Annotated in this window: 104 protein-coding genes, 1 tRNA gene and 1 riboswitch (1 of these 106 cut by a window edge); of the genes, 67 read left to right on the top strand and 38 right to left on the bottom strand. The window is 70.3% G+C overall.

Annotation, left to right across the window (positions count from 1 at the left end; translation table 11 throughout):
* Positions 1-226: 226 nt before the first annotated feature.
* Together ACFO6S_RS17065 and ACFO6S_RS17060 are read right to left on the bottom strand one after the other, a co-directional pair.
* Complete coding sequence (locus tag ACFO6S_RS17065; protein ID WP_378418985.1) at positions 227-1018, bottom strand: alpha/beta fold hydrolase; 792 nt, start codon at positions 1016-1018, stop codon at positions 227-229.
* A gap of 362 nt (positions 1019-1380) precedes the next feature.
* Entirely contained in the window at positions 1381-1968 is a 588-nt protein-coding gene (locus ACFO6S_RS17060) for a TetR family transcriptional regulator (protein ID WP_378418984.1), read from the bottom strand.
* Between the two features lie 77 nt (positions 1969-2045).
* Between ACFO6S_RS17060 and ACFO6S_RS17055 the strand changes: the two genes are divergently transcribed.
* Positions 2046-2981: an aldo/keto reductase gene (locus tag ACFO6S_RS17055; protein WP_378418982.1), complete on the top strand. Its 936-nt coding sequence runs from the start codon at positions 2046-2048 to the stop codon at positions 2979-2981.
* Between the two features lie 85 nt (positions 2982-3066).
* On the opposite strand, the gene ACFO6S_RS17050 is transcribed toward ACFO6S_RS17055, so the two are convergent.
* The gene (locus tag ACFO6S_RS17050) at positions 3067-3657 is read right to left on the bottom strand and encodes a TetR family transcriptional regulator (RefSeq protein ID WP_378418980.1); all 591 of its coding nucleotides are present in this window, start codon (positions 3655-3657) and stop codon (positions 3067-3069) included.
* 145 nt (positions 3658-3802) lie between these two features.
* On the opposite strand from ACFO6S_RS17050, the gene bioB reads away from it, so the two are divergent.
* The 3 genes from bioB to ACFO6S_RS17035 are packed head-to-tail and all read left to right on the top strand — an operon-like array spanning position 3803 to position 5708.
* Positions 3803-4816, top strand: coding sequence for a biotin synthase BioB (gene bioB, locus ACFO6S_RS17045; RefSeq protein ID WP_378418978.1), 1014 nt, complete (start codon positions 3803-3805; stop codon positions 4814-4816).
* 4 nt (positions 4817-4820) lie between these two features.
* The gene (gene bsaP, locus ACFO6S_RS17040) at positions 4821-5087 is read left to right on the top strand and encodes a biotin synthase auxiliary protein BsaP (RefSeq protein WP_465269195.1); all 267 of its coding nucleotides are present in this window, start codon (positions 4821-4823) and stop codon (positions 5085-5087) included.
* Between the two features lie 48 nt (positions 5088-5135).
* Entirely contained in the window at positions 5136-5708 is a 573-nt protein-coding gene (locus ACFO6S_RS17035) for a DUF2567 domain-containing protein (RefSeq protein ID WP_378418975.1), read from the top strand.
* A 6-nt stretch (positions 5709-5714) separates the two neighbouring features.
* On the opposite strand, the gene ACFO6S_RS17030 is transcribed toward ACFO6S_RS17035, so the two are convergent.
* The 4 genes from ACFO6S_RS17030 to ACFO6S_RS17015 form a co-directional block, all read right to left on the bottom strand.
* Positions 5715-6179 carry a universal stress protein gene (locus tag ACFO6S_RS17030; RefSeq protein WP_378418973.1) on the bottom strand — a complete coding sequence of 155 codons (465 nt, stop codon included), beginning with the start codon at positions 6177-6179 and terminating at the stop codon, positions 5715-5717.
* A 14-nt stretch (positions 6180-6193) separates the two neighbouring features.
* Positions 6194-6559, bottom strand: coding sequence for a fluoride efflux transporter CrcB (gene crcB, locus ACFO6S_RS17025; RefSeq protein WP_378419005.1), 366 nt, complete (start codon positions 6557-6559; stop codon positions 6194-6196).
* Entirely contained in the window at positions 6559-7047 is a 489-nt protein-coding gene (locus tag ACFO6S_RS17020; protein ID WP_378418971.1) for a fluoride efflux transporter FluC, read from the bottom strand. The genes crcB and ACFO6S_RS17020 overlap by 1 nt, the downstream gene beginning before the upstream one ends.
* A gap of 16 nt (positions 7048-7063) precedes the next feature.
* A riboswitch (Fluoride riboswitch) is annotated at positions 7064-7148 on the bottom strand.
* 42 nt (positions 7149-7190) lie between these two features.
* Positions 7191-7937 (bottom strand): NUDIX hydrolase, encoded by a 747-nt coding sequence (locus ACFO6S_RS17015; protein WP_378418969.1) that lies wholly within the window; start codon positions 7935-7937, stop codon positions 7191-7193.
* 77 nt (positions 7938-8014) lie between these two features.
* On the opposite strand from ACFO6S_RS17015, the gene nadA reads away from it, so the two are divergent.
* From nadA to ACFO6S_RS16995, 4 genes are read left to right on the top strand one after another with little or no spacing between them, the layout of a single operon-like run.
* Positions 8015-9052 (top strand): quinolinate synthase NadA, encoded by a 1038-nt coding sequence (gene nadA, locus ACFO6S_RS17010; RefSeq protein ID WP_378418968.1) that lies wholly within the window; start codon positions 8015-8017, stop codon positions 9050-9052.
* A 2-nt stretch (positions 9053-9054) separates the two neighbouring features.
* Positions 9055-10644 (top strand): L-aspartate oxidase, encoded by a 1590-nt coding sequence (locus ACFO6S_RS17005; RefSeq protein WP_378418967.1) that lies wholly within the window; start codon positions 9055-9057, stop codon positions 10642-10644.
* Positions 10641-11504, top strand: a complete 864-nt coding sequence (nadC, locus tag ACFO6S_RS17000) for a carboxylating nicotinate-nucleotide diphosphorylase (protein ID WP_378418965.1) — start codon at positions 10641-10643, stop codon at positions 11502-11504. The genes ACFO6S_RS17005 and nadC overlap by 4 nt, the downstream gene beginning before the upstream one ends.
* 58 nt (positions 11505-11562) lie before the next feature.
* Complete coding sequence (locus ACFO6S_RS16995) at positions 11563-11985, top strand: VOC family protein (RefSeq protein WP_378418964.1); 423 nt, start codon at positions 11563-11565, stop codon at positions 11983-11985.
* Between the two features lie 9 nt (positions 11986-11994).
* Here ACFO6S_RS16995 and ACFO6S_RS16990 read toward each other — a convergent pair whose 3' ends face one another.
* Positions 11995-12624: a LysE family transporter gene (locus ACFO6S_RS16990; RefSeq protein ID WP_378418962.1), complete on the bottom strand. Its 630-nt coding sequence runs from the start codon at positions 12622-12624 to the stop codon at positions 11995-11997.
* Positions 12625-12687: 63 nt separating this feature from the next.
* Between ACFO6S_RS16990 and ACFO6S_RS16985 the strand changes: the two genes are divergently transcribed.
* Positions 12688-13152 (top strand): SRPBCC family protein, encoded by a 465-nt coding sequence (locus ACFO6S_RS16985; protein ID WP_378418960.1) that lies wholly within the window; start codon positions 12688-12690, stop codon positions 13150-13152.
* Here the strand turns inward: ACFO6S_RS16985 and ACFO6S_RS16980 are convergent.
* From ACFO6S_RS16980 to ACFO6S_RS16965, 4 genes are all read right to left on the bottom strand, one after another.
* Positions 13112-14443 carry a family 1 glycosylhydrolase gene (locus ACFO6S_RS16980; protein WP_378418958.1) on the bottom strand — a complete coding sequence of 444 codons (1332 nt, stop codon included), beginning with the start codon at positions 14441-14443 and terminating at the stop codon, positions 13112-13114. The genes ACFO6S_RS16985 and ACFO6S_RS16980 overlap by 41 nt on opposite strands.
* An 85-nt stretch (positions 14444-14528) precedes the next feature.
* A complete protein-coding gene (locus ACFO6S_RS16975) occupies positions 14529-15305 on the bottom strand; it encodes a class I SAM-dependent methyltransferase (protein WP_378418957.1) in 777 nt (258 codons plus the stop codon).
* A 105-nt stretch (positions 15306-15410) separates the two neighbouring features.
* Positions 15411-16187 carry a slipin family protein gene (locus ACFO6S_RS16970; protein ID WP_378419003.1) on the bottom strand — a complete coding sequence of 259 codons (777 nt, stop codon included), beginning with the start codon at positions 16185-16187 and terminating at the stop codon, positions 15411-15413.
* Positions 16188-16195: 8 nt separating this feature from the next.
* A complete protein-coding gene (locus ACFO6S_RS16965; RefSeq protein WP_378418955.1) occupies positions 16196-16666 on the bottom strand; it encodes an NfeD family protein in 471 nt (156 codons plus the stop codon).
* A gap of 299 nt (positions 16667-16965) precedes the next feature.
* Here ACFO6S_RS16965 and ACFO6S_RS16960 point away from each other — a divergent pair, with 299 nt between their 5' ends.
* The 6 genes from ACFO6S_RS16960 to ACFO6S_RS16935 all read left to right on the top strand — a co-directional run bounded on the left by ACFO6S_RS16960 (position 16966) and on the right by ACFO6S_RS16935 (position 25175).
* Positions 16966-18021, top strand: a complete 1056-nt coding sequence (locus ACFO6S_RS16960) for an alpha/beta hydrolase (RefSeq protein ID WP_378418953.1) — start codon at positions 16966-16968, stop codon at positions 18019-18021.
* 4 nt (positions 18022-18025) lie between these two features.
* Positions 18026-19579: an apolipoprotein N-acyltransferase gene (lnt, locus tag ACFO6S_RS16955; RefSeq protein ID WP_378418952.1), complete on the top strand. Its 1554-nt coding sequence runs from the start codon at positions 18026-18028 to the stop codon at positions 19577-19579.
* Between the two features lie 30 nt (positions 19580-19609).
* Complete coding sequence (locus ACFO6S_RS16950) at positions 19610-20440, top strand: thioesterase family protein (protein ID WP_378418951.1); 831 nt, start codon at positions 19610-19612, stop codon at positions 20438-20440.
* A 453-nt stretch (positions 20441-20893) separates the two neighbouring features.
* Complete coding sequence (locus tag ACFO6S_RS16945; RefSeq protein ID WP_378418950.1) at positions 20894-22066, top strand: glycosyltransferase 87 family protein; 1173 nt, start codon at positions 20894-20896, stop codon at positions 22064-22066.
* 185 nt (positions 22067-22251) lie between these two features.
* Entirely contained in the window at positions 22252-23850 is a 1599-nt protein-coding gene (locus ACFO6S_RS16940) for an alpha/beta fold hydrolase (protein WP_378418948.1), read from the top strand.
* A gap of 68 nt (positions 23851-23918) precedes the next feature.
* A complete protein-coding gene (locus ACFO6S_RS16935) occupies positions 23919-25175 on the top strand; it encodes a M23 family metallopeptidase (RefSeq protein ID WP_378418946.1) in 1257 nt (418 codons plus the stop codon).
* 7 nt (positions 25176-25182) lie between these two features.
* Here the strand turns inward: ACFO6S_RS16935 and ACFO6S_RS16930 are convergent, their stop codons facing one another.
* Positions 25183-26046: a TIGR03619 family F420-dependent LLM class oxidoreductase gene (locus ACFO6S_RS16930; protein ID WP_378418945.1), complete on the bottom strand. Its 864-nt coding sequence runs from the start codon at positions 26044-26046 to the stop codon at positions 25183-25185.
* 221 nt (positions 26047-26267) lie between these two features.
* Here ACFO6S_RS16930 and hisD point away from each other — a divergent pair, with 221 nt between their 5' ends.
* The 14 genes from hisD to ACFO6S_RS16860 all read left to right on the top strand — a co-directional run bounded on the left by hisD (position 26268) and on the right by ACFO6S_RS16860 (position 36851).
* Complete coding sequence (gene hisD, locus ACFO6S_RS16925; RefSeq protein ID WP_378418943.1) at positions 26268-27605, top strand: histidinol dehydrogenase; 1338 nt, start codon at positions 26268-26270, stop codon at positions 27603-27605.
* On the top strand, positions 27602-28744 hold the full coding sequence (locus ACFO6S_RS16920; RefSeq protein WP_378418941.1) for a histidinol-phosphate transaminase: 1143 nt from the start codon (positions 27602-27604) through the stop codon (positions 28742-28744). Before hisD ends, ACFO6S_RS16920 begins: the two co-directional genes overlap by 4 nt.
* Positions 28741-29355, top strand: coding sequence for an imidazoleglycerol-phosphate dehydratase HisB (gene hisB / locus ACFO6S_RS16915; protein WP_378418939.1), 615 nt, complete (start codon positions 28741-28743; stop codon positions 29353-29355). Before ACFO6S_RS16920 ends, hisB begins: the two co-directional genes overlap by 4 nt.
* A complete protein-coding gene (locus ACFO6S_RS16910; RefSeq protein ID WP_378418937.1) occupies positions 29352-29507 on the top strand; it encodes a hypothetical protein in 156 nt (51 codons plus the stop codon). Before hisB ends, ACFO6S_RS16910 begins: the two co-directional genes overlap by 4 nt.
* Before the next feature lie 62 nt (positions 29508-29569).
* Complete coding sequence (locus ACFO6S_RS16905; RefSeq protein WP_378419001.1) at positions 29570-30715, top strand: MFS transporter; 1146 nt, start codon at positions 29570-29572, stop codon at positions 30713-30715.
* The gene (gene hisH / locus ACFO6S_RS16900) at positions 30712-31341 is read left to right on the top strand and encodes an imidazole glycerol phosphate synthase subunit HisH (RefSeq protein WP_378418935.1); all 630 of its coding nucleotides are present in this window, start codon (positions 30712-30714) and stop codon (positions 31339-31341) included. The genes ACFO6S_RS16905 and hisH overlap by 4 nt, the downstream gene beginning before the upstream one ends.
* Entirely contained in the window at positions 31338-31589 is a 252-nt protein-coding gene (locus ACFO6S_RS16895) for a hypothetical protein (RefSeq protein WP_378418933.1), read from the top strand. Before hisH ends, ACFO6S_RS16895 begins: the two co-directional genes overlap by 4 nt.
* Positions 31590-31607: 18 nt before the next feature.
* Positions 31608-32342, top strand: coding sequence for a bifunctional 1-(5-phosphoribosyl)-5-((5-phosphoribosylamino)methylideneamino)imidazole-4-carboxamide isomerase/phosphoribosylanthranilate isomerase PriA (priA, locus tag ACFO6S_RS16890; RefSeq protein WP_378418930.1), 735 nt, complete (start codon positions 31608-31610; stop codon positions 32340-32342).
* A gap of 13 nt (positions 32343-32355) precedes the next feature.
* Positions 32356-33207, top strand: a complete 852-nt coding sequence (locus tag ACFO6S_RS16885) for an inositol monophosphatase family protein (RefSeq protein WP_378418929.1) — start codon at positions 32356-32358, stop codon at positions 33205-33207.
* Positions 33204-33977: an imidazole glycerol phosphate synthase subunit HisF gene (gene hisF / locus ACFO6S_RS16880; protein WP_378418927.1), complete on the top strand. Its 774-nt coding sequence runs from the start codon at positions 33204-33206 to the stop codon at positions 33975-33977. Before ACFO6S_RS16885 ends, hisF begins: the two co-directional genes overlap by 4 nt.
* Positions 33974-34318: a phosphoribosyl-AMP cyclohydrolase gene (gene hisI, locus ACFO6S_RS16875; RefSeq protein WP_378418925.1), complete on the top strand. Its 345-nt coding sequence runs from the start codon at positions 33974-33976 to the stop codon at positions 34316-34318. Before hisF ends, hisI begins: the two co-directional genes overlap by 4 nt.
* 83 nt (positions 34319-34401) lie before the next feature.
* Positions 34402-35430, top strand: a complete 1029-nt coding sequence (locus tag ACFO6S_RS16870; protein WP_378418923.1) for an SMI1/KNR4 family protein — start codon at positions 34402-34404, stop codon at positions 35428-35430.
* A 154-nt stretch (positions 35431-35584) separates the two neighbouring features.
* Positions 35585-36238 (top strand): DsbA family protein, encoded by a 654-nt coding sequence (locus tag ACFO6S_RS16865; protein WP_378418921.1) that lies wholly within the window; start codon positions 35585-35587, stop codon positions 36236-36238.
* On the top strand, positions 36213-36851 hold the full coding sequence (locus tag ACFO6S_RS16860; protein ID WP_378418920.1) for a vitamin K epoxide reductase family protein: 639 nt from the start codon (positions 36213-36215) through the stop codon (positions 36849-36851). The genes ACFO6S_RS16865 and ACFO6S_RS16860 overlap by 26 nt, the downstream gene beginning before the upstream one ends.
* Here the strand turns inward: ACFO6S_RS16860 and ACFO6S_RS16855 are convergent.
* From ACFO6S_RS16855 to ACFO6S_RS16840, 4 genes are all read right to left on the bottom strand, one after another.
* A complete protein-coding gene (locus ACFO6S_RS16855) occupies positions 36824-37735 on the bottom strand; it encodes an acyl-CoA thioesterase domain-containing protein (protein WP_378418918.1) in 912 nt (303 codons plus the stop codon). The genes ACFO6S_RS16860 and ACFO6S_RS16855 overlap by 28 nt on opposite strands.
* Before the next feature lie 184 nt (positions 37736-37919).
* Positions 37920-38693, bottom strand: coding sequence for a DUF4097 family beta strand repeat-containing protein (locus ACFO6S_RS16850; RefSeq protein ID WP_378418916.1), 774 nt, complete (start codon positions 38691-38693; stop codon positions 37920-37922).
* Between the two features lie 59 nt (positions 38694-38752).
* Positions 38753-40093: an FtsX-like permease family protein gene (locus ACFO6S_RS16845; protein ID WP_378418914.1), complete on the bottom strand. Its 1341-nt coding sequence runs from the start codon at positions 40091-40093 to the stop codon at positions 38753-38755.
* The gene (locus tag ACFO6S_RS16840) at positions 40090-40866 is read right to left on the bottom strand and encodes an ABC transporter ATP-binding protein (RefSeq protein WP_378418912.1); all 777 of its coding nucleotides are present in this window, start codon (positions 40864-40866) and stop codon (positions 40090-40092) included. Before ACFO6S_RS16840 ends, ACFO6S_RS16845 begins: the two co-directional genes overlap by 4 nt.
* A 117-nt stretch (positions 40867-40983) precedes the next feature.
* Here ACFO6S_RS16840 and ACFO6S_RS16835 point away from each other — a divergent pair, with 117 nt between their 5' ends.
* Entirely contained in the window at positions 40984-42150 is a 1167-nt protein-coding gene (locus tag ACFO6S_RS16835) for a sensor histidine kinase (RefSeq protein ID WP_378418910.1), read from the top strand.
* A 31-nt stretch (positions 42151-42181) separates the two neighbouring features.
* Positions 42182-42847: a response regulator transcription factor gene (locus tag ACFO6S_RS16830; protein WP_378418908.1), complete on the top strand. Its 666-nt coding sequence runs from the start codon at positions 42182-42184 to the stop codon at positions 42845-42847.
* A gap of 42 nt (positions 42848-42889) precedes the next feature.
* Here ACFO6S_RS16830 and ACFO6S_RS16825 read toward each other — a convergent pair whose 3' ends face one another.
* Positions 42890-43120, bottom strand: coding sequence for a hypothetical protein (locus ACFO6S_RS16825; protein WP_378418906.1), 231 nt, complete (start codon positions 43118-43120; stop codon positions 42890-42892).
* A 10-nt stretch (positions 43121-43130) separates the two neighbouring features.
* Here ACFO6S_RS16825 and ACFO6S_RS16820 point away from each other — a divergent pair, with 10 nt between their 5' ends.
* Positions 43131-43310 (top strand): tautomerase family protein, encoded by a 180-nt coding sequence (locus ACFO6S_RS16820; protein ID WP_072845660.1) that lies wholly within the window; start codon positions 43131-43133, stop codon positions 43308-43310.
* 1 nt (position 43311) lies between these two features.
* Here ACFO6S_RS16820 and ACFO6S_RS16815 read toward each other — a convergent pair whose 3' ends face one another.
* The gene (locus tag ACFO6S_RS16815) at positions 43312-43797 is read right to left on the bottom strand and encodes a MarR family winged helix-turn-helix transcriptional regulator (RefSeq protein ID WP_378418904.1); all 486 of its coding nucleotides are present in this window, start codon (positions 43795-43797) and stop codon (positions 43312-43314) included.
* A 138-nt stretch (positions 43798-43935) separates the two neighbouring features.
* Between ACFO6S_RS16815 and ACFO6S_RS16810 the strand changes: the two genes are divergently transcribed.
* A complete protein-coding gene (locus ACFO6S_RS16810; RefSeq protein WP_378418902.1) occupies positions 43936-44718 on the top strand; it encodes a dioxygenase family protein in 783 nt (260 codons plus the stop codon).
* A gap of 11 nt (positions 44719-44729) precedes the next feature.
* Here ACFO6S_RS16810 and ACFO6S_RS16805 read toward each other — a convergent pair whose 3' ends face one another.
* On the bottom strand, positions 44730-45188 hold the full coding sequence (locus tag ACFO6S_RS16805) for a peroxiredoxin (protein WP_378418900.1): 459 nt from the start codon (positions 45186-45188) through the stop codon (positions 44730-44732).
* An 82-nt stretch (positions 45189-45270) separates the two neighbouring features.
* On the opposite strand from ACFO6S_RS16805, the gene ACFO6S_RS16800 reads away from it, so the two are divergent.
* The 11 genes from ACFO6S_RS16800 to ACFO6S_RS16750 all read left to right on the top strand — a co-directional run bounded on the left by ACFO6S_RS16800 (position 45271) and on the right by ACFO6S_RS16750 (position 58518).
* Positions 45271-45972, top strand: a complete 702-nt coding sequence (locus ACFO6S_RS16800; RefSeq protein ID WP_378418898.1) for a hypothetical protein — start codon at positions 45271-45273, stop codon at positions 45970-45972.
* 160 nt (positions 45973-46132) lie between these two features.
* The gene (locus ACFO6S_RS16795) at positions 46133-47710 is read left to right on the top strand and encodes an anthranilate synthase component I (protein WP_378418897.1); all 1578 of its coding nucleotides are present in this window, start codon (positions 46133-46135) and stop codon (positions 47708-47710) included.
* A complete protein-coding gene (locus ACFO6S_RS16790) occupies positions 47703-48392 on the top strand; it encodes a TIGR02234 family membrane protein (protein WP_378418895.1) in 690 nt (229 codons plus the stop codon). The genes ACFO6S_RS16795 and ACFO6S_RS16790 overlap by 8 nt, the downstream gene beginning before the upstream one ends.
* Before the next feature lie 84 nt (positions 48393-48476).
* Positions 48477-49286 (top strand): indole-3-glycerol phosphate synthase TrpC, encoded by an 810-nt coding sequence (gene trpC / locus ACFO6S_RS16785; protein WP_378418893.1) that lies wholly within the window; start codon positions 48477-48479, stop codon positions 49284-49286.
* A gap of 115 nt (positions 49287-49401) precedes the next feature.
* The gene (trpB, locus tag ACFO6S_RS16780) at positions 49402-50655 is read left to right on the top strand and encodes a tryptophan synthase subunit beta (RefSeq protein WP_378418892.1); all 1254 of its coding nucleotides are present in this window, start codon (positions 49402-49404) and stop codon (positions 50653-50655) included.
* Complete coding sequence (trpA, locus tag ACFO6S_RS16775; RefSeq protein ID WP_378418890.1) at positions 50652-51455, top strand: tryptophan synthase subunit alpha; 804 nt, start codon at positions 50652-50654, stop codon at positions 51453-51455. Before trpB ends, trpA begins: the two co-directional genes overlap by 4 nt.
* Positions 51452-52447, top strand: a complete 996-nt coding sequence (gene lgt, locus ACFO6S_RS16770; protein WP_378418888.1) for a prolipoprotein diacylglyceryl transferase — start codon at positions 51452-51454, stop codon at positions 52445-52447. Before trpA ends, lgt begins: the two co-directional genes overlap by 4 nt.
* A 136-nt stretch (positions 52448-52583) precedes the next feature.
* On the top strand, positions 52584-54083 hold the full coding sequence (locus ACFO6S_RS16765; RefSeq protein ID WP_378418886.1) for a glutamate synthase subunit beta: 1500 nt from the start codon (positions 52584-52586) through the stop codon (positions 54081-54083).
* 144 nt (positions 54084-54227) lie between these two features.
* Complete coding sequence (pyk, locus tag ACFO6S_RS16760; protein ID WP_378418884.1) at positions 54228-55646, top strand: pyruvate kinase; 1419 nt, start codon at positions 54228-54230, stop codon at positions 55644-55646.
* Between the two features lie 21 nt (positions 55647-55667).
* Complete coding sequence (locus tag ACFO6S_RS16755; protein ID WP_378418999.1) at positions 55668-56549, top strand: acyl-CoA thioesterase; 882 nt, start codon at positions 55668-55670, stop codon at positions 56547-56549.
* A gap of 109 nt (positions 56550-56658) precedes the next feature.
* Positions 56659-58518 (top strand): ABC transporter ATP-binding protein/permease, encoded by a 1860-nt coding sequence (locus tag ACFO6S_RS16750; protein ID WP_378418882.1) that lies wholly within the window; start codon positions 56659-56661, stop codon positions 58516-58518.
* An 11-nt stretch (positions 58519-58529) separates the two neighbouring features.
* Here ACFO6S_RS16750 and ACFO6S_RS16745 read toward each other — a convergent pair whose 3' ends face one another.
* Positions 58530-58676 (bottom strand): hypothetical protein, encoded by a 147-nt coding sequence (locus ACFO6S_RS16745; RefSeq protein ID WP_378418880.1) that lies wholly within the window; start codon positions 58674-58676, stop codon positions 58530-58532.
* A gap of 337 nt (positions 58677-59013) precedes the next feature.
* Here ACFO6S_RS16745 and ACFO6S_RS16740 point away from each other — a divergent pair, with 337 nt between their 5' ends.
* Together ACFO6S_RS16740 and ACFO6S_RS16735 are read left to right on the top strand one after the other, a co-directional pair.
* Positions 59014-59439, top strand: a complete 426-nt coding sequence (locus tag ACFO6S_RS16740) for a nuclear transport factor 2 family protein (protein WP_378418878.1) — start codon at positions 59014-59016, stop codon at positions 59437-59439.
* 104 nt (positions 59440-59543) lie between these two features.
* Positions 59544-60563: an alpha/beta hydrolase gene (locus ACFO6S_RS16735; RefSeq protein ID WP_378418876.1), complete on the top strand. Its 1020-nt coding sequence runs from the start codon at positions 59544-59546 to the stop codon at positions 60561-60563.
* Positions 60564-60582: 19 nt separating this feature from the next.
* On the opposite strand, the gene ACFO6S_RS16730 is transcribed toward ACFO6S_RS16735, so the two are convergent.
* Positions 60583-61041 carry an SRPBCC family protein gene (locus ACFO6S_RS16730; RefSeq protein WP_378418875.1) on the bottom strand — a complete coding sequence of 153 codons (459 nt, stop codon included), beginning with the start codon at positions 61039-61041 and terminating at the stop codon, positions 60583-60585.
* A 112-nt stretch (positions 61042-61153) separates the two neighbouring features.
* Here ACFO6S_RS16730 and ACFO6S_RS16725 point away from each other — a divergent pair, with 112 nt between their 5' ends.
* On the top strand, positions 61154-62236 hold the full coding sequence (locus ACFO6S_RS16725; protein ID WP_378418873.1) for a phosphatidylinositol-specific phospholipase C domain-containing protein: 1083 nt from the start codon (positions 61154-61156) through the stop codon (positions 62234-62236).
* A 14-nt stretch (positions 62237-62250) separates the two neighbouring features.
* On the opposite strand, the gene ACFO6S_RS16720 is transcribed toward ACFO6S_RS16725, so the two are convergent.
* The gene (locus tag ACFO6S_RS16720) at positions 62251-62502 is read right to left on the bottom strand and encodes a hypothetical protein (protein WP_378418871.1); all 252 of its coding nucleotides are present in this window, start codon (positions 62500-62502) and stop codon (positions 62251-62253) included.
* 378 nt (positions 62503-62880) lie between these two features.
* On the opposite strand from ACFO6S_RS16720, the gene ACFO6S_RS16715 reads away from it, so the two are divergent.
* The gene (locus ACFO6S_RS16715; RefSeq protein ID WP_378418870.1) at positions 62881-63375 is read left to right on the top strand and encodes a hypothetical protein; all 495 of its coding nucleotides are present in this window, start codon (positions 62881-62883) and stop codon (positions 63373-63375) included.
* Positions 63376-63614: 239 nt separating this feature from the next.
* On the opposite strand, the gene ACFO6S_RS16710 is transcribed toward ACFO6S_RS16715, so the two are convergent.
* The 10 genes from ACFO6S_RS16710 to ACFO6S_RS16665 form a co-directional block, all read right to left on the bottom strand.
* Positions 63615-63848 (bottom strand): hypothetical protein, encoded by a 234-nt coding sequence (locus ACFO6S_RS16710; RefSeq protein ID WP_378418868.1) that lies wholly within the window; start codon positions 63846-63848, stop codon positions 63615-63617.
* Positions 63849-63903: 55 nt separating this feature from the next.
* On the bottom strand, positions 63904-66084 hold the full coding sequence (locus ACFO6S_RS16705; protein ID WP_378418867.1) for an MMPL family transporter: 2181 nt from the start codon (positions 66082-66084) through the stop codon (positions 63904-63906).
* Positions 66081-66776 carry a formyltransferase family protein gene (locus tag ACFO6S_RS16700; RefSeq protein ID WP_378418865.1) on the bottom strand — a complete coding sequence of 232 codons (696 nt, stop codon included), beginning with the start codon at positions 66774-66776 and terminating at the stop codon, positions 66081-66083. The genes ACFO6S_RS16705 and ACFO6S_RS16700 overlap by 4 nt, the downstream gene beginning before the upstream one ends.
* Complete coding sequence (locus ACFO6S_RS16695) at positions 66773-69808, bottom strand: amino acid adenylation domain-containing protein (RefSeq protein WP_378418863.1); 3036 nt, start codon at positions 69806-69808, stop codon at positions 66773-66775. Before ACFO6S_RS16695 ends, ACFO6S_RS16700 begins: the two co-directional genes overlap by 4 nt.
* A 31-nt stretch (positions 69809-69839) precedes the next feature.
* Positions 69840-70880 (bottom strand): NAD-dependent epimerase/dehydratase family protein, encoded by a 1041-nt coding sequence (locus tag ACFO6S_RS16690; RefSeq protein WP_378418861.1) that lies wholly within the window; start codon positions 70878-70880, stop codon positions 69840-69842.
* Complete coding sequence (locus ACFO6S_RS16685; protein WP_378418859.1) at positions 70877-71170, bottom strand: hypothetical protein; 294 nt, start codon at positions 71168-71170, stop codon at positions 70877-70879. The genes ACFO6S_RS16690 and ACFO6S_RS16685 overlap by 4 nt, the downstream gene beginning before the upstream one ends.
* Positions 71167-72816, bottom strand: a complete 1650-nt coding sequence (locus ACFO6S_RS16680; protein ID WP_378418857.1) for a fatty acid CoA ligase family protein — start codon at positions 72814-72816, stop codon at positions 71167-71169. The genes ACFO6S_RS16685 and ACFO6S_RS16680 overlap by 4 nt, the downstream gene beginning before the upstream one ends.
* A gap of 8 nt (positions 72817-72824) precedes the next feature.
* Positions 72825-73736: a hypothetical protein gene (locus ACFO6S_RS16675; protein ID WP_378418856.1), complete on the bottom strand. Its 912-nt coding sequence runs from the start codon at positions 73734-73736 to the stop codon at positions 72825-72827.
* Position 73737: 1 nt separating this feature from the next.
* On the bottom strand, positions 73738-74787 hold the full coding sequence (locus ACFO6S_RS16670) for a 3-oxoacyl-ACP synthase III family protein (RefSeq protein ID WP_378418854.1): 1050 nt from the start codon (positions 74785-74787) through the stop codon (positions 73738-73740).
* A gap of 378 nt (positions 74788-75165) precedes the next feature.
* A complete protein-coding gene (locus ACFO6S_RS16665; RefSeq protein WP_378418853.1) occupies positions 75166-75687 on the bottom strand; it encodes a hypothetical protein in 522 nt (173 codons plus the stop codon).
* A gap of 176 nt (positions 75688-75863) precedes the next feature.
* Here ACFO6S_RS16665 and ACFO6S_RS16660 point away from each other — a divergent pair, with 176 nt between their 5' ends.
* On the top strand, positions 75864-76559 hold the full coding sequence (locus ACFO6S_RS16660; RefSeq protein ID WP_378418851.1) for a hypothetical protein: 696 nt from the start codon (positions 75864-75866) through the stop codon (positions 76557-76559).
* Positions 76560-76609: 50 nt separating this feature from the next.
* A complete protein-coding gene (locus ACFO6S_RS16655) occupies positions 76610-77356 on the top strand; it encodes a hypothetical protein (protein ID WP_378418849.1) in 747 nt (248 codons plus the stop codon).
* A gap of 235 nt (positions 77357-77591) precedes the next feature.
* Here ACFO6S_RS16655 and ACFO6S_RS16650 read toward each other — a convergent pair.
* Positions 77592-77668 (bottom strand) — tRNA-Leu (locus ACFO6S_RS16650).
* A gap of 109 nt (positions 77669-77777) precedes the next feature.
* Here ACFO6S_RS16650 and ACFO6S_RS16645 point away from each other — a divergent pair.
* The 7 genes from ACFO6S_RS16645 (at position 77778) to polA (ending at position 86557) form a co-directional block, all read left to right on the top strand.
* Complete coding sequence (locus ACFO6S_RS16645) at positions 77778-78386, top strand: ANTAR domain-containing response regulator (RefSeq protein ID WP_378418997.1); 609 nt, start codon at positions 77778-77780, stop codon at positions 78384-78386.
* Positions 78387-78577: 191 nt separating this feature from the next.
* On the top strand, positions 78578-79783 hold the full coding sequence (locus ACFO6S_RS16640; protein WP_378418847.1) for a branched-chain amino acid ABC transporter substrate-binding protein: 1206 nt from the start codon (positions 78578-78580) through the stop codon (positions 79781-79783).
* A 26-nt stretch (positions 79784-79809) separates the two neighbouring features.
* Positions 79810-80847 carry a branched-chain amino acid ABC transporter permease gene (locus ACFO6S_RS16635; RefSeq protein WP_378418845.1) on the top strand — a complete coding sequence of 346 codons (1038 nt, stop codon included), beginning with the start codon at positions 79810-79812 and terminating at the stop codon, positions 80845-80847.
* The gene (locus ACFO6S_RS16630) at positions 80844-82085 is read left to right on the top strand and encodes a branched-chain amino acid ABC transporter permease (protein ID WP_378418843.1); all 1242 of its coding nucleotides are present in this window, start codon (positions 80844-80846) and stop codon (positions 82083-82085) included. Before ACFO6S_RS16635 ends, ACFO6S_RS16630 begins: the two co-directional genes overlap by 4 nt.
* 44 nt (positions 82086-82129) lie before the next feature.
* Positions 82130-83044, top strand: coding sequence for an ABC transporter ATP-binding protein (locus ACFO6S_RS16625; protein ID WP_378418995.1), 915 nt, complete (start codon positions 82130-82132; stop codon positions 83042-83044).
* On the top strand, positions 83031-83765 hold the full coding sequence (locus ACFO6S_RS16620) for an ABC transporter ATP-binding protein (protein WP_378418841.1): 735 nt from the start codon (positions 83031-83033) through the stop codon (positions 83763-83765). The genes ACFO6S_RS16625 and ACFO6S_RS16620 overlap by 14 nt, the downstream gene beginning before the upstream one ends.
* 56 nt (positions 83766-83821) lie before the next feature.
* Positions 83822-86557: a DNA polymerase I gene (polA, locus tag ACFO6S_RS16615; RefSeq protein ID WP_378418839.1), complete on the top strand. Its 2736-nt coding sequence runs from the start codon at positions 83822-83824 to the stop codon at positions 86555-86557.
* 71 nt (positions 86558-86628) lie between these two features.
* On the opposite strand, the gene trxA is transcribed toward polA, so the two are convergent.
* Complete coding sequence (gene trxA, locus ACFO6S_RS16610) at positions 86629-86988, bottom strand: thioredoxin (protein ID WP_378418838.1); 360 nt, start codon at positions 86986-86988, stop codon at positions 86629-86631.
* Positions 86989-87083: 95 nt separating this feature from the next.
* Positions 87084-87596 (bottom strand): 2'-5' RNA ligase family protein, encoded by a 513-nt coding sequence (locus ACFO6S_RS16605; RefSeq protein ID WP_378418836.1) that lies wholly within the window; start codon positions 87594-87596, stop codon positions 87084-87086.
* Between ACFO6S_RS16605 and ACFO6S_RS16600 the strand changes: the two genes are divergently transcribed.
* From ACFO6S_RS16600 to ACFO6S_RS16575, 6 genes are all read left to right on the top strand, one after another.
* The gene (locus tag ACFO6S_RS16600) at positions 87595-88704 is read left to right on the top strand and encodes an isocitrate/isopropylmalate dehydrogenase family protein (protein WP_378418835.1); all 1110 of its coding nucleotides are present in this window, start codon (positions 87595-87597) and stop codon (positions 88702-88704) included. The two genes, ACFO6S_RS16605 and ACFO6S_RS16600, sit on opposite strands and share 2 nt — an antisense overlap.
* A 147-nt stretch (positions 88705-88851) precedes the next feature.
* Entirely contained in the window at positions 88852-89697 is an 846-nt protein-coding gene (locus ACFO6S_RS16595) for an ABC transporter substrate-binding protein (protein ID WP_378418834.1), read from the top strand.
* Between the two features lie 12 nt (positions 89698-89709).
* The gene (locus ACFO6S_RS16590) at positions 89710-90699 is read left to right on the top strand and encodes an amino acid ABC transporter permease (protein ID WP_378418832.1); all 990 of its coding nucleotides are present in this window, start codon (positions 89710-89712) and stop codon (positions 90697-90699) included.
* Positions 90696-91457 (top strand): amino acid ABC transporter ATP-binding protein, encoded by a 762-nt coding sequence (locus tag ACFO6S_RS16585; protein WP_378418830.1) that lies wholly within the window; start codon positions 90696-90698, stop codon positions 91455-91457. The genes ACFO6S_RS16590 and ACFO6S_RS16585 overlap by 4 nt, the downstream gene beginning before the upstream one ends.
* Before the next feature lie 157 nt (positions 91458-91614).
* Positions 91615-92463, top strand: coding sequence for an SPFH domain-containing protein (locus tag ACFO6S_RS16580; RefSeq protein ID WP_378418829.1), 849 nt, complete (start codon positions 91615-91617; stop codon positions 92461-92463).
* Between the two features lie 15 nt (positions 92464-92478).
* Positions 92479-92640 carry a type II toxin-antitoxin system antitoxin gene (locus tag ACFO6S_RS16575; RefSeq protein WP_169888380.1) on the top strand — a complete coding sequence of 54 codons (162 nt, stop codon included), beginning with the start codon at positions 92479-92481 and terminating at the stop codon, positions 92638-92640.
* Between the two features lie 4 nt (positions 92641-92644).
* Here the strand turns inward: ACFO6S_RS16575 and ACFO6S_RS16570 are convergent, their stop codons facing one another.
* Positions 92645-93151 (bottom strand): hypothetical protein, encoded by a 507-nt coding sequence (locus ACFO6S_RS16570; RefSeq protein ID WP_378418828.1) that lies wholly within the window; start codon positions 93149-93151, stop codon positions 92645-92647.
* On the bottom strand, positions 93148-94236 hold the full coding sequence (locus ACFO6S_RS16565) for a DNA polymerase III subunit beta family protein (RefSeq protein ID WP_378418827.1): 1089 nt from the start codon (positions 94234-94236) through the stop codon (positions 93148-93150). The genes ACFO6S_RS16570 and ACFO6S_RS16565 overlap by 4 nt, the downstream gene beginning before the upstream one ends.
* A gap of 287 nt (positions 94237-94523) precedes the next feature.
* Here ACFO6S_RS16565 and ACFO6S_RS16560 point away from each other — a divergent pair, with 287 nt between their 5' ends.
* The 4 genes from ACFO6S_RS16560 to ACFO6S_RS16545 all read left to right on the top strand — a co-directional run.
* Positions 94524-95036, top strand: coding sequence for a toxin-antitoxin system HicB family antitoxin (locus tag ACFO6S_RS16560; protein ID WP_378418826.1), 513 nt, complete (start codon positions 94524-94526; stop codon positions 95034-95036).
* Positions 95037-95173: 137 nt separating this feature from the next.
* The gene (locus ACFO6S_RS16555) at positions 95174-96013 is read left to right on the top strand and encodes a DUF4097 family beta strand repeat-containing protein (protein ID WP_378418825.1); all 840 of its coding nucleotides are present in this window, start codon (positions 95174-95176) and stop codon (positions 96011-96013) included.
* Between the two features lie 51 nt (positions 96014-96064).
* Entirely contained in the window at positions 96065-96865 is an 801-nt protein-coding gene (locus tag ACFO6S_RS16550; RefSeq protein ID WP_378418823.1) for an ABC transporter ATP-binding protein, read from the top strand.
* Positions 96862-97302, top strand: partial view of an ABC transporter permease gene (locus ACFO6S_RS16545; protein WP_378418822.1) — the 5' portion only. The gene runs 399 nt beyond the window's last position; the window shows 441 of its 840 coding nt (coding positions 1-441); the start codon lies at positions 96862-96864; the stop codon falls past the right edge of the window. Before ACFO6S_RS16550 ends, ACFO6S_RS16545 begins: the two co-directional genes overlap by 4 nt.

Here is a 97302-nt window from a genome sequence, read left to right as displayed (position 1 = left end):
TCGATGACAGTTCCGGGACGGTGCTCGCGAGTTCGGTTTCGTCGAGTCGCCATGCCTCGACCCGGGTGGGGTCGGTGAGCATGGCGTCGATTTCCATACACCACACGATACTCGCACATACATTCGATAACAATGATGTTTCGCCAGGTGAACGGCCCGGACGTAGTGGTGCAATGTTCGCGCGAGGGGTCGACCCTAAGGTCTGGACAATCCCTGGGCGGGCGAATCAGGAGGCTTCCCGGGGTTGGCGCTCGGCCGCCCTGGTCAGGTGGGCGCGGAGGGCGTCGGCAACGATCTCGGGGTTCTCGAGCATCGGGATGTGGCCGACGCCCGGCAGGGTGACCTCCTCGACGTGGTCGGGCAGTTCGTCGACCAGGCGCTGGATGCACTCGTTCCGTGTGACGAAGTTGTCGTACTCGGAGAGCATCAATGTTGTCGGAACTGCGACCCGACGGATGTCCTGGTCCTTGAGCGGTCCATCGCGCAGCCCGGCCAACAGCATCGGCAGGTAGATGGGGCAGTGGGAGACCGCGCGGATCGTGTTTGCCGCGTCATCGGGGGTGACCGCCGTCATGTCGCGGGCGCAGTTTCGGATGATCGGGCGTTGAAAGATCTCGCGGGTTGTCACTCGATCACCGAACGCGCGGGCAGCAGCCGCGAGCGGAAACTGTGCAGTGAATCCCACTCCGACGCGGAACTCGGTGTAGGAGAAACGTTTCCATCCTCCGCTGGGGTTGATCGCGGCGAGGGATCTCGCACGGCCGCGGCGCTCGAGTTCGAATCCAACCTGTCCGCCCAATGAGTTGCCCGCGATATGGCAGGTTTCCCAGCCGAGCTTGTCGAGTTCACGTTCGACGCCATCGGCGATCCCGCGGACCCCTACATCGCGCAGTCGCAGTCGAGGTCCGCCCCAGTGTCCCGGCATCGTCATCGCGAGAACGTCGTAGTCGCGCGAGAGATTGTCGACAACCCCGTGCCATACATGGTGCGACAAGGTGAATCCGTGCAACAGCAGCACTGGCTCACCCGATCCGGCCCGATTCACAGATGTCACAAGTCCCCCTCGTGCCTTGGATTCTCAGTAGTAGCAGGACAATCGAGTGGTGTCCATGGCTGGGTGCGGTTTGCTCGGGACGGAGTCGCGCGTGCCCTGACTACTCCGTTGTCGAGGACGGAACTACTACGGCGGAACCCGCCTGTCTGTCCCGCCTCCGTCGTCGAGCGGACAGTCGCGGATCCATCGTCACGACCAGGCGCGCCCACATTGGGAAGCGGCCGGCGATCGGCCCGTCCCTGTAGGCGATCAGTTGACGCCGCCACGCCCGGCGGCATCACTCCTGGATCATGCGCGCGCACAGGGGAGGCCGGCTCTGTGCCGGATCAGGGCGCGAGCGTGGCGAAGGACTGACGGAGAAGATCGACTACGTCCATGGTCTCGTCGGGCTCGGCCCAGGTGGTCATCGCGACGTCGAAGCAGGCCAGCGACGCCTGCACGAGTGTCTGTGCACGCAGCGCCGCGAGATCACCAGCGAGTCGCTCCTGCAGGAGCGGGGTGAGCAGGCTTGCCCACAGTAGGTGCTTCTCGAGATTGCGAGCACGTAGGGACGCCGCGCTCGTCAGGACGCGCATGGTCCGCTTGCTTCGTTGTTCGTCCCGGTTCGGTTGGGCCAGCAGGGCTTCGAACGACGCACGCAGGGAATCCCAGGCCGGTTCATCGGCCGGCCGCGCGGCGAAGGCGTCGCGGACGAACTCTCCCCAGGGAAGGAGGTCGCCGATGACGGCGTCTTCCTTGGCCGGGAAGTAGCGGTGGAAGCTGCGGGCAGAGATGCCCACCTCGGCGGCAATCTGTTCGACGGTGACGGCATCGAAACCCTGTTGAGCGAACAGGTCGATCGAGACCTCGGCGATCCGGGCGCGCACGGCCTTGCGCGTGATGTCGCGTAGTCCCGGATTCGATGAACTTTCCACGAGGGAAGCGTACAGTGCCCAAAGTGTCAGAGGCTGACACATGTGGCATCTGCTGACATTCAACGAAGGGCTTCATCGTGGACACTCGCACTCTCGGCCGGCAGGGCCTGACCGCTGCCGCCATCGGCTACGGAGCAATGGGCACCGCCACGGGCTACGGCCCCACTGACGACACCGAGTCGATCGCCGCGATCCGCAAGGCTCACGAGCTCGGCGTGACGATGCTCGACACCGCCGAGATGTACGGCTGGGGCGAAGGCGAGAGGCTGCTCGGACGGGCACTGGCGCCGATCCGTGACGACGTGGTCATCGCGACAAAGTTCGGTTTCACCCGCTCCTTCGGCCGCGACTCGCGCCCGGAGCACATCCGCGAGGTGGTCGAGGCCAGCCTGCGCAACCTCGGCGTCGACACGATCGACGTGCTCTACCAGCATCGCCCCGACCCGAACGTCCCGATCGAGGACGTGATCGGCACCATGAAGGAGTTCGTCGAGGCAGGCAAGGTCAAGTATCTGGGGCTGTCCGAAGCCGACGAGTCCACCATCCGATCCGCGCACGCGGTCCACCCGATCTCGGTGCTGCAGACCGAGTACTCGATCTTCGCGCGCGACGTCGAGCCACTCTTCCCCGTGCTCGAGGAGCTCGGCATCGGATTCGTCGCCTACTCGCCGCTGGCCCGTGGCTTCCTCAGCGGCGCGGTGGTCTCCCGGGAGAGCTACGCCGCCAACGATTTCCGCCAGCACGTCCCCTGGTGGGCGCCGGAGAACTTTCCTGCCAACATCGCCGTCGTCGACGAGTTGACCGCACTCGCCGCAGGCAAGGGCGTCACGCTCGCGCAGCTGTCACTGGCGTGGCTGCTGACCCGCAAGGACTACATCGTCCCGATCCCGGGATCCCGCAACCCGCAGCGCGTTGCCCAGAACGTCACCGCGGCAGAGCTGGTCCTGACTCCCGGCGATCTCGCCGTCATCGAGCAGATCGCCCCGACCGGTGGCGTCGGCGGCCGCATGTAGGTAGCCGCGGCACTCGGTTGCGACGAGACGCCAGGCCACGCAACTGTTCCCGGCGCCCCTGTTGAGTGGGGTGATGCCGGTGCGCCTACACGTGCAACCGGCTGCGCACCCCGTCGACGAACAGGGTCAGCCCGTAGTCAAACCGCGCAGTGCCGGTGGGGCTCTCGTCCAGGAACGCGTCGGCGAGCGGCGACGCGTCGGCGGTGAGCGCGCCGTGCGAGTCCATCTGCATGCGCGACTGCTCGTCCATGGTCTGACCGAGGATGTAGTAGAGAAGCGCGTCGGCGGCCAGCGGCGCCTCGTCGGCGGGCAGGCCGGCGTCGGCGCACGACGCCGTCAGGGTGGCGTGGGCATCGTTGGTCGCCAGCCGCGCCGCGTAGGACGCGGCCGCCAGCTCGGCGCCGTCGCGGTGGGCGAGCAGGCCGTCGCGCATCCGGTGGGCGAGGACGCGCAGCCGCTCGTCCCACGGGAGGGCCTCGAGGGGTGCGGCCACGAGGGCGAGCATCTCGTCGGTGATGGCCGCGAGCAGGGTCTGCTTGTTGGGGAAGTGCCAGTACAGCGCGCCGGGCTGGACGCCGAGCGAGCTGGCGAGGCGGCGCATGGTCAGGTCGCCGAGGCCGTACTCGTCGAGAATCGCGATCGCGCCGTCGAGCACGTCCTGCCTGCGTAGCTGCACAGTTCACATCTCCTGGGTTCGCGGGTCCGGGGTTCTCACGGTTGACACCATTCCACCATGTCCCTAACCTGAACGCCGTTCAACTTGTACGGTGTTCAAGTTACCGCACCAGCCCCGCGCAGCACAGCTTCCGAGGAGTTCTCCAGTGACCCAGGCCGCCGTCCGAACCGACATCCTTGCCGTCGCCCGCGACCAGGTCCTCGACCGTGGCGAGGGGCTCACCCAGGAGCAGACCCTCGCCGTCCTGCAGCTGCCGGACGAGAACCTCGAGGAACTGCTGAGCCTGGCCCACGACGTGCGGATGAAGTGGTGCGGCCCCGAGGTCGAGGTCGAGGGCATCATCTCCCTCAAGACCGGCGGCTGCCCCGAGGACTGCCACTTCTGCTCGCAGTCCGGACTCTTCGCCTCCCCGGTGCGCGCAGCGTGGCTGGACATCCCCAGCCTGGTCGAGGCAGCCAAGCAGACCGCGAAGTCCGGCGCCACCGAGTTCTGCATCGTCGCCGCCGTCCGCGGTCCCGACGAGAAGCTGCTCGCCCAGGTGGCGGCCGGCATCGAGGCGATCCGCAACGAGGTCGACATCCAGATCGCCTGCTCGCTGGGCATGCTCACGCAGGAGCAGGTCGACCAGCTCGCGGCCATGGGTGTGCACCGCTACAACCACAACCTCGAGACCTCCAAGTCGCACTTCCCGAACGTGGTCACCACGCACACCTGGGAGGAGCGGTGGGGCACGCTGGAGATGGTGCGCGCGGCCGGCATGGAGGTCTGCTGCGGCGGCATCCTGGGCATGGGCGAGTCCCTCGAGCAGCGCGCGGAGTTCGCCGCGAACCTGGCTGAGCTCAACCCCGACGAGGTGCCGCTGAACTTCCTCAACCCGCGTCCGGGCACCCCGTTCGGTGACCTCGAGGTGCTGCCCGCGTCCGACGCCTTGCGCGCGATCGCCGCGTTCCGGCTCGCGTTGCCGCGCACCATCCTCCGGTTCGCCGGCGGTCGCGAGATCACCCTCGGCGACCTCGGCGCCAAGCAGGGCATCCTCGGCGGCATCAACGCCGTCATCGTCGGCAACTACCTGACCACCCTGGGCCGTCCGGCCGAGGCGGACCTGGATCTGCTCGGCGAGCTCTCCATGCCGATCAAGGCGCTCAATGACACCCTCTAGGCCGCTGTCCTGGCTCGGGCCCGAGCCGGCCGCTCGGCAACTCGCCGAGCAGCAGTCGGACCCGGACGAGCGGTACAACCCCTACACCGGCCTGCGCCTGGTGCCCGGTGTCGAGGACTCGACGCCCGCCGCCGCGCAGCTCGGCCTGGAGCCGCCGCGGTTCTGCGAGGACTGCGGACGGCGGATGATCGTCCAGATCAGCCCCGACGGCTGGTGGGCCAAGTGCTCCCGGCACGGGGTGCGCGACTCGACGGCGCTCGGTCAGCGCTGACGGCGCGGTCCGCTCGGACACGGTGACCCACCAACTAGGGTGATCGACGTGACGACAGCAGCGCCCAGCCGCACCACCCGGCCAGAGGTCCGCGCCGCAGCCCGCATCGTGGTGGCGGTCACCGCCGTCAGCGCGCTCGGCGGCGTGGTGTGGGGACTGCTGGTCCCGGCGGAACGCTTCCTGGTGACCTCCCGCGGTGCGGCGTCGCTCACCGGGGAGAGCATGCACCGGTTCGACGCGGTCGCGCTCATGCTGTGCGTCGGCCTGGTCATCGGGGTGCTCTCGGCCGTCGCGGCCTGGATGTGGCGTTCGGTGCGCGGTCCGGTGGTGTTCGGCGGCCTGCTGATCGGCTCCGTCGTCGGCGCCGCGACGACGGCGCTGGTCGGACTCGGGATCGCGAACCTGCGCTTTCCCGCCCTCGACACCGTCGAGGTGGGGCAGATCGTGTCCGCGACGCCGGGGATCGACACCCCGCTGGCCCTGATCATGCAGCCCCTGGTCGCGGCCATGGCCTACCTGGCGATGGCCTCGCTCAATCCCAGCGACGACCTCGGCGTCGGGCAGGCCGCCGCGCCGGTCGTCGAACCGGCCGACCCGCACGACCGGCCCCTGCCGCGGTAGCGGTACTCACGGCGGCGGCGCCTGGGTGTGCTCGGGGACCAGCACGACCGGTCGTCGGCCGTGCTGGACCAGGTGCGCCGACACCGACTCACCCAGCAGCCGTTCCATCCGGGACATCAGGCCGTGGCGCGGTGCGCCGATCAGGATCATCGACGCGTCGTACTCGTCGGCCACCGAGGAGAGCAGGTCCGCGGGGTTGCCATGCTGCAGGTGGTACGTCCACCGCCCGGATATCGCCGCCAGCGCGGCTCCGGCCTCGGTGTGCTCGCGGGCGACGACGTCGGCGACGCGCTGTTCCCAGTCGGGGGAGTCGGGATCGACCGGCATGTCCTCGACGTCGACGACGTGGACGACGTGCAGGTGCGCGTCCAGGCGTTCGGTGAGCGCGGCCGCGTACGTCAACGCGCTGTGACTGGCCGGGTGACGGTCGTATCCGACCACCAGTCGCGTCGATGCGGGGCGTCCGTCCATGTCGACTCCTCTCCTCACAACCCGGCCAGTGCGAGACCGGCGCCGCCGCCGGCGACGGTCAGCAGCAGGGTGCCGAGCGCGTTGGCCAGCCCGGCCCGGTAACGCTGACGTTGGATCAGCCGCACCGTCTCGAAGCTCGCGGTGCTGAAGGTGGTGTACCCGCCGCAGAACCCCACCCCGACGATCGCCTGGACCTCGTGGGGGGCGCCGTGAAACAGCGTCAGGCCGACGACGAACCCGAGTAGCAGCGAACCCGTGACGTTGATGACGACGGTGGCCCACGGGAACTCGGTCGCGCGCCGCGACCGGATCGCGCCGTCGAGGACGAACCGGGCCACCGCCCCCACGGCACCCGCGCCCGCGATCACGAGCGTCAACATCACGCGGTCGCCGCCCGCCGGGAGGCGACCCGCGCGCCGACCGCGATGCCGACCGCGGACGCGACAAGGCCTGCGAGCACGCTCGCGCCCGCGTAGCTCACCGCCGCCCACCAGTGGTGGCCACGCACCAGCAGGTCCGTGTCGAGCGCGAGGGTGCTGTAGGTGGTGAACGAGCCGAGCGCGCCGGTGCCCACCGCGAGGCGGACCCGTTGCCGCCAGCCGGAATCCGGGCCGAGCCGGATCAGTGCCTCGAGCAGCAGACCCAGCAGGAACGCGCCGGAGACGTTGATCGCGAACGTCGTCGCCGGCCACCCTCCGGCGGTCTCCGGGAACGCCACCCCCAGCCGGTAGCGAGCGAGGGCGCCGAGGAAGCCGCCGGCCGCCACCGCCGCGATCGACGACGGCCGCACGTGCAGCGGAGCTGGGGTGGGGGTGGCGGTGCCGGCCCCGAGCGGCAGATCCCGGTGCGGTCCGAGGTGATCTGACATGCACAGACTCCTTCCGTCGGGGGAAGGAGCCATCAGCCTCGGACGAGGCGGTTCGGGTAATCGTGAGACCGCCCAGGCGGAGATCCATCGCCGAGTCGAATCATAGCGGTGGCGCAGCCCGGACGGCGGTCGTGGAGACCGACTCAGGTCGGTGGTCGCAGGGCGGCGAACTCGTCGGTGACGCGCAGGCCCGCGTCGGTGAAGCGGTAGAGCGCCGGTGGTCGACCCCCGGCCCGGCCGGACGGTGCGGTGTTGCCGGTCGGGGTGAGCACGTTGCGCCGCTTGAGCACTCGCTGCAGGTTGGTCGCGTCGACCTGGTAGCCGAGTGCGGCGCAGTAGATGTCGCGCAGTTCGGACATCGCGAATTCGGGGGGCGCCAGGGCGAACGCGATGTTGGTGTACGAGAGCTTGGCCGCCAGCCGGGTGCGCGCGTGCTCGACGACGACGCCGTGGTCGAAGGACATCTCGGGCAGCGCCGAGACCGGGTGCCAGGCGGTGTCCGGCGGCAGGCCGGGGTCGGCGTGCAGGGGGACCAGCCCCAGGAAGGTCGACGCGATCCGGCGCGGACCCGGCACCCGGTGCGGGTCGCTGAACACCGACAACTGCTCGAGGTGGGCGACCTCGCGGACGTCCACCTTCTCGGCGAGCTGACGGCGCGCCGAGGTGGTCATGTCCTCGTCCTCGCGCAGCACCCCGCCGGGCAGGGACCAGGTGCCCTTCTGCGGATCGAGGGCGCGCTGCCAGAGCAGCACCGAAAGCTCGTCGTCGCCGGCCGGACCGCGGTGACCTCCGCCACTGTGCCGCCCGTCACCTGCGGCGATGGCGTCGCGGACCGGGCGAACCTGGAACACCGCGGTGAGGACTTCGTGGATGGTGTTACTATTGGGCACGTTTTCGATCCTAAGACGAAAACCTCGATTACGGAAATCCGGACAACTCGCCCGGGTTCGCGGTGAAGGAGAACGCCATGACGACCACGACGTTGTGGGAGGGACTTGCCTCGCAGATCCACGACGGCCCCGGCGGGTACGCCGGAGTCGAGGCGACTCCGGAGTGGGCGGCCGAGGTCAAGCGACTCGCGCGTGAGCGCGGCGCGACGCTGCTGGCGCACAACTACCAGCTGCCCGCCATCCAGGACGTCGCCGACCATGTCGGTGACTCGCTGGCGCTCTCGCGGATCGCCGCGGAGGCCCCGGAGGACACCATCGTGTTCCTCGGCGTGCACTTCATGGCCGAGACCGCGAAGATTCTCAGCCCCGGCAAGACGGTGCTGATCCCGGACGAGCGGGCCGGCTGCTCGCTCGCCGACTCGATCACCGCCGACCAGCTGCGTGAGTGGAAGGCCGAGTTCCCGGACGCGGTGGTGGTCTCGTACGTCAACACCACCGCAGAGGTGAAGGGCCTGACCGACATCTGCTGCACGTCCTCGAACGCCGTCGACGTGGTCAACTCGATCGACCCGGACCGTCAGGTGCTCTTCCTGCCGGACCAGTTCCTCGGCGCGCACGTCAAGCGGGTCACCGGCCGCACCAACATGCAGATCTGGGCCGGCGAGTGCCACGTGCACGCCGGCATCAACGGCGACGAGCTGACCGCGCAGTCCAAGGCGCACCCCGACGCGGAGCTGTACGTGCACCCCGAATGCGGTTGCGCCACTTCGGCGCTGTACCTCGCGGGCGAGGGCATCGTGCCCGAGGACAAGGTCAAGATCCTCTCCACCGGCGGCATGCTCGACGCGGCCCGCGCGAGCAAGGCCAAGCAGGTGCTGGTGGCCACCGAGGTCGGCATGCTGCACCAGTTGCGCAAGGCCGCACCGGAGATCGACTTCCAGGCCGTCAACGACCGCGCGTCGTGCCCGTACATGAAGATGATCACCCCGGCCGCGCTGCTGCGCTGCCTGGTCGAGGGCAAGGACGAGGTGCACGTCGACGCGGCGGTCGCCGAGCGGGCCCGCAAGTCCGTGCAGCGGATGATCGAGATCGGCAACCCGGGCGGCGGCGAGTAGTGATGCGCGGCCGCGAGGTGCCGGGCGGCACCGCGGTCCAGGGTGCGTCCTGGGAGGCGCACGCGGACCTGGTGGTCGTCGGCGGCGGGGTTGCCGGACTGACCGCGGCCCGCACCGCGTCGCTGCGCGGGTTGCGGGTGCTCACCGTCAGCAAGGGCGGGCCCACCGACACCGCCACCCAGTATGCGCAGGGTGGCATCGCGGTGGTGGCCCCCGAGGGTGACTCGGTGGCCGGCCACGTCCGGGACACGGTCGAGGCCGGTGCCGGACTGTGCGACGAGGCCGCGGTCCACTCGATCGTCGAGGGTGGGCCCCGCGCCGTCGCCGCGCTGACCGACCTGGGTGCGGTGTTCGACCTCGGCCGCGACGGTGCGGTCTCCCGCACCCGAGAGGGTGGACACAGCGTCCGCCGGATCATCCACGCCGGCGGCGACGCCACCGGCGCGGAGGTCCAGCGGGCCCTGAACGCGGCGGGGTTGCCGGTGCTGTTCGGTGCCGCCGCGGCCCGGGTGGTCACCGACGCCGCCGGGGTCACCGGCCTGATCGTGCTCTCCGACAAGGGTGTCGGCGTCATCCACGCGCCCGCCGTGCTGCTCGCCACCGGCGGTCTCGGCCAGCTGTACTCGTGCAGCACCAACCCGTCCGGGGCCACCGCGGACGGCATCGCGCTGGCACTCGGCGCGGGTGCCGCCGTCGCGGACCTCGAGTTCGTGCAGTTCCACCCCACCGTGCTGTTCGCCGCCGGTGGCGTCGGCCGCCGCCCGCTGGTCAGCGAGGCGGTGCGCGGCGAGGGGGCGAGACTCGTTGACGCAGAGGGTAACTCGGTGACCGATGGGGTGCACCCGCGCGGCGACCTGGCCCCGCGCGACGTGGTCTCGCGGGCCATCGCGGACCGGATCAACCGGCTCGGCACCGACCACGTGTACCTCGACGCTCGCCACCTGATCGGGTTCGCCGAGCGCTTCCCGACCGTGACGGCGTCGTGTCTCGAGGTGGGCATCGACCCGGCGCACCAGCTGATCCCGGTGGCCCCGGCCGCGCACTACTCGTGCGGCGGCGTCGTCACCGATGTGCACGGCCGCACCGCGGTGCCCGGCCTGTACGCGGCAGGCGAGGTGGCCCGCACCGGACTGCACGGCGCCAACCGGCTGGCCTCCAACAGCCTGCTCGAGGGCCTGGTGGTGGGCGAACGGGTCGGCGCGGCGGCGACCGAACGAGCCGGCCTGCGCACCGAGGTCACCGCCGCCGAGTTCCCCGCCGCGAGCCGGACCGGCCGTGCGCGGGTGCAGGCGCTGATGACCGCGCACGGCTCGGTCGTCCGCACCGGCGGCGGCCTGGCCGCCGTCGCGGCGGAGCTCGCACAGGCCCCGACGCTGACCTCCGCGACCGTGGCGGACCTCGAGGACGCCGCGCTGACCGAGACCGCGACCGCGCTGGTGCTCGCGGCGTCCGCCCGGACCGAGAGCCGCGGCTGCCACACCCGCAGCGACCACCCCGAGCGCACCGAAGCCTGGCGTCGCAGCATCGAGGTGCGCCGCGGTGCGTCCGGTGCGCTCGAGATCCCCGACCTGACCCCGATAGGAGCACGATGACCACGCTGGCCGCCGGCCTGGACCACGACGAGATCACCGCACTGGTGCGCGTCGCGCTCGAGGAGGACCTGCGCTACGGGCCCGACATCACCTCGACGGCCACCGTGCCCGCGGACGCGGTCGCGAAGGCCGCGATGGTCTCCCGCTCCGCCGGCACCATGGCCGGCATCGACGTGGGGCTGCTGGTACTCGACGAGGTGCTCGGCGCAGGCAACTACGAGGTGCTCGACCGGGTCGCCGACGGTGCCCGGATCGGGCCGGGGGAGTCGGCGCTGACGGTGCTGGCACCCACCCGCGGACTGCTCACCGCCGAACGCACCATGCTCAACCTGGTCTGCCACCTCTCGGGGATCGCGTCCGCGACCGCCGCCTGGGTCGACGAGGTCGCCGGCACCGACTGCAAGATCCGGGACAGCCGCAAGACGCTGCCGGGCCTGCGGTCGCTGCAGAAGTACGCGGTCCGGATGGGCGGCGGGGTGAACCACCGGATGGGCCTCGGCGACGCCGCGCTGATCAAGGACAACCACGTCGCGGCCGCCGGTTCGGTGGTCGCCGCGTTGCGGGCCGTTCGCGCGGTCGCACCGGACATCGAGTGCGAGGTCGAGGTCGACAGCCTCGCGCAGCTCGACGAGGTGCTCGCCGAGGGCGCGGAACTGGTGCTGCTGGACAACTTCGCGCTGTGGGAGACCCAGGCGGCCGTGCAGCGCCGGGACTCGCGGTCGCCGCGCACCAGGCTCGAGTCGTCCGGGGGGCTGACGCTCGACGTCGCCGCGGACTACGCAGGCACCGGCGTGGACTTCCTCGCGGTCGGCGCGCTGACCCACTCGGTGGCGGTGTTGGACCTCGGCCTGGACATGTAGTCGGCGTTAGTCTGGGGCCCGGACCGCGTCTTTGCGCGCATGAGCCAAGGAGATCGTGATGGCCTCTCGACTCAACCCGTACCTCAGCTTCACCGACAACGCCCGGCAGGCGATGGAGTTCTACCACGGCGTCTTCGGCGGCGACCTGGTGCTGAACACGTTCGGCGAGTTCGGCGACCCGGGCGGCCCCTTCGCCGAGCTGATCATGCATGCCATGCTCACCACGCCCCAGGGTTTCACCCTGATGGCGGCGGACACCCCGCCGGAGATGCCCTACGCCTCCGGGACGAGCATCACCGTCAGCCTGAGCGGTGACGACGACGCGGAGCTCCGGGGTTTCTGGTCGAAACTGTCGGAGGAAGGCTCGATCTCGTTCCCGCTGGAGAAGCAGATGTGGGGCGACGTGTTCGGCCAGTGCGTCGACCGGTTCGGCGTCGGCTGGATGGTCAACATCACCACGAAGCCCGGCCTGAGCGAATAGGTTCCGCGGTCAGGCTGCGGCCCGCGGCACCAGCGACAGGAAGGCCGCGGCGGCGAAGAACAGGCCGGAGAACACCCGGCCGGTGACGCGCTGCTGGCGCGGTGAACGCATGACGGCCAGCACCCGCGCGGCCAGGCCCGTGTAGCCGGTCATCACGAGGGTGTCGACGACGACCATGGTGGCGGCGATGATCGCGTACTGCGGTACCAGCGGCGCGGCCGGGTCCAGGAACTGCGGCAGCACCGCGAGCATGAAGACGACGGCCTTCGGGTTGCTGGCATTGACCAGGAACCCGCGGGTCACCAGCGAGGCCGCGGATCGGCCGCGCATCCCGGTGTCGGGTGAGACCTCGGTGGGCGTGGCCCGCCACTGCCGGATCCCCAGGTAGGCCAGGTAGGCGACGCCGAACCACTTGATCAGGGTGAAGGCGAGCGCCGAGCTGGCCAGCAGCGCGCCGATACCGGCGGCCACGATCAGGATCTGCAGCAGCAGACCGAGCTGGAGCCCGACGATGTTCCAGTACCCGTGGCGCAGACCGTGGTTGAGGCCCGACGACATCGAGGCGATGGCGCCTGCGCCCGGCGACAGGCTGATCACCCACGCCGCGCCGAGGAACGCCAGCCACACCTGCCAGGTCATGAGCCGAGATAACCAGTCATGAGCGAAGAGAATATGTCACAGCCCGGGCGTATCTTGAGTCGCATGGCCTCAGACGACGTCGAGACGGTTGACCGCGGTGCCCGGAGGGTTGCGCGCAGCGTGCTGGTCGCCGCCCCCGCCTCCGAACTGTTCGACCAGCTTGCGGACCCGCGCCGGCACGGCGACGTCGACGGTTCGGGCACCGTGGTCGGTTCGGTGTCGGGCCCGGACCGGCTGGCGCTCGGCGACAAGTTCTCGGTGTCGATGCGGATGTACGGGTTCCCGTACCGGATCACCTCCACCGTCACCGCGTTCGAGGACGGCCGGCTGATCGAGTGGCGGCACCCGTTCGGGCACCGCTGGCGGTGGGAGTTCGACGAGCAGGCGCCGGGGCAGACCCGGGTGACCGAGGTGTTCGACTACTCGACCGCGAGGATCGCGAAGTCGTTGGAGCTGACCGGCTTTCCCGCGAAGAACGCCGAGGGCATCACCGAGACCCTGTCGACGATGCAGAGCCGGTACCGCTGACGCCCGGCACCGACGGCGGCGTCAGGCAGCTCCGCGGCAGGTCGGCCAGCGAGCACACCGACTGCCGCGCCACCGGCCGGTAGTCGGCGGGCAGCCCGTTCGCCGCGACGATCTCGCGGTACGTGTCGACGGCGGCGGTGGGTCGCCGGGCCAGCGTCGGGTCGGTGAGCACGTCCACGGTGTAGAGACCGAATCGCGGCCGGTAGCTGCCCCACTCGTAGTTGTCGGTGATCGACCAGTAGTTGTAGCCGATCACCTTCGCCCCGTCGGACTGGGCGCGGCCCAGCCAGTAGACGTGGTCGCGCAGGTGGTCCGACCGGGTGTAGCCATCCGGCCGGGGTGCGCCGTCGTCGGTGGGCATCCCGTTCTCCACGATGTAGATCGGGAGCTCGGGGTACTTGCGGGCGTAGTACATCGCGGCGTGGTAGATGCCGTCCGGTTGCGGGCGGATGTCGAAGAACGCATCGGTGATCGCGTTCGCGGCGGTGACGTTGTCCAGCGAGACGCCGTAGTAGTAGTCGATGCCGACGAAGTCCAGCTTGTCCCGGACGCGGTCCGCGAACATGCCGTCCAGGGCGCCCATCGCGGCCGGGATGTAGGCGACGTTGCTCGACACCCGCGCCGCCGGGTCCACCCGGTGGATCAGGTCGTAGGCCGCGCGGTGCGCGCGGACCAGCCGGTCCAGCATCTGCGGCGCGTCGGCCAGCGTCAGGCCGCCGAAGGTCAGCTCCTTCTGCAGGAACACGGTGGCCTCGTTGAAGGTGATCCAGTCGACGCCGTCGCCTGCGTACCGGCCGACCACCCGCTCGGCGTTGGCCAGCCAGGCATCGACGGTGCGCTCGTCCGACCAGCCGCCGCGGTCCGCCACCCAGCCCGGGTAGACGAAGTGGTCGAGGGTGATCATCGGCCGCATGCCGTGGGCGCGGATCTGCCGCACCACGTCGTCGTAGTAGGCGAACTCGGTCTCGTCCCAGACGCCGGGCGCGGGTTCGACCCGCGCCCACTCGACGGAGAAGCGGAACACCTCGACCCCCAACGCGGCGGCGTTGGCGATGTCCTCGGCGTACCGGTGCCGGAAGTCCGGGCCGGCGCCGTACGGGTCCTTGGTCTTGCCGGACGCGGCGTAGCGCGCCCAGTTGCTGTCCGGCGGCGGGCCCTCGGCCTGGAACCCGGACGTCGCCACGCCCCACTCGAAGTCGGCGCCCAGGTCGGTCGGCGACGCCTGAGCGGGCGCTGCCGCGATCAGCGGCGCGGCCGCCACGGCGAGGACGATGGCGAGGGTTCGGACCACTGCGGGGCTTCGGAGAAACCGGAGTCGGGGCACGGACAGCAGGCTAGGTGGGTTTCGACGGGTTGTCCCCCGATTCGAGGAACGGTCAGCGCCGCCCGACCGTCGTCATGAGGATGCCGCCGAAGTCGATTCCGGACGGCTGGGCGAGCCACTCGATCCCCTTCGCCATGTCGTCCGCGGCCGACACGTCGCCGGCTGCGCGCAGCAGCGGTTGGAATCGGTTCAGCATTGCGCCGAAGAACTGGTCGCCCAGGCCTCCGTCGCCCAGCACGAACGGCGTACCGGTGAGCGTGACGTCGCGTAGCCCGAGTTCACGCATCGATTCCGTCGCGCGCCGCCCGTATCCGATGTCCGCGCCGAGGTGGGCGCGCATTGCTGCGTCGAGGCTCGTCATCGCGGCACGAACGGGTGGAAACGGAGAGGACAGCCCCGCGCTGATGTCCAGGCTGCCCAGGCACAGCCAGCCCCCGGGAACGAGCCACCCGGCCATGCGGCGCAGGATGTCGTCGCGGGCCGAGAGGTACTCGAGGACGAGCCGTGAATGAACCAGCTCGAACCCGGCGGCCGGGAAGTCCTCGACGGTGATGTCGTGCGCTGTCGGCGTCAGGTTGTGGATGTCGGTCGGCAGGAAGCGGACGTCCACGTCGGTGGCGACGACGCTGCCGTCGGTGGCACTGGCGGCGAGGCCGCGCGCGACCGATCCGGCTCCGGCGCCGACGTCGAGGCATCGCCAGGTTGATCCGACCTCGAGTGACTCCAGGACCGGCACGGTCACCGGATCGCTGAACGACTCGAGCAGTTGCAGTCGCGCAAGTTCGTCGGGCATGTCGTGCCCCAGCACGCTCTGAGCGTAGTTCTGCATCTTCGCCTCGTTCGCCCTGTGGGTGCAACCCCTTTGACGGTCGACACCGCGACCGGATCAGTCTCACAGAGGATCCAGGGCTCGCAGTGGAGGCGCGCGTGGATTTCAGGCGTTCGTGTCCGGTGGTGGTTTCGGCGGGTTGCCTCCGGACTCGAGGAACGGTCGGATCAGGTCGACCGGCAGTGGGAAGACCACCGTCGAGTTGTGCTCGGCGCCAACCTCGCTGAGGGTCTGGAGGTAGCGCAGCTGCAGTGCCGTCGGGTTGCGGCTGATCACGTCGGCGGCCTCGGCGAGCTTCGCGGACGCCTGGAACTCGCCCTCGGCGTTGATGATCTTGGCGCGGCGCTCGCGCTCGGCCTCGGCCTGCCGGGCGATCGCCCGCTGCATCGACTCGGGAATCTCCACGTCCTTGATCTCGACGGTGGTGACCTTGACGCCCCACGGTTCGGTCTGCAGGTCGATGACCTTCTGCAGGTCCTCGTTGAGGCGTTCCCGATCCGACAGCAGGGTGTCCAGTTCCGCCCTGCCGAGCACGGACCGCAGCGTGGTCTGGGCGATCTGCATCGTCGCGGCGAGGAAGTCCTCCACCTCGACGATCGCGCGGTCGGCGTCGAGCACCCGGAAGTAGGCCACCGCGGTGACCCGCGCCGGCACGTTGTCCCGGGTGATCACCTCCTGCGCCGGGACCTTCAGCGTCACCGTGCGCAGGCCCACCCGGACCATCCGGTCCACCACGGGGATCAGCAGCACCACCCCGGGGCCCTTCACCTCGAGCACCCGGCCGAGGCGGAACACCACGGCGCGCTCGTACTCGCGCAGCACCCGCACCGCGGTGCCGGGCACCACCAGTGCCAGCAGCACCAGGACCACCACGATGGCCAGAACGACAGTCACAACGGCTCCTCCCACGGCTCCGGTCGGCGGACGGCCAGGGTGAGCCCGCGCACCGCGGAAACCACCACGGTCTCGCCGGCGGCCGGGGCGGGATCGGTGTCGTAGCCGAACTCGATCCGCGCCCGCCACAGGCCGCCGTCCGCATGGACCTGGCCCTGCGATCCGGACCAACTGGTCACCGTGGCACCGCGCCCGACCAGCGACTGCGCGCCGCCGCGAACCGGGGCGCGGCGGGCGGCCAGCGCCTTGCGGCCGGCGACGGCGGTCAGGCCAAGGCCGACCGCGCCGGTACCGATCGCCACCGGCAGGGCGACGGTCTCCGCGCCGCCGGCGACGAACAGCAACCAGACTCCGGCGGCGATCAGCAGGGCCGAGACCCCGCTGAGCACGCCTGCGGTCGGGGCGTGTGCCTCCACCAGGATCAGCAGCACGCCGAGCAACAGGGCCAGCACAGCCAGGGCGATCATCGCCCCTCCCGTGAACTCGACTGCCCGCCACGGGCAGTGTCTTCGCGGGTCCGTGGCGCCTTCGCGGGCAGCTTCACGCCGCGGGCCCTCACCCATCAACGGTAAGCGCGTGCGGACGGGTCCGCCACCGTCGAGGATTCGGCGTTTATCGGGCTGTGACCTGCGTGTTCATCCCGTTACCTGCTCGCAAATGTGATCTGGAACACGTACGATCGTGCTGCTGCCCTTCCGTCTCGGCAGCGCCTGGTTTGTCCCGCTTTTTCGTACATTGTCGGTGCCACTCCTGCCGGGAGCTGAAGATGTCCGTGAACCCGAGGCCGCCCGCGGCCACTGCCAAGCCCCGTCGTCGGCGGGGTTCCCCGCCGCTCGCGGCGGCCGTCGAGCCCACGTTCTTCGCCGGGGCCAGCCTGCAATCCCAGCTGCTCGCCGTCGCCGTCCGGAGCACGGTCAAGCCATTCGTCGCGTTGTGGTCGCGGTGCCCGGGCCTGCCGTGGCCGGCCGGGCTCGTCGACATCGCCGCGCGGTTCCTGTCGCCGGTCCGCGACGTCCGGCGCCGTCGGGTCTGCCTGCCGCACTGCGACGCGGAATGGCTCGAGGCCGGCGTCGTCGACGACGGCGTGGCGATTCTCTACCTGCACGGCGGCGGATTCGTCACCTGCGGGCTCAACACCCACCGTCGGCTCGAGTCCTGGATCTCGGCCGCATCGGGCTCCGGCCTGCTCAGCGTCGACTACCGGATGCTGCCGAACCATCCGATCTCCGTCTCCGTCGTGGACGCGGTCTCGGGGTACCGGTGGCTGCTCGCACAGGGCTTCACCCCGGACCGCATCGTCATCGCCGGGGACTCCGCGGGCGGATACCTCGTCTTCGCGACGGCGGTCGCGCTCGGCGAGCGGGGACTGCCGCAGCCCGCCGCGCTGGTGGCGTTGTCGCCGCTGACCGATCTCGACCCGACTGCCAAGCTGGCCGCGCCGGGGGCAGGCGACTGCCCGATGTTCCCGCGCTCGGTGCTCCCGGCGCTGACCGTGCTTGCCGACCGGACGGACCGGCGGGCCGACCCGCCGCCGCTGCCGAGGGTGTCGCCGGTCGACGCGGAACTCGGGGCGCTGCCGCCGGTACTGATCCAGGTCGGGTCGACCGAGATCCTCTACCCGGATGCCGAGCTGATGGCGCAGCGGCTGACCGCGGCCGGGGTCCCGGTGACCCTCGAGGTCTGGGACCGTCAGGTGCACGTCTTCCACGCGGCGGCCAACCTGGTCCCCGAGGCCGGGCGGGCCCTCGTGCGGGTCGGCGATTTCGTCCGGGCACACACGAGCGCCGCCGCGCTCGCGGTCGACGCCGCCGAGATCTCGTGACCGGGTGCCTGGCGGGGTCGGCGGCACCGTGCCGGGCCGCCGGAATGCCGGAGTCGAGGCCCTCGTAGCGTCGCGCTGGTGGCCGCGCGTCGCGGTCCTGGTCGCCGGGGCCCTGCCGGCGCTCGCATTCCCGGAGCCGAGCCTCGACCTGCTCGCCTGGGTCGCGCTGGTGCCGGTCCTGCTTCTCGTCCACGCGGCGCGATCGGCGTCCGAGGCGGCGTTGCGCGGCTGGCTGGCCGGCGTCGGGTTCCTGGCCGCCACACAGAACTGGGTGGCCCCGAACCTGGTGTTCTTCTTCCCCCTCGCGGTGGGGGTGCTCGCCCTGCTCTGGGCTGCGTGGGCGGTGCTGGCGCACGAACTGCTCCGCGCCCCGATCAGCGCGCCGCGGGCGGCCGGTGCGGTCGTCGTGCTGCCCGCCGGTTGGGTGCTGGTCGAGGTGGCGCGCTCCTGGCAGTGGCTCGGCGGTCCGTGGTCGCTGCTCGGCGCGACGCAGTGGCAGCACCCGCGGGTGCTGGCGCTGGCCTCGATCGGGGGCGTCTGGCTGGTCGGATTCGCGGTGGTCGCGGCCAACGTCGGTCTCACGCTGCTGCTGGTCGGCGGCGCGGGCGCCCGCTGGTGCGGCGGCGTCGCGGTGTTGGTCGCGGTGGGTGCCGGTCCGGTCGCGTTCGCGACGCTGCCCGGCCCGTCGGCGGGGCCGACCGTCGCCGTCGCGCTGGTGCAGCCGGGCCTGCCGACCGGCGACCTGCTGACCGAGGAGGAACGGTTGACCCGCGCGATCGGCCGACCGGTGGACCTGGTGGTGTGGGGGGAGAGCAGCGTCGATGCGGACCTCGACGCCCGGCCGGACGTTCTCGGCCGGCTCACCGCGCTGTCACGGGAGGTCGGGGCGCCGCTGCTGGTCAACGTCGACGCCCTGGACGCCACCGGCGCGGTCGCGAAGACGGCGGTGCTGCTCGACGGCGACGGCGTCCGCGCGACCTACCGCAAGAACCGACTGGTGCCGTTCGGCGAGTACATCCCGTTCCGCGATCAGCTCGGCTGGCTCAGCCGGATCACCGCCGCCGCGGGCCAGAACCGGCGGCCCGGGCACGAGCTGACGACCATGGACGCGGCGGGCCTGACCCTCGGCCCGTTGATCTCCTTCGAGGAGACGTTCCCGGACCTGGCGCGGAGCCAGGCGCGCGGCGGTGCGGATCTGCTGGTCTACCAGAGTTCGACCGCGACCTTCCAGGGCAGTTGGGCGCCGGCGCAGCTGGCGAGCGTCGGTGCCGTCCGGGCCGCGGAGACCGGCCGCCCGGTGGTGGCGGCCGCGCTGACCGGCGAGTCGGCGGGCTTCGACGCGAGCGGGAACCGGCTCGGATCGATGCCCGCCGACGAGCGGGGTGTGTTGGTGCTCGAGGTGCCGACCGGCGCCTGGGACACGCCCTTCGACGGCTTCGGGAACCACCTGCCTGTGGTGGCTACGGTGGTGGTCCTGCTCGGGGTCGGCGGGGCGGGGATGCGCCGAATTCGGGCGTTTCCCGACCGATGCGGCCCCGGGCAACGATCATCTAGTTGAGAGAACCAACTATCTGCAGGAGTGCCCGCTGTGACCGACCCGCTCGCGTTCTTCACCCCTACCGAGGACGGCTACGTGCCGCTGCCCTTTGCCACCAGCCGCTGGTCCCCGGAGATGGTGCACGGCGCCGCACTGTCCGGACTGCTCGCCCGGGCGGTCGAGAACGGCCACGGCGCAGCGGGATTCGTGCCCGCTCGGCTCACCGTCGACCTGTTCCGGCCGGCCCTGACCCGCGCCTTCACCACCGTCACGTCCTCGGTCCGGGAGGGCCGCCGGATTCGGGTGGCGGACGCGGAGCTGCACCAGGACGGGGAGGTGGTGGCCCGCGCGTCGGCGGTGTTCCTGCGCCGCTCGGAGCAGCCGCCGGGTGAGTTGTGGACCCGTGAGCACCGGCCGTCGCCGCCGCCCGTGCCGGCGCCGGAGGGCGAGCTGGTGCCGCCGTGGTTCGGCAGCGACGACCACCCGGACGGCTGGTCCTCGTCGATGTTCGAGCACCAGGGTGCGAGCCGGAAGCGGATGTGGGCCCAGCACCTCCCGGTGGTTGCGGGGGAGGAGCCGTCGCCGTTCGTCCGTGCGGCGATGGCCGCGGAGCCGACCAGTCTGATGACCAACTGGGGCACCGAGGGCGTCGGCTTCATCAACGTCGACATGACGCTGGTGCTGGCGCGGCTGCCCGAGGGCCCCGAGGTGGGACTGGAGGCGGACGACCACATCAGCGCGGACGGCGTCGCGGTCGGGACGGCGACGCTGTTCGACCGGGGCGGCCCGATCGGCACCTGCGTGGTCAGTGCGCTCGCCAACGCGCAGCGGCAGGTGGACTTCTCCGGGCAGGGCGACTTCGAGTTGCCCGTCGACGCGTAGGCGGTCGGGTGGCCGGCCGGCCGCGTCGGGACTCGACGTGGCCGGCAATTCCGTCAGGACCTCCAGCCGCCACGCGGCCAGGGCACAAGGTGTTGCGGCCCAGCGCTTCCGCGCGTCGCGGCGTGGGGTGACTACGCCGGTGGCCGCGCTGGGGTGGCGCTGTCTCGCCGTCCCGCAGGTACCGCGTCGGCCAGCTGCCCGGATCGTCGACATCTCCTCCCCACGTCGGCAACGCCCGACCAGAGGCTCGTAGTCTAGGTAACGACAACGCCTGTGGGGGGTATCTGAACCATGCTCGAAATCGCCGAAGACGCTGCGAGACCGGGCGACGGTCGAGCCAGGGGGCAACGTCTCGTGACGACGCCGCCGACTTGCGACAACCGCCGGCAGGCATTGCAGTTCCCTCGGGGGAGAACGCCGCTGCTCGCCCTCGCCGCCGGTGCAGTGATTTCCGTGGTCCTCGTCCTGACCTTGGTGGACCCGTGGCTGAACGGGGCGGGCATCTTCGCAGGCGGCGCGGACCTGCACGTGTACCGAGACGGTGCGCGCCGAATTCTCGACGGTGCCCCGCTCTACACCCAGCCCATGCTCTTCGGCCTGCTCTACACGTACACGCCGTTTTCCACACTCGTGTTCGTCCCCATCGAGCAGGTTCCCTGGGGCTACGTCAACAACGTGTGGATGGTCGTCAACCTCGGCGTGCTCCTGGCCTGCATCCTCCTGTGCTGGAAGATCCTCGGCTACCGGTGGACTCCGCGACTGGGAGCGGCCAGTGCGCTGCTCACCGCAGTCTGCGTCTTCCTCGAACCCGTGCGTACGACGCTGTTCTACGGGCAGATCAATTTGGTGCTGATGTTGCTGGTGCTGTGGGACTTCTCGCGGAAGGACCAGAGCCGTCTGCGTGGGCTCGGCGTAGGGCTGGCCGCAGGCATCAAGCTCACACCCGTCTACTTCGTCGCCGTGTTCGTGGTGCTCCGGCAGTGGCGTTCGGCGGTCACCGCACTGGCGGTGATCGGCGCGACTGTCGCGCTGACCTGGCTGGTCCTGCCCGCCGACTCCCGGCAGTACTGGACTTCGACGTTCTTCCAGTCGACGCGGATCGCGGACGACACGCATCCGGCCAACCAGTCGATCCGCGGGGCCATCGCACATGTGACCGGTCAGGCGGCTCCGCTGTGGCTGTGGGTGGCGGTCGCGGGAGTCGTCGCGGTGGTGAGTCTGACGGTGTCGGTGCGACTGTTTCGTGTCGGCGAGGGTCTGCTGGCGGTCACGCTCTCCGGGCTGACCGCGTCCGCCGTCTCGCCCTTCTCGTGGAGTCACCACTGGGTGTGGTTCGTCCCGCTGGTGGTCTACCTCGTGCACCGGGCGTTGGCTCGGCCGTGGTGGTGGGCCGGTGCCGCGTCGGTCTGCGTCGCGGCGGGATCGTGGCCGTACCGATGGGACGAGGCCAACGTCGTCGTCGGCCTGTTCCTCTTCCCACCCTGGTGGGCCGTCACCCAGATCGTCCTCGTGAACGTCTATGTCATCGTCTACGGGTGCGTTCTCGTAGGCGCGTGCGCCGTGCTGGCTCGTGCCCGGAAAGTGGCTCCGAATGATGCCGCGGCACGGGCGACGAACGAAAGATGAGTTGCTGCACGGCACCTGGCGTGGCTGCCCGTACTGGATCCGTCCGATCCTGTGCATCGCCGGGCTGTCGCCCGCGTGACGGCGGGCCTGCGCTTTGTCCGAATCCAGGCCACACCCGCATCCCCCCGGAATAGAATCCACGCGATGGGCTGAGGCAGTCCGCCAGGGCCCGCTCTGGAGTCGCCATGACGAATCCATCGCACATCGGACGCCGGCCCCGCTGCCGCACAGGCATGTTCGCCGTCTCGGTCACCGTGCTGATGGTCCTGTCCGGGTGTACCTCCGCCCCGAGCGGTGCGGACGGTGCCGCGCCGTTGCCAGTGGGGCAATACAGCTACGCCGCGAACCCCTGCCCCGAGCCGGTCCTGCCGGGCGCCTCGCTGCCGCCGCTCGGCGCCGACTTCGTCTGCGGCACACTGACCGTCCCGCAGGACCGGACTCGGCCCGACGGTGGCACCGTCACCGTGCCCGTCGCGCGGCAACGCGCGCGAAACCCGCAGCCGTCGCAGCCGCCGCTGCTGACGCTGGCGGGTGGGCCCGGGGGCAGCGGACTGCTCGACGCGGTGACGGTCTACCAGGGCCTGGGCCTGGGCGCCGACCGTGACGTGATCTATCTCGACCAGCGCGGCACGCTGCACGCCACCCCCTTCCTGCCCTGCCCCCAGGTGGACGACTACCTGCGCGGCGCGCTGGCCCGGCCGTTCACCGACCCCCCGACGGCGGTCGGCGGAAGCGCCGCAGTCGGGGCCTGCGGCACGCAATTGCGGGGCCAGGGCGTCGACCTCGCGGCCTTCAACACCCTCGAGAACGCGGCCGACCTCGCCGCCCTGCGCTTGGCGTTGAACATTCCGGAGTGGGACGTGTACGGCGTGTCCTACGGCTCCGACCTCGCGCTGCAGTACCTGCGCGACTATCCGGACGGCGTCCGAGCCGTGGTCGCCGACTCCGTCGTGCCACCGCAGATGAACCTCGTGGACTCGCTGTGGCCGAACGCGGCCGCCGGATTCGACGCGCTCTCCGCCGCCTGCGCCGCGCAACCGGCCTGCCACGCCATGGTTCCCGACCTGAGCGCGACGCTGACCGCGGTCGTCGCCGACCTCGACGCGCAGCCGCGGACCCTCCCGGTGGAGACGGACGACGGTCCGCCCGTCGAGGTGCTGGTCGACGGCTACAAGCTCACGTTGCTGGTGAACTCGGCGGCGCTGTACAGCGGGGGACTGGTCGAGGTGCCTGCGATCATCGCGGCCGCGGCCCGCGGGGACGTGGCCCCCGCCGCCCAGCGGCTCGCCCGGCTGGTTCAGCCCACCCACACACCGGTCGTCGGGTCCGGGCTGACGTACGGGGTGTTCTGCGGTGAGGGTGCCGCGCACACCAGTCCCGAGACTGCGTTCGACGCGGCGCAGAAGGTGCTGCCGCAGTACCCGGTGGCGGTACTGCGCCTCACTCCGCAGGTGCCCTGGCTGTTCGGCGACTGCGCGGCATGGGACGTCGGGACGGTCCCGGACCGGGCTCTCCGGCCCGCACACAGCACGATCCCGGTGTTGCTGCTCAGCGGCGGTCTCGACGGCATCACCCCGCCCGGCAACGCGGCCCTCGCCCAGAGCACGCTCCCGAACGCGGTCGCCCTGACCTTCCCAGAGTCCGGGCACAGCGTGCTCACCCAGTCCGAGTGCGGCCCCGCCGCCGTCACCGGGTTCCTGGACGACCCATCGCCGTCGTACCGGCCGCCGTGCCTCGACTCGGTGGTGGCGCCGCCCTTCGCGACGGAGGTGGCGCCCGAGTGAGGCAGGCGGGACCGCGCACCCGATCGAACAGCCCGTCAGCCGGAATGCCGCCTACCCAAGGACATCCCATGCGCAGAGTTCCGCTGCTCCTCGTGACGTGTGCCGCGCTGGTGGCGGCGTGCTCGTCGTCGGTCGATTCCACCGGGTCGTCCCAGCCGTCGACGTCGGTCGCGGACGCCCGGGGCGGCGTCCCGCCCGGCTACCCCCTCGACGTCGACGTGGTGGCGCCGTTGGTGATCACCACACTCGGTCCCGACCCGACTCCGGTCACCGGCACCGACGGCAAGGTCCACGTGGCCTACGAGATCGAGGTGCTCAACACGTCGCCGCGCCCGGCGACCGTCACTCGACTGGACACGCTGGCCGGCGGACCGGACGGTCCGGTGGTGGCGAGCCTGTCGACGGACGAGGTGCGGGCCCGCACCTATCCGTTGGCGAGCTTCGAGGCCACGCCGGTCATCGACATTCCGGTCGGGCGCACCGTCGTGCTGGTGCTCGACGACGTCTACGACACCCGCGCCGACGTGCCGGCCGAGGTGACCCATCGGCTGATCGCGACGTACGGCCCCTCCGTCACGCAGGATCCCGGCCTCAACGCGCGGTATCCGGACACCGTGACCCAGATCGGCGGAGCCGTCACGACCGGGACGGGCTCGCCCGTGGTCATCGGCCCGCCGCTCGCCGGTGACGGTTGGGTAGCGGCCAACGGATGCTGCGTGATCACCTCGCACCGTGGCGCGATGATGGCGGTCGGCGGACGGATCAACGGGACCGAGCGCTACGCCGTCGACTGGATGCGCATCGATCCGAACAAACCGGTGTTGAGTTCCGCCGGTGGTGACGGCTCGAAGAACGAGGACTACCTCGCCTACGACGCCCCGCTGCTGGCCGTGGCCGACGGCACGGTCGTGGCAGTGGTGTCCGACAAGCGGGACGAGCCGCCGCATCACGTCAATCAGACCCTCACCCTCGATCAGCTCGGTGGCAACTACGTGATCATCGACATCGGTGACGGCAACTTCGCGTTCTACGCGCACCTGATCCCGGCGTCGGCATCGGTGGAGGTGGGCGACCGGGTCACCCGGGGGCAGGCGATCGGCCGGCTGGGGAACTCGGGCAACACGTCCGAGCCGCACCTGCACTTCCACGTGACCCGGGCGCCGCTGCCGCTGTCGAGCGACAACGTGCCCTACGAGATCGACCGCTTCACGTTCGTCGGCTCGACCGACACCGGCAGCCTCGTGCGGGGACCGGCCGCCGGCGAACGGTCGGACCAGTTGCCCCTGGACGGCGACGTCGTCGACTTCCCCCCGGTGGGACCGTGAGGCGCTTCTAGGTCAGGTGGGCCTGCGCGAATCGTCGCATCGAGTCCTGCTTGGCCTCGACCGGGCAGTCGAAGCCCAGCCGCTCGAACGCCCACGGCGCGACGGTCACGTCGGTGACGCCGGCCGCCGCCAGCTCGGCGTACCCGTCGGCGCCGGACCGGTCGACGCCCGAGGCCTGGATCTCGAAGGGCCGGGAGTCGGTGCCGTACTCGGCGCGCAGCTCGCGCAGCCGGGCGATGACGCCGACGAGTTCGTCGAACTTCATCAGCGCGGACGTCCAGCCGTCGCCGACCCGCGCGGCGCGGCGCAGCGCGGGCGCGGTGTGGCCGCCGACGATGATCGGCACGGGCCGGGTCGGCGCGGGACTGATCTGCATCCGGTCGAAGTCGAAGAACTCGCCGTGGTGCTCGACCATGCCGCCGGCCAGCAGTGCCCGGATCACCTCGATCATCTCGTCGACGCGGGCACCGCGGCGCGCGAACGGGGTGCCGCACCACTCGAACTCCTCCGGCGCCCACCCGATTCCGACGCCGAGGTCGAAACGGTTGCCGGTGAGGTTGGCCACCGAACCCAGCTGCCGGGCCAGCAGCACCGGGTTCCGGGAGCCGAGCTTGAGCACGTTCGTCCGGAACCGGATCCGCTCGGTGACCGCGCCCATCGCGGCTGCGGCGATCAGGGGGTCGGCCCACGGGGTGTGCTCGTCCCACATCCGGGAGCCGTCGGCGGTGTAGGGGTACTCGGCGGCCGAGGTCGCCGAGTAGAACAGTGAGTCGGGCAAGGAGAGCGAGGCGAATCCGCACTCCTCCGCGGTCCTGGCCAGGGGCACGAGCTGGTCGAGCGGAACCATCGCCACGGCGACACTGAACTTCACTGGTGACCTCGGATCGGTAGTGCGGACGACGCGTCGGTCCGGCCACGGTAGCGGTGGGCCGGGGCGCGGCGATCCGGCCTTCTCGGTCACCGGAACGCCTCGGCCGGGCCCGTCGGCGCCGACCCGGACCGGTCGCGGACGCGCCGCGCGGGCGGTCGGCGAAAACTCGTTGCAACTATCCTGGATAATCGATGCAAACCCATCCTTTCGAAGGGACCCTCATGCCTGCCCGCACCGAGCTCGCCCGCGTCGATCTCCGCGGTCGAACCCCCACCAAGTCCGAGCTCCGGGCTGCCCTGCCCCGCGGTGGAGTGGACGTGGACGCGGTGCTGCATCAGGTCCGCCCGATGGTCGAGGCCGTGCGCGACCGCGGCGCCGAGGCCGCGCTCGAGTTCGGCGAGAAGTTCGACGGCGTCCGCCCCGCCCAGGTCCGGGTGCCGCGCGCCGAGCTGACCCGGGCGCTGGCCGAGCTGGACCCGGCCGTGCGCGCCGCCCTCGAGGTGGCCATCGAACGCACCCGACTGGTGCACGCCGACCAGCGCCGCACCGACACCACCACCCAGGTGGTGCCCGGCGGCACCGTCACCGAGCGCTGGGTGCCGGTCGACCGGGTCGGGCTGTACGTGCCCGGCGGCAACGCCGTCTACCCGTCGTCCGTGGTGATGAACGTGGTGCCTGCGCAGACCGCGGGAGTGGAGTCGCTGGTGGTGGCGTCGCCGCCGCAGGCCGCGTTCGGCGGGCTCCCGCACCCGACCATCCTGGCCGCGGCCGAGCTGCTCGGCGTCGACGAGGTGTGGGCGGTCGGCGGCGGCCAGGCCGTCGCGCTGCTCGCGTACGGCGGCACCGACACCGACGGCGCCGAGCTCGGACCCGTCGACCTGATCACCGGACCCGGCAACATCTACGTCACCGCCGCCAAGCGGCTGTGCCGTGGCCTGGTCGGCATCGACGCCGAGGCCGGCCCCACCGAGATCGCCATCCTTGCCGACCACACCGCCGACCCGGTGCACGTCGCGGCGGACCTGATCAGCCAGGCCGAGCACGACGTGATGGCCGCGTCGGTGCTGGTCACCACCTCGACCGAGCTCGCCGACGCCGTCGACGACGCGCTGACCGCGCAGCTGGAGCTGACCAAGCACCGCGAGCGGGTCGCCACCGCGCTGGCAGGCACCCAGTCCGGCACCGTGCTGGTGTCCTCGATCGAGGACGGCCTGCGGGTGGTCAACGCGTACGCCGCCGAGCACCTCGAGATCCAGACGGAGAACTCCGCCGAGGTGGCCGCCCGGGTCACCAGCGCCGGCGCGATCTTCGTCGGCGCGTGGTCCCCGGTCAGCCTGGGCGACTACTGCGCCGGCTCGAACCACGTGCTGCCCACCGCCGGCTGCGCGCGGCACTCGTCCGGGCTGAGCGTGCAGACGTTCCTGCGCGGCATCCACGTGGTCGACTACTCGGAGGCGGCCCTCAAGGACGTCGCCGGCCACGTCATCACCCTGGCCAACGCCGAGGACCTGCCCGCGCACGGCGAAGCCGTCCGGCTGCGCTTCGAGGCACTGAAGTGATCCCGGGGGACAAGGCCACCGTCGACGACCTGCCACTGCGGGAGAACCTGCGCGGCAAGTCGGCGTACGGCGCACCGCAGCTGTCCGTGCCCGTGCAGCTGAACACCAACGAGAACCCGCACCCGCCGACGCAGGCGCTGGTCGACGACGTCGCCGAGTCGGTCCGTGAGGCCGCCCGCGAGCTGCACCGCTACCCGGACCGCGACGCCGTGGCCCTGCGCACCGACCTGGCGGCGTACCTCTCCCGCCAGACCGGGGTGCCGGTCACGGTCGGGAACGTCTGGGCCGCCAACGGTTCCAACGAGATCCTGCAGCAGCTGCTGCAGGCGTTCGCCGGACCCGGCCGCAGCGCCATGGGCTTCGTGCCGTCGTACTCGATGCACCCGATCATCGCCGACGGCACCGACACGACCTGGCTGCCGGTGCTGCGCGGCACCGACTTCGCCCTCGACGTCGACGCCGCCGTCGCCGCGATCGCCGACCGGCGGCCCGACGTCGTGTTCGTCACCAGCCCCAACAACCCGACCGGGCACAGCATCCCGATCGCGTCGCTGCGGCTGCTGCTCGACGCCGCCCCCGGCGTGGTGATCGTCGACGAGGCGTACGCGGAGTTCTCGGACGCGCCGAGCGCGCTGACGTTGATCGACGAGTACCCGGCCAAGCTCGTGGTCACCCGGACGATGAGCAAGGCGTTCGCCTTCGCCGGCGGCCGCCTCGGGTACCTCGCCGCCGCACCGGCGTTCATCGAGGCGCTCCTGCTGGTGCGCCTGCCGTACCACCTGTCGGTGGTGACCCAGGCCGCCGCGCGGGCGGCGCTGCGGCACGCCGACGAGACCCTCGGCAGCGTGCACGCCCTGGCGGCCGAGCGGGTGCGGGTGTCGAAGGCCCTCGCGGACAGCGGATTCCACGTCATCCCGAGTGACGCCAACTTCGTCCTGTTCGGCGAGTTCGCCGACGCCCCGCGGGCCTGGCAGGCCTACCTGGACCGTGGGGTGCTGATTCGCGACGTCGGGATCCCCGGATACCTGCGCGCCACCATCGGACTCGCCGCGGAGAACGACGCCTTCATCAGGGCCAGCGACGAACTCGCGGCCACCGAACTGGCAGCCACCTCATCCAGCACAGGAGACAATCGATGACCGACCGCATCGCGAAGGTCGAACGCACCACCCGGGAGTCGTCCATCTCCGTCGAGTTGAACCTCGACGGGACCGGCATCGTCGACGTCTCCACCGGCGTGCCGTTCTTCGACCACATGCTCACCGCGCTCGGCAGCCACGCCAGCTTCGACCTGACGGTCAAGGCGGAGGGTGACATCGAGATCGACGCGCACCACACCGTCGAGGACACCTCCATCGTGCTCGGTCAGGCGCTGGGGCAGGCGCTCGGTGACAAGAAGGGCATCCGCCGCTTCGGCGACGCGTTCATCCCGATGGACGAGACCCTCGCGCACGCCTCCGTCGACGTCTCCGGGCGTCCGTACTGCGTGCACACCGGCGAGCCGGACCACATGCTGCACAGCGTGATCGGGGGCTACCCGGGCGTGCCGTACGCGACGGTGATCAACCGGCACGTGTTCGAGTCGATCGCGTCCAACGCGCGGATCGCGCTGCACGTGCGGGTGCTCTACGGGCGCGACCAGCACCACATCACCGAGGCCGAGTTCAAGGCGGTCGCGCGGGCGCTGCGCGAGGCCGTCGAGCCGGACCCGCGGGTCACCGGCGTGCCGTCGACCAAGGGCTCGCTGTGAGCGGCGACGCCCTGATCTACATCCTGTTCCTGGCGGCCGGCTTCCTCGGCGGCGGCGCGTACTCCCTGTGGAAGGTCAACAAGTTCGCCTCGGGCGTGCTGGCGGCCATGGCGATCATCGCGGCGGTCGGCGGAATCCTGCGGTTGGTCTAGTGACCGCCCCGGCCGCGGGCCCGCCGCACCCCGGGATCGGGGAGCTGCTCCGGTCGCCGGGTATGGCCGTCGCCCTGCTGATGGGCGCGACCACCTTCGGCGGCTGGTCGTTGCTGCTGCCGGTGGTGCCGCTGGCCGTCTCCCGCTCCGGCGGGTCGGCCGCGCTGGCCGGGGCCAGCACCGCGATCTTCATGGCCACCACGGTGCTCACCCAGCTGACGGTGCCCGCGTTGCTGCGACGGTACGGGCACCGGCTGGTGCTCGCCGTCGGCTGTCTGCTGCTCGGCGCACCGGCGCTGGCCTTCCTGCTCTCCACCGAAGCCGGTCCGGCGCTGGTCATCTCCGCAGTGCGCGGGGTCGGGTTCGGTCTGGTGACCGTCGCGGGCAGCGCGCTGATCGCGGAACTTGCACCGAAGCGACTGCTCGGCCGGGCAACCGGCGCGCAGGGCATCGCCGTGTCCGCGTCCCAGATGGTAGCGCTGCCACTGGGTCTGGCGCTGTTCGACAGCGGCAACCAGTGGCTGGTCTTCGTCCTCGGCGCGGTGGTCCCGTTGTTCTCGATCGCCGCGATCGCGGCGCTGCCGTCGATTCCCCGGATCGTGTCCGGTCCCGGCGGGGTGCGCCGGCTGCCGGCACGGGTGCTGCTGGCGCCGTGCCTGGCGATGCTGCTGGTGGCGTCGGCCTACGGCGGGGTGTCGAGCCTGCTGCCGATCGCGGTCGGCGACCGGGCGACGTTCGCGGGCGTCGCGCTCGCGGTGGTCAGCGCCGCGATCCTGGTCGGCCGCTACGGCGCCGGCGTGCTCTCCGACCGGATCGGGGCGGGCGCGATGATGGTGCCCGCGTTGGGTCTCGGTGGGCTCGGCACCGCGCTGCTGGCGGTCGGGCTGGTCTCCGACGGCCGGCCGGCGCTGCTGCTGGCCGGTGCCGTCGCCTTCGGGATCGGCTTCGGCGCGGTGCAGAACGAGGCCCTGGTGACGCTGTTCGCCGCGGCCGGTCCGGCCCGCTTCGGGGCGGCCAGCGCGGCCTGGAACATCAGCTACGACGCGGGCACCGGGGTGGGCGCGCTGGCGCTCGGCGTGGTCGCCGGGCTCACCGGCTTCCCGTGGGTGTTCGCCATCGCCGCGGCCGGCATCGTGGCGGTCATCCCCGTGGTGCTGGGCAGCAGGATTCAGGCCGCACCGCCACGGGCCGATAGAGTCGCACCATGACCTCCGTCGCCCTCCTCGACTACGGCTCCGGCAACCTCCACTCCGCGCAGCGGGCCCTGGCCCGCGTCGGCGCGGACGTCGAGGTGACCTCCGACATGAAGGTGGCCCTGGCCGCCGACGGCCTGCTGGTGCCCGGCGTCGGCGCGTTCGCCGCCTGCATGGAGGGGCTGCGCGCCGTCCAGGGCGAGCGGATCATCGGCAGGCGGCTCGCCGGCGGCCGCCCGGTGCTCGGCATCTGCGTCGGCATGCAGGTGCTCTTCGACCGGGGCGTCGAGCACGGCCTCGAGGTCGACGGCTGCGGCGAGTGGCCCGGCACCGTCGAGAAGCTGCAGGCCGAGGTGCTCCCGCACATGGGCTGGAACACCCTCGAGGCGCCGTCCGACAGCGTGCTGTTCGCCGGCCTCGACGCGGACACCCGCTTCTACTTCGTGCACTCGTACGCCGTCCAGAAGTGGGAGATGCAGACCCCCGAGGTGCTGGCCCCGCCGAAGGTGACCTGGGCCGACCACGGCGGCCGGTTCGTGGCCGCGGTGGAGAACGGCGCGCTCTCGGCCACCCAGTTCCACCCCGAGAAGTCCGGCGACGCCGGAGCCACGCTGCTGGAGAACTGGGTCCGCAGCCTGTGACCGGCCGGCGCGGCGGCGGAACCTCGTTCGGGCTGTTCGCGCTGCTCTCCCTCGGCGCGGCCGCGGCCGTCCTGGTGGTCACCACGGCCGTGGTGGCGGTGCTGCGGCCGGGCCCGGTGGTCGCGCTGGTCATCGTGCTCGCCGGGGTGGCAGGCGCGATCGCGGCGATGGGCCTGGTGTCCACCCGGCTGACCCGGCGCGCGCTCGGGGAACCCGACGACGACCCGGAGACCGGCTCGCCGAGCTGACGCACTAGGGTTGGCGCAGTGAGCCTGGTCCTTTTGCCTGCTGTTGATGTCGTCGACGGACAAGCCGTCCGCCTTGTTCAGGGGGAGGCAGGCAGCGAGACCAATTACGGCTCGCCCCGCGACGCCGCCCTCGCCTGGCAGAACGCCGGTGCCGAGTGGGTGCACCTGGTCGATCTCGACGCCGCATTCGGTCGCGGATCCAACCGTGAGCTGCTGGTCGACGTGATCGGCGAACTCGACGTCAAGGTCGAGCTGTCCGGCGGCATCCGCGACGACGAGACCCTCGAGGCCGCCCTGGCCACCGGCTGCGGCCGCGTCAACCTCGGCACCGCCGCCATCGAGAACCCCGAGTGGTGCGCCAGCGCCATCGCCCGGTTCGGCGACAAGATCGCCGTCGGGCTCGACGTGCGGCACGGCGACGACGGATACAAGCTCCGGGGCCGCGGCTGGGTCACCGAGGGCGGCGACCTGTTCGAGACCCTCGCCCGCCTCGACCGCGAGGGCTGCGCCCGCTACGTCGTCACCGACGTCTCCAAGGACGGCACCCTCACCGGCCCGAACCTGGACCTGCTCGCGCAGGTCTGCGCCGTCACCGACGCACCGGTCGTCGCCTCCGGCGGCATCTCCGTGCTCGACGACGTCATCGCGATCGCCGGCCTGACCGGGCAGGGCGTGGAGGGCGCGATCATCGGCAAGGCGCTGTACGCGGGCCGTTTCACGTTGCCCGAGGCCCTGGCCGCGGTCGCCGGATAAGTCTCCAGAATCGATGAGCCTGCCCCGGGACCCGCACGAACTGCTCGCCGTTGCGAGCGGTCTGCTGGACGGGGTGAGCGAGCGGTTCGTCGGTGGGGTCGGCGCGCCGAGTGCGGTCGCCAAGGGCGCGCGTGACTTCGCCACCGAGGTGGACCTCGAGCTCGAGCGTCGGCTCACCACCGAACTGACCGAACGGACCGGGATCGAGGTCCACGGTGAGGAGTTCGGTGGACCGTCGCTGACCGAGGGCACCGTCTGGGTGCTCGACCCGCTCGACGGCACCCTGAACTACTCGTCCGGTCTGCCGACGGCAGGCATCCTGCTGGCGCTGCTGCACGACGGCGAGCCCCTGCTCGGGCTGACCTGGCTGCCGATGTCCGGTCGGCGCTACGCCGCGGTGGTCGGCGGGCCGCTGACCTGCAACGGCGAGGAGCTGCCGCCGCTGCGGCCGACCACCCTGGCCGACTCGCTGGTCGGGTTCGGGGCGTTCAACCTCGGCAGTCGCGGGCGGTTCCCCGGCGCCTACCGGATGGCGGCACTGGGCCAGGTGAGCCGCCGCTGCCGACGGCTGCGGATGCACGGCTGCACGGGCGCGGACCTCGCGTTCACCGCGGCAGGCGGGCTCGGGGCGTCGGTGCTGTTCGGACACCACCCGTGGGACAACGCGCCGGGGGTCGCGCTGGTCCGCGCGGCGGGTGGCGTGGCCACCGACCTGGCGGGGCGGCCCTGGCACATCGGGTCGGACTCGGTGCTCGCCGCGGCCCCCGGCGTGCACGACGAACTGTTGGAAATTCTTGTCTCTCTTGGTGATCCGGGTGACTATCCGGAACACCACTCGGTGCCGGTAGGAAGGTCGACGAAATGACGGTGGCGGTACGGGTCATCCCGTGTCTGGACGTGGATGCGGGCCGGGTGGTCAAGGGCGTCAACTTCGAGAACCTGCGTGACGCAGGCGATCCGGTGGAGCTGGCGGCGGCGTACGACGCCCAGGGCGCCGACGAGCTGACCTTCCTGGACGTCACCGCGTCCACCTCCGAGCGCGGCACCATGCTCGACGTGGTCACCCGCACCGCCGAGCAGGTCTTCATCCCGCTCACCGTGGGCGGCGGAGTGCGCACCGAGCAGGACGTGGACCGGCTGTTGCGGGCAGGCGCCGACAAGGTCAGCGTCAACACCGCCGCGCTGGCGCGGCCGGAGCTGCTGCGCGAGCTCAGCGAGCGGTTCGGCGCGCAGTGCATCGTGCTCTCGGTCGACGCCCGCACCGTGCCCGAGGGCGAGGCGCCGACGCCGTCGGGCTGGGAGGTGACCACCCACGGTGGCCGCCGCGGCACCGGTATCGACGCCGTCGAGTGGGCGCAGCGCGGCGCCGAGCTCGGGGTGGGGGAGATCCTGCTGAACTCGATGGACGCCGACGGCACCAAGGTCGGCTTCGACCTGCGGATGATCCGCTCGGTGCGCGCGGCCGTGCACGTGCCGGTGATCGCCAGCGGCGGAGCAGGTTCCGTCGAGCACTTCGCGCCCGCCGTGCAGGCCGGGGCCGACGCGGTGCTCGCGGCCAGCGTGTTCCACTTCGGCGACCTGACCATCGGTCAGGTCAAGGACGCCATGCGCACGGAAGGAATCGTGGTCCGATGAGCCTCGACCCCGCAATCGCCGCCCGACTCAAGCGGAACGACGCCGGCCTGTTCAGCGCCGTCGCCCAGGAACGGTCCACCGGCGACGTGCTGATGGTCGCCTGGATGGACGACGAGGCGCTGGCCCGGACGCTGGAGACCCGGAAGGGCACGTACTACTCGCGTTCCCGGCAGCAGTACTGGGTCAAGGGGGAGACCTCCGGGCACACCCAGTACGTGCACGAGGTGCGCCTCGACTGCGACGGCGACTCGGTGCTGCTTCTCGTCGACCAGGAGGGCGCGGCCTGCCACACCGGCACGCACACCTGCTTCGACACCGACATCCTGCTCGCCCGCCCCTGACGGACGAGGCGGCGGCACTCGCACCCGCGACTGTGGAGAACGTCGGTCCCGTCGAACCGATCTGCCGTCTGGCTGACGGGTCCATGCGCGCCACAGGGCATTTCGACGGCGTGGACCTCGCGGGCTTCGGGGACGACGGCGAATACTCGCGGGAGAACTACGTCGAAGCTGCGCCGACCGACGAGCTGATCGCGTCGATCGAGGAGGAGCTCGGGGGGTACCGGCTCCCGGACTCCTACGTGGAGTTGGCCCGGATTCACAACGGGGGACTGGTCGAGCGACCCTGCTTTCCGACGGACAGGTCGACGAGCTGGGCCGAGGACCACATCCAGATCAGCGGCCTGTACGCGATCGGCCGCACCGCGACCTGGTCGCTGTGCGGGGAGCTCGGCTCGACGTTCCTGCGGGACGAGTGGGGATACCCGGACATCGGTGTCGGCATCGCCGACACCCCGAGTGCCGGGCACGAGCAGATCATGCTCGACTACCGGGCCTGCGGTCCGCTCGGCGAACCCCGGGTAGTGCACGTCGACCAGGAGGCCGACTTCCGCATCACCGTGGTCGCGCCCGACTTCGCGTCCTTCGTCTGCGGCCTGGTGGGTGAGGACGAGTTCGACGACGCCGAGGAGACGTTGCGGGCCGATCTCGCGACGGTGCGGAACGGCACTTTCTCGCCGATCCTCCACCGCGCCCTGGGGGCAGCGGGTCTGCCGGACGGCGAGGGGCTGATCCGTGCTCTGGCCGAGCGGATTGTCGTGGCCAAGGGATTCTTCGCGCTCCACGCGGACGGGGACTCGTGGCTGATGTACGACGTCCTGTTCTTGTTGTACTCACACCTGGCGACCGCCACGTCGTTCGAGGACTTCGCGAACCGGGCCGAGGGCCAGGACGATTACGCGCGGCCCTGCTTCGCTCTCATGATCACCACCTCGTTCGTCGCCGACCCGTACGGATTCCGCACCGGAGGGTTCGCGGACGGGTTCCTGCGGGACTGGTGGGACGCGAAGCTGGACCGCGGGAACATCGTCGCCGCCGACGGCGGGCACCGGGTCGACCCGGAGTACGCGACGCAGCTGCTCAGGGTCCTGCGGGCGACCGCGGGGAAGCCGTGAGGATGTTGCCCGCACGGCGGCAGGCGCGCGCGGATGGGTTGACCGTCGCCGTCGGCCCGGGTGCGTCGCGCCACGCTGTGGTCGCTAGCATGGCGCCCATGCCTGCTGCGCCTCGTTTGTCTGTTTCGCCGATCTCGACGTCACAGGTGGGCCGATGACCCGCGGTGTGAGGATCTCGCTGGCGTTGGTCGTGGTCTTCGTCCTGGGCGTCGCGTCGCTGCTGTTCTTCGGCCGCTCGGGCGCCGAAGGCGAGGACAGTGCCGGCGGTGGTGTCGACGCAACGGTGCTGGTGCGTCCGGACAGCCACCGGCTCTCCTCCGCGCCGGACGGCAGCGTGACGTTCGTGGAGTTCCTCGACTTCGAGTGCGAGGCCTGCGGGGCGGCGCACTCCTCGATCGAGGAGCTGCGCGCCGAGTACGGCGACCGGGTGAGCTTCGTGGTGCGCTACTTCCCGATGCCCGGTCACTTCAACGGCGAGCGCGCGGCGCGGGCCGTGGAGGCAGCCGCCCAGCAGGGACGGTTCGAGCAGATGTACCGGCGGATGTTCGAGACGCAGGCGCAGTGGGGCGAGCAGCGGATCCCGAAGGACGACGTCTTCCGGGGCTTCGCCGCCGACCTCGGGCTCGACCTGGCGGCCTTCGACGCCGCCTACGCCGACCCGGCGACGGCGGCACGGGTCGCCGCCGACGTCGCCGACGGCGAGGCGCTCGGGGTGCGGGGCACCCCGACCTTCTTCGTCGACGGCCAGCGGGTCGACGCCTCGTACCACCAGGATCTCGTCGATGCGCTCGACGCCGCGCTCGGCTGAGGCGCCCACCGTCGCCGATCCGGGTGACGGTGCACCGTTCGAGCGGTCGTTGCCCTGGCTGCTGCTGATCGGCGGCCTCGTCGGGGCGCTCGCCTCGTTCGTTCTCACCGTCGAGAAGCTCGCGCTCGTCGCGGACCCGGGCTACATCCCGACCTGCAGCCTGAACCCGGTCCTGAACTGCGGCTCCGTGATGGAGACCGCGCAGGCGTCGGTGTTCGGGTTCCCCAACTCGCTGCTCGGCATCGCCGGGTTCTCGGTGGTCGCGGCCACGGGCGCCGGGCTGCTCGCCGGTGCCCGCTTCGCCCGCTGGTACTGGATGGGCCTGCAGGTCGGGGTGAGCGCGGCGGTCGTGTTCGTGCACTGGCTGATCGTGCAGAGCCTCTACGTCATCGGCGCCCTGTGTCCGTACTGCATGGTGGTGTGGGCGGTGACCGTGCCGGTCTTCTGGTACGTCACCCTCCGCAACCTGCGCAACGGCGAGTTCGGGCGCCCCGTGCGGGCGGAGGCGCTGACCGCCAGTGGAAACCACGTGCTGCCGGTGACGGTGTGGGCGCTCGTCCTGGCCGGACTGGTGATCCAGCGCTTCTACTCGTACTGGTCCTCGTTGGTGTGATCTGAGCGCCAAGGACCACGGCCAGTTCGTGGCTGGTCAGTCGAGTCGAAGTCGGGTTGGTAGGAGCGGTCGGCTTCAGCCCATTGTTCGGGCCCGCTCGCGGAGTTCAGACTGCCGGCCACGTGGGCGACGGAGCCGACCAGACTGATCCCGAACCGGCCGTGCCGATCCCACATCGTCGCCGCTCCGGCAGCGATGCCACTGTGGGCGACGTGGTTGTCGGCCTCGATCCCGACGACCGGGCTGATCGGCAGGCGCGACAGGAGAATCGTCACGTCGTGGTTGATGAAGCCGATTCCGCGATCACTCCAGCTGGTCAGGGTGTTGGTCAGCTCGCCGACCATGGCGGCACGAACGAACGGGGTGTTGTCCATCCCGGAGATGACCTGCGGTTGGTCGAACCACAAGCGCTTCCTGCCGGCGTTCTGGTGTTCTGGCATCGCGAAGCTCCACCGGTCGGGGTGCTCGTCGCTGCCCCACAGAATGCCTGGGTTGGGTAGTGCCTCGATGAGTTGATCGGGCGGGGTCATCGACCCACCTTCTGGGTGCCACCGCGAACCCGGCGGATCCTGTGTAGGTCGGATCGACACCATGGATGCTCGGGCAACGGTGCGGTCGCCCTGTCGTACGACGACGTCGGCGATGCGGATGCTGCGTCCCTCTCGGACCACCGTCGTCTCGGTCTGTAATGGGGCAAACGTCGGCTGCCGGAAGATGTCCAGGGTGAACTTCGCCGGGCGGTACTCGGCGGCGCTGCAGGCTGATTCCACCGCGTGAGCGGTCAACCCCGCGAGTGCTGATCCGTTGATCGAGTCTGGGGACCACTGACTTTGGGAGAAGGGGAGTGGATGGAATTCGTCGTCTCTGCATTCGAAGTAGGCCATGACGCTCCTCTGCGTTGTTGCTTTCCCGCGCGAAACTAGAACGTGTTGCAGTTGGCTACGGTATCGAATTCTGCGTCAGGAGGCTCGCAATTCTCCGCGACGCGCGGCTGAACGAAGGGCGACAGGTCACCGCCTTTGAAGCACTGCTGCCGTCCAGCGCCTCGAGCACGCCATCCGCGATGCGCTAGGAAGCAGGAATGATGGCGACGTCGCCGTTGCGGGTTGTGACGGAGATGATGTGACTGCTGGAATCAGACCTGGGCACACTCACGTCGTCGTTGCCTTTCTTGGTGCTGACTTCCACGCGATACTCGGTGTCGGGCAGCGCGAGGCTGACGTTGCCGTCATTGCTGTTGACCTCTACACGGTCGGGAGCGTCGGAGAACGTCAGGTCAATGTCGCCATTTCGGGTGTCGGTGGTGACGGTCTTCGCGGACAGCCCTGCGCCGTTGACGTCCATGTCCCTGCCGGTCAGGGTCAGGGTCGAGCTGCTGAGCTGCGCGAGATCAGCTTGTCCGTTGGCGGCGCTGACCGTGAGGTCGGCGCTGAAGTCGCTGGCTTTGATCAGGCTGTTCTTGTTCTGCGCGACCACAGCGACGCCGTCGGGCACGGTAACGGTGAACCTGCCCTTGCAGCCGATCGCGAGCCCGTTGCAGTCCACCGAGAGGTTCAGTGTGTCCCCGTTGAGAGTTCCCGTCGCTTCCGGGCTCTCACCGTTCGCTGTTCCTGCGATCTGACGATCGATCTTCACCTCATCGCTGCCGCCGGAGACGAGGACGAGGTCTGCGGTTCCTGTGTCGATGGTGAGCGATTGACCACTGTAGGGGAAGGCCTGCGACACCGTTTCGGCATCCGAGAAGTCCGCACCCCCTCCGCTACCACTCGAACACCCAGTAGCGAGGAGAGCGAAGGCGAGGAGGCTTCCGGCAGCGAGCGTATTGCGGGTCTGGGTTTTCACGAGATTCTCCGTATCGGGGGATGGAACTTGAATGCATGGCTTGGGGTCCAGCGGGTGAGCTAGCTGCGAAGTACTCGCGTGAGATGTGAGCGAGAGGCGGCGTACGCCTGCGCGGCGAGAGCTAGGACTGGAGTGATGAGTGTGACCAGGGCGAGTCCGCCAAGCGTGGCCCATGGGATTCCGGGAACCATTTCGGCGAGACTGATCTTCGCTGCCATCGAGATGGTGACTGCGGCGATCGCGAAGGTGATGGCACCGAAGACGATTGCCGTTCCTGCGTAGATCACGCCTTCGTACATGGTCGAGCGTGAAACCATGCCCGGGCGCGCACCTGCGACGGTGATGAGTGCCGAATCTCGCCGTCGTTCCGTGCCGACCAGGGCGATCACGGCGAGGCCACCCACCCAGGCGACCACGAACACCCAACCCAGCACGACGAGGACGTCGTCGATGCCTGCGGAACTGCCGGGCATCACGTTTCCCATCACCATGAACAGCCCCACGAAGGACATCGTGAGCGCGAACGGCAGGATCGTGGTGACACTTCGCGCTGCACGAGTTCTGCACGCTTGCACGGCCAAGTGCCATGCAACGCCGCGCGCGGGCACCAGCGAAGTCCACCCTCGCATCAGCGGCGTCAACACCCATGGCCCCATGAGCAGCAGCAAGCAGATCAGGAACAGGTTGCCTGCGAACACGAAGGCGGTGCGCTGCGGCAGGCCTCCGTCGAGATCGAGGAGCAAGCCCGGGATCCACATGCCGACGACCCCGGCGAACAGGCAGAACGCCAACACGATGCGTCCGACACCCAGACGGGCCGCAGGGTTCGCCGCTTCGCGGAAAGCCCGCATCTCCGGCATCTTCGCAATACGGGAGGTAACGCCCCAGCCTCCCAGAATGCATGGCACTGTCCCACTCAACACGGCCGCCCCGGCATGCCATGGCTCGAACGTGGCCGTAGCTCCATGCAGGTTCAGTCCGGTCGTTGCCCACTGCGTGAGTGAGATGTTGGCAGCAAGCAACGCAAACGGAATCGCGATGATCCCCGCAGCGAGTCCGAGTGCGAGAAGTTCCACCCGCAGGATCGTGCGTACTCGGCGACGTGGGATCCCGAGGATCAGCCAGAGGGCGTGTTCTCGCTGCTGTGCGGTGAGCGTGAGCCCGGCAATGGATGCGACGATCCCTGTTGTGGAGAGCACGGTGAAGAACACGATGTTGCCACCGAGTGCAATCGATGCCGACACCATGTCGGAGTCACCAACAGCGCCGGCGGCTGACATGGCCGTGAACATGGCGATCACCGAACCCGCAGAGCAGGCCGCTCCGACGGCTGCTGCGAGTAGCCCCCACGACCACATTCGCACCTGCATGCGGATATCGGCCAGCACGAGACGCATCATGATTCCAGCTCGGATTCTTCGTCAGCCGACTGCGCAGCGAGCACGGCATCGCTGACCGCACGCGCGTCACCGCCGGGAATGATCCGGTGCACCAGGCCGGAGCCCAGGACGATGACGTTGTCTGCGCGGGCGGCTGCGTGGGGATCGTGCGTGACCATCAGTACGGTGGTTCCCTGCGCTGGGAGCGCCTGTAGCCAGTCGAGCACCACGTTTCCGGAGCGGATGTCCAGAGCCCCAGTCGGTTCGTCGGCGAAAACGATGCGGGGCTGGTTTGCGACCACCCGGGCGATGGCAACGCGTTGACGCTCGCCGCCGGAAAGACTCTCGGGGCGTTTGCGAGCATGCTCGGCGATGCCAAGACGCGTCATCGTGTCAACGACCGTTTTGCGCGGGATCCTGCGCCCAGCGAGGCGCGCGGGCAGTGCGATGTTGTCTTCGACCGTGAGTGAGCTCAGGAGGTTGTACTCCTGGAAGACGAAGCCAATGTTCTCGCTGCGAAAGGCTGCTTGTTGACGCGCGTTCAACGCGAGCATGTCGGTGCCCAGAACCTCAATCGACCCTGCGGTGGCCCGTTCCAGCCCCGCCGCGCACAGCAGCGTGGTCGACTTCCCCGAACCAGACGGGCCGACGATGGCGGTCAAACGCCCGTCGGGAATGTCGAGAGTGATTCCGTGTAGGACCTGCACTGTCTCACGCTTGCGCCCCGGCACCGGAAAGTCCATGCGGACGTCGCGAAGGCGGATGCATGGCTCGGGCTCAAAGTCGCGTGGCATGTAACCACTTCACCAGCGTTCGTCGCAACGCGCAGTAGTGCGGAGTACCGAACTGGGCGGCCCACTGGTAGAGCTGACTCTACCTTTGGCGCCGGGGCGGCGAGATAGCATGGCGGGGTGTCCGGACTCCGTGTCGGCCGTCGAGTGCTGACCGAGGTGCCGGCCGCAATCGCCTTCCCTTTCCTGCTGATCAGTATTCTCGTGCTGCCTGCTTCTGCGGCCGTTGTTGCAGAACTCGACCGGCTCAGAGCCCAGATCTGTGGCGGAAAGAGCCTTCCGCTGAAGCCGTCCACCGCTACTTGGCGCTCATGGGTGATGAACCGCCTGCGTACGCGTTCTCTTTGGAGCACCGACGTGCCGGTTTTCCTATGCGCGATCGTCCTGAGCGGTATGTCATTGTGGATCAGTTTTTGGGGTTTTGCCGGCGGTCTGGTGCTCATTTTCGAGCCGGTCTTCTGGTCGTTCGGCATTGCGGCACAAATGGGCCCGTTCATTCCGCAATCGCTGACGCACGCGATTCTTGCAGTCCCCGCAGGAATGGTCATTGTGGTTGCGGCAGTTGCGCTCCTGATGAGCATCTCACTTCTGCGTGATGCCCTGCAAAAGGCTTTCTCCCGCGAGCAGGATCCTGATCTTATTGCCAAAGTCGATGAGCTGCGCAGCAGTCGGGCATCGCTCACCCGTGCATTCGAGCTCGAGCGCCAGCGTATTGAACGAGACCTGCACGACGGCGCCCAACAAGAGTTGGTGGCCGTGATCATGCGCTTGGGAATGCTCGAGGCGGCGGCTACGTCAAACGGGGCGTCCTCATTGGTGGGTCAGGCGACGCAAGCACGAGAACACGCCGAGCAGGCTCTCGCAAGGCTCCGGCAGACGGTGCGTGACATCCACCCCCGGGAGCTGTCCGACCTGGGTCTCACCGCTGCGGTGGGTGAACTCGCCGCACGGTCGCCGCTGCGCATCGCGCTCGACTCGTCAGGTGACGATTCCTTACTCTCCGATCCCGCTGCCGCTGCCGCTTACTTCACAATCTCCGAAGCACTGACAAACATCGTCAAGCATGCTGGCACGGGCCAGGCCGTGATCGAACTCCGCTACGACCACACCGGCGTTCAGCTTCGCGTAGTAGACACAGGCAAAGGGGGTGCCGAAGCCGGTGCCGGAACGGGACTTGCTGGTCTGATGGAACGCGTCCGAAGCGTGGGAGGGAAGCTCGAAATTACCAGCCCACCCGGTAAAGGTACGATTGTCGCGGCAACTGTGCCATCTGAACCACCCTGGTGACGCACGACGCAACCAGACAGGAATTAGGCGCATGAGGGTCGTTCTGGCCGATGATGCAGCACTGATGCGCGCAGGGATTCGCGAAATCCTTACCGCAAACGGCCACGAAGTGACACGCGAGTGTGAGGACGCCACCGAGCTTGTTGCAGTGATTGACGAGCTCATGCGCACGGGCAATCCGCCCGACATTGTGATCACTGATGTACGCATGCCCCCATGCAACACCGACGACGGGTTGCGGGCGGCGCTTGCATTGCGGTCACGGTACCGAGACTTGCCGATGCTGATTCTCTCTGCCTACGTGGTCGGCCCCTACGTGCGCGAGCTCCTCAGCGGGCCAGGAGCAGACGGCGGGGTCGGATATCTCCTCAAGGAGAAGGTCGGGCGCGTTACAGACTTCCTCCGTGCACTCGACACCGTTGCCGGTGGAGGTGTAGTCATCGACCCCGAAGTCGTCAAACATGCCACCGGATTCGACAAGCAACACAGTCCACTGTCGCGTCTCACGGAGCGAGAGCGCGAGGTGCTGATGCTCATGGCCGAAGGGCACTCGAACACGGAGATTTCTGGGGAACTCTGCCTCTCTGGTGCCGCGGTCAGCAAGCACGTATCCAACGTCTTCCTCAAGCTTGGTTTCTCACCTGACCAGGACAACCGGCGAGTGAAAGCCATCCTCGCCTGGTTTGAGCATCGTTGAGCCGCTTCACTCACGAGCGCCACGGGACCGGATACTTGCCGTTCAATAACGGTCGTTCACCGAACACTGTTCGACGCTACGAAAAGAGCTCTCAATACTGATGAGGCTCGTTGAATCCCCCGCGATATCGAGGCTGTCGTGGCCGTTGTACAGCGTCTGGCTCGCGAGAATCACCAGTTCCGCAACGAGGTCGGAGCGCTGAGCGGGGTAGTGGTCACCGTCGCGGCGGCGAACCGCATCCGGAGCGCCAAGCGCCGAATAGGACTGTGGCACAGTTCTTCCTATGCCACTGATTCAGATCAGCCAGACGCCGGGCCTGACCGCCGAGCAGAAGCGCGCCACCATCGAGGCCGTCACCAAGGCGTACGCCGAGGCCACCGGGAAGAACCCGGCCCAGGTGTGGGTCACGCTCACCGACGTGCCGCGGGAGAACTGGGGCGTCGGCGGCGTGCCGCTCGGCTGACTCAGGCCCTGCCGGCACCGCCGGCGATGCCCTTGTCGAGCTGGGTGACCATCGCGGTCCCCAGCGCGAGTAAATCACGTACCTGAGCGTCGTCGAGTCCGTCGAAGAGCAGTGCCTGCACGGTCGACACGTGGCCGGGCGCCGCCTCGACCACCTTGTCGTACCCGGCGTCGGTGAGCACGGCGAGTGACCCGCGGGCGCCGACGATGCTCTCGCGGCGCACCCATCCGGCCTTCTCCAGCTTGGTGACCACATGGGAGAGCCGCGAGAGCGATGCGTTGGCGCGCTCGGCCAGGACGCTGAGCTGCAGGCGACGCTCGGGTGCTTCCGAGAGGGCGGAGAGCGTGAAGTACTCGAAGTGGGTGAGGCCGGAGTCGCGCTGTAGCTGGGTGTCCAGCGCCGCGGGCATCCGGGTCATCACGTTCACCAGCTCGCGCCAGGCGGCCTGCTGCTCGGCGGAGAGCCAGCGGGGGTCGGGGGTAGACATGCGGCTCCTTCGCCACGGGTGGCCTTGCCACTTCCTTCGGAAACTCTGTCGGGTGTCGGAATATTTGTGGTGTGTCGACGTTGACGACTATTATAGTTGAAGCTTCAAGCTTGGGAGCTGTGAGTCGAAGGAGTCCACATGACGGACCTCGCAATGCCGGCGCTCTACCTCAGCCATGGTGCACCCCCGCTCGTCGACGACGCGCTGTGGGTCTCGCAGCTCGGCGCCTGGGCGTCGGACCTGCCCCGCCCGACGGCCATCCTCGTGGTGTCGGCGCACTGGGAGGCGGCGCCGCTCACCATCGGCTCGACCGTCACCGGGACGCCGCTCACCTACGACTTCGGCGGTTTCGACCCCAAGTACTACCGGGTCACCTACCGCTCGCCCGGTGCGCCGGAGCTGGCCCGTCAGGTCGCCGCGCTGATGCCCGACAACGAGCCCGTCGCCGAGCAGCCGGGCCGCGGGCTCGACCACGGCGCCTACGTCCCACTCACCGTCATGTACCCCGACGCCGACATCCCGGTCCTGCAGATCTCCATGCCCACCCTCGACCCGGTGCGACTGCTGCACCTCGGCGAGCGGCTGCGGCCGCTGCGCGAGCAGGGCGTGCTGATCGTCGGCTCGGGCTTCACCACCCACGGCCTGCCGTTCCTGCGGGACTGGACGCCGAACGCGCAGGCGCCGGGCTGGTCCGCGGAGTTCGACGCGTGGGCGAGCGAACGCCTCGCCGCGGCCGACGTCGACGCACTCATCGACTTCAGGGCGAAGGCGCCGGGGATGCCGTACGCGCACCCGACCATCGAGCACTTCGCGCCGCTGTTCGTCACCCTCGGGGCGTCGAGCAACCCCGAGCAGGTGCCTGCTCAGGTGATCGACGGCTTCTGGATGGGCCTGGCGAAGCGGTCGCTCCAGGTGGCCTAGGCGGCAGCGCGTCAGCGCCTGGTGCGGAGGAACTCCAGCGCCTGGTCGGCGTGGGCATTCATGCGCACCTCGCTGGCGATCACCTTCAGCACCGTGCGGTCGGTGTCGATGACGAAGGTGGTGCGCTTGACCGGCGACAGCTTCGCCAGCAGCCCGCGCCGCACCCCGAACTGCTCCGCGACCTTGCCCGCCTCGTCGGACAGCAGCGGGTAGTCGAAGGACCTCGCGGCGGCGAACGACGCCTGCTTGGCCACCGCGTCGACGCTGATGCCTGCCCGCGACGCCCCTACCGCGGCGAACTCGGCGGCCAGGTCACGGAAGTGGCAGGCCTCCGCGGTGCACCCCGGGGTGTTCGCGGCCGGATAGAAGAACAGCACCAGCGGGCCGTCGGCGACCAGTTCGCTGAGCGCGCGCACCGTCCCGTCCTGGTCGGGGAGGGCGAAGTCGGGTACCTGCTGTCCGGTCTGCATACCGCCGAGGCTACGCGTGCGCCCGCGGCGTCCAATACTGTGCGGCAGGGGTTCTCGGGCGCAGGGCCGGACAGGGGAGCGGATGCGGCGGCTCGTGCGGGTGTTCTGGGGGCCGCGGCCCGAACCGGTCGAGGCGGTCGCAGCCCGCTGGCGCGCCACCCTGGGCGGGTTCGACGCGCTGCTCGACGCGCCGGGGCCGGGCCGCGAACGGTCGTGGCAGCAGATCCGGCCCTCGGGCCCGCCCACCGACCTGACTGGTGACCGGGACTCGCTGCGCGGGGTCCTCGTCGCCGCCCGCGCGGACGCGGACTGGTCCGACGTCATCGGCGACGCACTGAGGGTCGCCGCCACCGGTGCGCCGGGCTGGGACGTCGAGATCAGCGGTCTCGCCGGCGGCGCCCCCGAGTACCTGCTGCAGTCGCTGGTGGCGACGATCGCCGCGCCCGACGACGCGGCGGTCCCCGAGGCCGAACTCCTCGCGATGCTCGTGCGGGTGTGGGAACCGGACTTCGGCGACGTCACCGACGACGACATCCTCGACGCCCTCGAGGACGACGCCGACCTCGCCGTCGGCGACCCCTGCATCGGCCGACACGCCTACCTGTCCCCGGGCCGCGCGGGCCGCCTGCCCGAGGACCTGGGGGCGACCGTCCGGCGGTTCGGCGGCGGCGCGCTGGTGGCGGTCGAGGGGGACGTCGACGAGGTGGTGCGGGTGTACCGGCGGATACGGGAGGCCGGGGCGCTCGAGCCCCTGCCCCGGCCGATGGACCGCGCCACCCTGTAGCACCGTTCCCGCCCGCCCCGGTCGCTCCGCGGGCTCCGCTCCTGGGACACCTGAGTCGCTCCGCGGGCTCCGCTCCTGGGACACCTGAGTCGCTCCGCGGGCTCCGCTCCTGGGACACCTGAGTCGCTCCGCGGGCTCCGCTCCTGGGATGATGGGCGGCATGCCCGGCGAGCCAACCACCGTCCCCTCCGCAGCCGCCGTCGTCGGCGCGGACGATTCCACCACGACCAGGGATCAGTTCCGCGCCCTCGCGGCCGAACACCGTGTGGTGCCGGTCACCCGAAAGGTGTTGGCGGACTCCGAGACACCGCTCTCGGCGTACCGCAAGCTGGCCGCGGACCGGCCCGGCACCTTCCTGTTCGAGTCCGCCGAGAACGGCAGGTCCTGGTCCCGATGGTCGTTCATCGGCGCGGGCAGCCCCGCCGCGCTGACCGTGGTCGACGGCGAGGCCGGCTGGCAGGGCAACGTCCCGGCCGGCGCCCCCTCGGGCGGCGACCCGATCGTCGCGCTCGGACAGACCTTGGAACTGCTTCGCAGTGAACGGCTTCCGGGCCTGCCGCCGCTGACCGGCGGCATGGTCGGGTTCATGGGCTACGACATCGTCCGGCGGATCGAGCGGCTGCCCAGCCACGCGGTCGACGACCTGCAGGTCCCCGAGATGGTGATGCTGCTGGCCACAGACCTGGCCGCCGTCGACCACCACGAGGGCGCCATCATCCTGATCGCCAACGCGGTCAACTGGGACGGCACGGACGACCGCGTCGACGAGGCCTACGACGACGCCGTCGCCCGGCTCGACGAGATGACCCGGGCGCTGAGCGCGCCTGCGCCGTCCACAGTCGCCACCTTCAGCAAGCCGGCCCCGGACTACCGCCGCCAGCGCACCACCGAGAGCTTCGGGGCGGACGTGCGACGGTTGATCGGCGAGATCGAGGCGGGCGAGGCGTTCCAGGTGGTGCTCTCGCAGCGCTTCGAGATGGACACCGACGCGCGCCCGTTCGACATCTACCGGATGCTCCGCGCGTCCAACCCGAGCCCGTACATGTACCTGGTCAACGTCCCGGACGGCGACGGCGGCACCGCCTTCACCATCGTCGGGTCCAGCCCGGAGTCACTGGTCACGGTCAAGGAGGGCGTCGCGACCACGCACCCGATCGCGGGGACCCGCTGGCGCGGCGAGACCGAGGAGGACGACGTGCTGCTCGAGAAGGACCTGCTGGCCGACGAGAAGGAGAACTCCGAGCACCTGATGCTGGTGGACCTCGGCCGCAACGACCTCGGCCGGGTGTGCGAGCCGGGCACCGTCAAGGTGCACGACTACCGGCACGTCGAGCGCTACAGCCACGTGATGCACCTGGTCTCCACGGTCACCGGCCGGCTCTCCGAGGGCAAGCACGCGCTCGACGCGGTCACCGCCTGCTTCCCGGCCGGCACCCTCTCCGGCGCCCCGAAGGTCCGGGCGATGGAGCTGATCGACGAGCTCGAGCCGACCAGGCGAGGCATCTACGGAGGCATCGTCGGCTACCTCGACTTCGCAGGCGACGCCGACACCGCGATCGCGATCCGTTCCGCACTGGTCAAGGACGGCACCGCGTACGTGCAGGCCGGCGCCGGGATCGTCGCGGACTCGGACCCGGTCTACGAGGACACCGAGGCGCGGAACAAGGCGATGGCCGTGCTCAGCGCCATCGCCGCGGCGGGAACCCTCGCCGCGCTTGACGGAGAACGCGATGACTGACCCGGTCGCCACCGAACCGGCCCGGCGCGGGTCCGGCGCGTCGGCGGCGCTGCCGGTGCTGCTGCTGGCCGTCGCCGCGCTGTGCCTGTGGGCGTCCTCGCGGATGACGTGGGTGCGGGTGGACTCGCAGGACGGTCTCGGCGACGCCCGCAGCACCGCACTGAACGGCGCCACCTGGGCCGCGGCGACCACGCCGCTGGCGTTGACCCTGCTGGCCGCCATCGCCGCGTCGTTCGCGGTCCGCGGCTGGGCGCTGCGGGTGGTGGGCCTGCTGGTGGCCCTCGTCGCGGTGGTGGCCGTGGTGCCTGCGGTGTCCCTGCTGGTCGGGGGAGCGGATGCGGAGCGGGCCGGCCGGCTCGCCGACCTGCCGGGTCGCGCGGAGGTGCTCGGGGCGACGTCGTACCCACTGCCGGCGCTGCTGGTCGTGGTCGGCGCCGTCCTGGCGCTGGTCGCCGCGGTGGGCCTGATCCGCAAGGCCGGGGCCAGCAAGGGGCTGTCCTCGCGTTACAGCGCGCCTGCGGCCCGCCGCGAGGAGGCGACCCGGCGCGCGGCCGACGCCGAACCGCCCAGTCAGCGGGTGATCTGGGACGCGCTCGATGCGGGCGAGGACCCGACCGAGGACGACCAACCGGGCGCCGACGATTTGGACAATCGTCCAGACGACCCGACGACCCGCCGTTAGTCAAGACGTGGCGGCCATCTAGTCTTGCCAAATCCGATGAGTTACCTCACATCGTCGGTCTGCCCAGAAAGGACTCGGGACAAGATGACTGTTCTCGATTCGATTCTCGACGGGGTGCGTGCCGACGTGGCAGCCCGCGAAGCCGTACTCGACTTTGCCGCGGTCAAGGCCGCGGCCGCCGCTGCTCCCGCAGCGCTCGACGCGGCCGCCGCGCTGCGGACCCCGGGGATCGCCGTGATCGCCGAGGTCAAGCGCGCGAGCCCGTCAAAGGGTGAGCTGTCCGGCATTCCGGACCCCGCCGAACTCGCCCTCGCCTACGAACAGGGCGGCGCGCGGGTGATCAGCGTGCTCACCGAGGAGCGCCGCTTCAAGGGCTCGCTCGCCGACCTGGACGCCGTCCGCAAGGCCGTCAGCATCCCGGTGCTGCGCAAGGACTTCATCGTCGGGCCGTACCAGATCCACGAGGCGCGGGCACACGGCGCGGACGTGATCCTGCTGATCGTCGCAGCGCTCGAGCAGCAGGTGCTGGCCTCGCTGCTGGACCGCACCGAGTCGCTCGGCATGACCGCGCTCGTGGAGGTGCACACCGAGCAGGAGGCGGACCGTGCCCTCGAGGCCGGCGCCACCGTCATCGGCATCAACGCGCGCAACCTCAAGACTCTCGAGGTCGACCGGGACACGTTCGGCCGGATCGGTCCCGGGCTGCCGAGCAACGTCATCAAGATCGCCGAGTCCGGCGTGCGGAACACCGCCGACCTGCTGGCGTACGCCGGCGCCGGCGCCGACGCGGTTCTCGTCGGCGAGGGCCTGGTGACCAGCGGGGATCCGCGCACCGCCGTCAAGGACCTGGTGGCCGCCGGGGCGCACCCGTCCTGCCCCAAGCCGGCACGCTGACCCGACCCCGGTGACCTGCGGACCCGGAATGAGTCCGAGGTCACCGTTGGGGCAGACTGGACGGGTGACTGCAGACGATCCCGTACTTTCCGCCAAGGGCCGAGGCCTTCCCCGCATGAGCGAGGGGGTGACCGAGCGCAGCGCGCACGAGCCCGACGCGGGCGGTCACTTCGGTGTCTACGGCGGGCGCTACGTCCCCGAGGCGCTGATGGCGGTGATCGAGGAGGTCACCGCCGAGTACGACAAGGCGCGCGGCGACGACGCCTTCCTTGCCGAGCTCGACCGCCTGCAGCGGGACTACACCGGACGTCCGTCGCCGGTCTACGAGGCCACCCGGCTCAGCGAGTTCGCGGGCGGCGCCCGCCTGCTGCTCAAGCGGGAAGACCTGAACCACACCGGTTCCCACAAGATCAACAACGTCCTCGGCCAGGCGCTGCTCGCCAAGCGGATGGGCAAGACCCGCGTCATCGCGGAGACCGGCGCCGGCCAGCACGGCGTCGCCACCGCGACCGCCTGCGCGCTGCTCGGCCTCGAGTGCGTCGTCTACATGGGCGAGGTCGACACCAAGCGGCAGGCGCTGAACGTCGCGCGGATGCGCCTGCTCGGCGCCGAGGTGATCCCCGCGGTCACCGGCTCGGCGACCCTCAAGGACGCCATCAACGAGGCGCTGCGCGACTGGGTCACCAACGCGCACAACACCTACTACTGCTTCGGCACCGCCGCGGGCCCGCACCCGTTCCCGACCATGGTGCGCGACTTCCAGCGGATCATCGGCCTCGAGGCGCGGGCCCAGGTGCTGGCGCACACCGGCCGGCTGCCCGACGCGATCGCGGCCTGCGTCGGCGGCGGCTCCAACGCCATCGGCATCTTCCACGCCTTCATCGACGACCCGTCGGTGCGGCTCGTCGGCTTCGAGGCGGGCGGTGACGGCGTCGAGACCGGCAGGCACGCCGCGACCATCGGCGGCGGCACCCCGGGCGCCCTGCACGGCGCCTACTCCTACCTGCTGCAGGACGAGGACGGCCAGACCATCGAGTCGCACTCGATCTCCGCCGGCCTGGACTACCCGGGTGTCGGCCCGGAGCACTCGCACCTCAACGACATCGGCCGCGCCGAGTACCGGTCGATCACCGACACCGAGGCGATGGACGCCCTCGCGCTGCTCAGCCGCCGGGAGGGCATCATCCCCGCGATCGAGTCCGCGCACGCGCTCGCGGGCGCGCTCAAGCTCGGCCAGGAGCTGGGGGAGGGCGCCATCGTGCTGGTCAACATCTCCGGCCGCGGCGACAAGGACGTCGACACCGCCGCCAAGTGGTTCGGCCTCTTCGACGACGACACCGACTCCAACAAGGATGGGCAGACGAAGTGAGTGCGCAGCAGTCCAAGCTCGGAGACCTCTTCGCCCAGTGCCGGGCCGAGAACCGGGCCGCGCTGGTCGGCTACCTGCCCGCCGGCTACCCCGACCTGCCCCGGTCGATCGAGGCCGTCGAGACGCTCGTCGCGGCGGGCTGCGACCTGATCGAGGTCGGCCTCCCGTACAGCGACCCGGTGATGGACGGTCCGACCATCCAGGAGGCCGCCGCCGAGGCGCTCGCCGCCGGCTTCCGGGTGCGTGACGTGTTCACCGTCGTCGAGGCCATCTCCAAGGCGGGCGGCAAGGCCGTCGTCATGACGTACTGGAACCTCGTGCTCAAGTACGGCGTCGACAACTTCGCCCGCGACCTCGCGGCCGCGGGCGGACTCGGCATCATCACCCCGGACCTGATCCCGGACGAGGCCGCCGACTGGATCGCGGCCTCGGACAAGCACGGCCTGGACCGGATCTTCCTCGTCGCCCCGTCGTCGACCGCCGAGCGCCTCGCGATGACCGTCGACTCCTGCCGCGGCTTCGTCTACGCGACCTCGACCATGGGCGTCACCGGCGCCCGTGCCGCGGTGTCCAACATGGCGCCCGAGTTGGTGGCCCGGGTGCGCGAGCACTCGGACATCCCGGTCGGTGTCGGACTTGGCGTCCGCTCCGGTGCCCAGGCCGCCGAGATCGGCGCCTACGCGGATGCCGTGATCGTCGGCTCCGCGCTGGTCACGGCCGTTGCGCAGGGTCCCGAGGCGCTGCGCGCGATCACTGAGGAGCTCGCCGCCGGCGTCCGTTCGGCTACCGTGGCGTCGTGACTTCCACCGTCGACCTGCTCGCCTACATTCCGAGTCCGCCGCAGGGGGTGTGGGAGCTGGGCCCGGTGCCGCTGCGGGCCTACGCGCTCTTCATCATCGCGGGCATCGTCGTCGCCCTGTACTGGGGCGAGCGGCGCTGGATCGCCCGCGGCGGCGAGCCGGGAACGGTCCTCGACATCGCGATCTGGGCGGTGCCGTTCGGGCTGGTCGGCGGTCGGCTCTACCACGTGCTGACGGACTGGAGCACCTACTTCGGTGCGGGCGGCGACCCGGTCGACGCGCTGAAGATCTGGCAGGGCGGCCTGGGCATCTGGGGCGCGGTGCTGCTCGGCGGTGTCGGCGCCTGGATCGGCTGCCGACGGCGGGGCATCCCGCTGCCCGCCTTCGGTGACGCGCTGGCCCCGGCGGTGCTGCTGGCACAGGCGATCGGCCGGATCGGCAACTACTTCAACCAGGAGCTCTACGGCCGGGAGACCACCGTGCCGTGGGGCCTGGAGATCTACGAGCGGGTCAACGCGTACGGCCGGCTGGACATGCTGACCGGGACGTCGAACGGGGTGGTCGAGAAGGTGGTCCACCCGACGTTCCTGTACGAGCTGCTGTGGAACCTGCTGATCGTGCTGCTCCTGGTGTGGGTGGACCGCAAGTACGCGATCGGGCACGGGCGGCTGTTCGCGCTCTACGTGGCCGGATACAGCGTGGGTCGGTTCTTCATCGAGTTGATGCGCGACGACCATGCCACCCTGATCGCAGGCATCCGGATCAACAACTTCACCGCCGCGATCGTCTTCGCATGCGCGGTGGCCTATTTCGTGCTGGCGCCGAAGGGCCGCGAGGCACCCGAGGAGTTGCAGCCGCGGCATCCCAGGGAGCCGGGCAGCGTGGTGACCGCGGGGGTCGCGACCGACGACGCCGACGGTCCGGCGGCCACGCCGGACGCGGCCGCGGAGGGCAAGGCACGCGGTGACGGAAGCGACGGCGGAGGGTCCTGACGGCCCGGCACCGGCCGTTTCGGCTGCTAAAATTCCCACACCGGGTGTGACGCCCGGAATTGCCCGTCGGGCGACGCCCACCCCAGTTCGAGCATCCGCGCGCCACGCCGCATGTCGGTGAGCGTGGAGGCGGCACGTGGTTGACCCCGAGGGCTTCATCAAGGTCCCGCAGCGGGACGCGCCCCTCCGCGCGCCGGACGAGCGGATCGGGGACTGGCACGAGGTGTACGCCCCGCAGCCCGCCGCCGAGCGGGCCCGCGACGTCGCGGAACAGGCCAGTCGATGCATGGACTGCGGGGTCCCGTTCTGCCACTCCGATTCCGCCGGCTGCCCGCTGGGCAATCTCATCCCGGAGTGGAACGACCTGGTGAGCCGCCACCAGTGGTCGGCGGCGGCCGACCGGCTGCACTCGACCAACAACTTCCCCGAGTTCACCGGCCGGCTCTGCCCGGCGCCGTGCGAGAGCGCCTGCGTGCTCGCGATCGACGAGCGCTCCGGCGGGAGCGTGACGATCAAGCGGATCGAGCGGGAAATCGCCGACGCGGCGTGGGAGGCCGACGCGGTGCCGCCCCGGCCGGCGCGCGTGCAGACGGGCCGTACGGTGGCGGTGGTCGGGTCCGGTCCGGCCGGTCTGGCCGCGGCGCAGCAACTCACCCGGGCCGGGCACCAGGTGACGGTGTTCGAGCGCGACGACCGGCTCGGGGGACTGATGCGCTACGGGATCCCGGAGTTCAAGCTGGACAGGGCCGTGCTGGGCCGCCGGTTGGACCAGATGCACGCCGAGGGAACTCGGTTCCGGACCGGCTGCGAAGTGGGAGTCGACCCGACGGCGGCACAGCTGCGATCCGGGTTCGACGCGGTGGTCTTGGCGGTCGGCGCGCTGCGGGCCCGCGACGACGCCGTGCCGGGTCGCGACCTGGTCGGAGTGCACCTGGCGATGGACTACCTGGTGCGTTCGAACCGGGAATGCGAGGGCGACGGGCCGACGGCGGTCAGCGCGCAGGGCAAACACGTGGTGATCATCGGTGGCGGCGACACCGGCGCGGACTGCCTCGGCACCGCACACCGTCAGGGCGCGGCCTCGGTGACCCAGCTGGACTACCACCGCGAACCGCCGGCCGCCCGGGACGAGGCGCTCACGCCCTGGCCGTCGTGGCCGCTGGTGCTGCGCATCACCCCGGCCCACGCGGAGGGCGGGACACGGCGTTTCGAGGTGGCCGTGCGCGGGTTCGTCGGCGACGCGGTCGGCCGGGTCCGGTCGGTCGCGGTGGCGAGGGTCGCGGTGACCCGGACCCGGTCCGGCCGCAGTCGCATCGTCTATGTCGGTGGGGACCTCGAATTGCCGTGCGGTCTGGCGCTTCTCGCGATCGGATTCGAGGGTGTCGAGCGCGGGCCATTGCTCGACGACTGCGGCCTCCGGCTCAACTCGCGGGGGGCGCTCTCGTGCGGTCCGGACTGGCAGACCGGCGCGTCGGGGGTGTTCGTCTGCGGCGACGCGCACCGGGGTGCGTCGCTGGTGGTGTGGGCGATCGCGGAGGGTCGTTCGGCCGCCCGGGCCGTCGACGTCTACCTCACCGGTCACTCGGACCTGCCTGCCCCGGTGCACCCGATGGCGGTGCCCCTCACGGTGCGGTGACCCGACCGGGCGACCGTCGGAGAAATCCACTCGGACAATTCCTGGTGAATTGGTTGTCGCGCATCCGTTAAATCATTTACACCAATTCGCATGGGAACCTGAGTGAATAGAAGTTGGCAGTCCTCACGGACTAGGCTCGTCGTTGTGACTCGACGAACGAAGATTGTGTGCACCCTGGGACCGGCGACTGCGACCGGGGACCGTATCCGTGAACTCGTCGACAGCGGCATGAACGTCGCCCGACTCAACTTCAGCCACGGCGACCACGCCGACCACGAGGAAAACTACGTGCGGGTCCGCGCCGCCGCCGAGGCGACCGGCAAGGCTGTCGGCATCCTCGCCGACCTGCAGGGGCCGAAGATCCGCCTCGGCCGGTTCGTCGAGGGCCGCACCGTCTGGGAGAACGGCGAGGAGGTGCGCATCACGGTCGACGAGGTGGAGGGCACCCACGACCGGGTCTCCACCACCTACAAGCAGCTGGCCAACGACGCCCGGCCGGGCGACCGCCTGCTGGTCGACGACGGCAAGGTCGGTCTCACCGTCACCGCCGTCGACGGCAACGACGTCGTCTGTGTGGTCACCGAGGGCGGTCCGGTCAGCAACAACAAGGGCGTCTCGCTGCCCGGCATGAACGTCACGGTGCCGGCGTTGTCCGAGAAGGACATCGAGGACCTCGAGTTCGCGTTGAACCTCGGCGTCGACTTCATCGCGCTCTCGTTCGTCCGCTCACCTGCCGACATCGAGCTGGTGCACGCCGTGATGGACCGGATCGGCCGCCGCATCCCGGTGATCGCGAAGCTGGAGAAGCCGGAGGCCATCGAGAACCTCGAGGCCATCGTGCTGGCCTTCGACGCGGTGATGGTCGCCCGCGGCGACCTCGGCGTCGAGCTGCCGCTCGAGCAGGTGCCGCTGGTGCAGAAGCGCGCCATCCAGATTGCCCGCGAGAACGCGAAGCCGGTCATCGTGGCCACCCAGATGCTCGAGTCGATGATCGAGAACTCGCGCCCCACCCGCGCCGAGGCCTCGGACGTCGCCAACGCCGTCCTCGACGGTGCCGACGCGGTGATGCTGTCGGGCGAGACCTCCGTCGGCAAGTTCGTCATGGAGACCGTGCAGACGATGGCCCGGATCGTGGAGGCCGTCGAAACCGAGTCGACGCGGGTGCCCCCGCTGACGCACACGCCGCGGACCAAGCGCGGCGTCATCTCCTACGCCGCCCGCGACATCGGGGAGCGGCTCGACGCCAAGGCGCTGGTCGCCTTCACCCAGTCCGGTGACACCGTCCGTCGGCTGGCCCGCCTGCACACCCACCTGCCGCTGCTGGCGTTCACCCCGCTTCCGGAGGTGCGCAGCCAGCTCTCGCTGACCTGGGGGACCGAGACGTTCCTGGTCCCCGCGGCGACCACGACGGACCAGATGATCAAGCAGGTCGACCACGCGCTGCTCTCGCTCGGCCGCTACAACAAGGGCGACCAGGTTGTCATCGTGGCGGGCTCGCCCCCCGGAACCGTGGGCTCCACCAACCTCATTCACGTGCACCGCATCGGCGAAGAGGACCACTAGGTGAGCGACGCGGGGGCCGGAATGCAGGTCGGACGGTCGGCGGACCTGGAGGTACTGATCGACCTTCTCGACCTCGAGCAACTCGGCGAGGACGAGTTCCTCGGCCGGCACCCCGCGGCGGCTCAGCTGGGCAGCCGCACCTTCGGCGGTCAGCTGATGTCGCAGGGCATCGTCGCCGCCGGCCGCACCGTCGGCGACTCGCGCCCCCTGCACGCGCTGAGCACGCACTTCATCCGCGGCGGCGACGTCAAGGAACCGATCGTCTACCGGGTGGACCGGCACCGGGACGGCCGGGCCTTCGCCAACCGGCAGGTGACGGCGTACCAGGACGGCAAGGAGCTGTGCGTCATGCTCGCCGCCTTCCAGGACGCGGGCCGCGGCCTCGAGCACGCCGTCGAGGTGCCGGAGGTGCCGTACCCGGAGTCGTTGCCGCCCTTGGGTGATCACCTCGTGGGCTTCGAGGACCGGCTGCAGATGTTCGTCAACGCGCTCAAACCGATCGACATGCGCTACGCGAACGAACCGGCCTGGATCATGAAGGGCAGTGGCGGCCGGCTCAACCACAACCGGGTGTGGATGAAGGCGGACGGCGAACTCCCCGACGACCCGCTGCTGCACGTGGCCGCGATGGCGTACGCCTCGGACACCACGGTGCTGGACTCGATCATCACCACCCACGGCCTGGCCTGGGGACTGGACCGGATCGTCGCGGCCACCGTGAACCACTCGATGTGGTTCCACCGGCCGTTCCGCTTCGACGACTGGATGCTCTACGCGACGGAGTCGCCGGTGGCAGCGGGGTCCCGCGGGATGGCAACCGGCCGGTTCTTCTCGCGCACCGGCGAGCTGGCCGCGACCGTGGTCCAGGAGGGCCTGATCCGGCACTTCCCCAAGAAGGGCTGACGCGCCGGCGGGCGCGGATTGGCCGAGACGGCAGGCGCGCCACCGAATCCGGGTCTAGATTGCGAAGTTGAGTGCCAACACTCGCTCGTCCCGGCTGATCGGGGGTCGCATGTCTGCAGGATCCGGACTCGACTGGAACAACGAGGCGGTGACCAGCCTGCTGTGGACGCTGCGGGCGTTCGCGATCTCGGCGGTGTGCCTGGTGCTCATCGCGTGGCTGTTGATCCGGCTGACCCGATGGGGCAGGCAGTTCTGGCGGATCAGCGGCGGCTACTACACCGGTCGGGCGAGCTGGCGGGTGTACGCACTGCTCGCGGCGGTGCTGTTCCTGACGGTGCTGGCGGTGCGGATGACGGTGCTGTTCTCGTACCAGGGCAACGAGATGTACACCTCGCTGCAGATGGCCGCGCAGGCCTTCTCGCAGGGCGACGCCGGCGCGCGCGACCTCGCCAAACGCGCCTTCGGGCACAGCCTGCTGGTGTTCGGCATACTCGCGACCATCCACGTGGTGCGCAGCCTGATCGACTACTTCGTCGGGCAGGCCTACGACATCCGCTGGCGGCTGTGGATGACCGAGCACGTGACCACCGACTGGCTGGACGGGCGGGCCTACTACCGCGGCCGGTTCGTGGATGCGAGCATCGACAACCCGGACCAGCGCATCGAGACCGACATCACCAACTTCGTGCAGACCTCCCGCAGCCTGTCGATGGGCGCGGTCGGCGCGGTGGTCTCGCTGGTCTCGTTCACCAAGATCCTGTGGGACCTGTCCGGTCCGATGACCGTGTGGGGCACCGAGATTCCGCGGGCCATGGTGTTCCTGGTGTTCGGCTACGTGCTGGTCTCCACCATCGTGGCGTTCTGGATCGGGCGGCCGCTGATCCGGCTGAACTTCTGGAACGAGCAGCTCACCGCAAACTTCCGGTACGCGCTGGTCCGGGTGCGCGACGGCGCCGAGAACGTGGCGTTCTACCGGGGCGAGGGCGTTGAGCGGCACGGACTGCTGTCCCGGTTCGCGGCGGTGATCGTCAACTTCTGGCGGATCGTGTTCCGGACCCTGAAGTTCAGCGGCTGGAATCTCGTCGTCAACCAGATCTCGGTGGTCTTCGCCTTCCTCATCCAGGCCCCGCGGTTCTTCGCCGGCACCATCACCCTCGGCGACATGACGCAGTCGTCGACGGCCTTCACCCAGGTGCACGACTCGTTGTCGTTCTTCCGCGAGTCCTACGACGTCTTCGCCGGCTACCGCGCGAGCCTGATCCGACTGAGCGGGCTGCTCGACGCGGACCAGCAGTCCCGCGAACTGCCGACCATCGAGACCGAGGTGCTGGCCGACGGCCTCGAACTCAGCGGCATCCAGGTCCACCGGCCGGACGGCCAGCCGCTGATCGCGGATCTCGACCTGAGCATGGGGCCGGGGGACACCCTGGTGGTCAAGGGCCGCTCGGGCAGCGGCAAGACGACCCTGCTGCGCAGCCTGGCGCAGATGTGGCCGTTCACCGAGGGGGTGATCCGCCGACCCGGTGGCACCGAGACGTTGTTCCTGTCCCAGCTGCCGTACCTGCCGCTCGGAGACCTGCGCACGGCCGTCGCCTACCCGGGGACGCCGGAACTGCTGGACGACGAGACGATTCGCGAGACCCTGCGCAGGGTGCAGCTGGGAAACCTCGTCGACCGGCTGGACGAGGAGGCCGACTGGGTGAAGATCCTCTCGCCCGGCGAGCAGCAGCGGATGGCGTTCGCGCGAATCCTGCTGATCCGGCCCAAGCTCGCCTTCCTCGACGAGGCCACCTCCGCCGTCGACGAGGGGCTCGAGTACGCGCTCTACGACCTGATCCGCACCGAGGTGCCGGACTGCATGCTGGTCAGCGTGAGTCACCGGAGCACCGTCGACCAGCACCATGCTCGGCAGTTGGAGCTGGCCGGTGACGGCCCCTGGGAGCTGTCACCGGTGCCGGCGTCGGTGTGAGTGGCGCTCCGTCAGGGGCGCCAACCGCTGGGCATGTGCTCGTCGGCGAAGGCGAGCTTGAGCCGGATCAGTTCCGACCGGTTCGGCTTGCCCGACTTCATCAACAGGCCCTCGTGGGCGGCCTGCTGGTCGTACTCGTGTATTCGGTTTGCGTCCATCTTGACCCCCACCAGGGGTCGGACCGGTCCAGGCCTAGGCATGAGGTCCCCCACCCCGATTACTTGCAATTGTCGTCGTCACGCTCAATCCGTCCTCCCAAGGATCGACTCCGCACGGCAATGCGTGACGGAGGTGCAACTGGCGAATGGCTGTCGAGCGGGTCCAAGACGCCCGACCTCGCTCGCAGTGCAATGTAGCGACAAACCGCTTACTGATTCCGCGGATTGGTGGGAATCTCTCCGATTGATGTCCCTTACGCCCGGTTTGCTGCCGGTGAGTCCCGTGGGATGAGAACCTCGGGTGCCGGTCGGGTGGCGCGCGGGCATGGTGGTGGTCATGACCGATGCTGCCACGTCCATTGAAATCCATTCCGTTCTTGCGCATTTGGCGCATCTCGCCGACGACGGAGAGGTGTCCGAGTACCTGGAGAACTTCGCCGTCGACGCGGTGTGGGAGACGCCGGAGAACCCCCGGACCTCGATGCCGGCGCAGCGCCGCACCGGCCGGGCGGAAATCGGCGAGGGCGTCCGCGCGCGGCGGGCGGACGGGATCCAGGGGCCGGGCACCGGCACCCGGCACGTGATCACGACGATCGCCGTCCGTCCGACGGGGCCGGATTCCGCCGAGTCGACGGCGTACTGGGTGTTCTACGTGGAGACCACGACGGCGGCACGGCTGTCGAGTGTGGGCCGGTACGACGACGTGTTCCGGCGCGTCGACGGGCGCTGGCAGCTGGCGCATCGCCGGATCACGATGGGGTGAGCCGAGATAACGATTGCGCACAGGTTGCTCGCGCCCGGCTCGGTCGGTAATACCGTGTCTGATGAATGTGACTGATGTTACTTAAGTGACGGAGGGCGATTCTGATGCACGGACCCACACGGTGGCACGACACCACCAGGCTGCTCGGAATCGTCCGTCGGGGGCGGCGCTCGTTGCGCTCGACGGTGCTCCTCGTCATCGCCGCGCTGGTGTTGCCGGTCGGCATCGCGCTGGGGACCGCCGCGCCCGCGGCGGCGGACCCGTACACCCGACTGCACGAGGACTGGGTGCCGGCGCCCGGCGGCGTCGGGGCGATCAAGGTGCGGATCTGGCTGGCGGCCAACGGGAGCAACCGCGCGGTCTACCTGCTCGACGGACTGCGTGCCACCGACGACGTCAGCGGCTGGGAACACGAGACGAACGCGGCCTGGTTGTCCGACCACGGCGTCAACGTGGTCGAACCGGTCGGCGGGCAGTCGAGCTTCTACAGCGACTGGTACGCGCCGAACAACTTCACCAACCAGCCCTACACGTACATGTGGGAGTCGTTCCTTACCCAGAACCTGCCCAACCACCTGGCCCGCAACTACGGCATCAGTCGGACGAGCAACGCGGTTGTCGGGCTGTCGATGGGCGGCAACGCCGCGCTGATCCTGGCCGCGCACCACCGCAACCAGTTCACCTTCGCCGGTGCGCTCTCGGGATACCTGAACCTCTCCGCACCCGGAATGAGGGAGGCCATCCGGGTCGCGATGCTCAATGCGGGTCTGTACAACTCGGACGCCATGTGGGGGCCGCCCTGGGATCGGGCGTGGCTCGACCACGACCCGTTCGTGCAGGCGGAGGGGCTGCGAGGTCTGCCGATGTGGATCGCGGCCGGAAGTGGTCTGCCCGGTCCGCACGACCAGCCCCAGTACCCGATCGACTACGTCAACACCGCTACCGCGATGGGGCTCGAGGCGTTGTCGCTGGCGCAGACCCGGGCCTTCCAGGTGCAGCTGATGGTGATGGGCATCGACACCGCGCACTTCGACTTCCCGCCGGTCGGCACGCACAGCTGGCCGTACTGGCAGGACCAGCTGTGGGCAATGCTGCCGATGATGCGGGACGCGATCAGCGGCTGAGCGTCGTCTCCCGCGCGGCTCAGCGCTGCTCGGCGCGGGCCGCGATGTCGGCCAGGTCCTGGGCAATCATCTTGGTGGTGGCCTTCAGGGCGAGCCTGCCGAACACCGCCATCATGACCTTGTGGACGATCGACGAGCCGGTCTCGCCGGTGAAGGTCATCGTCAGCTCGGTGCCGTCGGCGGTGGGCGCGAGGTCGAACGTGGTGGTGTAGTCGGTGCCGGAGGAGTGCGCCTTGACCACGGTGCGGCGTTCGGGGTCCACCTCGGCCACCCACATCTCCTCGGTGGCCTCCTTGCCGAACATCTTCCGGGTCTCGCGCCACCGGGTGCCCACCGCGTAGTCGGGACCGGAGACCCGCTCGACCTTGGTGACGCCGGACAAGGTGTCCTGGGCGCCGTCGAGGTTGGTCAGCACCGCCCACACCGAGGCGGGGGTCGCGTTCACCTGGCGGGAAAGTCGAATCTCGTTGTTCGCCATGGGTTTGCCCTCCGATTGCGGGTGCGGCCGGCTCCGGCTAATCGCGACCGGACGGCGCCGTGGTTCCGTACGCTGCTCGCTGTTCGCCTCAGTCAACCGAAGGTAGCAGCCCGTGACTCGTAGCATCCGGACCAATGCCGTTGCCGCGGCCGTGACTTTCGCCGCGTTGACGGCGGCTGCGCCACCCGCGGTCGGGTCCGCGGCCGTGCAGACCTACGCCGACACCACCTCGGTCGGGGTGCACAACACCTACGAGAAGACCTCGTTCCCGTACCTCGCGGATGCGCTCGACTCCGGGACCGCGCTGATCGAGCTGGACGTCTGGACCAACAGCGCCGGACCGGGATGGCGGGTCGCGCACGAGAACCCGGTGGGCAACGACAACAACTGCGCGGGCGCCCGGTCCCCCTCCGAGCTGCGCGGCGGGCCCCGGGACACCGGGCTCGAGGGCTGCATGTCGGACCTGCGGGCCTGGCACGATGCGAACCCGGGGCACCGGCCCGTGCTGGTGAAGGTGGAACTCAAGGACGGCTTCACCGCGATGTGCGGCGTCGGTCCCCACGAGTTCGACACGGCGTCGGCCAGTTGCGGTCGCGGCCCCGACGAGTTCGACGCGCTGGTCGGTGACCGGCTCGGCGACGCGGTGTTCCGGCCCGCGGACCTGGTCGGCGACTCCGGGTCGACGTTGGACGCCGCGGTGCGGGAGCGGGGATGGCCGAGCGCCCGCGCGACGGCCGGCAAGTTCGTGTTCGAGCTGATCCCCGGCACCGTCGAGGAGAAGAACCCGCTCGACGACCTGTGGACGGACCGGCACTACGCCACGCACCTGCGCGACCTGGCCGCCGAGGGTGACCTCGCGCGGGCCGTCGCGTTCCCCGCGGTGCACGGCGCCGAGGCGGGCGATCCCCGGGTGGCGCGCTACGACCCGACGCTGCGGCCCTGGTTCGTTCTCTTCGACGGCGACGCCTCGGCGTACGTCGACGGCAGAATCGACACCCGGTGGTACCACGACAACGGATACCTGCTGGTGATGACCGACGCGCATCGGGTGCTGCCGGTGATCGACGGGGTCCATCCCGCGGTGCGCGATGCCCGGGCCCGGGTCCGGATGCTGGCGGAGCGGTCCGCCAGCGTGGTCACTGCGGACTGGACGCAACTGCCGCGGGTGCTCTCGACGGTGCTGCCCCGGGGCTGAGTCGGAGCCCCGGGTCAGCTCGGCAGTCGAGACTCCAGTGTGCGGGTGAGGATCTCGCACGCAAGATTCCAGCCGGCCGCCACGTCGGGGTTCAGGGCGACCCCGAACTCGGCGAGGGCGGGGACCGCGAGATCGGCGACCTCGTCGTAGCCGACGCGGGTCTGCGCGAGCTCGATGACGTCGAGGAGCAGCCGGATCCGGTCGCCGTCGCCCATCGGCAGGCAGGCGCGGTCGACCAGGCTGGGGTGCTCGTCGTCCTCAGGCATCGGATGTCGGTCCGTGGCCGTGCCGCCGGGGCTGCTCGGCGGCGTCGCACCCGCAGGCGCTGTCGTTGCGCATCGTGATTTCCTCGCCGTCGAACCGTGGGACCGAGACGGCCGTCGCGTCCGCATCTGCCGGGGCCGATCCTAACGCGCGGCACGGGTACGAAACCCGAGGGCAACTTCGCGGCCGCGTCGCGGTCGATGTCGCGCAGGCTCGCGGCTTTCTGGCTAGCCTCGGGTGATCCAGACAATCTGGACGACGGGAGGCCGGATCGGAGTCGGGCACGCGAAGGGGGCGGTCGAGGCGTCTTTGGAAACTGCTGCACTTCACGCGAGGGCCGGCATCGACCGGCCGTCGGCTGCCGAGAGACGGGTGTTTCGATGAAGAAGCTGTTGAAGTCGTTGTCGGAGACTGAATACCTGCTGGTGCGCGCGACCAGCCGCGAGAACCTGGACGGTCTGGACGAGGACGCCCTGATCGAGCTGCACAACCGGGTCCGCAAGGCCCGCAACAAGCACGTCACGTTGTACCGGCGCGAGGCCGCGGAGGCGGTGACGGACAAGGCGAGTCGCGCCGCCGGCCGCCGGACCACGTCGAAGAACGCCGCGCGATCCGAGGTCTTCGAGGCGGCGCTGGCGCGGGTGAGTCGTCGTCTCGGTGCGGTCGCGAAGGCGAGCGCCGCCGAGCTCAAGCGGACCCGACTGGACCGTGCGCGCCACGATGCGCCGAGTTTCGCCGGCGGCGGGCCGGATCCGGCTGGCCGCGCCCCGGCAGGGCTGAACGGGAAGAAGAAGCAGAAGTCGGCCGGCCGCAAGAAGCGGGAGGCGTCCGACATCGCCGCAGGCGCCAGGCGTCAGGCCAAACGTGACGGGTAGTCGCCCGAAATGCCGACCGCTCGCGTATGGTCAACTCCGCCTTGACCATTACGTAATGAAGGAGCCCACAATGGGTAGCGTCGAAACCATGCTCACCGCCGTTCTGATCGGTGTTGCAACCAACCTCGTGAAGGACATGATCGGGTCCTGATCCGGTTCGAAATGCCCCCACCCTCGTGACGAGGGTGGGGGCATTTCTCTTTGTCTCGTGTCCCGACCCGGGCGGGGCGGGAGCATGATCAGACCACGCAGATCGGGAAGATGATGTTGGGTCCGAAGAGCGGAATCAGGCCCCACGGTGCACACGCCAGGATGGAGCCGAGCGGGTCGATCTGCCCGAGCAGGACGACCGGCTGGGCCGCAGGCGGAAGCGGAACCGGGGCCGCGGCCCCGGCCGAAGCGCCGGATCCGAGGGCGATCAGGGGGGCGACGGCGATTGCCGCCAGTGCGAGGCGTAGCGAGTTCTTGTTCATGGCGATCTCTCAGCGGCGTGTTGGTGGTGACTGTCCGGCCCGCCCCGGCCTGGACCTATCGCGGCGCAGGTGTTCGGCTGCCGGTGCTGGCGTCGTGGTGCCCACTGACGTTGTGTTGTCCACTAACACTGCGCCCTAACCCTGCCGATGGCAACCACGCGGGCCGCCACCAGTTTGCCTCGCCCATGAGCTTCACCAGGGCGGGGACGAGCAGCATCCGGACCAGCGTCGCATCGAGCACGAGGGCGATCATCATCCCGATCCCGATGAACCGCATGGGAGTGAGCGTGGACAGGGTGAACGCGCCGGTGACGAGCACGAGCAGCGCGGCGGCGGCGGTCACCACCCGGCCGGTCCGGGTCGTGCCGGCCAGGATGGCCTCGTCGGTGCTCGCGCCCTGTTGGTGCGCCTCGACCATGCGCGAGATCAGGAACACCTCGTAGTCGGTGGACAGTCCGAACACCACCGCGATCACCAGCACCACCATCCCGGCCGCCAGCGGGCCCTGGCTGACGCCGAGGACTCCGGCGAGGTTGCCGCCGACGAACACGGTCGTCAGGATCCCGAAGGTGGCACCCAGGCTGAGGAAGGCGACGACCACCGCCTTGACCGGCAGCACGATCGACCCGAATCCGAGGTACAGCAGGACCAGCGTCGCGAGAACCATCACCGCGATCATCAGCGGCAGCCGGTCGACGATCGCGTCGACGCCGTCCGCGGTGATCGCGGTCAGCCCGCCGAGCATCACCTCCGTCCCGGCCGGGGCGTCGAGGGACCGGACCCCGTCGAGCGCGCGCATCGCCTCCTGCGACCGGTCGGGCACCGACAACTCGGCCCGCAGCAGGGTGACGTTGCCGCGGGTCCCCGCGACGACGACCTCGGCAACGTGGTCGACCGCGGCGATCTCGCGGCGCAACCCCTCGACCACGAGTGCGGCCGGGGGCTGACCGTCCGCGCCGCGGACGGTGGCGATCACGCCGCTGCTGGCCGCCGGGAACTCGGCGGCCACCTGCTCCGCGGTGACCCGTGCCGCATTGCCGGGCGGAAGCGCGGTGTGGTCGACGTCGGTCAGCGTGATGCCGAGTATCGGGGTGGCCAGCACCAGCAACGCCGCGGTGACGGCGGTGGCGGTGGCGAGCGGCCGCCGCAGCACGCTCCGGGTGACCCGGCCCCAGAACCGCTGGGCGCGGGCCTCACCGCGCGCGAACGCGTCGCGGCGCCAGCTGCCGGCGCCGATCCGGGTACCGAGCAGCACCAGCGCCGCGGGGAGCACCGTCAGCGACAGCACCGCGGCGACCGCGACCGCCGACATGGCGCCGTAGCCCAGGGACCGCAGTGCCACCTGTGGGAACACCATGGTCCCGGCGAAAGCGCAGATCAGCAGGACCGCGGAGAAGCCGACAGTGCGCCCGGCCGTGGCGAGCGCGCGGGACAGGGCGCCGTCGACGTCGGCGTCGCCCCGCGCCATTTCCTCGCGGAAGCGACTGACGATGAACAGCCCGTAGTCGATGGCGAGTCCCAGTCCGAGGAGGGTGGCGATGTTGACCGCGAAGACGTTGACGTCGGTGAACTCGACGATCAGCCGAAGGCTGGCCATGGACCCGAGAATCGCCAGTCCGCCGACCGCCACCGGCAACGACGCGGCAACCAGTCCGCCGAAGACCAGGACCAGGACCAGCAGCGTGATCGGCAGGGACAGCGACTCGGCCACCACGAGGTCCCGCTGCGACTGGGCGTTGATGTCGGCGGCGAGGGCGGCGAAGCCGGTGATCTCGGTGTGCACCCCGGGCACCGACAGGTGCGGGGCGATGTCGGCGAACGCGGCGATGCGCTGGTCCTCGTCGCCCGCCGCGAGCACCACGGCCAGCGCCTTCGTCCCGTCGGCCGACCGGAGCGAGGAGGCGGCGGTCGGGGTGTTCCAGTAGGTCAGCACCGGCCTGTCGAGGAGGGCGGGGTCGAGGGTGTCGAGGCGGGCCTGCACCGCGGGTCCGATGTCGTCGAGGCTCTGGCCGTCCGGGGCGGTGTAGACGGCGACGACGTCCGGGCTCTGGCGGCCGAAGAGGTCCTCGACGAGCCGCTCGACCTGCATCGACTCGCTGCCGGGGTCGGAGTATCCGCCGGAGCCCAGTCGCGACGACACCGAGGCGCCCCAGGCGCCGGCGGCGACGACGAAGCCGACGGTGAGCAGCAGGACGATCCACGGGTGCCGTGCCACCGCCGCGGCCCACCGGGTCATCGGGCGGCGCCGTCGGGCGAGGGCTGCCCGGCCGTGGCGGCGGCCAGGTCGGGGTACAGCGGGGCGAAGACCCCGAGCGCGGCGGCGCGCGAGAAGTCGTCGCTGCCGCGGCGGGCGGCGATGTCCGCAAGCTGACGACGGCCGTAGTACCCGGCCGGCTGCGTCGACGGCGGCATCGGCGACAGGGTGCCGGCGGCCGCCGCGGTGAGGTTGCGGACGAACACCGCGTGGCAGGCCCGCAGCCCCGCCAGCATCACCTCCGCGAACCCGTCCTGCGGCGCGATCGGGAACAACTCGATGTCGAGGACGGCGCCGGTGTCGATGCCGTGGTCGACCTCGTGCAGCGTTGCGCCGTAGTGCGTTTCGCCGTCCAGCAGTGCCGCGGCGATGGCGACCTCCGGCCGGCCGCGGTATGCCGGGAGCGGGCCGTTGTGGATGTTGTAGATCCGCAGGCCGGAGCCGAGCAGCGGGGGCCGCAGGATGGTCTCGTTGTTGATCGACCACACCAGCGAGTCGCTGCAGGCCGCCGTCACGGCGGCCGCGTCCGCGTTGACGTCGGGGGTCCGCAGCACCGGAATCCCCTCCGGGACAGCCTCGTCGGGGCCTACGCAGACCAGGTCCACCGGGTGTCCGGCGGTGTCGGCGGCGCGGACGGCCCGCCAGAGCAGGGCGCCCCGGCCGACGAAGATCACGACGCCACCGCGTCGTCTCGGGCCGCGACCGCGGCGGCGTGCACCCGGGCCAGGGTCAGGTGGTGGACGAGCCCCTCGAGCTGCGCGACGAACCGGGCCTCGCCTGCCGCGCCGACGACGGTCTTCGAGACCTGCGAGAGCATCTCCAGGGACGACAGCGAGTCGCCGCCGAGCGCGAAGAAGTCCGAGTTCGGTGTCAGGCGCTCGGCGGCGATCTCGAGGACCTTCGCCCAGATCGCGGTGATGCGTGCCAGGTCCGGGTCTGCGTCGTCGTCGACCGGCACCGGGGTGGCGTCGCGCGACCCGGCGGCCTCGTCGGCGCCGGGCAGCCGGGACAGGTCGAGCTTGCCGTTGCCGGTCAGCGGGAGGTCGTCGACGACGTGGATCGCCGCCGGAATCATGTACGCGGGCAGGCGGTCGGCGAGGAAGCTCCGCACCGCGTCGACGTCGACACCGCGGTCGGCGACGAGATAGGCGGCGAGGACGTTGCCGCCGCCCGGTCCGCGCCGGCCGGCCACCGCGGACCGGTCGATGCCGGGGAACAGATCGAGCACGGCCTGCACCTCGCCGGGCTCGACGCGATTGCCGCGGACCTTGACCTGGTCGTCGACCCGGCCGACGAACTCGAGCACGCCGGACGCCAGCACGCGCGCCAGGTCCCCGGTGCGGTAGGCCCGGACACCGCCCGGCAGTACGACGAACCGCTCCGCCGTCAGCTCCGGCAGACCCAGGTACTCGCGGGCCACCTGGGGTCCGCCGAAGTAGAGCTCGCCGACCTCGCCGGCCGGGACCGGCCGGCCGGCCGCGTCGAGCAGGTACGTCGGGGTGTTCGTCGCCGGCGTGCCGATCGGGACCGACGTCGCCCCCGGGTCGGGTTCGGCGTCGATCAGGTGCGAGGTGCACACGATGCTCACCTCGGTGGGGCCGTAGCTGTTGTGCAGGCGCGCACCGGGTCCGAAGAACCGGCGGGCCTTCGCCGCCAGGCCCGGCCGGAGCTGCTCGCCGGCGATGATGACGGTGCGCGGCGTCGGCACGTCGATCTCCAGGCCGACCACGACGTCGAGCAGGCTGGGGGTGAGCAGGAAGGTGTTCGCGACGCCGTCGCCGAGCATCGACCGCAGCGACACGTGCGAGATCTCGCCGGGCACCAGGGTGACCGCTCCGCCGGTCAGCAGCGCGCCGAAGAACGCCGCGCACGCCATGTCCGCGGCAGGCGTGTGGTGGTGAGCGAAGCGGGTCTGCGGACCGAGCAGGTACCAGTCGGTGGCCGAGTCGACGAAGTTGACCACGCCGCCGTGGGGGACCAGGACGCCCTTCGGCTTCCCCGTGGATCCGGAGGTGTAGGTGACGAACGCGATGTCGTCACCGCGGATCCGTTCGCGGACCGGGTGATCGGTGTGCTCGGGAAGGTCCTCGAGCACGAGCACCGGGACGTCGGCGGCGATCCGGTCGCGGTGCGCACGCGCCGCCAGCAGCACCCGGGCGCCCGAGTCGGCGACGATCGCGGAGAGCCGGTCGGCGGGGTGCTTCGGGTCGAGCGGGAGGAAGGCCGCGCCGGCCCGGAGAACGCCGAGCTGGCCGGCGACGCCGTCGACGGTGCGGTCGGCGAGGACGGCGACGATCGAGCCCGGCCCGGCGCCGTGGCCGTGGAGCTCGGCCGCGATCGCGTCGGCCCGCCGGTCGAGATCCCGGTAGGTGTGCCTGCCGCCGGGTCCGATGACCGCGACCGCGTCCGGGGTCTGCTCGGCGTGCCTGCGGAACCGGTGGTCCGCGTTGTCGGTGGTATCGGAGGCGGGGTCCGCCGCGTCGCCGGTCGTCACCGGCAGGGCCGGCGCGACGTCGGGGGCCGGTGCGGGGTCGCCGACGGTCAGCGCCTCGGCCACGCGGTCGAGCAGCGCGTCGAGACGGTCCGCCACCGCGTCCCCGGCTCGGCAGGACACCGTGATCTCGGTGTTCCCGCCGGATTCGAGGACCACGAACGACATCGGCACCAGGCCGGTGTGCACCGGCAGCGCCCGGACGCTGGCCGCGGTGAAGCCGGGAGCGGACATCAGCTCGGGGTCGACGGTGCCCGCGTGCGAGACGATCGCGGCGACCAGGTTCCGGTCGGCATGGGCCCCGAGACGATGCGCGGCACCGAGGATCGCGCGGGTCACGGCCGCGGGCAGCTTGGCCAGCCCGCCGTTGTCCATCTCGTTGAGCTCCCGACCCTCCACCAGGCCGACGAGCAGCTGCGCGTTCACCTGGGACCAGGACTGGCCGGGGGCGACGTCCAGGAACAGGGGCAGCGCCAGGTTCGCGGTCGAGCGGATCGCGGGGTCGTGGCGGCGCAGGTCGACCGGGACCATGAACCGGGTGGGCCGGCCGACGGCGTCGGCGAGGACCGCCGAGATCCTCGCGACCGTGCCGGTGGTGGTGCCGGGCACGGTGCGGTGTCGCCAGGTGAAGGGGTTCCCGTGCGGGGCCCGGCCGGTGGCGCCCAGGGGTGAGCGACGCGTCGGCACCAGCGTGGTCGGCTTGCCCCGCATGCCGATTCGCGCGACGAGGTCGTGGTCCGCGGTGGTGTCCGGCGCGCCGGCGGGGTCCTCGCCGCGCAGCACCCGGAAGACGTCCGCCGCCCAGGTGCCGAGCCCCTTCGCGTCCATCACGCCGTGGAAGGCGCGGAAGACGACGGCGGCGGGCTCGCCGCGCAGCAGCACCACCTCGGTGGTGGCCTGCGGGTTCGACCCGAGCGGCCGGCGCAGGACCGCGCTGGCGTCGAGGTCGGTGAAGTCGATCCCGGCGTCGTTGACGACCTCGACGTGCGGTGTCGCCCCGGAGTCGACCCAGGCGTCGGCCCGGCGCACCAGCCGGGCCCCGGGACACGCGGCCGACGCGCGTGCCACCGCCGCGACGAGGTCGTCGGGGTCGAGGTCCCCGGTTCCGGTGACGACGAGCTGGATCGCGAACGGCGGCGCCAGCGGCTGCGTCGCCAGGTACAGCCGTTCGGTGGCCGAGACGGGGCGCTGGAAGGCGGGGACGGTGGTGGTCACGGGCAACCTCGGTTCGGCGCGGGTGGTGGGGTCAACGGAGGTCACGGGTGAGCTCGGCGAGGCCGCCCTGGCGGTCCACCCAGTCCCGGAACTCGGCCATGCCGGCGGCGCGGTCGACGACCGGGGCGTACCCGAGGTCGCGCCGGGCGGCGCCGGTGTCGAAGGTCGACGAGCGGGTCATCAACGCCAGCACGTACATCGAGAGCGGCGGCGAGTACCTGGTCGCCAGGTAGGGAATCTTCCAGACCAGGTCGAGGACGCGGACCGCGGACCGGACCACCGTCGGGTTCGCCGAGCGGTCCGGCATCTCGAAGCCGAAGTCCCGCGCCACCTCGGCCATGTACGGCCAGATGTTGGTGACCTCGGCGTCGGCGACGAAGTACGCCTTGCCGCCGACGGCGTCGGATTCCGTGGCCTTCACGCACGCGTCGACGATGTTGTCGACGTGGCACAGCGACGCGAGGACGTCGCGACCGCCGGAGAGGTTCGGCAGGGTCCCCGCCCGGGCCCGGCCGAGGAGCCGCACGATGGGACCCGAGCGGTCGCCCGGCCCCCAGATCGCCCGCGGTCGCAGCGCGCAGGTGGTGAACCCGTCGGTGTTCGCGGCCAGGACCGTCCGTTCGGCGGCGGCCTTGGTCTCGGAGTAGAGGTTGAGGTACCGGGAGGGGTACGGCGCCGACTCGTCGAGGTCGATCTGGTCGCCGCCGTCGTAACTCATCAGCGCGCTGGGGCTGGAGATGAAGACGAAGCGGCGGGCGCCGTTGGCCCGCGCCGAGGCGAGCAGCTGCGCGGTGGCGTCGACGTTCTCGCGCTGGAACTGGGCCCGGACGCCGCGTTCGTCCACCCGGGCTGCGCTGTGGACGACCACGTCGACGCCGCGGGTGGCGGTCTCGAGCGAGTCCGGGTCGGTGAGGTCCCCGTAGACGAGCGTCATCGCGGAGGTGTCGCCGAGATCGGTCAGATCGCTGCTGCGGCGGACCAGGATCGAGACCTGGTGCTCGCCGTCGTCGACCAGGCGGCGGGCGAGGCGGCCGCCGAGGAATCCGGATGCCCCGGTGACCAGGATCCTCACGCGTTCGTCTCCTTCGTATCGATCCCGGGCTGGGTCTTCCACCAGGTCATGCCGAACGTCATGGTGAGCAGGGCGGTCGCCAGTGGCGACCGGTGACCGCCGGCCACCCGGATCGCGGCCGGGACCTGCGCGGCGTGCACCACGACGCTGAGGAACGCGTCGAGCCACCAGGCGGCCCGGGCCAGCGGGTGCCGCAGTGGCCGCCCCCGCAGGGCCCGGGCGGCGCCGAAGGCGAGGAAGAGCCAGCCGAGGATCGGAATCGTCCGCAGCAGGGCGGTTCTCGGTGTCACGACGACGCTCCCCGGTCGATGCGGGTCGCCGCCCAGACGGCCAGTTCCTCGCGGCCGATCTTGGCGTTGTGGCGGATGTCGACCGGGAATCGCGGGTGGAGAAGGAACCGGTCGATCTGCGCGGTGAGCGGGAACCGGGCCCCACGTTCGCGCAGGCCGTCGAGGACGGCGGCGGCGTCGGCGCCGGGGGTCGCCTCGACACAGAGGACGGGACGCTGGGCGCCGCGGTCCCCGACGCCGACCAGCGCGGTGCGGGCCACGCCCGGGGCGGCGTTGAAGACCTGTTCCACCTGCACCGGGTGCAGGGTGCCAGCGCCGGTCTCGACCCGCTGGGACTTGCGGCCGCAGAACCAGATCCGGCCCTGGTCGTCGATCCGCCCGAGGTCGCCGGTGCGGTGCCAGGTCCGGTCGCCGTCGGTGATCTTGCCGGTCAGGTTCGCCGTGGTCGGCCAGTGGTAGCGGGTGCTGACGTTCGCGCCGCGCACGACCAACTCCCCGATGGCCTCGCGCAGCGGTTCGGCCTGCGCCCAGTCGCGGATAGGGTCGTCGGTGACGGCGACGACTCGGACCTCGACCCCGTCCACCGGCCGGCCGATGCAGGTGCCGTCGCCGGACTGCGCCCGCTCGATCAGGCCGTCGAGCAGTTCGCGCGACTCGATGGTGGACATCGGGATCGCCTCGGTCGCACCGTATCCGGCGTGGACCTGGGCGTCGCCGGGCAGCACCTCGCGCAGCCCGGTGATCACCGCGGCGGGCACCGGGGCGCCGCCGGAGAAGACCGCGCGGACGGTCGGCATGACCACCTCGTGGGTCCGGGCGTGGTCGAGCAGCGGACCGAGCAGGGCGGGGGAGGCGAACATGGTGCGGACCCGGAACCGGTTGACGGCGTCGACCACGTGCCGGGGGTCGGTGTCGCCGACCTTGCTCGGTACCAGCGGCGGCAGCACCACCTGGGCGCCGAGCAGCAGGTAGAGCACCCCGAACATCGGCAGCGTGACCAGTGCGGACTCCTCCGCGGTGACCGCGGTGACGGCCTGCGTCTGGGTCAGCATCGCGGCGAGGTTGCCGTGAGTGAGTTCGACGGCCTTCGCCGGGCCGGTCGACCCGGTGGTGAAGGCGATCATCAGCAGTTCGTCGTCGCCGGCCGGTGCGGTCGGCGGGCGCTCGCCGACGGGCTTGCGGCCGAGTCCGGCGAGGTTCTGCCCGCCCCAGAACCAGCGGCGGCCGACGGTCACCTTGGCGCCGACCCCGCGGAATCCCCGTCGGAAGAGCACCCGCACCGCGTGGGCCTGGGGCAGCCCGACGAAGGCCTGTGGGTTCACCGCGGCGAGGCAGCGCAGCATGGGACGCAGCCCCATGCCGGGATCGATCACCACCGGGACGGCGCCGGTCTTGAACAGCCCGAACAGGATTGCGTACAACTCGGGACCGGGGTTGACCAGCACGATGGTCCGGACGCCTGCCGTCATGCCCGCGGCGGCGAACCGCTCGGCGAGCGCGTCGGACCACTCGTCGAGCTCACCGAACGTCACGTCGGTGTAGTCGGGCAGTCCCTCGGACGCGACGCCGGCGGCGTACGTCACCGCCGGGTCACCGGGCCGGTCGCGGGCGGTGACGGTCAGGCGGTCGAGCCAGTTGTCCGTCACGGGGGCGTTCATCGCCCGGCTCGGCCGGCCGGGACCCGGTACACGGTGGCGGCGGCGCTGGGTCCGGCCCCGGCCGCCACGAACAGCACGTGCTCGACGCCGTCGAGGCGACCCGCGCCGACGGCGTGGTGGTAGGCCAGGACCAGCGCCGCGGTGTGGGTGTCGCCGGTGACGTGTGCCGCGGTACCTGCGTCGTCGAGGGCGCGGACGCCGACCTTCCCGGACAGCGCGGCGCGGAAGCCCGGCGTCGGCCGCGACGAGATCAGCACGGTGGTGGCCGGGTCGCAGTCGGCGGCGTCCAGGGCCGCGTTCGCCGCCGACACCGCGACGTCGAGGACCCGGGTCTCGAAGTCGTCGGACCGCCGCACGGTCATCGCGCTGCGGCCGGTGGCGCCCATCGTGGCGGTGTCGACGAACCCCTCGACGGCGGACGGGCCGTCGGCCAGCTCGACGTGCAGCGGGCCGAAACCGTCTGCCGCGTCGGTGTGTTCGAGCAGCAGCGCGGCGCCGGCGGTGGCGTAGGGGAAGTCCGCCGGGGCGTCGGCTCCGCTCATCGACGGATGGGTGTCGCCTGCGACGACGAGCACCCGGCCGGTGGAGCCGGTGGCGAGCAGCGCGGACGCGACCTGGACGGCGTTGAGGACGCCGCAGGCGCCGTTCATCAGGTCGAACGAGAACGACCGGGGGTCGTGCTCGTCGTACTCGAGCCCGATCCCGGCGGCCTTCTGGATCAGCGCGCCGATCGCCGGCTCGACGGTGTTCGAGTCCCGGTAGACGCCGGTGTTGATGAGCACCCCGATGCTCTCGGGGGCGACGGCGGCGTCGGCCAGGATGGCACGCACTGCGCGGCCGGCGTGCTCGATGCTGCTCGCGGTGTCGCTGTCGTGGCTGACGCCGGTTGCCGTGATGACGATACCCATTTCAGGCCTCCAGAGACGAGACGGTGGCCGACAGGAACCCGGTGACGATGCCGGACGCCGCCGGCACCATCAGGATCTTCGAGCCGGCGGGAATGTTGGACTGCCGCAACTGGTCGTGCAGTACGACGAAGTGCGACGTGGTGGACGTGTTGCCGTACTTCTCGACCACGTTGAGCGCCTCGGGCATCGGGGTGCCGAACTCGCGTTCGCCGAGCGCGTTCATGAACGTCACCGCGGACGCGCCGAACTGGTGATGAATGATGTAGTCGAACTCTTCGTCGGCGAAGGTGCGGCCCTCACGCGCCAGGTGATTGCGCTGGGTGTCGGTCCACAGCTTGAACCGGTCCTCGTTGTGCATCCGCCGGTTGTCGGTGTACAGCGCCACGCCCGCGGTCTTGTCGCTGGGCATGCCCAGGCAGGCGTCGGCGTACTCGGAGGCGGTCATCAGCTCGATGTAGTTGATGCGGTCGCCCTCGTCCTCGGATCGGTCGATGACGAGCGCGCACCCGGAGTCGCCGACGGAGAGCGAGGCGAACTGCGGGTCGTAGCCGCCTGCGAGTTCCTGGACGGCGGTCTCGGCGATCGGGGTGATCGCCTCGCCGCTGACCACCATGCCGTTGCGGACCGTGCCGGCCCGGATCATCCGGTCCAGCAGGTAGGTGCCGGTGAGCATGCCCGCGCAGGCGTTGGACAGGTCGAAGTGGATGGCCCGCCGCGCGCCGAGTTCCTTGGCGATCGCTGAGGCGAAGGAGGGCTCGAAGTAGGTCTTCGTGCGCTCCTTGCTGCGGGTGATGGACACCGAAATGACCACGTCGAGCTCGTCCGCGTCGTAGCGTGAGCGCGAGAGGCAGTCGCGCGCGGCCTTCATCGCGAGTGCGAAGGAGTCCTCGTAGTTTCCCTCCGACTTGTCCCGAACGCGCCGCTCCTGCACGCCGGTCACCGCGGCGAAGTCGAAGGACGGCTTCTGGGCGAGCTGTCCGATCAGGTCTTCGGTGGTGAGGACGTGGACCGGAAGGTAGGCGCCGATCGCCTCGAAGCGTGAATGGGCCAACGAAATTCTCCTCAGCTGGGTCGAGCAACAAGGCAGCAACGAATGGGCGCGAAAACATCAGTGCTCCACGGAGTTTCCGCACATCGTGCACGGTCGGCATGGTGGAGTGTCTGGTTCCGCTCGAAGTAGGTTCTCACCCCGCGGACCTTCGCGCCGGGGAATGTACACAGTGGGCGGTGTTGTCGAGGGTGACGGGCAGGGCGTCGAGCCAGGAAACCTCCGGTCTCCGTGGCTACCTGTACTGCGAACGAGGGCGGGTGGGCGGATCGCGGGAGGGGTGACGCCCCGAGATGTGGTTGAGCATTGAAACATATTGTGGTGGAACGGCATCTGACTGGTCGCGGGATCGGGGCTGCGGGAAGCTAGGGGACCGGGAAGCTAGGGGACCGGGAAGTGTCCGAACCCCGGGTTGGCCGTGATCTGGTAGTCGACGCGACGGGCGTACCCGCCGACGTGAAAGGCCGTGGCGATGTCTGCGGTGGCGGCGACCGCACCGCTGTCGGTCACCGCGGTTGAGGGTGTGTATCGGCACCACTCGTCCGGCGGCCCGGAGTCGCGGGGTGTCACGGCTCGGAGCGCTGTGGTGCCAACGGCGCCGGTGGTCAGGTTGCGCCAGTTCACGAACACGTCGAGGCAGTCGGGCGAGCCGGTTCGGCCCTGTTGCCGCGCCGTGAAGGTCACCGTGCCGGGTGTGCCCGACGTCGCCGCCGGCGTCACGGCCGTCACCGGCGGCAGGTAGAAGCACACGAAGACATCGGACAGGCATCCCGCGACGTAACGGGCCGGTACCTGGAAGTCGGTGGTCGTAGCCGCGGCGGCGGCGCCGGGTGGGAGGGTGAGGATGGCCGCGGATGCCACGGTCGCGGCGATGACCGAATTGCGAATCGCTGCATTGCGCATGGCGTGACCCTTCGGCGTGGGACTGCCTCCACTCGGTTGGATTCTCAGCGTACTGCGGAGGCAGGATCCCCGAGATCGATCGGATCGGCCACGATGTCGGTGCCTTGCTGTTGACTCGCCGGTGCCGGGCCGTCCACTCGGATGTTCCCGCTGCCGAACGGAAGGTGCTGACACAGATGGCGTTCGAGGTGAAGTCCACTCATCGGGTGGCGTCGACTGGGGGCGCGGCCTGCGAGGTCTACCCCAACATCTTCATCGACAACAGTGGTCGGGCATTCACCACCGACGCCGCCGTAGTAGCGGACGAGGGCGCCGTGACCCGACTGGCTGCGGACGCCACAACTGCCTTTCTCGTCGACGACGCGGCCGTCGAACTCGCAGTGAACTGGATCCAGGTGGATTCCGGGGACCGGATGGCCCCGTGGCGGCTCGCGGAGCGCGAAAAGCGTCGGTGGGCCCATGCCGTTCCACTTCCGCGACTTCGGTCCGACGTCGACTGGGCGTCGGTGCGGTGGGAAGAACGGACTGTTGCCTTCGAGGTGCGGGCAACCCACAGGGTTCGTGCGACCCGGGCATTGGCCTGCGAGGTCTACCCGGATGTCTTCATCGTCAAGCGGGGAAACGTGATATCACGGCGGGCGGGCATGGCGATGCAACAGCCAGGCGACATCGTCGGCGAGCTGCCGGCGGATTCGGACGAATGGTTTGCAGTCCGCGACGGCACGATGCGCGACGCCGTCAACTGGGTGAGCACGATCGCCGGATTCAGGGACGATTTCTGGACGGAGCAGCACGGGGGACGTAGTGGCTTCCACGACCCGGTCGGGCCGATGGGGCCCTCGCGTCCGCCGCGACGGTCGGCGAGTGACTGAACCTCGTGCACCGGACCCCGCCGGGTGGCGGTCGGTGGTTCACTGCTGGCGTGTACCTCTCACCCACCTCCGCCGGTTCCGGCGGCGCCTTCACCGACCTGGTGGACCAGCCCTACTCCGCAGGCGGGTACTCCAGCACCTACCACCGGTGGGCCTCGCACATCGACCCGTCGAGACCGATCGGGATGCTGATCCACCTGCACGGGGACGGCGCCTTCGAGTACGACAACCCGGTCTCGCCGTACTGCCTCGGCGGGCCGGACGGGATCGTCGCGCAGGCGAGGGTGCGGAACCTGATCGTGATCGTCCCGCTGACCCCGGACGACGACACCAGGACGTGGTGGAACTGGTCGGGGACCGCCAGCAACACCCAGTGGCTCGATGCCCTGCAGACGGCGATCCTCGACGCGTTCGACGTCGACCTCGGTCGCCTCTGGTACACCGCGTTCTCCGGTGGCAGTCAGTTCCTGACCAAGTACTACCTGCCCCGGTTCGCGAACAACGCGGCCGGGGGAGGGGCGGTCGTCTTCGGCGGCGGCAACGCGCCGGACACCGCGGTCACACCCGTCGACGCCGGCACCAGGTCGCGGTTCACGATGCACTGGCTGACCGGCGGGGACGACGTCGCGGCGAATGCGGCGGACGGCTTCGACGGACTCGCGGCCGCCGTCGGTGGCGAGAGGTGGTACCGCGATGCGGGTTTCGTGACCACGCTGGTGACCCCGCCGGGCCACGGGCACGACTGGCCGAACGAGTTCGGCCCGAGGTGCGGAGAGATCTTCGCCGCCTACCTCTGACGGCGCCGGCCACCTGCCACGACAGCCCTGACGGCAGTCCGGCAGGAGCAGCCCCGCCTTCCGGGGGCGATCCTGCCGAGACACGACCCGCTGGGTGCCGGTGGCGATTCGATCCGGCGGACCCAGCGCCGTGAGCGACGTGGTCGCCTCGGCGGGATGGTCCCTCGATGGCGGGGATCGGTGGCGTACCCCTTGCGGGTACGGGTGCAGGACTGTCGTTCTGACCTGAGATTACTGGTGCCCTCGGTGAGACTCGAACTCACACTGCACGGGTTTTGAATCCGTTTCCTCTGCCAATTGGGATACGAGGGCGGGTGCTGCGTGTCCACTCTAGGAGATCCGGCCGCAGGGTCAAACACCGGTACCCTGCAAAGGCTCGTGCCACGTCACCGAAGTGGTCGGCAGTAGGAGAAAGGCCATGATGAACATTCCTCACACGCAAGGGGGTGACCCGGCCGTGCGCCGGGTGGTGGTCGCCGAGGACGAGACCCTGATCCGCATGGACCTGGTCGAGATGCTCCGCGAGGAGGGCTACGACGTGGTCGGCGAGGCCGGCGACGGGCAGCGGGCCGTCGAGCTCGCGGAGGAACTCCGACCCGACCTGGTGATCATGGACGTGAAGATGCCGCGTCGGGACGGAATAGATGCCGCCTCCGAGATCGCCGCGAAACGTATTGCGCCGGTGGTGATCCTGACCGCCTTCAGTCAGCGCGAGCTGGTCGAGCGGGCCCGCGACGCGGGTGCGATGGCCTACCTCGTCAAGCCGTTCTCCAAGGCGGACCTGGTGCCTGCCGTCGAACTGGCGGTCAGCCGTTTCGCGGAGGTCGCCGCGCTCGAGGCCGAGGTGGCCAACCTGACCGACCGGATGGAGACCCGCAAGCTGGTCGAACGGGCCAAGAGCGCGCTGATGCTCTCGAAGGACCTCACCGAGCCCGAGGCCTTCAAGTGGATCCAGCGCGCCGCGATGGACGGACGCACCAGCATGAAGGTCGTCGCTACGGTGATTCTCGAGACGCTCGGCGCCGGCTGACCGAGGGAATTCGTTCACGGCTGCTACGAAAACTCGGTTCGCGACACGAAACGCAATGGACATTTCATTGTGATGCAAGGTGATTCCCTCGGGGATATGTTCTTCCCGGGCGGACACGGTCGGCCCCTCCGGCGCGACCGGGGCGCACCTATTTCGGAGGTGGGACGTTGCATCGTCGTACAGCGAGAGGCGTGTTGATCGTGGGAGTCGCCGCGGCGTTGGTCGTCGCGGGGTGTAGCAGCAAGTCCACGGACGGGGGATCGTCGGACGGAACCACGTCGGACTCCTCGTCGAGTGCCATGAGCATCACGCCCCGGGTGCTCCTCGACGCGCAGGGCAGCGAGGTGCCCGCCGCCGATGTCACCGACGCCGTCAACCCGGCAGGCAGCGGGAACGCCACCTGCAAGGGCGTCAGCCTCGCCATGGCGGGCGCGTTGACCGGTCCGAACGCCGCCCTCGGCCAGAACATCCTGTACGGCGCCAAGCTGGCGCTCGACAAGCACAACACGGCGAACCCGAACTGCCAGGTCGAGATGCGGCAGTTCGACACCGAGGGCGACCCGCAGAAGGCCACCCAGGTCGCGCCCAACATCGTCGGCGACGGCTCGATCGTCGGGCTCCTCGGCCCCGCCTTCTCCGGCGAGACCAAGGCCACCGGGTCGATCTTCAACCAAGCCGGGCTGCCGTTCCTCACCGCGTCGGCCACCAATCCGACCCTCACCGAGAACGGCTGGACCACCTTCTTCCGTGGTCTCGGCAACGACAACAGTCAGGGCTCCGTCGTCGCGAAGTACCTCACCGGCACCGTCGGCGCAGGCAAGGTGTGCGTGGTCCAGGACGACACCGACTACGGCGTCGGCCTGGCGAAGGTGGTCACCGCGGAGCTCGGCGCGGCCGCCGACCCGTCCTGCGCGGCCAGCGTCAAGTCCGGCCAGAAGGACTTCGCCGCGACCGTCTCGCAGATCAAGGCCGCGGAGCCCGACGCCATCTGGTACTCCGGCTACTACGCCGAGGCCGCGCCGTTCGTGACCCAGCTGCGTGAGGGCGGTGTCACCGCCACCTTCAGCTCCGGCGACGGCTCCAACGACCCCGAGTTCGTCAAGCAGGCCGGCAGCGCCGCGCAGGACGCCATCCTCACCTGCCCCTGCATCCCGGCGCCGCCCGCGCTCGCCGCGGAGTACCAGGACCTCAACGGCCAGGCGCCCGGCGTCTACTCGGTCGAGGGCTACGACCTGACCACGATCATGTTGGCGGCCATCGACTCCGGCGTCACCGACCGCGCCGGGATGCTCGAGTTCGTCAAGGCCTACGACGGACAGGGCGTCGGCAAGCGGTACCAGTGGAACCCGCAGGGCGAACTGTCCAACGCCCTGATCCAGATCTACGAGGTCAACTGACCCGCGCGACGGTCGAGAGGACGTAGATGCTCGCCATTGCCCTCGCCGACTCGGCGACCGCGTACGCCGGCAACGTCGACTTCAACATCGAGGGCCTGACCCGCAGCTTCTGGCAGCTCACCGTCGACGGGCTGAGCTACGGGGCCATCTACGCCCTGGTGGCGATCGGGTACACGCTGGTCTACGGCGTGCTGCGGCTGATCAACTTCGCGCACTCCGAGATCTTCATGCTCGGCATGTTCGGTCAGTACGTGGCGCTGGAGCTGATGGGGTTCACCCCCAGCGGCAATGCGTACAACGAGGGCGTCGTCGCGACGGTCGTGTTCCTGGGGCTGGCCATGCTGTTCGGCATGGCCGTCTCCGGGGCCGCGGCCGTCGGCCTCGAACGGGTCGCGTACCGGCCGCTGCGTCGGCGCGGGGCCAAGCCGCTGGTCTTCCTGATCACCGCGATCGGAATGTCTTTCGTGCTACAGGAATTCGTGCACTACGTGCTGCCGAAGATCTGGCCCGGGCTCGGCGGCACCAACGCGCAGCAGCCGATCAAGCTGGTCCAGCCGGTCGAGGTGTTCAGCATCGGCGGCGCCTCGGTGACGAACGTGACGATCGTGATCGTCGTCGCCGCGCTGGCGCTGACCCTGCTCACGGACATGATCGTCAACCGCAGCCGGTTCGGGCTCGGCATCCGCGCGGTCGCGCAGGACCCGGACACCGCGACGCTGATGGGCATCTCGCGGGAACGGGTCATCATGCTGACCTTCCTGCTCGGCGGCATCCTGGCCGGCGCCGCGGCGCTGCTCTACACGCTGAAGATTCCGTCGGGGATCATCTACAACGGCGGATTCATCCTGGGCATCAAGGCATTTGCGGCCGCGGTGCTCGGTGGCATCGGCAACCTCCGCGGCGCCCTGCTCGGCGGGCTGGCGCTCGGGGTGATGGAGAACTACGGCCAGGTGGTGTTCGGCAGCGAGTGGCGCGACGTGGTCGCGTTCGTACTGCTGGTGGCGGTGCTGATGTTCCGGCCCACCGGCATCCTCGGCGAGTCCCTGGGGAGGGCGCGGGTATGAGCACGGTGGACACGACCGTCCCGCGTCCGGACTCGGACGGCGACGCGCCGGATCCCGGCCCGCCGCGTCGCGGCGTCGGCGACGCCATCCGCGGCTGGTGGAACGGGCTGGCCCGACCGATGCAGTGGGCCGTGGGGGTGCCGCTGATCCTGGTGATCGCGATGCTGCCGGTGTGGCGGCCGCCGCTGCTGGACACCCCGGGCACCGACTTCGGTGGCGTGATGGCGCAGTTCGCGATGTACGCGCTGATCGCGGTCGGACTCAACGTGGTGGTCGGTCAGGCCGGCCTGCTCGACCTCGGCTACGTCGGCTTCTACGCCGTCGGCGCCTACACCGTCGCGCTGCTCACCAGCCCGAACAGTCCGTGGAACAAGATGACCGAGGGCGGCTTCTTCTCGACGGACTGGGCGTGGCTGTCCTGCCTGCCGATCGCGGTGGCAATCACCGCGCTGACCGGGCTGATACTCGGCACCCCGACGCTCCGACTGCGCGGGGACTACCTGGCCATCGTCACCCTCGGTTTCGGCGAGATCGTCCGACTGCTCGCGGACAACCTCACCGACGTCACCAACGGCGGCCAGGGTCTGGCGGAGATCGCCTACCCGCGGATCGGGGTGTCCGAGGACAAGCCGTTCGGCGTCTTCTCCGCGGGCAACTCCGGCGGCGACGTCAACTCCGGCGTCTGGTGGTACTGGGTCGGCATGGTCCTGGTGATCGGGGTGCTGCTGATCGTCGGGAACCTCGAACGCAGCCGCGTCGGCCGGGCCTGGGTGGCGATCCGCGAGGACGAGGACGCCGCCGAGATCATGGGGGTGCCCACCTTCAAGTTCAAGCTGTGGGCCTTCGTGATCGGCGCGTCCATCGGCGGACTGTCCGGCGCGCTCTATGCGGGCCAGGTGCAGTTCATCAACCCGACCGGGTTCAACGTCATCAACTCGATGCTGTTCCTGTGCGCGGTGGTGATCGGCGGGCAGGGCAACAAGCTCGGCGTCATCGTCGGGGCCTTCATCATCGTGTACCTGCCCAACCGGGCGATGTCGATCGAGGTCGGCGGCCAGTCCCTCGGCGACTACAAGTACCTCTTCTTCGGGCTGGCCCTGGTGGTGCTGATGATCTTCCGGCCGCAGGGGCTGTTCCCGGCCCGGCAGAAGCTGCTGACCTACGGCAGGCAGGTCTACCGCGCGGTGCGTCGGCCGGACACCGCGGCACCCACCACGACGGCGGGAGGCGGGCGGTGACCGCCGGGCCGGGTCCCGGTGGCGCGATGTTCGACAACGAGGACATGGCCGCCGACCTCGGGCCGGAGATCGACGTCCCCACCGCGGGCGTGGTCGACGTGTCCGCGATCGACCCGGCCCTCGCGGACCCGGACGCGGTCGCCGAAGTGGTGGCGCCGCAACGCGACATCGAGACCGGCGAGGGCGAGGTGCTGCTGCGCACCGACGAGCTCTCCGTCCGGTTCGGCGGGCTGGTCGCGCTCGACGCGGTGTCCCTCGAGATCCGTCGCGGCGAGATCCTCGGGCTGATCGGGCCCAACGGCGCAGGCAAGACCACCTGCTTCAACGCGATCACCGGCGTCTACACGCCGTCGTCGGGGTCGGTGACCTTCGACGGCACCCCGCTGGGGAAGACCAAGCGCAACGAGATCACCCGGCTCGGCATCGCGCGGACCTTCCAGAACATCCGGCTGTTCGGGGAGATGACGGCGCTCGAGAACGTCGTGGTCGGCACCGACGCCCGGCACCGGACCTCGGTGCCGGGCGCGATCTTCCGCACCGCCCGGCACCGGCGCGAGGAACGCGACGCCGTCGAACGGGGGATGGCGCTGCTCGAGTTCGTCGGGATCGCGCCGCGCGCGGTGGAGAAGGCCCGCAACCTCTCCTACGGCGACCAGCGGCGGCTGGAGATCGCCCGCGCGCTGGCGACCGAACCGAAGCTGCTGTGCCTGGACGAGCCGGCCGCCGGCTTCAACCCCAGCGAGAAGGCCGCGCTGATGGACCTGATCCGCAAGATCCGCGACGACGGCTTCACGGTGCTGCTGATCGAGCACGACATGCGTCTGGTGATGGGGGTGACCGACCGGATCGTGGTGCTCGAGTTCGGCCGCAAAATCGCCGACGACCTGCCCGCCGCGATCCGCGTCAACCCCGCCGTGATCGCCGCCTACCTGGGGGTACCCGACGATGCCACAGCCTGACGCGCCCCTGCTCGAGGTCACCGACATGGTGGTCCAGTACGGCCGGATCCGCGCCCTGCACGGGATCTCGCTGAGCGTGCGACCCGGCGAACTGGTGACCCTGCTCGGCGCCAACGGCGCGGGCAAGTCCACCACCATGCGGGCGCTGTCCGGGCTGCTGCCGCTCACCGCCGGACGGATCGTCTTCGACGGCCGGGACCTCACCGCTGTCAAGGCGCACGACCGGGTCCGGCTCGGTGTGGTGCAGGCGCCGGAGGGGCGCGGGGTATTCCCGGGGATGAGCGTCCAGGAGAACCTCGACATGGGCTGCTACGCGCGCAAGTTCGAGAACAAGGCGGCCTACGCCGAGCGGCTCGAGTGGGTGTTCGGCCTGTTCCCGCGGCTGCTCGAGCGCCGCACCCAGCTCGGCGGCACCATGTCCGGCGGCGAGCAGCAGATGCTGGCGATCGGCCGGGCGCTGATGTCGCGGCCGCGCCTGCTGATGCTCGACGAGCCGTCGATGGGACTGGCCCCGATGGTGATCCAGCAGATCTTCCGGATCATCTCCGAGATCAACGCCCAGGGCACCACCATCCTGCTGGTCGAGCAGAACGCGCAGCAGGCCCTGGCCCGCACCGACCGGGCGTACATCCTCGAGACCGGCGAGATCACCAGGACGGGCACCGGCCGGGACCTGCTGGCCGACCCGGCCGTCAAACACGCCTACCTGGGGGTCGGCTGACCGCCGTCGGCCAGGTTGGTTCCGCGGTGTCGGTGTCGCTCCCTAGACTCACTGCGGTGAGCCCAGCAACCGATGAACGGTCCACCACCCGAACCGACGGCGACACCGCGGGCCCGCAGCCGACGCTGCTGCTGCTCGACGGGCACTCCCTGGCCTACCGGGCGTTCTTCGCGCTGCCCGCGGAGAACTTCAAGACCCACAGCGGCCAGACCACCAACGCGGTGTACGGCTTCACCTCGATGCTGATCAACCTGCTGCGCGACGAGCAGCCCACCCACGTGGCGGCGGCGTTCGACGTCTCCCGGCAGACCTTCCGGGCGGAGGCCTTCCCCGAGTACAAGGCGAACCGCGCCAAGACCCCGGACGAGTTCAAGGGGCAGGTGGAGATCACCAAGGACGTGCTCGGCGCGATGGGCATCCCGGTGATGGCCGAGGCCGGCTTCGAGGCCGACGACATCATCGCCACGCTCACCACCCAGGCGACCGCGCTCGGCTACCGGGTGCTGGTGTGCACCGGCGACCGCGACGCCCTGCAGCTGGTCACCCCGGACGTGACCGTGCTCTACCCCAAGAAGGGTGTCTCCGAGCTCACCCGGTTCACGCCGGAGGAGGTCGAGGCCAAGTACGGCCTCACCCCGCGTCAGTACCCGGACTACGCGGCGCTGCGCGGCGACCCGAGCGACAACCTGCCGGGCATCCCCGGGGTGGGGGAGAAGACCGCCGCCAAGTGGATCCGCGAGTACGGCTCGCTGGACGGGCTCGTCGACCGCGTCGACGAGGTCCGCGGCAAGGTCGGCGACTCGTTGCGCGCGAACCTGTCGGCGGTGGTGCTCAACCGCCAGCTCACCGAGATGGTGCGCGACGTGCCGCTGCCGTACACGCCGGACCAGCTGATCCTGGCGCCGTGGGACCGCGACCGGATCCACATGCTCTTCGACGACCTCGAGTTCCGGGTGCTGCGGGACCGGCTGTTCGACACGCTGTCCTCCGCCGAGCCCGAGGCGGAGGAGGGCTTCGAGGTGCGCGGCGGCGCGCTCGCCCCCGGTGAGGTCGCGGACTGGCTCGCCGCGCACGTCCGCGACGGGCAGCGCTGCGGCCTGTCGGTTGTCGGCAACGGCAGCCCGTACGGCGGCGACGTCACCGCCGTGACCATCGCGTCCGCGGACGGGGAGGGCGCCTACGTCCTCGCGGCCACCGCCACCCCCGAGGACGAGCGGGCGCTCGGCGACTGGCTGGCCGACCCGGCCGCGCCGAAGGCGTTGCACGAGGCCAAGTCGGCGCTGCACGCCCTGCACGGACGCGGCTGGGAGCTCGGCGGGCTCACCAGCGACACCGCACTCGCGGCGTACCTGGTCCGGCCCGGCCAGCGCACCTTCAACCTCGACGACCTGTCGCTGCGCTACCTCAAGCGGGAGCTGCGGGCCGAGGAGTCCGAGCAGGGCCAGCTGTCGTTGCTCGACACCGAGGACCAGGCCGACGCGGCCGCCGCCGAGGGCGAGATCCTGCGGGCCCGGGCGGTGCTGGACCTGGCAGCGGCGCTCGACGGCGAGCTCGAGGCCATCGAGTCCACCCGGCTGCTCTCGGAGATGGAACTGCCGCTGCTCGGGGTGCTGGCCACCGTCGAGTCCACCGGCATCGCCGTGGACATCGCGCACCTGACCGACCTGCAGTCCCGCTTCGCCGACGCGATCAGCGAGGCGGCCAACGCGGCGTACGCGGTGATCGACAAGCAGATCAACCTCGGCTCCCCGAAGCAGCTGCAGGTGGTGCTCTTCGAGGACCTGGGCATGCCCAAGACCAAGAAGACCAAGACCGGCTACACCACCGACGCGGACGCCCTGCAGGGCCTGTTCGAGAAGACCGGGCACCCGTTCCTCGAGCACCTGCTCGCGCACCGGGACGCCACCCGCCTCAAGGTGACCGTCGACGGACTGCTCAAGGCGGTCGCCGAGGACGAACGGATCCACACAACGTTCAACCAGACCGTGGCCGCGACCGGTCGGCTCTCCTCGACCGAGCCGAACCTGCAGAACATCCCGGTCCGCACCGACGCCGGCAGGCAGATCCGGGACGGCTTCGTCGTCGGCGCCGGCTACGACTACCTGCTCACTGCCGACTACAGCCAGATCGAGATGCGGATCATGGCGCACCTCTCCCGCGACGAGGGCCTGATCGAGGCGTTCAACACCGGCGAGGACCTGCACAGCTTCGTGGGGTCCCGGGCCTTCGGGGTGCCGATCGAGGAGGTCACCGCCGAGCTGCGGCGCCGGGTCAAGGCGATGTCCTACGGGCTGGCCTACGGGCTGAGTGCGTACGGCCTCGCCTCGCAGCTGAAGATCTCCACCGAGGAGGCGAAGGGGCAGATGGACGCCTACTTCGCCCGGTTCGGCGGGGTTCGGGACTACCTGCACGAGGTGGTCGAGCAGGCCCGCAAGGACGGCTACACCTCCACCCTCTACGGCAGGCGCCGGTACCTGCCGGACCTCAACAGCGACAACCGTCAGCGCCGCGAGGTGGCGGAGCGGGCCGCCCTGAACGCGCCGATCCAGGGCACCGCCGCGGACATCATCAAGGTCGCGATGATCGACGTGCAGGCGGCGCTGGCCGCGTCGGGCCTGCGCTCGCGGATGCTGCTGCAGGTGCACGACGAGCTGGTGCTCGAGGTGGTCGCCGACGAGCGCGAGGCCGTCGAGGCGCTGGTGCGGGAGAAGATGGCCGGCGCGATCGAGCTGTCCGTGCCGCTCGAGGTCTCCGTCGGAACCGGACGCAGCTGGGACGCCGCCGCGCACTGACGCGGACCGACGACGAAACGGCCGAGAGGTCCCGCCGCGGGTGCGGCGGGACCTCTCGGCCGAGTCGGGGACTACTGCTGTGCGGCGGCCTGCTCGCGGACCTTGTCCATGTCCAGCTCCTTGAGCTGGGTGACCAGGTCCTCGAGGCCGGCCGGGGGCAGCGCGCCGGGCTGCGAAAAGACCAGGATGCCCTCGCGGAAGGCCATGATCGTCGGGATCGACCGGATGTTGGCGGCGGCCGCGAGGCCCTGCTCCGCCTCGGTGTCGACCTTGGCGTGGACCACGTCGGGGTGCTTCTCGGCCGAGGCGTCGAAGGTGGGGGCGAAGGCGCGGCAGGGTCCGCACCACGCGGCCCAGAAGTCGACGAGGACGATGTCGTTCCCGCCGACGATCTCGTCGAAGTTCTGCTGGGTCAGGGTCTGCGTGGACATCGATTGCCTTTCGCTGTTGCGTGCCGAGCACCGATTCGTCTCGCGCACTGTGGCGTGTCGAGTCGGTTCAACGCCTCGACCGGCTCGATTCTTCCTTAGGCTATGCGCCACTCCCGCTTCGCGTCGCCGTCCCAGCGCCGGATCCCGTCGACCGTGCCGCTGAACTCCTTCGGCGCGAGGGCATTGATCGCCGGACCCACCTCGTCGGGGAACACCCGCCGGGCGAGGGTCACGTGCGGGGTCCATTCCCCGGGATGGGTGTGCGACGGGATGCCGGGGCTGGTGTGCAGCAGCCGAAACACGGTTCGCTGCAACGCAAGCAGGCCGGCGGTGGGAATCACCAGGTAGGCCAGGGTTTTTCGCTGGCCGCCGAACACCACCAGCCCGCCGAGCGTGATTCGCAGGTTCGGGGCCACCAGCCCCTGCTGCAGGAGCAGGTCCGTCTCGGGGTCGAGGTGCCGCGCGACGGCCAGGGTGACGTGCGGGCGGTTGGTGGACTTGCGCACCACGTCCTGGCTGGGCAGGGCGGCCGCGGACAGCCGGGCCCACTGCCGTCGGACCGCGGCATCGAGCTCGGGGTCCAGCAACAACTCCACGGACTGCACCATGGTGAGTAATGATGGTCGGGTGAACCCTGTCGACGCAACGACTCCCCGGATCGGGCTGCTGGTCGGTGACGGGATCGGCCACGAGATCGTGCCCGCCGCGCAACGCACCGTCGACGCCGCGATGTCCGCGGTCGGGGCGCCCGAGGTGCAGTGGGTGGAGCTGCCGGTGGGCTACGACGCGATCGCCGAGCACGGTGACCCCCTGCCCGCCTCGACCCTCGACGCGCTCGACGGCCTCGACGCCTGGGTGCTCGGCCCGCACGACAGCGCCGGCTACCCGGCGCAGTTCCGCGGGCGGCTCACCCCCGGCGGAACCATCCGCAAGCGCTTCGACCTGTTCGCGAACATCCGCCCGGCGAAGGCGTTCGCCGGGGTGTACGCGACCGCGCCGGAGATGGACCTGGTGATCGTGCGGGAGAACACCGAGGGCTTCTACGCGGACCGCAACATGTTCACCGGCAGCGGTGAGTTCATGCCGACGCCCGACGTCGCGATGGCCGTCGGGGTCGTCACCCGGCGGGCCTGCGAACGCATCGCGCACACGGCCTTCAGGCTGGCGCAGGGCCGGCGCCGCCGGGTGACGGTGGTGCACAAGGCGAACGTGCTCTCGCTGACGACGGGGTTGTTCCGCGACGTGTGCGTGGAGGTCGGCGCGCAGTACCCGGACGTCGAGATCCGCACCGAGCACGTCGACGCGATGGCCGCGCACCTGGTGCGCCGCGGCGCCGACTTCGACGTCGTGGTGACCGAGAACATGTTCGGCGACATCCTCTCCGACCTGTCGGGCGAGCTGGCCGGGTCGCTCGGACTGGCCGCCTCGCTGAACTCGTCGGAGACCAGGGCGATGGCCCAGGCCGCCCACGGCGCGGCCCCGGACATCGCCGGGCGCAACCGGGCCAACCCGACCGCGCTGATGCTCTCCGCCGCGATGCTGCTCGACTGGATGTCGGAGCGGCGAACCGACGCCGTCCTCGGGCTGGCCGCCGACCGGATCCGCCTCGGTGTCACCGGCACCCTCGCCGCGGGCGTGGCCACCGCGGACCTCGGCGGGCTGGCCTCGACCGCCGAGTTCACCGAGACGGTGGGCGCGCGGATCCTGCGACGCTGACGCGGGCGTGACGGCGGCCCGAGGATTCGGGTGAACCGAAGGTTAACCAGTAGTCTTCTGCTGGTGTGGTCAAGACGGGTGCAGCAGTCTCGGAGCCCGCGTCGGCTGCGACGGGCCAGAGTTTTCGGGACGGTTCTCGCGGCCTTGGTGATCGGGTCCGTGGCGACCGGATGCGTCACCAACAACGAGGGACTGGTCCCCGCCGAGCAGGTGAAGGTGGACCGGGTCGAGGAGATTGCCGCGCTGGTGCCGCCCGAGATCGCGTCGACCGGCCGGCTGGTGATCGGTGTCAACGTCCCCTACGCGCCCAACGAGTTCAAGGACGAGTCCGGGAAGATGGTCGGCTTCGACATCGACCTGATGACGGCCGTCGCGTCGGTGCTCGGGTTGACCGCCGACTTCAAGGAGTCCGACTTCGCGAAGATCATCCCCGCGATCCAGGCCGGCACCTACAACACGGGGGCGTCCTCGTTCACCGACTCCGTCGAACGCGAGAAGACGGTGGACTTCGTCACCTACTACCGGGCCGGCATCCAGTGGGCGCAGCGGGCGGGGGACTCGATCGACCCGAACGATGCCTGCGGGCTGCGGGTCGGTGTGCAGACGACCACCACCGAGGACATCGACGAGGTGCCCGCCAAGAGCGAGGCCTGTGTCGCCGCGGGCCGACCGCCGATCAAGAAGGTCAAGTACGACAGCCAGGACGCCGTCGCGAACGCGCTGATCCTCGGGCGGGTGGACGCGCTGTCCGCGGACTCGCCCGTGGCCGCTTACGCGATCAAGCGCAGCAAGGGCCGGCTCGAGCCGGCAGGCGAGCTCTTCGACTCGGCCCCGTACGGGTGGCCGGTCACGAAGGGCTCGGCGTTGGCGCCTGCGCTGCAGCAGGCGCTGCAGCACCTGATCGACACCGGTGTCTACCAGCAGATTGTCGACAACTGGGGCGCCGGGGCCGGGGCGATCACCACGTCACAGATCAACGGCGCAGCCGGGTAGAGGGGCGAGACGATGTCAGAGAACCACACCAGCGCCGCGTCGGCCGGCGCCGACGCGGGGGAGCCGCTGCCGATCGAGGCGGTGCCGCTGCGGCGGCCCGGACGGTGGATCGCCGCCGCGGTCATCCTCGTGCTGTTCGGTCTGTTCGTCTACGGGGCGGCGACCAACGACGCCTTCGGCTGGGACGTGTACGGGCGCTACCTGTTCGACACCCGGATCGCCGAGGCGGCGTGGGTGACGATCCAGTTGACGGTGCTGGCGATGGCCCTCGCGGTGGTTCTCGGGGTGATCCTCGCGGTCATGCGGCTCTCGCCGAACCCGGTGCTGCGCACCACCGCCTGGGGATACCTGTGGGTCTTCCGCGGCACCCCGGTGTACGTGCAGCTGGTGTTCTGGGGGCTGTTCCCGTCGATATACAAGTCGCTGGACCTGGGGATCCCGTTCGTGCACCAGTTCGTGCACATCGACCTGCAGAACATCGAGGCCGCGTTCCTGTTCGCGATCATCGGGCTCGGGCTCAACGAGGCCGCGTACATGGCGGAGATCGTCCGGGCGGGCGTCAGCTCGGTCAACGAGGGGCAGACCGAGGCCTCGACCGCGCTGGGTATGACCTGGTCGCAGACCATGCGCCGGACCGTGCTGCCGCAGGCGATGCGGGTGATCATCCCGCCGACCGGCAACGAGCTGATCAGCATGCTCAAGACCACCTCGCTGGTGTCCGCTATCCCCTTCAGTCTCGAGCTCTTCGGCCGCCAGAACGACATCTCGGGCGCCAACTTCCAGCCGATTCCGCTGCTGCTGGTCGCCGCGACCTGGTACCTGGCCATCACCAGCGTGCTGATGGTCGGGCAGTACTACCTCGAGCGGCACTACTCGAAGGGCGTCTCGCGGACCCTGACCGCCCGGCAGCTGCAGGCCCTGGCCGACGCGCAGGGCAAGCCCGTCGTGATCGAGCCGTCCACCGGCACCCTGCCCGACGCACCCGGAGGCGAACGCAAATGACCGCGATGGTGAAGGCGGACCGGGTCTGCAAGAGCTACGGCGCACTGCAGGTGCTCAAGGGCGTGTCCCTGGAGGTCGAGCGCGGCCAGGTCCTGTGCCTGGTCGGACCGTCCGGGTCCGGCAAGTCCACGTTCCTGCGCTGCATCAACCACCTCGAGCAGGTGAACGCCGGACGGTTGTACGTCGACGGCGACCTGGTGGGGTACTCCGAGCGCGGCGGCAAGCTCTACGAGCTGCACCCGCGGGCCGCGGCCCGGCAGCGCCGCGACATCGGCATGGTGTTCCAGCACTTCAACCTGTTCCCGCACCGGACCGCGCTGGAGAACATCATCGAGGCGCCCACCCAGGTGAAGAAGGTGCGCAAGAAGGACGCCGTCGCCCGGGCCCGCGACCTGCTCGACCAGGTGGGCCTGAGCGCGAAGGCCGACGCCTACCCGGCGCAGCTCTCGGGCGGTCAGCAGCAGCGGGTCGCGATCGCCCGCGCGCTGGCGATGGACCCGAAGCTGATGCTCTTCGACGAGCCCACCTCGGCGCTGGACCCGGAGCTGGTCGGTGAGGTGCTCACGGTCATGCAGAACCTCGCCAAGGAGGGCATGACCATGGTCGTGGTCACTCACGAGATGGGCTTCGCCCGCGAGGTCGCCGACCAGCTGGTGTTCATGGACGGCGGCGTGGTCGTCGAGTCCGGGGAGCCCCGCGAGCTGCTGACGAACCCGCAGCACGACCGGACCAAGCTGTTCCTGTCCAACCTGCTCTGAGCGCGTCCCCGCACCCGCCCGCCCCACCCTCCCCGCCTCGTTCCCCGAATGAACGGAAGCGTTCATTCGATCTGATCGCATGAACGGACCGTTCATTCGATCCTCGGTGATATCGTCGTGATATCACTTTGGTATCAACGAGGTATGGGGGCATGCGATGGAACGTCAGGCATTTCGGCTGAACGGGTTCGGGGTGCTGCTCGGGCTGGTCGTGGCGGCGCTGGTGGGGGCGGCGCTCGCGCTGACCGCCGGCGTGGGCGGGATCGCGGTCGGCGTGGTGGTGGCGGTGCTGGTGGCCGTCGGGCTCACCGGGTTCACGGTGATCAACCCGAACGAGGCCCGCGTGGTCCAGTTCTTCGGCCGCTACGTCGGCTCGGTCTCGCAGGACGGCTTCCAGTGGGTGCTCCCGATGACCACCAAGCGGCGGATCACGTTGCGGGTGCGCAACTTCGAGACCGCCAAGCTCAAGGTCAACGACGCCGACGGCAACCCCGTCGAGATCGCCGCCGTGGTGGTCTACAAGGTCGTCGACAGCGGCAAGGCGTCGTTCGCGGTGGACGACTACGAGGAGTACGTCGCGATCCAGTCCGAGGCCGCGGTGCGGCACCTCGCCACCACCCATCCGTACGACTCGCACGAGGCCGGTCGCACCAGCCTGCGTGACGGCAGCGAGGTGGCCGCCGAACTGACCGCCGAGCTGGGGGAGCGGACCGAACTGGCCGGCGTCGAGGTGGTCGAAGCGCGGATCACGCACCTGGCGTACGCGCCGGAGATCGCCCAGTCGATGCTGGTCCGTCAGCAGGCCGCGCAGGTCGTCGCCGCCCGCACCCAGATTGTCGAGGGCGCGGTCGGCATGGTCGGCCTGGCCCTGGAGAGGCTCTCCGAGCAGGGCGTCGTCGAACTCGACGAGGAACGCAAGGCCGCGATGGTCTCCAACCTGCTGGTGGTGCTGTGCGGCGACAAGGCGACGCAGCCGGTGGTCAACACCGGCACGCTGTACTCCTGAGGCGCCGGACCTCCGATGACCGAACGCAAGAAGGTGCTGCTGCGGCTGGACCCGGCCGTCTACGACGCGATCGCGAAGTGGGCCGCCGACGACCTGCGCAGCGTGAACGCCCAGCTGGAGTACGCGCTGCGCCGGGCGTTGGACGAGGCCGGTCGGCCGCCGCGCGGTTCGGGGTGACGGGTCACCCGGTCGCGCCGGGGGCCGAGTCCCGGACCGCGGTGTCCCGATTCTCGACGGCCGTGGTCACCCCGTCGATCGCCGCCCGGATGAGGTCCCCGTACCCGTCGGAAGGCAGCGCCGACGAGCGCTCCCGGGCGGCGGCGAGGTGTTCGCGCGCAGCGTCGAAGGATCCCAGTCGGCGATAGTTGTCGGCGAGGTTGAGGTGCAGTGAGGGATAGAAGCCGGCGATGTGCAGGCCGGCGTGATGTTCTTGGACGCGCTGCTCGGTGACGGCGTCGGCGGCATCGAGCGCGCGGACATCCCAGGCGAGTGCCTGTGCCGGATCGCTGCAGAGGTCGGCGAGGTAGTGCGCGAGGGTGCAGCGGTGCAGGGGGTCGCCACCGACTCCGATTGCCTCCCACAGGTCCAGCAGTTGGGCGCGGGCCCCGGCCGGGTCGCCGCCGCGACCGGTGGTGACGGCCCTGCCGATAGCGTCCATCGTCGGGTCTGCGTCGGTGCGTTCGGTCATGTGTCGTTCTCCGTCGGGTTCGGGTGGGGCTTGGTGGGCATGGCGAGGGTGGTGAGATCGCCGTGGTCGGCCGAGCGGATGGTGGCGGGCTGTGCGGGGCCCCTGAGATCGAGCAGCACGTCCGCGCCGATCGCGGTGCTGATCGCGGGATAGAGCGTGGTCATCTCGAACCAGACCTCGATGGCGGGCCCGTGCACGCGGGCAGGCAGGCGGATGCCCGCGTCCGGTCCGGCGCGGTCGCCCAGCACCGTGATCGCGGCGCCGGTGACGCGCATGGAGATCCGGTCGGCCGGTCGCTCCTCGAGGGCCCGCAGCAGCAGTGTCTTCGAGACCTCGACGCGAGTCGTGACCGCAGGCAGCGCGTCGAGCATCGACCGGTAGTCGGGAAACGGCTCGGGCAGCAGCCGGCAGTGCCGGTCGTCCCGGTCCGGCAGCCGTATCCACATCCCGTGCTCGGACGCCTCGATCCGAGCCAGAGGTGCGCGCCGCAGGTCGCCGAGGCAACCGCGCAGATCGTCGCCGTTCACCGTCGCGGCCCAGGTCGCAGGAGTCGGATCGGCGGTCACCAGGGTGCGGGTGGACAGCCGGTAGCGATCGGTGGCGGTCACCGACACCGATCCGGCATCGGCCTCGAAACGGACACCGCCGAGAACGGCGATGTCCGGTTCGTCGGTAGTCGCGGACAGGACCTGTTCGATCGCCGCGGCCAGCACCGGACCGCTCAGCGCAACGACCGTCACCGCGGGCTCCGCGGTCAGCGCCGCCTTGATGACGGCGGCCTGGTGCCGTGCGGCCGCGGCGCCGCTGGCCACTGCGTCGACATGCTGGTCGACCAGGCGAACTGACTCGTCACGGCCGGCGTCGAGGACGGACTTCGCCGTCGGGAGCGGCATGCCGATCTCGCGCAGCCGCCGGAGCAGAACGGCCCGCTCGAGTTGGTCTTCCCGGTAGAACCGGTATCCGGAGACCGGGTCGACCTCCGTGGGCAGCAGCAGTCCCGCGTCGGCGTAGAAGCGCAACGCGCTCGCCGTGAGGCCACTGCGCCGCGCGAACGACCCGATCGACATCAACCCGAAATCCGTCACCCCGACATCATTCGGCTTCGACCTACCTGAAGGTCAACCCACGTCGCCGACCGCGCGTCGCCGACCGCGCGTCGCCGATGGTGTCGCCGTTGCTGTCGGCGGTCGCTTCCTGCCCCGAGCGGTCATCCGGAACGCCACCCGGCGCCGCATTGTCGCGCCCTTCCGTACGGTCGCGAATCGCTGTGAACTGTGCTTTCAGTCGCGGAGCACCAAAGTGGCACCACTGTGACACCAGAAATGTTGTGCAACCCATTGCCATGGCATCGCAGTGGTGTCATAGTGGTGTCATGGACCTGACAAGATACGTCGACGAGCTGCAGCACCAGCTCGCCACCGCAGCCGCCGCGGGCGGGGACGAGGCACGCGAACTCGCCGACCGCATGACGGCCCCACTCGACGCCGCCGTCCGGCTCGTGCTCCTCGACGCGCTCTCGACCGCGGCGAACGAGATCACGGCCGACCTCGCCCCGGGGTCTGTCGACGTGCGTCTCCGGGGCCGCGACCCGGAGTTCGTCGTCACCCCCGCCCCGGCCTCGGCGTTCGAGGCCGCCGAGCCTGCGGCCGCCGAGCCGGCGCGAGCCACGGCGCTCGACCCCGACGACGTCAGTACCTCGCGCACCACGCTGCGTCTTCCCGACCAGCTCAAGTCCCAGGCCGAGGCGGCGGCGGCTCGCGAGGGCGTGTCCGTCAACACCTGGCTCGTGCGCGCCGTCGCTGCCGCACTCGTGCCCGCCGCGCCGTCTCGCGCGGCGGCGCGCAACTCCAGCACCGCCGGTCGGCTGACCGGCTGGGTGCGTTGACCCCAGCACCGACCCCAGCACCGACCCCAGCGCCGACTCCAGCACCGACCCCAGCCAAGAACCGCAATCCCGCGCCCTGCGCGTAGCGGCACACGCGCCGCCACGCAGTGGCAGGCACCAGACCCGGAGGACTCACCATGCCTACTTTCGCGACCCCCGAACCGATCACCGTCTCCGTCGAGATCGCCGTCGGCGCCGTCAACCTCGTCGCGAGCGATCGCGCCGACACCGTGGTCACCGTCCACCCCGGCGACCCGGGCAAGTCCGGCGACGTCAAGGCCGCGGCGGACACCCGCGTCGAATTCCACGACGGAACCCTCACCGTGCAGACGAGCACCCGTTGGAAGTACCTCACCAAGTCCTCCGTCGAGCTCACGATCGAGCTGCCGACCGGCTCCGCCCTGCGGGGCAGCGCGCTGGGCCCGCTGTTCGTCCAGGGCGCGCTCGGCACCTGCTCGTTCACCAGCCGCGCCGGCGACATCCGGATCGACGAGGCCGGCCGGCTCGACCTCCGCGCCAGCGCGGGCTCCGTCGTCGTGGGCCGCGCCCTCGGCTCCACCGAGATCGTCGTCACCGCAGGCGGCGTGCGGATCCGCGAACTCGGCGGTGACGCCACCATCAAGAACACGAACGGCCCCACCGAGATCGGCGAGGCGACCGGCATCCTGCGCGTGAACGGCGCCCACGGTCCCATCTCGATCGACCGCTCGCTCGGTGACACCACCGCCCGGTCCGCGCACGGAAACATCCGCGTCGAGCACGCCGTCTGCGGTCGGGTCCAGCTCGAGAGCTCGACCGGCGCGCTCGAGGTCGGGGTGCCCGAGGGCACCGCCGCCTGGGTCGACGCCACCGCGGAGCACGGCAAGGTCCGCAACCTCCTGCGCGGCGCCGCGGGCCCCGACGAGACCGACCGGACCGTCGAGGTGCGCGCCAACACCAGCTACGGCGACGTCGTCGTCCGACGTCCGCAGGCCTGACCCGGATCCGAACACGGTCACCAGCACCCCACCGCAATCGAAGGAGAACCCATGACCACCACCGTCCGCGGTCCCGCGATCGAGGTCGCCGGCCTGCGCAAGTCCTACCGGTCGAAGGCCGGCGAGCAGATCGTGCTCGACGGCGTCGACCTGGTCGTGCCTGCCGGCACGGTGACCGCGCTGCTCGGCCCCAACGGAGCGGGCAAGACCACCGCCGTCGGCGTCATGTCCACCCTGCTCGCCGCCGACGCAGGCACGGTTCGCGTCGCCGGCCACGACGTGGCGCGCGAGCCCGACGCGGTGCGCGCGTCGATCGGCGTGACCGGCCAGATCACCGCCGTCGACGAGCTGCTCAACGCCACCGAGAACCTGCGGCTGATGGCCGACCTCAATCACCTCGGCCGTGCCGAGGGGCGGCGCCGGGTCGCCGAACTGCTCGAGCGCTTCGACCTCGCCGACGCCGCGCGCAAGCCGGTGGCGACCTTCTCCGGCGGCATGAAGCGCAAGCTCGACCTCGCGATGACCCTCGTCGGGTCGCCGTCCGTGGTGTTCCTCGACGAGCCGACGACCGGTCTCGACCCGCGTAGCCGCCGCACCCTGTGGGACGAGGTCCGCGCGCTCGTGGCGGGTGGCACCACGATCCTGCTCACCACCCAGTACCTCGAGGAGGCCGACAAGCTCGCCGACTCGGTCGCCGTGCTGACCGGCGGCCGGATCGTCGCCGAGGGCACGCCCGCCGAGCTCAAGGCCGCGCACGACACCGGCTCGCTCGACGACGTCTTCCTCGCGCTCACCGAGCCGCCCGCCGAGGCGGAGACCGACCCGACACAGGACCAGGAGATCGTCCGATGACCACCCTCGCCGCCACCCCGCTCACCGCCACTTCGGGCCCCAGCCCGGTCGCCGACGTCGTCACCATGCTGCGCCGCAACCTCCTGCGCGCGGTGCGCTACCCGGGGCTCACCATGTTCCTCGTCGCAGGCCCGCTGGTGATGCTCGTGCTGTTCGTCTACGTCTTCGGCGGTGCCCTCGGCGCAGGCGTCATGCCCGGGGTCGCACCCGGGGCCGACGGGCGGGCCGCGTACCTGGACTACATCACGCCCACCCTGTTCATCCTCACCGTCGTCGGCGCGGGACAGTCCGTGGCCATCAGCGCCGCCATGGATGCCGCGAGCGGGATCATGGCGCGGTTCAAGACGATGGCGATCTCGCCGGGGTCCGTGCTCTCCGGGCAGGTGCTCGGCACCGTGCTCCAGTCGCTGGCAGCGCTCGTCCTGGTGCTCGCCGCG

This window comes from Rhodococcus kronopolitis, assembly GCF_042654025.1.
Lineage (GTDB): Bacteria > Actinomycetota > Actinomycetes > Mycobacteriales > Mycobacteriaceae > Rhodococcus_G > Rhodococcus_G kronopolitis.
The sequence above is the reverse complement of the archived record's forward strand: the minus strand, read 5'-3'. Positions and strand labels throughout refer to the sequence as shown.

Excerpts from the sequence above, each read along its gene's own strand:
- hisF (WP_378418927.1), top strand. The coding sequence starts at position 33,204 with ATGACGGTGGCGGTACGGGTCATCCCGTGTCTGGACGTGGATGCGGGC.
- ACFO6S_RS16590 (WP_378418832.1), top strand. The coding sequence starts at position 89,710 with ATGTCAGAGAACCACACCAGCGCCGCGTCGGCCGGCGCCGACGCGGGG.
- ACFO6S_RS16885 (WP_378418929.1), top strand. The coding sequence starts at position 32,356 with ATGAGCCTGCCCCGGGACCCGCACGAACTGCTCGCCGTTGCGAGCGGT.
- ACFO6S_RS16965 (WP_378418955.1), bottom strand. The coding sequence starts at position 16,666 with ATGATCGCCCTGGCTGTGCTGGCCCTGTTGCTCGGCGTGCTGCTGATC.
- ACFO6S_RS16580 (WP_378418829.1), top strand. The coding sequence starts at position 91,615 with ATGGAACGTCAGGCATTTCGGCTGAACGGGTTCGGGGTGCTGCTCGGG.
- ACFO6S_RS16585 (WP_378418830.1), top strand. The coding sequence starts at position 90,696 with ATGACCGCGATGGTGAAGGCGGACCGGGTCTGCAAGAGCTACGGCGCA.
- ACFO6S_RS16985 (WP_378418960.1), top strand. The coding sequence starts at position 12,688 with ATGGCCTCAGACGACGTCGAGACGGTTGACCGCGGTGCCCGGAGGGTT.
- ACFO6S_RS16845 (WP_378418914.1), bottom strand. The coding sequence starts at position 40,093 with ATGATGCGTCTCGTGCTGGCCGATATCCGCATGCAGGTGCGAATGTGG.
- ACFO6S_RS16560 (WP_378418826.1), top strand. The coding sequence starts at position 94,524 with ATGGACCTGACAAGATACGTCGACGAGCTGCAGCACCAGCTCGCCACC.
- ACFO6S_RS16605 (WP_378418836.1), bottom strand. The coding sequence starts at position 87,596 with ATGGTGCAGTCCGTGGAGTTGTTGCTGGACCCCGAGCTCGATGCCGCG.
- ACFO6S_RS16720 (WP_378418871.1), bottom strand. The coding sequence starts at position 62,502 with ATGCCTGAGGACGACGAGCACCCCAGCCTGGTCGACCGCGCCTGCCTG.
- ACFO6S_RS17030 (WP_378418973.1), bottom strand. The coding sequence starts at position 6,179 with ATGGACGGACGCCCCGCATCGACGCGACTGGTGGTCGGATACGACCGT.
- ACFO6S_RS16855 (WP_378418918.1), bottom strand. The coding sequence starts at position 37,735 with ATGGCCTACTTCGAATGCAGAGACGACGAATTCCATCCACTCCCCTTC.
- ACFO6S_RS16995 (WP_378418964.1), top strand. The coding sequence starts at position 11,563 with ATGGCCTCTCGACTCAACCCGTACCTCAGCTTCACCGACAACGCCCGG.
- ACFO6S_RS16810 (WP_378418902.1), top strand. The coding sequence starts at position 43,936 with ATGACGGACCTCGCAATGCCGGCGCTCTACCTCAGCCATGGTGCACCC.
- ACFO6S_RS16620 (WP_378418841.1), top strand. The coding sequence starts at position 83,031 with ATGCCACAGCCTGACGCGCCCCTGCTCGAGGTCACCGACATGGTGGTC.
- ACFO6S_RS16730 (WP_378418875.1), bottom strand. The coding sequence starts at position 61,041 with ATGGCGAACAACGAGATTCGACTTTCCCGCCAGGTGAACGCGACCCCC.
- trpB (WP_378418892.1), top strand. The coding sequence starts at position 49,402 with ATGAGCGAGGGGGTGACCGAGCGCAGCGCGCACGAGCCCGACGCGGGC.
- ACFO6S_RS16630 (WP_378418843.1), top strand. The coding sequence starts at position 80,844 with ATGAGCACGGTGGACACGACCGTCCCGCGTCCGGACTCGGACGGCGAC.
- ACFO6S_RS16865 (WP_378418921.1), top strand. The coding sequence starts at position 35,585 with ATGACCCGCGGTGTGAGGATCTCGCTGGCGTTGGTCGTGGTCTTCGTC.
- ACFO6S_RS16800 (WP_378418898.1), top strand. The coding sequence starts at position 45,271 with ATGCGGCGGCTCGTGCGGGTGTTCTGGGGGCCGCGGCCCGAACCGGTC.
- ACFO6S_RS16660 (WP_378418851.1), top strand. The coding sequence starts at position 75,864 with ATGGCGTTCGAGGTGAAGTCCACTCATCGGGTGGCGTCGACTGGGGGC.
- ACFO6S_RS16975 (WP_378418957.1), bottom strand. The coding sequence starts at position 15,305 with ATGCAGAACTACGCTCAGAGCGTGCTGGGGCACGACATGCCCGACGAA.
- ACFO6S_RS16830 (WP_378418908.1), top strand. The coding sequence starts at position 42,182 with ATGAGGGTCGTTCTGGCCGATGATGCAGCACTGATGCGCGCAGGGATT.
- ACFO6S_RS16600 (WP_378418835.1), top strand. The coding sequence starts at position 87,595 with ATGGTGAGTAATGATGGTCGGGTGAACCCTGTCGACGCAACGACTCCC.
- hisD (WP_378418943.1), top strand. The coding sequence starts at position 26,268 with ATGCCTGCCCGCACCGAGCTCGCCCGCGTCGATCTCCGCGGTCGAACC.
- ACFO6S_RS16550 (WP_378418823.1), top strand. The coding sequence starts at position 96,065 with ATGACCACCACCGTCCGCGGTCCCGCGATCGAGGTCGCCGGCCTGCGC.
- ACFO6S_RS16635 (WP_378418845.1), top strand. The coding sequence starts at position 79,810 with ATGCTCGCCATTGCCCTCGCCGACTCGGCGACCGCGTACGCCGGCAAC.
- ACFO6S_RS16795 (WP_378418897.1), top strand. The coding sequence starts at position 46,133 with ATGCCCGGCGAGCCAACCACCGTCCCCTCCGCAGCCGCCGTCGTCGGC.
- ACFO6S_RS16665 (WP_378418853.1), bottom strand. The coding sequence starts at position 75,687 with ATGCGCAATGCAGCGATTCGCAATTCGGTCATCGCCGCGACCGTGGCA.
- ACFO6S_RS16790 (WP_378418895.1), top strand. The coding sequence starts at position 47,703 with ATGACTGACCCGGTCGCCACCGAACCGGCCCGGCGCGGGTCCGGCGCG.
- ACFO6S_RS16820 (WP_072845660.1), top strand. The coding sequence starts at position 43,131 with ATGCCACTGATTCAGATCAGCCAGACGCCGGGCCTGACCGCCGAGCAG.
- ACFO6S_RS16990 (WP_378418962.1), bottom strand. The coding sequence starts at position 12,624 with ATGACCTGGCAGGTGTGGCTGGCGTTCCTCGGCGCGGCGTGGGTGATC.
- trxA (WP_378418838.1), bottom strand. The coding sequence starts at position 86,988 with ATGTCCACGCAGACCCTGACCCAGCAGAACTTCGACGAGATCGTCGGC.
- hisB (WP_378418939.1), top strand. The coding sequence starts at position 28,741 with ATGACCGACCGCATCGCGAAGGTCGAACGCACCACCCGGGAGTCGTCC.
- ACFO6S_RS16815 (WP_378418904.1), bottom strand. The coding sequence starts at position 43,797 with ATGTCTACCCCCGACCCCCGCTGGCTCTCCGCCGAGCAGCAGGCCGCC.
- ACFO6S_RS16940 (WP_378418948.1), top strand. The coding sequence starts at position 22,252 with ATGACGAATCCATCGCACATCGGACGCCGGCCCCGCTGCCGCACAGGC.
- ACFO6S_RS16625 (WP_378418995.1), top strand. The coding sequence starts at position 82,130 with ATGGCCGCCGACCTCGGGCCGGAGATCGACGTCCCCACCGCGGGCGTG.
- ACFO6S_RS16840 (WP_378418912.1), bottom strand. The coding sequence starts at position 40,866 with ATGCCACGCGACTTTGAGCCCGAGCCATGCATCCGCCTTCGCGACGTC.
- ACFO6S_RS16960 (WP_378418953.1), top strand. The coding sequence starts at position 16,966 with ATGTCCGTGAACCCGAGGCCGCCCGCGGCCACTGCCAAGCCCCGTCGT.
- ACFO6S_RS17005 (WP_378418967.1), top strand. The coding sequence starts at position 9,055 with ATGCGCGGCCGCGAGGTGCCGGGCGGCACCGCGGTCCAGGGTGCGTCC.
- ACFO6S_RS16735 (WP_378418876.1), top strand. The coding sequence starts at position 59,544 with ATGCACGGACCCACACGGTGGCACGACACCACCAGGCTGCTCGGAATC.
- ACFO6S_RS16570 (WP_378418828.1), bottom strand. The coding sequence starts at position 93,151 with ATGACCGAACGCACCGACGCAGACCCGACGATGGACGCTATCGGCAGG.
- ACFO6S_RS16710 (WP_378418868.1), bottom strand. The coding sequence starts at position 63,848 with ATGAACAAGAACTCGCTACGCCTCGCACTGGCGGCAATCGCCGTCGCC.
- ACFO6S_RS16750 (WP_378418882.1), top strand. The coding sequence starts at position 56,659 with ATGTCTGCAGGATCCGGACTCGACTGGAACAACGAGGCGGTGACCAGC.
- hisI (WP_378418925.1), top strand. The coding sequence starts at position 33,974 with ATGAGCCTCGACCCCGCAATCGCCGCCCGACTCAAGCGGAACGACGCC.
- ACFO6S_RS16745 (WP_378418880.1), bottom strand. The coding sequence starts at position 58,676 with ATGGACGCAAACCGAATACACGAGTACGACCAGCAGGCCGCCCACGAG.
- ACFO6S_RS16755 (WP_378418999.1), top strand. The coding sequence starts at position 55,668 with ATGCAGGTCGGACGGTCGGCGGACCTGGAGGTACTGATCGACCTTCTC.
- hisH (WP_378418935.1), top strand. The coding sequence starts at position 30,712 with ATGACCTCCGTCGCCCTCCTCGACTACGGCTCCGGCAACCTCCACTCC.
- trpC (WP_378418893.1), top strand. The coding sequence starts at position 48,477 with ATGACTGTTCTCGATTCGATTCTCGACGGGGTGCGTGCCGACGTGGCA.
- ACFO6S_RS16555 (WP_378418825.1), top strand. The coding sequence starts at position 95,174 with ATGCCTACTTTCGCGACCCCCGAACCGATCACCGTCTCCGTCGAGATC.
- ACFO6S_RS16905 (WP_378419001.1), top strand. The coding sequence starts at position 29,570 with ATGGCCGTCGCCCTGCTGATGGGCGCGACCACCTTCGGCGGCTGGTCG.
- ACFO6S_RS16715 (WP_378418870.1), top strand. The coding sequence starts at position 62,881 with ATGAAGAAGCTGTTGAAGTCGTTGTCGGAGACTGAATACCTGCTGGTG.
- ACFO6S_RS16645 (WP_378418997.1), top strand. The coding sequence starts at position 77,778 with ATGAACATTCCTCACACGCAAGGGGGTGACCCGGCCGTGCGCCGGGTG.
- ACFO6S_RS16740 (WP_378418878.1), top strand. The coding sequence starts at position 59,014 with ATGACCGATGCTGCCACGTCCATTGAAATCCATTCCGTTCTTGCGCAT.
- ACFO6S_RS16675 (WP_378418856.1), bottom strand. The coding sequence starts at position 73,736 with ATGGGTATCGTCATCACGGCAACCGGCGTCAGCCACGACAGCGACACC.
- ACFO6S_RS17020 (WP_378418971.1), bottom strand. The coding sequence starts at position 7,047 with ATGTCAGATCACCTCGGACCGCACCGGGATCTGCCGCTCGGGGCCGGC.
- ACFO6S_RS16705 (WP_378418867.1), bottom strand. The coding sequence starts at position 66,084 with ATGACCCGGTGGGCCGCGGCGGTGGCACGGCACCCGTGGATCGTCCTG.
- ACFO6S_RS16935 (WP_378418946.1), top strand. The coding sequence starts at position 23,919 with ATGCGCAGAGTTCCGCTGCTCCTCGTGACGTGTGCCGCGCTGGTGGCG.
- crcB (WP_378419005.1), bottom strand. The coding sequence starts at position 6,559 with ATGTTGACGCTCGTGATCGCGGGCGCGGGTGCCGTGGGGGCGGTGGCC.
- ACFO6S_RS16860 (WP_378418920.1), top strand. The coding sequence starts at position 36,213 with ATGCGCTCGACGCCGCGCTCGGCTGAGGCGCCCACCGTCGCCGATCCG.
- ACFO6S_RS16805 (WP_378418900.1), bottom strand. The coding sequence starts at position 45,188 with ATGCAGACCGGACAGCAGGTACCCGACTTCGCCCTCCCCGACCAGGAC.
- nadA (WP_378418968.1), top strand. The coding sequence starts at position 8,015 with ATGACGACCACGACGTTGTGGGAGGGACTTGCCTCGCAGATCCACGAC.
- nadC (WP_378418965.1), top strand. The coding sequence starts at position 10,641 with ATGACCACGCTGGCCGCCGGCCTGGACCACGACGAGATCACCGCACTG.
- ACFO6S_RS16870 (WP_378418923.1), top strand. The coding sequence starts at position 34,402 with ATGCGCGCCACAGGGCATTTCGACGGCGTGGACCTCGCGGGCTTCGGG.
- ACFO6S_RS16575 (WP_169888380.1), top strand. The coding sequence starts at position 92,479 with ATGACCGAACGCAAGAAGGTGCTGCTGCGGCTGGACCCGGCCGTCTAC.